We start from the raw sequence: 115,343 nt of genomic DNA, 5'->3' as shown, positions 1-115,343 counted from the left end.
TTTATCAAGGTCTTAGTCCTGACGAGCATGTCGCTAATCGCATCAGTAGCGATAGCAATCGCTCAGAAAAAATATACGCCAATAAAAGAGGGTGACGAGATGCCTTCAATTTCTTTTACATTCCTGGAGTCATCACAAATATCAAAAAGACCAATTGACTTTAAAGGCCGGGTGACGGTCCTTGATGTCTGGACAACGAGTTGTGGCTGGTGCATTTTAACCATGCCCAAGATGCATGACATCCAGCGGAAATATGGAAAGGAAGTTCAGGTAATCCTTGTTAACGATGCAGAGGATCAAGCTAAAGTTGAAAGGCTCATTGCAAAACGATCAAATATTCCGCGCCTAAAAATTTCCTTGCCGGTTGTTTTAGGGGATTCACTTTTAACAAAGGTCATTCTTAAGCATGTTGAAATGCCAACGTATATGGTGTTTGGGAAGGACGGTCGTTTCGTTAAAAAGGTGTTCGGGGCCGAGAATGTAGATAGAATTGTTGATGCCCTGCTCCACGGAAAACCCATAGAAGATTCTATTTCCGTTAAAGTTCAGACCGCTCAGAAAGCGATTTGGCAATCCGAGCTCGCAAGTGGTGACGTTAATGGCCCTACGAATATTATGTTCACTCCCGAAGGCGGCTCAGCGATATCGTGTCATAGGAGCAGTATCATTGATCTTTACAGGTTTGCTTACGGTGAATTTTTTACAAGACCAAGACGAGAACTTTCATTCGTCGAGCCTATGCCTTTCAATCGTGTTATTTTTGAATCCGAACGGCATGGGAATCCGGGAAAGCACTATTATAATAAGGTACAGTCCGACAGCCTTTATTCTTATAAAATGACAGCCCCGCCAAATTCTTCATGGCTCAAAATGTCAGGCGCTATGGCCAATGATCTTGATAACTGGTTCGGTTTTGAATCAAGAATAGAAAAAAGAATTGTCAAATACGTGTCATTAACCATTCCTGACACAACGATTTTTAAAACCGTTGATGGTGAGTTTTCGGGGTCATTAGACGAGGCTGAGATCTGCTTTAAAAATTTTACGATCCAGCAATTCCTCAGAAACTGGAATGCCAGTCTTGCAGGTGAAAAGTATTACATGGGGAGATATCCGATTGTTTATGAGTCGGAATACAAAGGAAGAATTAAGAGCATGTGCGCAGAAGGAGTTGATACCATTGATCCAACCGCAGTCGATAAAGCGATTTCAAAATTCGGGATACGATTTCAACTCGTTGAGCGTCCGGTTGACATGCTCGTGATTCGAGATAAAAAGATGCTTGAATAAAAGGGAGGATATTTCATCCTCCCTTTATCAACCTAATTTGTTCTTCTTAACGGATCGTTGCAAGACATGTCAAGAACGTTGGTGAAGTCAACCTGGCAGATTGCACCGCCATGACTGGACAAACAATCATCGTTAACATCGACAACAGGACATACCCCAGGGATGTCTTTTTTGCCCTGGACAGTGAATAGTGCTGGCTTGGCGAAAACGCCCGCAACACTTAACATCAGTCCGAGAACGACTGCGAATAATTTTAACTTTTTCATTTTGTTATGGATTAAATTTTGATCTACTCTTTTAAGGGTTTTCGATCGTGTCCCTTTTGCCGTCCCCTGGTACGGCAGACTTCCTTGGAAGTCATTTTACTGGCCAGTAAAATTTCTTTGTGATGACAGAGTCTTGCATTCCAGCAGAATGTCTGCCATGTCATAACGTATCAATGAATTTCCGATCAGCAGATATAGATCTGTTTCAAAAACGATCAGATCCCTGAACGTGGATTTGTCTTCCATAGGTATGTTAATGCTGGCGAGGTAAACACCTTTTAAAAAATGGTAGACATCCAGCCTGATCGAATTTTCAAATTCTTCCTTCGTTTGATTCTTGGCCCGTATGTTTGATTGAATCAACAGCAGGTCAGAACCAGTGGATGCGTGAAGATTAACCGTCAGGGTTGGGATTACGACCGAAGAGATCTTATTACCTTGCTCAACGGTACTGACTTTTATCTTGGCGGTCCGTACCGTGTCAATCGTATTTCGAATGGCAAGCAGATGTAACGCACTATCCAGTTCCAGGAATTGATTGCGATACAGGTAGACATATCCAATCTTTTTATTTTTTTCATCGAAAAATAACTTACCATCAACATCAAATCTTCCGTCAACCTGTTCACGAAGTATATTGGGTTTTATCGAAAGCCCGGAATCAAGTCTGGTAATGGCAAGCTGCTGTTTACCACTCTTATCGGAGATCCGGAAGGCGTATGTAGTTGGACTTAACGGAACCATGTCAGTGAAATGACGGTAGGTGAGTTTAGAGGGTTCGGCGATCAAGTCGTCCATCCGCCCGAAAAGGATGACCGGTATGGTCCCATCGTGTAAGTAGAAATGATCCGTGTTAACTGATAGTCGCGAATTTGAACTTAGAGCTCCATCATAAGTAATGGCTCTCGCATCGAGTGCGCGTGTTGCCGGATTGAAGGTGGTGACTATCTGGGGCGCTGTTTCATTTCCCAGGAAGAGAAGGTGATTTCCTTTGCCGGCAAAGTAGTAGGAGTTAAATCCAAGGTTGACTGAATCTCTTTGTCCAATTGATGCGCTAAATGATCGTATGTTGAAGGAACTGTATTTTTCATTGTCCTGGTAGGTCAAACGAAATAGGACAAAGACAATGATCAGCGTTGATAATGTGATTGACGCTATGAATACGATTGATGTTCTTTTTCTCTTTGACTGCAAAACGATTGCTGCCACACCTAAAAGGCAAAATGCAATATTGAAAAATAAATGTTCAGTCCATCCCAGGGATTGAAGAATCCCACCACAGGAGCAGGGAACATATTCACTGTATCCCAAAATTGAAATGATGTAGAACGTAAAAAGCATCATGAGTCCAAAAGAGGCGTATAGCCCGATTTGCCTGGTTGTCTGAAAGACCAGGAGTAAAGCAATCAGAATCTCAACGGCAGGAATGGACCAGCTCACAAAGCCACTGATGTCTACCAGGATTGGTGACTTTTGCAGTTGAATAATGAAATCAGAGTACTGAAGGATTTTGCTGATGCTCGCATACATAAACAGGATGATGTATAGTATGCAGATGATGTCAACGATGTTTTCCCGGCTTTTCATGATCCTCTCATTTGACATAATAAAGTTATTGCTCTGTATAAGATTAGTGGTATTTTGATGTTCAGACTTTCAGTTGCCATAGGTTCAGACTTTGGCTTATCCCTTGTTAAGATTTTCTCTTGATGCGACTTAACGACTGAGGAGTTATCCCGAGGTAAGAAGCGACATCTTCCTGATTCAGGATCTGCTCAATCTCCGGGAGACGATCAAGAAGTTTTTGCAAACGTTCCGGTGCACTTAGCAGGAGAATGTCAATAAGGCGTTCTTTCACCGAGTCATAGTACTGGTTCATGACCTTTCGGTAAATGATGTTTGTTTCGGGAAAATCCCTGAACAATCGAATCACGGATGTATGATTAATGCAGATCAATTCGCAGCTGGCAACGAGCTCAATGTGTTCATTTGACTGTGCCTTTTCAATGAAGCTTGTGGGGAGAAACATGATCTGTCCGGATGTCCAGATGCACTGAACGCGCTTTTTTCCCTTCAGGTAATAATAGGACATTGCATATCCCGAATGCAGGAAGTATGCATAGTCCGCCACCCAGGGGGCTTCATGAAGAAGATAATCCTTCGGATATGACAGTTGCGTCATTTCTTTCATCAGCGCCCGCTGAAGCTCATCTGAAATCGGATGCATTGTCTCCAGCACTTTAAAAAGATTTTTAAAGGACATGCAGAAAAGGTTAGGTATTCATCCTATTTCTCGAATGGGAACGGCGGTTTCCCTCGGTTCACCAGAAATATTTTTCGTGCCAGCGTTAAAAATGAAGGGGTTCCAGAACCCCTGTAACTGTTTTGAATGCCGGGGGATGGTTTGGTTTGCATCACGATGGCACATACCGGGGAAAACGAACAGGCATTACGGAAGATTATTGATTTTACACGCTATGTAAGTCTGTTTATACTCGCTACGCATATCTATGTATTCTGCCACGGCAGTTTCAGGGAATGGGGTTTAACACATCACTTCGTTGACCAGATCATACTAACCCTTCATCAGCTCGAATTTTTTCAGCACCCATTATTTTCTAAGCTATTCTGCTTATTGCTTTTGCTGATTTCACTGCTGGGAGTCCAGGGAAAGAAAGAACCGCAAGTTCATTTCGGTGTTGCACTGACTTTTGCCTTAACCGGCACGATCGTTTTCATTGAAAGTCATTTGATTTTTCAATGGCATGAGTTTCTTGGCCTGTCGCCGGCCCAACTCTCATTTACTTATTTATCGCTTTCGGTCTTCGGATACCTTATGATTCTCGCCGGTGGGACGTGGATATCCCGCGTAATATCAGAAGATCTCAAAAAAGATATTTTCAATATTCAGAATGAATCCTTCCCACAGGAGGAGCGGTTCCTGGAAAACGAATTCTCCATTAACCTGCCTGCGCGGTATACACATCAGGGCAAAGTCAAGCAAAGCTGGATCAACATCATCAATCCGTTTCGCTCGTCGCTCGTAATAGGGACGCCGGGCGCAGGTAAATCGTATTTTGTCATACGGCACATCATCAGCCAGCATATTGCGAAGGGCTTCTCGATGTTCATTTACGATTTCAAGTATGACGATCTGTCGAGAATAACCTATAATGCACTTCTGCGGAACGCCCATCATTACAAAGTGACGCCGGAATTTTACGTGATCAATTTTGATGACCTATCCCGGACACATCGCTGTAATCCTCTCGATCCTACTACAATGGAGGATATCACAGACGCGACTGAATCATCCCGTACCATTATGCTCGGGTTAAACCGCGATTGGATAAAAAAGCAGGGAGACTTTTTTGTTGAATCACCTATCAACTTTGTCACGGCTATTATCTGGTTTTTAAGGCAGTATGAAGGCGGACGATTCTGTACGCTGCCGCATGTGATCGAGCTGATGCAGCTGGATTATAAAACACTATTTACACTTCTCCGGACAGAGCCGGAGATCGAAGTGCTGATCAATCCATTTGAATCAGCCTTCAAGCATAACGCTATGGAACAGCTCGAAGGTCAGATTGCGAGCGCAAAAATCGGTATGGCAAGACTTGCTTCCCCTCAACTTTATTATGTTTTGTCGGGGAGGGACTTTACACTGGACATTAATAATCCAAAAGAACCAAAGGTAGTCTGTATGGGAAATAATCCTCAGAAGCAACAGATCTATGGTGCAGTATTGTCATTGTACATATCAAGGGTCATCAAGCTTGTTAATAAGAAGAACCAGCTAAAAAGCAGCCTGGTCTTTGATGAGTTTCCAACGATCTACTTTAACGGCATTGACGGATTGATAGCAACGGCTCGAGCTAACAAGGTTGCTACAACACTTGCCGTCCAGGATTATAGCCAGCTGAAAAAAGACTATGGACGTGAGCAGGCCGAAGTCATCATGAATATCGTCGGCAACGTCATCAGTGGTCAGGTGGTGGGGGACACCGCGCGATTGTTGTCCGAGCGATTTGGAAAAATCGTCCAGGAGCGTCAAAGTCTTTCGATTAATGCTTCTGATACATCTCTTAGCCGATCAACGCAGCTCGACTCAGCGATACCCGCGTCAAAAATTGCTGCTCTTTCTTCCGGGGAGTTTGTGGGAATGGTTTCCGATGATCCGGTACAAAAAATTAAGCTGAAGGTTTTTCATGCGGAAATCGTGAACGATCACGACGCGATCAGGAAAGAAGAGGAGAGGTACGAACCAATTCCCGCCATTCGGCGGATCACTCAGTACGAGATCCAGGAAATCTATTATGCTATCAAGGAGGATATTAAAACTATTATAAAGGAACGATTGGGAGAATCTCAACATTGACAATTATGAAAACAACTGATGTAGTAACCGCTGCTGCTTCGCTAGAGCAATCAATGAAAGAACAACTGGAAATCCTTCGGCAGGATGAGCAAGATGTCATTGTCCGGCTATCTAAAATTATTCTAATGGTGGGAAAAATTATTTATGAACTGAGAAGGGCGGTGGTAGCTCATGGATTTGAAAACGTGACAGACGAAATTTACTTTTTCAAAGAGATTAAACCATTATTTCTGGCGCAGTTTCATTTTCATAAACGACTGCTGGTACTGCACAGCAATGAGCCGACAATTACGAAGGATAGATTGTCGTTTTACCTCGAAGAGCTCGAACGAATGAAGGAGCAAGTAAACGCTCATGACCATTTCAGTCAGTATTGCATGACGGGATCGACCGGCTACGATGAGAAATACTTTGTAAGGGGTAATCTTGAATTCTCTGATATTATTTCCGACCGTGAATTCTCTACCGGATATGATGAAGTGCTGAGCCAGCTGCTAACAATCCGCCTTTTAAGAGATCACATTATGGGGCTAATCGCTAAATTGTCACCCGACGAACGGTCGATAACCTCATCGTTAACATGGACAGCAAGTAAAGCCGATCTTATTGAGCTAATTTACGGACTGGAAACGATAGGTGTTCTCAACAAGGGAAAGGCTGATATCAAAGAGATTGCCGTTCTGTTTGAAAATGTTTTTAACATTTCGCTTGGAAACTATTACCGTCAGTTCCTGGATATTCGTCTCAGGAAGAAGGGAAAGACAACGTTTCTTGATGAAATGAAAGAAAAGCTTGAGATCAGAATCAATGATTTTAATTGAAATTTATATTTTACGATCAGGAAACTTAACTATATTCTCTGCAGAATCATAGGATGGAACTTTTTGATAATAAACGAGATCGTCAGGAACTGTATTCAAAGCACCTTGAGAATCCCTATGATTTTTTTGATTCTGCAATTGGGATATTTCAGGACGTACGGGAATTATTAAACTCCTGGTTCATCAACTATCCTTTGGATGAACAGGCAGAGTTGAAAAGCAGATTCCAATCAGATTTCTACCCGGCATTTTTTGAACTTACCCTGCATGAGATTTTCCGGCGACAAGGTTACACATTGCTCGTCCATCCGGCTGTAAGTGGAACAGGAAAACGTCCTGATTTTCTCATCTCGAAGGATGACATAAAGTTTTACCTGGAGGCTCGGGTTGTAACTGACGTTACTGCTGCTGAGCAAGCACGAATGAATAAAAGGGATTTGTTTTATGATCAGATGGCAAGGATAAAAAACAAAAAATTCGGAATCAGTCTTCATTCTGTAGAATTCATTTCTGGACATCAACCGAATGGAAAGAAGGCTGTAAAATTCTTTGACGATTATTTGTCAAAGCTTGATCATGCGTCCCTTATTGAACAAGTTCGTATTGAACACAATTATCACATTCCCGAGCAGTTTTACGAAGATAAGGATGTTAGGATCGTATTCGTTCCATGGCCCCTGGATGTGATTGATGAATCCATACATCAGCCTATTCTTTCATATCCTCACGAAGGTTGGATGGGAGGCTGTGAAGAAAGTATAAAAAAGGCGATCAAGGTAAAGTCAACCGGATACGGCAATATGGAATACCCTTATCTCATTTGCCTTAACTGTATAAGCAAAAAAAGAGTTGATAATACTGATATTGTAAAATCCCTTTACCATTATTATGATATCGATCAAGCGCTTGGTGAATTGGAAAGAGAAAGGCGACTAAAAGAACAAGGGATATTTTCAAAAGCCTTTGCTGGCTCATTTGAAAAGGTGAGTGGTGTTTTTATAACGAATGTAGCACCAACTACTTTGCATGTCGCTCCACATTGGCTATGTAATAACCCGAATGCAAGACATTCACTTTGTCTGAGTGACTGGCGTCTTGACAAAAACTGGTGGGAGGGTAATGAATTTAGAACTCGGAAAGGAATAACGTTAGGGCAAGTTGTCGATCTCCCTGTTGACTGGTTGCAATAGAAATATCAAACCATTGATTCGGGCAAATATATAAGTCCCACAAGGGTTTGTCATTTTTGTTTTAAATAAGTCCCTCATCTGCAAATGAGAAGTATTTTTCTGTTGTTAGAATGATATGATCAAGCAGTTGAATCTCGAGTAATTTTCCTCCTTCCTTTAGCTTTCTTGTCAAATCAATGTCTGCCTGACTCGCTGTAAGATTGCCGGAAGGGTGATTGTGGCAGACGATCATGGCGCTCGCACACGCTTTCAAGGCTCCAGCAAAAATGATCTTAGGATCAGCCACTGTTCCAGACACTCCACCTGTGAATGGCTCAAGAATTCCAAGCACTTTATTGGCACGGTTCAAGTACATTACCTTAAACTGTTCCTGGAATTCAAGTTTCGATTTGTCCCAGTTGGCCATCAGCAATTCATAGGAATCTCGCGAGCAGTTGACCTTCGGTCGCAAAGATGGTTTAACGTTGGTGCTGTACGAGAGCTTGATTTCTGCAACCTGAAAATCAATTGAAAGTGAATTTTCCATAATCATTGGTTTTAATTATGGTGTTTCTGGTGGTTCGTGCGGTGAATCATGCAAAAGGAAACGGAATAATTGGGGGTGCCTGCAAGGAATGAAAATGACGGCAGGAGGCACCGTTTATGCCGAACGCTTTTGCATGATTTTAAGCATGAACCAACCTTTCGCCATAATTAAAATCCCATGGTTGGAAAAGGAATTAAGGGATGCAAGGCCAAGCTTGACGAGCTCATCGACCTGATCGCCGTTTTCGTCGTTTCTTTTTGTACGGATTCATCGAAGGAGGATCAGCGTAAGGTTGGTCAGAAGGGTTGACAAAATCCCGGAAAGAATAGCTATCCAGTAACGCTGCCAGATCGAGACCTTGTGGGTTTTCGTTTTTTCCTGAATCAGCTTTATCATCTGGTCGGTAATCTGAAGGGTGAGAAGATTTATCTGATGAATGTTTCCCTGCAGCTCCTTTATATAAAGGGAGGTGATCTTTTCCACCGTTTTGGTCTTGTGGATATTTTCGGTTGTCAGCCGATGAATTTCCCCCAGCCCGTCGATAGTCTTTTGGATTAACTCCGGCAGCGGCTCCTGTGGCACGGGCTCGGATGTTTGCTTCGTGAATTCTTTGGCGATCTCGTTCTTGTTCATAGTTGATTTTGTTTTGAATGGATGTCCACTTAAAGTCACTACCCAGTTTTCCTCCTGTTATGATCAAACTGTTTAGTTGATAGGAGATTCCGCTGACATAGCCGGTGGAGGCCTGGTTAAACAGAACCGCTATTCCCTGGCTTTCCAGCCTCAGGATGAACTGCTGAAGGGTAGGTTTGGATTGCAGCGCTCTTTTTATCGCCACCTGTAATTTCATTTTGGAGCTCGGCGCGTTGGTGCGTTTCATCATTTCCAGTTCATCTTTCGTGACCGGGCGTTCGGTCGTTTGCCGGCTGGAATGCACCTGGCGGAGGTGGTATTTTATTTCCAGGCTTCGAAGGATTTTTTCGGTCTGTTGATAATCATTGCTGTCTGACCTTACGGAGCCATTATGATCGATGCGATTCACGAGAATGTGAATGTGCGGATGATCGGCGTCGAAGTGACGGAACATGATGAACTGATTATTGACGAGTCCCATGGCGTCAAGGTAATCCAGCCCGATTCTCTTCATGATATCGCTGGAGAGGGTTTCCTCAGGTGGAAAATTGATGGAGGTGTGATAAAAGTATTTTTCCAGTCTGGGTCGCAGTGACCTTACCATCTGAACTTCTTTCAGAATAGCATGTTCACCGGACCTTGCAAAGGTGCTTTCCAGCACCTCAGCAACTTTTCGCTCGACCTTGTCGAGGTTGTACCGCAGTGCGCCGCGGAAGCCTTTACCTTTCACCAGCTTTCCGGTCATCGATCAGCACCTTATAAATGTTGTTGAGTAGTTTAAGAAGCGACAACTGGAGCTCGTTATAGTGGGCCGGAAATTCCCCCTGATTCAGCTTGTGAGTGCCCTGATTGAGATTGACACCGATTCGCTTTAATTCCTGATAAAGCTTGATCTCAATGGGGGACACCTTCAATGAAGGGAACTTTCCTGTGAATATTTTTCTGCGAATCCAGGCAGAGGGATGCAGTCCACTGGCAACTGCCTGATTGAGGATCTTATTCTTCTCCTCCATCGTCAGGTGAAGCTTTAATTGCTTCACGCGAAGTTCGCTGTCAATTTTTCTAGGCCTTGCCATAGAGATAAACCGTTATTACAGGAACGAAGTGATGAAGAGGAGCAAGCAGTTTTCCGGGACGGAAAACATTGCTTGCTCCTCCAAACATCGCAGGTCGGTTATCATGATTTTGTAGCATCTTATTCATATCGCAGTTGCCTCCTTAACACCCATCATGCCTGTTCATTTAGTCCTGAGATAGCGGCTTTATTCTTTCCTTTATGGGCTCTTGATTTATGCCCTTCAAGACCCCGCTTATTCGTGAAGGGTCCGGCTTCGCACTCAGGGCACCAGTATTCGACGATATTTTCCTTATCCTCCTGAAGTCGTTTGTAAAACAGTTCGCTTAGCTGCCAGACGGCCAGAGAATGGGTGAGGCAGATAAAAAGACTGATAATCGTCGTGCGGATGTTTTCATCTGAAGGATCACGCATTGCAGTAAACCAATAATTGTAATAGAACACGTTCAGGAAGAAGCTGACCACCGCGTAAAACTTTCCGGTAGACTTGTAGCCGTTGATGATAAACACCAGGATCAGGAACTCAATAGCACCTGCTAAGGAAACACCGTAAATCCAGTTGAGGAATGTAAAACCGGAGAAGGTCATGTCGAGGTGCTCGAGTTGCATGAAAAGGTTGCCCGCATGGGGAACGTAGAGCATGATGAGGACAAGCGCACCATGAAAGATGGCGTCTTTGCTTTCAAGGTAGGTGATGAGGTTATTCATACGAGGTACGTTGATTGATAAATGATCTCACAAAGCTCAAACCTTGCATCGTATGAAATTCACAACATGTTACAACGTTTGGATTTGTAAGGGATCGAATAAAAAAGGGGCATGATGCCCCTTGATTTCTAATTGTTTTCAGATTTAAGCTCTTTTATCCGGTGGTTTGCACGCTCTTCTCGTTTAGAGCATATTTCATTCTGCTCATTTTGAAATCCGGGAATGTCAATGTCGCGGTAGGCAGCCGCTATCTTGGTGATGATAAAACCATAATCAGAATCCGGATGATTTCCCCCATATTGATCCAGCATAACTTTTCGAAGGAGATATGCCTTTTGCATGGGGGTTAACTCGGTCAATATCTGAAAAACCTTTTCAGACTTGTGATTGGACAGTCCTAAAAATTTATCAAGGTCGTGTCTTATATGATATCCTGCTTTATCATAAACGATATACCAGAGCATGGCTTCCTCTGATGGCATCATTTTCTTTTCAAAGGTTTTCTTTTGTGACGGATGCTTCTGCAGGGCGTCCAAAATTTTGGCGTAAACCTTTTCACGGTCCAGTTCCTTACCACGGGTCATTCGTAACTTGATCTTTTCAATTTGTTCCTTGCGCGATTCAGCCGGCGGTAACTCTGCTTTCTCTTCCCCTTTAACATACACTGTCGCTATTTTGCCTGCGTGATCCCCGGAGATCCAAAATCCTTTTGCCTTCGTGGTCCCCGGACATTTTCCGTCAAAGAAATCCTTATACTCCCGTAATGGCGAAATCTGCTGTTCCGTTAGCAAGGTCAATGCATCTTCATTCGTTTCATGATGGGCTGTTAGGAAGACCACCTCCGGCTCTGTCTCAATCAAGAGCTTGGTTTTATTAAGTATATGTTTCTGACACTTTAAGAAGAAGCAGCTACTATCAAAGCACCGGTCTTTTTCCTTGATCTCTGCAAAAAGGAGTGGAGAGACACCGGAGCGCTTTGGACAAGTAAGGCATGCACCGGCTTTTGGAAGAAGTGCTACATCTTTTTTATCAAAGGCTGCGGTGGTCAAACTGTTCATGATATTTCGATCGATGTATTGATGCAGCTCATTCACCGTTCCTAAGCCATTATAGCGCTTCGTCATTTGCTCGCGTACCTCGCGCTGATCGGTGTGAGTCAATCGGGCCAGTAGCAGTGCGTGACCAATTAGAATCGTGTTGAGATAAAAATCTTTTTTAAACTCTTTGATCAGCTCGTTGAGCTTTAAGCGCTGAAGGATGTAGGTTTCGGATTTTGCAAATCGTGTTGCCAGGTCAGCCGTCGTTAATGATGGATTGTTCTCCAGCATGACTGCATATCCTTTGGCTTCGTTGAGCGGATGGATATTTTCCCGTTCAATGTTTTCGATGGCTTGAAGCTCCAAGGCCGTTTCGTCGTTTACGTCCTTCACATAGGCCGGTATCTGATTCATTCCGGCAAGCACACTCGCGCGGTAGCGTCGTTCGCCACAAATCAATAAAAACATTCCCGGCTTTTGACGATGGGGCCGAATGGCGACGGGTTGTATTACACCGTATTGTTTAATCGAGGATGCCAGCTCTGTTAAAGCATCTTTGGTGATCTCAGCAGGTCGCCGGAATATCCGGTTTGTTTCGCTGATTTTAATTTGGGCGAGGTTGACCAGGAGGGACGTTGACACTGGATTTTCCGTGTCAGTTTTTGAAATTGTTTCCATAAAGTTTGATTGAGTTGAACATTATTTTTAATGCCAACCCAACCCGGTCTTTTCATTGACAGCGACAATGATTAATCAATCAACAGTCGCGTTAGACCAAGAGGAAACGGAATAAATTTGAGACCATGACAAAGCCGAAGGCACCGATAGGTTTATGCCGTAGTCTCTTGGTCGCAGTCAATGAAGAAGGCCGAACTTTGCAGAAAAAATGATGAGAGTTAATTCTAAATTATTCTCGGAAGGGGAAGAGATTACGAAGAATAATATAACTCAGCAACTTTAGGGTTATAATTTTTCTTTAGACCACTTTCAATCGCGCGTGAGAGTGACTGATTTTTTTTAAGTTCTCTAAGTATTTCGGGTCTCGAGAAGGTTAATAGCCACTTGATCTCAAAATAGTCATAGTTAAATTCCCCCGGATTGAGTATCCATTGGTACATATTTAATTTCAAATTCGAGTATAATTTTTTTGTAAATTCTGCTTCAAATAAGTTATAGGAGTATATCATTTGAATTACCAGGTATAGGTGATTCCATGGTCGAAAATCGTTTCCTTCAGGCATTCCGCTTTCTAAGATTGTATATTCAGGAAACGAGACCGACTCTTGTGCAACACTATTAAAGAATGGTTCAAAGATAGTTGGCTGATCTTTTGGATTCCACATTTTCCAACTGTAAGCTTTAATGATGACTTCCCACCTGGAATTGTTTAAATTATTAAAAGTTGTGTCAATGAGCATTGAGAACTTTTTCTGTTGTTCAGGCTGAAGTAGTACATAAAACGGAATAGTTTGAGTTAACGAAAGTGGCCATTCCCTTTTTTCATCTGTTCTTCTAATTAGTTTCTGAAAAAAATCTTCACCAAACAAACGGTGCTTATTGGTCTTCACAATTAGAGAATTGCAAAAAGAGGGAATTAGGCTACTTGTCCAGATATCAGGGGATAAAACATAGAATGCAAGTTTTTGTAGGTTGACTTCGCTAATGGTATTGATGTACTGGTTAATGAATTTTGAAAAGTAGGTATGGGAATTACTAGCGTTAAAAGCTGGATTGACTGACAGGAAATTAATAGTTTTTTCGATCACCAAATTCACGTCGTCGGGCTCCAGCTCGCAATGGAGCAGTAGAATTGAGAAATTATTAAAAGTTCTAGTAATTCTGTTTCGGAAGTAGTGTGAATTTTGGATTAAAGAATAATAGGATGGATCGCTATTGATTTTTTCTCCAAACAGATTGGTTTGCTCGTAGCCTGAATCAAGAAAGTTTTTAAACTCATTAACCAATGACTTAACACCTCCGTCAAAAGAGAGGCTTGTAACGCGATACTGTTTAAAGAGATCTGTGATGTCCGAAGCGTATCCGAAATTGATTAACGTTTCACCAAAAAATAGGGGTAGTTTCTCTATTTTATGAGTGTATTTTTTTGATATAGTATAATTGGCAATCATCGTTTCAAAGTAGATAGAAGCCATTTTTGAAAATGAGTAATTCTCATCATTGAAAAGAAGGTTTTGATGATAAAAACTACTGGTTAAGAAAAAGTATGATTGAATCATGTACCAATGATTGGGTCCTGAGCTCCAATATGATTCTTTTTGATAGTTATGGTAGTTTTCTTTTACGGTTTCAAACTCATTCTCCATGTTTGATAGCATAGAGGAATGAATTTTATTTTCCATGATCAGTTTAAGGCATTCTTTAACATCACGCTCAGCTGGGAGATCATTCAGAATTTGATAAAGATCGGTTGAATCAATTTTCTGGATAATCACATCTTTTGCTTCGTCACTAAAATTGGATTCGTAAAATGTAGCTAATAATGGTTTCAGAAGTTTCTGATTGTAGCAAGCAATAAAATAATCAATATGCTTAGCGGTTTTTATCGATTCTCTTTTAACCTCTTCGAGCGCATAAAATGCCTTGATTAGCTGACCCGTTTTCAAAAAACCGTAGGAGGTTAATAGTCCTTCGTTGTAAAAATCTCTTTTGCACAATGCCTTTGCGTTAATAGAATTAAGAGCGTATATAAGACTCTTCCATTCAAAACGATCAAACAAACAGCGTGTACAATAACATTCGTCAGCAGCATTAACTGGGTTTAGGCGAAGGTGATATGACTGTGTGTCACTTTTTCTTTTTATACAATGTATTCCGCTGGAGTAGAGAAGCTTCAGATATCGGCTTATTTTTATTTCCTGTTCGGAAGTCGAATTATTTTTATAGGTATAAAAGTCTATTTTTCCTTCTTTATTCTTTCGGCTATTTAAGTAAGTTAGAAGTTCCTCGTTTAGGGTTTCCAGATGAAATGGTTCATAATGGCTGTAGGTCGCATTTACCGAATGTTGGCTCTTAGGGTGATGCTTTAGTTTGAAAGGAGTAATCTTCTCTAGAATTTCAATGGGGATTGCTCCAAAGGACTCAAATCGTTCCAATGATTTTATAAACTGGTTTTGTATGTCGAGATTTTCCAAAGAGTCAGAAATGGGATCAAATTCTTCCAATACTTTTAAGAACTTGTATGTATTCTGCCCCTTGGCACTAAGTTCCTTAATTGCTTCCTGGTCTTCGCTGGTTTTGATTTGATTAAAATAATCATCGATAGCGGATTCGTGAGTTAACAAGCGGATGCCTTGTTGATCTAAGCTTTCCTTCATTTGAGTGCTATCCTTTTCGCTGCTTGCGTTATATAAATAGGGTCGTTGGATATCCTTTTCCAAAATTACTTTAACCGAATTCAGAATGCGCTTTAGATTTTCGTCAGTGAATGAAAATCCGATAAATAGAATCAGCTTCGAAGCGAAACATTCTCGAATAAAACTCAAAATCAATGAGAAATCTTTTTCATAATTATCATATTCGGTTTTTCTTAAAACAATATTTCTTAAGTCAAAGTCTCCATGCATTTTTACAATTAGGGAATTCCCTCGGGAATAAGGTAAATCTAAATCAGCGCGAATTATTGAAAAGGGTAGTCCTAAATTTTCAACGACTTGTTCGAAATGGGTGTCATAGTTTGTCGTTATGACGTGGACGGGATTTAAGGTGATAATTTTCTTGTGGACTCCATTAAATTTCGTTTTTCCATAGTTGGAGATTTCCCGGACTTTCTCGTGAAACTCTTTTTCTCCTCGCGAATGATAGTATAAATCGGGTACGTCGTAAATGTCCGTTACGTGTGTGGACAGATCATTTTTCATTTCATCCACAAGTGCTCTCCAAAGTGGGACATTTGAATCAATTGAAACACCCGCTCCGGCGAAAATCACCAGTTTTCCCGTTTGCTTGGCACTCACGATTTTTTTTATACTTGCCCGGTACTCATTTGAGAATTTTGGAGGGTTAAATGGAGATTCGCGCTCGAAGAGATAGCTTTGATGGGCTATCCATTGATTTGAATTTAAATCAGCTTCGGGTATCCATTTTATATTTTTCCAATAGTCAGAATTAGATTGCTGACCTAAAATAATAGCATCACGCTGTGGGGCGGAAAATTCGTAGAGATAGGCGGTGGCTTCAGGATCTCTTGGGCTGGACTTGAATAAGGTAGGTGGGTTTTCGAAGTCAACAGGTGAAAGAGTTCCATCAATTTCTATTGTTTGAGGTAGATTAAAGTATTGAATGATTTGTTTTTTGAAGGAACTAAAATCAAATGATCCTCCGATGGCGATATTAACGGTTTCAAAAAACTTTATTTTATTTCCCTCTTCTATTATTAGATAATCGAAATGGGCTTTGATTGTTAAAGATTTGGTCCGGATAATGGCGATACTAAGATGATTCATATGGGAGAATTTAATTGAAGCCTATCGAAGGTGGCTATTTGCTGTCGTAAAACTGATAGTTCCGTTTAGCCATTGCTGTGTTATTTTTTCATGCTTGACTGAACAGTAGAAGTCGCTCGTTTCAACAAGGGAAGCCTGTTCACCCAAAACAATATTTAGCTTTTGGACCACCTGGTTTAGGCCAACCAGAATGGCTTCAATGCATAGAATTCCAGTGGATCTAATTTTTAGATTATTATACTCCTTGTAAAATTCAGTTAAATCATTCGGTACTGAAGTCAGGCCCCATTTAGCAAGTAGCCGATTAAATTCTTCTTCCCATTTCTTATTTCTGGCAAGAATAGTTCCTGGATTTAAGGTTGCGACATCGCTTATCGGAGGAGTCTTTGGACCCAAACTCAAAACCTTGTTAATTGTTTCGGAAAATCCTTTATAGCCACCTAATTTTTTAGGCCAATCAATGACAATGCACTTGTTCTTTGGAATTTTTACTTTTCTAGTTGTTCCATCCCGATCAATCCCCTCAAATTGAACATTCTTGTTTCTAATAATGGTATTCTTAAAAGGAAGAATTTTCAGTTCAAAGCCATAGACATCAGATGTTTCATTGTCAAACCAAGAAACAAATTCCAGGATGATCCTGCCGTGTTGTATTAATAATTTTAGTAAGGTGCTGAAGGCGTCTAAAATTTCGCCTTGATAATGATATTTCTGCCCTGCGATATAACGTTTAAACGTATCTCGATAGTTTTCTGAACAATTGATCAGATCAAAATTCACATTTTCATGAAATCGTTGGCGTAGTTCTGGATCGAACGAATTGATTAGATCCCTGAAATACACAAAGTATACCCAATGATTGTATCGATCGTCACTATTTGTTGATTGATTGTAATTTAAATCAAAGCTGACTCGGTCATGATAGCCATTTCCTTCGCCGGGGAGATTACTGCCGATCAAAGGGAATTGTTGATTAAGAATTCTTCTTTTCCATTTGTCTTCTAACTCGTTGTCCATATTGAGTCTCTTTAATATCTATTTCTTTTAATGCTGTTCTTCCTCGTAAAAAGGCTTCTATAAATACCTCATCTAAATCTACATTGTTTATTGTGCCATGGTGAATGGAGGATGCTATTGCAGAGAGGTATAGATCGTCAATTTTTGATATTGTTTTTACGACAGGAAACATTCGGCTTTCCGTGGTGGTTTGTTGAGTAAATATTCCATTTTTCTCGAGGTAATCCAGAAGGCGTATGTTTCTGTCATGTTCTCTGATATAAGAATTGGAACTAAGTGTAAAACTTGGATTTTTACAGTATAAATAAATCGGGTAGATAATGTTCCAAAATTGTAATTCTTTTGAAGGAGATTCGAACTGTTCACTCCAGAATTCGTAGATATAATTAATCAATGGTTCGGATTGTTGTGCGCGTGCTATCACGAAGCAAAGAGATTGAATTTCGATAAGATCCGTAATAATAGGGTAAAGGCGGAGGGCAAAGCGATCAATTGTAGTGGAGTCAAATTGTATTTGTCGTAGCGACTGAATATAAAGTAGGCAAACACCGGAGAATACTTTAATTCGGTATCCCAATAGATTAACGTCAAGAGGAAGTTTAAATAGGCCATCTACCAGGTCGTTCATTATGACTTGATAGAATTTCCCAAAAATATCGGGTAGTTCCTTTTCTTTTAAATTATAGGAAGACGCCCCCGTTTTCCAGATACTGTCGAGGAGAGCGGTGTTAAATGATTCGCATAATTTGATTGTATTGTCGAATGATTTGAAGCTAAAGGGAGAGTCGGCGTTTTGAAAATTTAATTGATTAAATAATTCAAAATGTGAATTTAAATTCTTTGTGAAAAGCGTCATTTTTCGCTGTAGTTCAATGGAGTCCATACTAACCACAAGACCGTACAAACGATTCTTTTTAATCAATTCAGCTGTGATTTTGGGGATTCTGGTAGTGAATTGTTTAATGACGAATTCAAGATGAGTTTGAAGGGTGTATTGAAGGACGTGTGCTAATTCAAATTCCGCATAAAATTCGCGTGTAATTACGTAGCCTTCGATTTTCTTTTCATTTAATAGCTTATGCTGATAAGTGATTCCTGCCAGTGTCAGGAAATACGGAATTGTATGTTGATCGGAATTTCTGAAGTTGTGGATCTCCTTTGCTGTTTTGCGAAGTTTTTCAGTATCAAAATTCTCGAAGGAATAATTAAATCCGATTAGGTAATGTGTTGCCAGGTGGGGATAAAGCATCGCCAACTGTATTCCGAAAATCGAATCAGTTGTATTGAGTTTACTTAAAATAAACGATTCTAACTTATCAAAGTACAGTTCAAAGATTTCATTTTGGCATTGAAAAGAGAGTTGTGTTATGAACCTTGTCTGTTCGAGAACAACGGGTAATTTTTGGCTCGATTGAATATGAGTTTCAAACAATAAGAATTGAGTTTCAATTATTTTCTTTTCTATTTCATAGTACGATGGTACGTTTTCTCTAAGCATATCAACTCCGGTTGATTTTATCAGGTCAAAATCCCATTCGTTAGCCTGTTCCCACTTTTTATACTTTACAATCTCGGGATGCCATGTTTTATCGGCCGGAATTTTGTGTTTGATTGAGAGGAAATAGTCGGCAAATCGGTTGACTTGATACGAGATGGTGTCTAAAGAAGTATTGCTTATTTGAGGATTGGTGCTCTCTTCTATTATTGTCTGGATTTTGCCAATTTGATTAAATATCTGATGAGTATACCGCTTTCCTTGATTAATTCTTGAAATAGTTTTTTTGTGCGCTATTGCCTGAGCAAGAAGTTGATGAGTATTATTTAAAATATCAACGGCTAACATGCTTGGGTCGAAATAGATATGAAGTGTTCTTCCATAATTTGTAAAGGAAGCGATTGTAAAGATTACGATTAATGAATACACACTGGTACTGACCAGGGTTGGTTGATATCCAAATGCTAACAAAAACTGGAATACAAATGATAGGGCTGTGATTGAAGACAGAAGTGTAAAATATTTATTTATAGTCTTTTGTTCAAGGAGCTGAATGCTGATCATGGTATTGATGTTGGAGTATTTGGTCGCCACAATTGTTAAAAAAGCAGTATAAAAGAGACCTAACAGAACACCTAATACTCCGGCTCCAATGCTTAACACGTCAGCGAAATACTCCAAGTTAGAAACACTGAATTTGAGATTAAGCAACTCAAAAAATAATCCAGTTTGGCACATGAATGTGTCGGTCTTAGATTCCATGGAGAAGCCTATCAAAAACAGGTATCCTTTATCGAGTGCATATAGCAGTGCCATTGCTATGACTGAAATCAATGATCCCCGAAAGCTTAATTGGATCATTGTGCGAAGAAAATTTTGATTGGTTTGAAACTCTGATGAAGCTCCCGAAACCCAGAGAATGAGTTTGTGATATCTAAATAGTATCCAATTCATAGTGATCTTAGATGCCTTCGTATTTGGTTCCGTCCTTGATGCAATGGAAATGAAAAAGGATATATATCATTGTCAGGTAAATCCCGGTATTATAAAAACTGTGAGATTCTCCGTGGATCATAATATTTCTCGCAAATGTCAACCTGTCTGCCATTCTTGTGATTACGAAGTTTTTTTCGGCTATTCCTGTGAGCTTTAACGCCTTGATATTTTGTTGATCGATTTCATTAAGATCACAAGCTAAAAGTGAATTTGTTTTCTTTAGTTTATTGAGGGCAGGTCCTAAAAACATCCTTCGGTATTGTTGGTGATAGTAATTGTCGAATGTGTGATATTTTTCGGGTCGGTAGCCAAGACGATATTTTATATTGAATTCGATGACACCGAATAGAAATGTGGTGCCAATGATTTGTTTGCTAAAGGTATCGCCGCTAATTATCATTTCAATTGTATGTTTAACAGCAGCACTTATCCATGGTTTTATAAAGTCAGTTTCAAATTCAGATAGAAAGTTTCTAATGAACCAATAGATGTCGGCCGGAAGTATTGTTTCTCCTGTTGACATGAAATGCCGGCAAAGAATGACTTTTGAAAGATGGATTTTTAAGTCTAGGTCTAAATTGGTATAGTCCAAAAAGCTTTCAAGTGATTGTTCACTGGCAACTGTATAGGTAAGATGCTCCCGATAGCCAACTTTTTGCGCTTCCGTCCTGTATTCTTCAATATTCATTTAGAGTTCATTTATAGAGGGATAATTCGGTAACCAGATCGTCCAATTCGATTTTTTTTGATTTTAACTGTTCAAAACAACCTCTGTATACTTGTCTATCATTTTCACTAAGTCTTGTTGTCTTGATTTCTTTAATTTGATTATTGATATCAGAGAAATATAACTCTATCATTTTGATGCCTGCGTTGAGAATTTTAAGCATCATTTCGTCAATGCCTTCTTCAAATTTGACTTCCAGATCTTCAAAAACAGAGTCACATTTTGATCGGGATTGTTCGACGATTTTTGCAATTTTTCTCGCCCGTCGCGTTTCTGAAGTAAAGAGAAGTAAACCGAGAAATCCGACCACGGCGCCAGCTACTACTGTGTATGGATTGATGGCATATGCCAAAATGCCCCCTAGAATTCCCATTCCGAAAGCTGATGTAAGATCGATTTCAGGAATGATCATGGTTTCTATTGGGGATAGATTAAGGGCGCGAGGAGTTGAGTCGCTGTTAATTACCTCACGAACCTTTGAGAGATTCTGTTCAATCCAAGTGTCGAGATCGTTTTTGTATTGATTTACCTCATCGACTGTTGCTTTATTTATGGTATCAACGATAGAGTTGATTTCGTCAGTCAAGTATTTCTTAATTTCTTTGTCTGACAGCAGAGGCTTATTGGCCGGTATTGCCTTGAGGGCGCTCTCAAGTCTAAGTATAAGTTGATGTTTATGGCTTTGTAAAAGCAGTTTTATTTTCTCCTTTGTACTTTTTTGTTTGGTGCTTAGGGATTTACCTAAATCGGGTAAGCGCTGCTGAATTTCAGCGACGGCTGAATGAAGCGAGTCTAATTTACTGGAGTCCAGCAATCTCGTATTTAAAATATCAGCGAACTCGTTGTAGCTTTTATAAACCTGTCTAGTAATATCGAGAAGTCTGTAAATACCGGATTTATTTTCTTTCAGAAGGTACCCCCATAAATTTTGCTCTAGTTCCTTGACGCTATCGAGATTTTCTTTCTTGCCCGCTACACGGTTTAGGAAACTCGTATGAGCGCTTAGATAGAGTACCTTCTCATCTACTTTTTCAAGTAAGTTTAAACGTCTTAGATCGTATGTGATTCTTTGTTTGAGACTGTTGAGTTCTTCCTTGGATAGCGAATCAATTTTGTTAAATACCAGGAAAACTTTGTCCAGGGACGAACTCATGTCTAAGAGGTTTCTCTTGAATTCATTTTTAAATGCAAAACCCCCGGTTTTGTGAGGTGTAACATCAATCACATAAATAATAGCATTGAACGTCTTGACGTACGATAGTGTATTGATCATAATGTCATCGTCAGGATCGTCAAGTCCAGGGACGTCAAAAAATGATATTCCTTTTTCAAGAGTAGAGTTAATTACCGAGACGCTTACAAAATTTACATTTTTGAAATTATTTGAATTTTCATGTTGCGCAGCGTATTCTAAAATAAGTTCTGGTGAAAAATCTTTTTGAATGCTGATGCCGTTTTTAAGGTATATGTCAATTTGATTTTTGGTTCCTGGTAAAATTTGAATAGGAACCCCTGTAGTTTGGTAAATGCCGACCGGAGAAATATCTTTTTTTAGCAAGGAGTTTATCAAGGTACTTTTTCCCGACCTTGACGGACCGGCGATGGCAATTCTATAAATAGCATGATCAATTTTCTTAGACAACTCCTTTGCTTTGTAAATCGAACTGTCGAATTGACGGGGAGTAGTTATTTGTTTAAAATCATTTACTTGACTTTTAACTTTTTCATGCAGGGAGAAGTATTGTCCGGGTAAAACGGCGACGTTTTTATTTTTTCCAGACAATAGGTATTCCTTAAACTGACGGAGAGCGTCTTTAGTAAGAACGTTATTCTCTTTGAATTTTATGGAGACAGTTTTTTGATTAATCCAATTCGACTTGTTTTTTTCAAGTTCAACAATGAAATCGCTGTCTATCCATCTATGATAAAAAATTGAATTGACGACGTCATAAATAATAAATAGCACCGGCAAATTAGATCTCACCCAATGTTTAATGTTGGTTGAGGCGATTGGAAGTGATAAGGTGTAGGTGTCTTTCCGGACCTTTTCTGTTGATTTAAGTTGGATAAGGAAATGAAGGCTATCTAATTCTGAAGAACCCTTCGTTGAATTATTAGTGGCAAGCGTCACTAGCCCATCCAGGCCATAGTCTCTGTGACTCCAATTAATTATGTGGGGTTCGATTAATTTGGACAATTCACGCTTCGACATTTCTTCCATTTTATGGGAAGAATGATAGGTAGGCCCGTTTTTCATTTATAGTAGACTAGGGATAATCCATTGGTGGCACGCCAATGAAAATGTTAACTTAAATATAGAAAAATCAGTATATAAAACCTTGAGGTCAAATCACGTTTAAGGTAGGCCTATGAAGGAAATTTGTTTTTCAAATCTTACTACAATGTTGTGAAATCCGATTTTTTCCTACGATGACTTTTGCTTTCGTAATCAAACACGAAAGCCATGCTTCAATCTATTTCCTGGTATCAATTTTTTACCGTCATCGGCGGACTGATCGTCGCCTATTACTTCTTTGGTGCGATCTATTTCTATAGTTCCGAAATCAAAGCGCTGTTAAAAGGAGAATCCTTACAGCGGAAGGACATAATTAAAAAACCATCGGCTGACCCAGGTAATCTCATTGGCAAGACCGTATCACAGTCCCCAACTCAAGAAGAAAGCAATCCAGACACAGACGAGGCGACCGAAAATGTCCTTATGGGCACCGTGGCTGACCTGGTAGAAGAAGTAAAGTCTGTCATCATCAAATCCGAATCGCTTCAGCGTGATGCTATTTCACCAAAGTTCCGCGAACTGCTTTCGCGCTATTCCATTCTGGTCGACACGCACTATCGTCCCACGATCTCCCTTTTCATCGCCGACACCCTTACTGATAAAGCAGGCTATGTGATCGAACGGGCAGAGGTAGATACCTGGTGGCCGAAGTCCAATTCATAATCCTTTCCGAAACCAATAACAACGATCATATGAAAAAACTACAACAACTCATTCGAATTTGCCAATGCAAAGGAAAAGCCTTCGGATTGTCGCTTGCCGTCTATGGGCTTACGATGTTTTATAATCTCTATGCGCAGGACGGTAACGCGGGTATCAATGAAGCAACGATGCGGGTACGAAGCTTCTTTGCAACTGGTGTCAACCTTACCTATGCGATCGGTGCGATCATCGGTTTAATCGGCGCGGTGAAAGTGTATCAGAAATGGAACAGCGGTGATCAGGATACCGGAAAGGTGGCTGCCTCCTGGTTTGGAAGCTGTGTGTTCCTGGTGATCACAGCAACCGTGCTGCGTTCCTTTTTTGGCGTCTGATTCCTTCATCTGGTATTTGTTCTAGTTATGAGAAAAGAATCTGAGCTTCCCATCATTCCAATTCTTGGAGTAGTCTTTCGAGTCCATTTAAATGAGTTTGAATTCCGTCAGGTGGACAAGCCCGACAACCGGATATCCTTTGATCACCTCATTGACAACGGGGATCACACAATGCTCATGTTTGATACGCGCACCAATAACGGATTCAAAGGAACCTGGAAAGAATTCATGGAGCAGAAGGAAGTGAAGAAGGTGCGGTTGCCTTCGTTCATCAATCTCGATAGGGTAGGACTGCATGAGTTTATCCAGCGCCATGGAGCCATGGATTTCCTTTCGCGCACGGATCGAATTACCATTTTCAAGGAATTACAAGTACCTGTATCCAAAGCTGCGGCGAAAGAACTCACAAAGAAAACGAAGCGATAAGATGAAGGAAGAACCAAGTAATGCGCTCCTGGATTTTGTACTCCAGGTATATTTTCATCCGCCAAAGGTGGATGCAGTGTATCACTACCTGCTGGCGCGGGATTCCCTGGCGGTCATATCAGCGCTGCCTGTTGAGCGGGCGTTCTTCGAAACGAAAGGAGAGTGGTTCGATGATGCGGTCTTTGCTAAAGCCGTGACCAATCAGCAGCTCTCGCAGCGTGCCGCGGAGAAAGATTTGGATGTCGCCACGACGAAAATGGAACGTCTCGGAATCCCTGCCCATGTTGTGGATTCGCTGGCTCTGAACTATGTCGTCTTTCCTGATATGATCAGTGACTTCAGGCAGACGCATAAGACTTCAAGAGAAAAATACATTGAAAGCAAGAAGAATGAAACGGTGTTCTCCCGTGCCACCGATTGGATAAAATCATTCAACGGCAACCGCAAATCACGATAAGCATGAGTAGTGTTTACAAAATCAACAAAGGAATCAACAAGCCTATCGAGTTCAAGGGACTTAAGGCGCAATACATTGCTTACCTCGGTGCGGGTCTCGTTGTGCTGCTCATCCTGTTTGCGATCCTTTACATCGTCGGGGTGAACATGTTCATCTGCCTGGGACTGGTGACAGTATTAGGCACGGCGCTGTTCATGATTGTGTACCAGATGAGCGACACCTACGGCCAGTATGGATTGCTTAAGAAACTAGCACGACGAAATCTTCCTTCAACCCTTGTCGGAAATTCCCGCAAGGTCTTTACCTCTCTTACCAAACTTTCTTCCTGATGAACGCCGCTGTTAACCTTGCCAAGGTATTTCCGATCTATAAGGTGGAGAACGACTGCATCTTGTCCAAGACAGGAGATGTCACGCTCGCCTTTGAGATGACCCTACCGGAGATATTCACGCTGTCCGATCAGGAGTACGAAGCATTTCACCAGGTGCTGGTGAAGGCGATCAAAGTTTTACCAAGTCATTCGATATTCCACAAGCAGGACTGGTTTGTGTCAAAGAGACAGGAAGCGAATTTTGGTGGCGGGTCAGAAAACGAGCAGCCAAACGAATCATTTCTTTCACGTGCGAGTGAAAGATTCTTCAATGAGCGGCCATATCTGGATCATGCCTGCTATGTGTTCATCACACGGAAGCCGGCAAGCCGAAAACCTTCCAGCTCGGTTTTCTCTTCGCTCATTCGTCCAACCATTGTTCCGGAAGAAACGCTCAATGCACAACGGATGCAGGAGCTATTCGATGGGGCAGGTCAGTTTGAAAGGATCCTTTCCGACAGCGGGTTCATAAAACTCAGAAGGATCAGGAGCGAAGAGCTTGCCGGCGATAAAAGAAAGGCCGGCTTGCTTGAGCGGTATTGCTTTCTGCTTTCCAGGGATGAGTCACCGGTGATCCGTGATATTCATTTCAGCGAAGGTCTTACCATTGGTGATCAGCATTGCCAGTTGTATTCTCTTTCTGATGTAGAAGATCTTCCGTCGCTGTGCGGGTCGCGCATCAATTACGACAAGTATTCCACGGATAAAACAAAGTTCAGTATCGGGTTCGCTTCGCCCATTGGTCAGCTGCTGTCGTGCAATCACATTTTCAATCAGTACATTTTCATAGAGGATACGCATAAGACAATCAAGCTGCTGGAAAGCAAGCGGCTGCGCCTTCAGTCATTATCAACCTATTCCCGTGAGAATGCGATCAGCCGGGATGCGACGAACGATTTCCTGAATGAGCTGATCTCTTCTCAGCGGCAACCGGTGAAAGCGCATTTCAATGTACTGCTGTGGACGGATAATAAAGCAGAGCTCAAAGAGCTCAAGACCCAAGTCTCCTCGGCTCTTGCCCAGATGGATTCTACCGCGCGGCAGGAGACCGATGGAGCACCACAGATCTTCTGGGCTGGACTTCCAGGGAATGAAGGTGACTTCCCGATGAACGATACCTTCGACACGTTCGCCGAGCAAGCCACGTGCTTTTTAAACCTTGAAACGAATTATCAATCCTCGATCAGTCCGGTTGGACTCCGGATGGGAGACCGTCTGACCGGAAGACCCATCCATGTGGATATTTCAGATGAGCCGGTGAAAAAAGGCATCTGTACCAATCGCAACAAATTCATTCTGGGACCTTCGGGAAGCGGCAAATCATTTTTCACGAACCACATGGTTCGTACGTATTATGAGCAAGGGACACACATCGTGCTGGTGGATGTCGGGCATTCCTATAAAGGACTGTGCGATCTGGTGAACGGCTATTATTTCACCTACGATGAAAAGAATCCGATTCGGTTCAATCCATTCTATATCAGCGAAGGTGATGTGCTGGACACTGAAAAGAAAGAAAGCATCAAGACACTGTTGCTGGCGCTATGGAAGAAAGACGATGAGACCTTTAACCGAAGCGAGTATGTAGCCTTGTCCATTGCCCTTCAACTGTACTACAAACGCCTGGAGGAAAATAAAAACCTGTTTCCCTGCTTTGACACCTTCTATGAATTTCTGCGGGATGAGTTTGTCAGGATACTGATCGAAGACAAGGTAAAGGAAAAGGATTTCGATGTGGAGAATTTCCTCTACGTGCTTCGCCCGTATTACAAAGGAGGGGAGTTCGACTACTTGCTGAACGCGACGGAAAATCTTGACCTGCTGCGCGAACGGTTTATTGTATTCGAGCTCGACAACATCAAGGATCACCCGATCCTTTTTCCGGTCGTGACGATCATCATCATGGAGGTGTTCATCTCCAAGATGCGAAAGCTCAAAGGCATCCGTAAGATGATTTTGATCGAAGAGGCATGGAAGGCGATTGCAAAGGAAGGCATGGCCGAGTACATCAAGTACCTCTTCAAGACGGTGCGCAAGTTCTATGGCGAGGCCATCGTGGTGACGCAGGAGGTAGAGGACATTATCTCTTCGCCTATTGTCAAGCAGGCGATCATCAACAACTCCGACTGCAAGATCCTGCTGGATCAAAGCAAGTACCAGAATAAGTTCGACCTGATCCAGCAGCTGCTTGGATTGACAGAAAAAGAGAAGGCGCTGGTGCTCTCCATCAATAAGAGCAACGACCCAAAACGAAAATACAAAGAAGTTTTTATCAGCCTCGGCGGGATGCTGTCAAAAGTCTATGCGACAGAAGTATCGCTGGAGGAGTACCTGGCCTATACGACAGAGGAATCGGAGAAGATGAAAGTGCAGGCATACGCAAAACGGTGGAACGGTGATATCCGCAAGGGAATCGCCGAGCTCGCCAGTGACATGCGAAACGGAAAGTGACAATCGAAGAACGCTAAATGCATTCAGCTATGAAGTGGATCAGAAAATCAATTGTACTAACCCTGTTGACGGGCTTCCTGCTGACAGCGGCACCCAAGCCTGAAGCAAAAGGAGCGATCCTCATTGCCGAGATTATCCGGCAGGGAATCATCTGGGTGATCAAGGCTGTGAACCTGATGGTGCAGCGGCTTCAGAACGAAACACTGTGGCTGCAGAATGCTGCCAAGGTTATCGAGAACAAGCTCTCGCAGTTCAAGCTTAACGAGATCGCCGAGTGGACGGACCGGCAGCGACAACTCTATCAAAAATATTATGACGACCTCTGGAAGATCCGCACGACACTGGCAGCCTATCACCGGATAGCTACCATCGTTAACCGTCAGCAGCAGATCGTTCAGCTCTATTCACAGACATGGCGGCTTGTGAGCAGCGACGATCATTTCTCATCAACAGAAATTGACTACATGTACCGCGTGTATTCCGGTATTCTCAACGACAGCATCTATAATCTTGAACAGGTCATCCTGGTCATCAACTCCTACCGGCTTCAGATGTCAGATGCGAAACGGAAGGAGGCGATTGACAAGGCTGCGGAAAATGTAGAGAAGAACTATAGAGATATGAAGCAGTTCCATAACCAGAACATGCAGCTCAGCATGAGCCGTGCCAAGGACAAGCACGAGGTGGAGACGATCCGCAGGCTGTATGGATTGCCGACGGAGTAAAAATGGTATTGGTTAAATGTTAATCGTTAGCACAATGAAAAGAATTTATACTTCACTGGCACTGATCGTAATGATCACATTGATAATGCCTGCCGGCGCTGCCGGCCAGACATGGGATGAGTGGTTTCACCAGGAGTGGACGCAGGGTGAATATCACAAAGAGGAAATCTTCAAACGGTGGGCCTTCCTGGAAACGGTGAGCGATGGGCTGAAGGTCGTGGGAAAAGGTTTAAACGCCTACAGTAATATCATCAATGGGGAGCTTAACCTGCATCGCGATTTCTTCGGCTCGCGGAGCAACATCAATCCCAATGTCAGCGGCATCATTGATTTTATAGAGGTGCTGCATTTCCAGTGGGCGATCGTACGGGATATGAATAAGGTCTATGACCGGGTGCATAACAGCGCGCGGTTTTCTGCTGATGAAGTCCACTATGTGGAGCGTGTTCACCGCAATCTGCTGGTGATGACGGATGCCAACGTGTCGGAGCTTGTTCAACTACTCCGGATACGTGATCGCGAAATGACGGACAATGAACGTCTGGCGCGGACCAATGAGGTGCTGGAAGAGATGCGCGATCAGCGGGACTTTGTCAATTCCTTCAGCCAGTCTACGACGCTATTGGACCGGGCCCGCGCGCGTGATATCGATGAGGCAGACCGCATTCGCAGGCAATACGAAACCTATTGAATACATGAATATGAGATCAATTTTCATTTTACTATTTATTATAGGTTTCATAGGGCGACAAGGATTCGCGCAGGTGGAAGAAGCGGAGCAGTTGATGCTCAATTATGAGAAGCTCTACATCATGGAGCAGACACTGGACGAAATGTACAATACCTATAGGGTGCTGGAGTTCGGCTACAATACGATCAGCCAGATCGTTACGGGAAACTACTCGCTTCAGCAGGCCTTCATCGACGGGCTGATGCTGGTAAACCCATCGATCAGAAACTACAAGCGCATTCCCTACATCATCAGCTATCAGCAGATGCTGATCCAGGAATATTCGCGGGCGTATGACCGGTTTCGCCGTGATCCGCATTTCACGCCGCAGGAGCTTCAGTACCTGGGCAATGTGTACAGCTATCTCTTTACAGCAAGTGTTCGGAACATCGACGACCTGCTCATGGTGATCACCTCCACCAAGTTAAGTATGACGGATGACGAGCGTCTGCGCGCTGTCGATGCGCTGTACTACGAAATGGAAAGCAAGCTTCGCTTTGTCAGAAGCTTTAATAACAACACGCAGCTACTGGCCATCCAGCGCGCACGGTCTGCCAATGATGCGCGCACGATCCAGCAACTGTACGGCGTGTATTGACCAAAACATTATATCGAATGAAGCCGATTCAAAAAATATCGATTGTCGTTTTACTGTCATTTCTTCTTACATGTTTTTTGCCTGTGCGTTTGCCCGCACAGAGCTATGTAGGAGAGATCCACAGCCTGCAGAGCATTCTCGATCAGCTATACAATGAGATGATGCCGATGTGCAGCAGACTCATTGCTGTTGGAAGGGGACTGGCCGGCTTTGCAGCGCTGTGGTATATTTCTTCAAGAGTGTGGAGGCATCTTGCCAATGCTGAACCGATTGATTTCTATCCGTTGCTTCGCCCGTTCGCCCTCGGCCTTTGCATATTACTTTTTCCATCGGTGATCGGACTTATGAATGGGATACTCCAGCCGACGGTGGCCGGAACGGCGGCGATGGTGAGCGGGTCGAACAATGCCATTGCGTATTTACTGAAGCTGAAGGAAGAGGCGGTACGAAAAACTCCTGCATGGCAGATGTATGTCGGGGAGGACGGAAGCGGCGACCAGGATAAATGGTATCGCTATACCCACCCGGAAGGCATGGAGGAGGGAACGCTGGATGGACTGGGCAATGACATCAAGTTCCAGATGGCGAAGGCGTCGTACAATTTTCGCAATACGGTCAAGCAATGGATGTCGGAAATCCTGCACATCCTGTTTGAAGCCGCGGCTCTTTGCATCAACACCATACGGACATTCTATCTCATCGTGCTGGCAATACTCGGGCCATTGGTCTTTGGCTTTGCCGTGTTCGACGGCATGCAGCAGACGCTCACCGTATGGATCGCACGCTACATCAATGTATTCTTATGGTTGCCGGTCGCAAACATCTTCGGGGCCATCATCGGTAAGATTCAGGAGAACATGCTTCGCGTGGATATCGAGCAGGTGGCACGCTACGGTGATACGTTTTTCAGTGCGACCGATACTGCCTATCTCATTTTTCTGGTGATGGGTATTGTCGGATACTTCACGGTGCCGAGCGTGGCCAACTATATCGTGCATGCAAGCGGAGGCAATCTATTAATGTCTCGTACCTCCAGCGTCTTTATCGGGGGAGCTTCAACAGCGATCAATGCTTCCACCTCCGTGGCCGGTGCGGCGGCCAGCTCCGGATACCGGGCGGCGTCGGAGTATGCGGCATCGAAAGAAAATTCATCGTCGTACAGCACGGGGATTTACAGCTCGGGTGGAAGCGACAATTCGTACCTCGGTGACAAGCTATCGGGAAAATAAAATAACAAACAACTCTTAATCATACCCTTCACCAATACTATTACACACATCATGTTCCAGCAACTCCGAAATATCGAATCAGCCTTCAGTCATATAAAAATGTTTTCACTTTGTCTTATTGTGGCTTGCGTGGCGATCTGCAGCTATACAATCTATAAAAGCTTTGAGCTGATCTCCACCGGACAGGAACGCATTTATATTCTCGCGAACAGCAAAGCACTGGAAGCATGGTCGGCCGAGCGAAAGGATAATATTCCGGTGGAGGCAAAGGACCATGTGCGGATGTTCCATTACTATTTTTTTACGCTCGACCCCGATGACCGCGTGATCGATGCACACATTACCAAAGCGCTGTACCTCGCCGACGCATCTGCCAAGCGCCAGTACGATAACCTGAAGGAGAGCCGCTACTATTCAAATATCATCTCGGGTAACATCAGCCAGGAGATCACCGCGGACAGCATCCATCTTGACATCGATCAATACCCGATCCACTTCCGCTACTACGGCCGGGAAAAGCTGATCCGTACAACTTCCATTGTCACGCGAAGCCTTGTGACGGAAGGCTATCTGCGCAACGTCACACGGAGCGATAACAATCCGCATGGTTTCCTTATCGAGCGGTGGCATACGCTGGAGAATCTTGACATCAAAACCGAAAACCGATAGCGTATGGAAGATTTAAAAGACAACACACAACGAACCATTGATGCGGTACTGACGCGGATCATCGGAAAAGCAAACGACTGGTTCAATCGTCAAAGCCTTCGTCGACGCAAGCAGATCGTGATCGGTGGTGGGGGAGCGATCGCCCTTATCTCCTTGATCATTCTTGTCCGGGCGTTCACGGATCAGGATAATAGACAACATATCGATACTACTATTTCTCAACCAATGCTAATGCCCATGCCCCTTACCCGATCAAATGAACAGCTTACTCCGCTCGGAAAAATGAAAGGAGAGATCGACGGAGAATTTGAAGCCTTCTATCTCGCCGTTGACAGCGCCGGAACGATTTACATGAACCGTGAGCCGCCGTTTGAGAATGCGTACGAGAAATCTCCCGACTGGAAAGCGATCTCGCGCGAGAAGCTGAAGCAATATGAGCAAGTGCTTCACTTTCTGCCGATCCGGGGCAAAGGAGCGAGACGATAAACGCGAATGATACCATTGAACGATACAATCAAACCATATAATCATGAAACAACATTCACAGAAATTCCGGCAGAACAGAAAATTCGCGATGGTGCTGCCGCTGATGGTAACGCCATTCCTGGCGGCGATCTTTTGGGCGCTCGGCGGAGGTACAGGCACCCCTGCACAAGCCATGTCAAATACGAGGACTGGGTTGAACCTCGAACTCCCCGACGCCCATTTTAACGATGAGGAATTAAGCAAGCTCATGCTATATGAGATGGCGAAGCGTGATTCAGCGAAGCGGCGGGAGCTCCGGGAGAACGATCCGTACTTTGATCTGGCCATGCTGGAGGATGAAGCGCTGCCCGAATCTGATGCAACGTTGCCGGTGAACAGCAATGATCCTAACATCATCAAGGTGAACGGCAAGCTGGACGAGCTCTACCGTGAGCTGAACCGTAAGCCGGGAAATGAATTCAAGGTTCCGGCACTGGATGATGTCACAGGAAAGAGGAAAGAACCTGATCCGTCGTTCAATGCTGACGTGGAGAAGCTTGGCGGGATGATGGAGATGATGAAGAAGGACCGCGGTGAAGATCCTGAAATGAATCGGATCAACGGCATGCTCGACAAGATACTGGATGTCCAGCACCCTGAACGTATGCGCGACCGCATACGCGAGCAAAGCCTGAAGACAAAAGGAAAACTGTTCTCTGTTGATTCACGTCCTCAAAGCGAGAGCATCGGTTTCATGGGAGAGGAGGATGGTGACTCTCTTCGTGGACGGTTAACAAAGCAAAATCAAAATTCTTTTTTTGGACTGAGCGATGAAGACAATGTCAGTGAGCGGGAAGATGCATCACTCTCCAGTTCCATCGAGGCAGTCGTGCACGATACGCAGGAGCTCGTGATCGGCTCAACGGTCAAGCTTCGGCTGGTGAAAGATATGTACATCAACGGCGCGCTCGTCCCCAAAGATCAGTTCGTGTATGGTACCGCCGCGATCAACGGAGAGCGCCTGACGATTTCAGTGAGCTCCATCCGCCACGGCGAATCACTTTATCCCGTTTCTCTTTCTGCCTATGATCTTGATGGTATTGAAGGCATTTATGTACCCGGTGCCATCACACGCGATGTAGCCAAGCAGTCCGGTGACCAGGCGATGCAGGGCATGCAGTTCATGACGATGGATCAGTCGGTGGGGGCGCAGGCGGCGAGTGCGGGCATGAACGCAGCGAAGGGACTGTTCAGCAAAAAGGTGAAGCTGATCAAGGTGACGGTGAAAGCCGGGTACAGTGTGCTATTGAGAGACCTTAATGACAAGAGCAAATAACTTAAACATCTGCATATGAAAACCATTCATTACCTGGTATTTATCCTCATCGGCATCAGTATCACCTTCTCGCTTCCGGCACAAGTGCAGGAGAAAGTGACGCCGGTCGATATTACGTTCAACAAGACATCCACCATTGTATTTCCCACGGTGATCAAAAGTGTGGACCGAGGAAGTCGCGACGTGCTGGCGCAGAAAACAAGGGAAGTTGGAAACGTGCTTCAGCTCAAGGCTGCGCGGAAGGATTTTCCGGAAACCAATCTCACCGTCATTACTGCCGATGGAGTGCTGCATGAGTTTATCATTAACTATTGCGAGGAACCTTCCCGGTTGGTGGTGGACATGTCTGCCAATGCAAGCGAAGGCGATCGCACTCCGTCACGGATGATCTTTTCAACTGACATGACGGAAGCCGACCTTGGCGAATATTCACAAGGCATTCTCCGGTCAAAGCGAATCCTTCATTTCAGAAACACCTCAAAGTACAAGATCAGCCTTTCATTGCTGGGGATATACATTAAGGAGAATGTGATCTTTTACCGGATGCGTATCGGCAATCATTCCAATATCAACTACGATATTGATTTTCTCCGGTTCTACATACGGGACAACGCAAGGATTAAGCGGACCGCTTCACAAGAGGTGGAGTCAAGGCCGTTGTATGTTGAGGGCGCGGTGAGCACGATCAAAGGACGGTCGGAAGCGGAGATGGTCTTTGCCCTTGAGAAGTTTACGATCCCTGAATCGAAGCACCTTGCGGTAGAGCTCTTTGAACGCAAAGGAGGCCGGCATTTTCAGCTGCGCATCAAAAACAAGGAGATCGTGAACGCACGTCTTCTTCCGTAAACGTTATTTCATTTTTTAATTAAACACTTTAACCCATTTTTTATGAACGAAGAAAATGTAAAGTACCTCAAGGACAGTCTGCTGTACACGGGGTTTGGCGACAAGCTCAATGATGCGCTCGTGGCGCAGATCAAGAACCAGCCAAAGGATTTCCAGCTCTCCACGCAGATGGAATACAAGAGCGGTGATGTAACCGAGAAGGTTGATTACAAGCTTGACTTCCGCAAGTCTGATACGACGGACATGTATTTTTTCAATCGCTACCAGGCCGAGCTGAAAAATGAAGATACGACGAAGGAAAAAGCACAGACGTTTTACATCAACAAAGATTTCACGATCACGGCCAAGGAGGCCTTCAATCTTCTCAGCGGTCGCGCGGTGAACAAGGACATGAAGAACAAGGATGAGCAGCCGTACAATGCATGGCTTCAGCTTGATTTCTCCAAGAAGGACGAGCAGGGACGTTTTGAAATGAAGCGCTTCTCGGAAGGTTATGGATTTAACCTGGAGGCAGTCGTTAACCGTTACCCGATCAAGGAGCTTGACAGTAATGACACCCGCGCCCGCCTGTTGACCTCACTTGAAAAAGGAAATCTTCAGTCGGTGACGTTTGTGAAAGACGGCAAGGAAGATAAGATGCATGTCGCTGCCAATCCGCAGTTCAAGTCATTGTATCTCTACGATGCCAATATGAAGAAAGTCTACCAGGGAAACGAAAAGAAAGAGCAGCCGGAAAACGGCAGGCCGTCACAAGGGGAAGAGAAGAAAGAAAAGAAGGAGGTGAAAGCAAAGTCCGGTGAAGAGGAGGAAGGGGCCACGCAGAAGAGCTCTTCACGGAAACGCGTTCGGGCGTAATTAGCTCATCGAACCATAACAGGCTTATCCAATTGGGTAAGCCTTTTTTATGGAGTCGTTTCAATTGGTCTTATACAAGAGACGGCCGATCGAAATCTTGGCCTGCTTCAATAAGGAAGCCTGGCGTAAGATATTTTCTTCGAGGGCATTGATCTGCCTGAGCTTAAAGATGGTGCGTCTGAATTCAGGAGATTGGCAATCATGCCGGGCAATGGCATTGATAAGAATGTCCTTTGTTTCTTTCACACGCAGGAAAGGGATCACAGAGCCAACGAGCGAGCGGTGGAAGATCTTTCCCTGCCAGAGACCAAAGCATACCCAGTACGCGTGATCCTTTTCCACTTCGTTTTCAAATTCAGCAACAAAGCAGTTGGGGCAAGGTGTAGTCATGGGCTTTCCGGCGTTTTCACCTTTGCAAAGGATAAAGAAGTGAGGCGTGTAATACATTTTTCCAACGCGGTGTGTTCTGATCGAAAGGTTCATAGGATGAGACATTTGTTTTGTCTCATGCTGCGCGAAGAGTAAAGCAGTGTTCCGCCCGGCGGCGGGTTCATCGTCAAGGAGGAACGGAATAAATGGAAGGAGGGAAGGAAGGTGCGTTTATGCCGTAGTTCCTTGACGGTAGCGAAAGAGGGAAGGCATTGCGGGCGACGGGCTAAATTGCATTACTGTTTGCACCGACAAAACAAATGGATCGCCTAGGAATTGACACTCATCGGTTCGTCAGGAAGGACTGCTAGCAGAACTTCTAAAATTCAGGTTACCTAGGTCTTGACGGTCGTCTTTTAATTATCCAAAATTGAATGTGCTCATGGAAGGTCATGAAATATACTTCGTTAAAAGAGGACTCGGCAAAGCGGACAGAAAGGGAATTAACTAATACGGCGTGATCAAATATTTCGTAATCGTTAGCCCAAATTATAAGAACTTCCGAACTACCATGATTTTTGGTTTCAAAAATTTTATTAACAGTGTTTTGAAGATCTAATTGACTGTATCCAGAATTATGAAAATGATAATCAATGAAAATGTTTTCAAATCCGGCAACATGAGGAAAGAATCCTTCTGGAATTCTTTGAATATCAATTGAGCTAAAATATTTCTTAAGTTCTTTGTCGTCAATCCAATCCTGCAAGTATTTTTTATCGTCTTGCATAAGTTCCGGAATACTTTTTTCAAGGAACGTTATTGTACGGGATAACAGATGAGACTCAACAATTTCTCTACCTTTCCTTTTAAGATTACTAAGTGGGATTTTGTATAGTTCTTGGGGCATTAACGTGATGAGTACTCGGAATTTCATCGGAATTTTCTGATAAATCAGTTCTGCGAACTGTTTGCTTTTTGCTCGAACTAATTTTTTTCGTTCAGGAAAATTATTGAAGGTCAAGCGAGTTATTTGAACTGGAATTTCAAGTTGATCCTGGAAAAAGATTAGGTCAGGTCCTTTGTCTGAATCATCGCCACTGATTCGAACGCCCGTAATGTTTTTGTATGGCAGAACTGTCTGGACAAAGTATAATCCTACAGCGAGTTCACCTTTTTGCTTTTCAGTAGGAATTATCTCTGGGTCGCGATAATGTGGATTACGGGAAAATGGGAAAGTGATCTTGCCTTGTTTTCCTTCCTTGCCAATATGACCTAGATTTAGAAACATTTTATTAAAGTAAACATTTCCATTGTTAACCTCGAACCTGATGCGTAGTAAGAGGGGAGCTATCGTATCACTTATTTTATCGTAAGTGTTTTTTTTGACAAATCGTCCCTGACAAACTCATCAAGCGATACATCAAAGACAAGGGCTAATTTTTTCGTTACAACCAGGAGCGGGACGCTCCGGAATTCTTCATAGGCTCCGATCATAGATTTGCTCACACCTATCTTTTCTGCAAGCTGGGTTTGCGTCCAACCCCTTTTTTCACGTAAAAAATGAATGTTCTTGTGAATTATCTCCATAAATACAATACCAAAAAACTAATATAATTAGTTTTACACGATATAAAACTAAAATAATTAGTATTTGCTTTGTAATGTGTGAGAGAGGGGTTGTTCTCCTTATGCAAAACGACCGATGTTTCTGAATTGCCATACCTGGTACAGCTTCAAGTACGGGACGTTGTCGGCAGACAAATTTTTTGATGAGTGCAAGCGAAACAATGTTCATAAAGTCATCATCACCGAGATCAATAACACGGCTTCCTACATTGAGCTGCTGCGAATCATTGATGAGCGAAAGAGCGAGTTTGAATTATCCATCGCTTTGGGAATTGAGTTCCGGGAAAATCATGCGCTTCAATTCATCGCCATCGCAAAGAACAACACAGGCTTTGAGAATATCAATCGCTACCTGTCGCGATTGAACAATGATTCAATGACCATCCCTTCCCGCGCACCGGTGATTGAGGAAACATTCATCGTGTATCCTTTCGGAAAGATCGAGCCAAACGTGTTGCGCAGGAATGAATTCATCGGCGTGCGGACATCACAGGTATCCAAGTATATGCTGCGTCCCGACTATCAAGGTTATAAAGAACGATTTGTTGCACTGCAGCCGGTGACCTTCGCAAGCAAGCAGGAGTGGAACCTGCATCGGCTTCTTCGCTGCATCGATTTAAACATATTGCTCTCCAAGCTTCAATCGACGCAGCATGCTCCTGATGACGAGATCATGGTGAGCTCGGGAGAGCTTGAAAAGAAGTACCGGCAATTTCCGGAGCTGGTTCAGAATGCAAACATGATTCTAAATGCATGCTCGATTGCTTTCGAGCTTGGCGTTGATAAGAATCTGAAAAGTCTCACGGGAGGCCCTGAATCCGATTGGGAGATTCTGGTGACAAATGCATGGGAAGGATTTTACAGGATCTATGATTCGTCCGATCCGGTGTTGCGTGAACGGTTTGAGCGTGAGCTCAGCATTATACAATTGAAAGATTTCGGAACATATTTCCTGATCGCTTACGATCTTATCAAGTTCACCAAGGAAAAAGGATATGATACGATCGGGCGTGGGAGCGGAGCGAACAGCATGGTGGCCTATTGTCTTGGGATCACGAACGTCGATCCCATCGAGCTTGACCTGTACTTTGAGCGTTTCCTGAATGCGGAGCGAACCACACCACCGGATTTTGATATTGATTTCTCCTGGGATCAGCGGGACTTCATCTTCGATTATCTGTTCAACAAATATGGGCAGGAGCATACATGTTTGCTCGGAGCGCACGTGACCTATCAGGGTCGCAATACTTTGCGTGAGCTTGGAAAAGTATTCGGACTGCCAAAGGAAGAGCTCGACGAATTGTCGGATCATCCTGAGTGTGTAAAAGGTCGCGATCATATTACAACACTGATCTTCAAGTATGCTGAACGCATGTATGAAATGCCAGCCAGCATGACGATCCATGCGTGCGGTGTGCTCATCACGGAGAAACCGATCTATGCCTATACGGCTACTTTTCTTCCGCCCAAGAACTATCCGGTATCCAATTTTGAAATGCACTCCGCGGAAGATATCGGGATTTACAAGTTCGATATCCTGAGTCAGCGTGGTTTGGGACATATTAAAGAAACGGCGCGATTGGTGCGGCTTAATCAGAATAAGATCATTGATGTACATGACTTCCCATCGTTCAAGAAGGATGAGAAGGTCAAGGAGCTTTTGAAGAGCAGTCGTTGCATGGGATGCTTTTATGTCGAGTCACCGGCGATGAGAAGCCTGCTCGGTAAGCTAAAATGTGAAGACTATTTAACGCTCGTAGCAGCAAGCTCGATCATACGGCCAGGTGTGTCCAGCTCGGGAATGATGAAAGCTTATATCGAGCGCTTTCATATCTCACGAAACGGCGGAACGTATGAATCGATTCATCCCAGGATGGATGAGCTGATGAAAGAGACATACGGCGTGATGGTGTACCAGGAAGATGTGATCAGGGTAGCTCATCATTTCGCAGGTCTGACATTGACGGAAGCTGATGTGTTACGACGCGCTATGTCAGGAAAGTATCGCTCCCGGAAAGCGTTTGAAATGATCGAACGGAAATTTTATCAGAACTGTCATGACTTCGGATATCCAAGGCATGTCGCGGAGCGTGTGTGGTTTGAGATACAGAGCTTTGGTGGTTACTCGTTTGCCAAAGGACACTCCGCAAGCTTCGCGGTGGAGAGCTATCAGAGCCTTTACCTGAAGGCACATTTTCCATTGGAATTCATGGTGGCGGTCATCAATAACTTCGGTGGATTTTACACCCATGAATTCTATTTTCATGAGCTTCGCATGAGCGGAGGGAAGATACAGGCACCGTGCATTAACAACAGTGATCTGTTGACCAACATCAAAGGCGATGTGGTTCACATTGGCCTAGATCATCTGAAGAGTCTTGAAAATAAATCAGTGGATGCTATTCTAACCGAACGCAGACGAAGCGGTGCGTTCACCGGAATGATCAACTTCTTAAAGCGTGTTGATATTGGACTTGAACAACTTCGTATCCTGATCCGGATCGGAGGTTTCCGGTTCACAGGAAAGACCAAGCAGGAGTTGATGTGGCAGGCTATATTTTATTTCAGTGAAATGAAAGTAAAGAAAAGTCACACGCAGGATCTCTTTGACTACCAGTTCACCGAGCAGGTGTTGCCAAAGCTTCATCGTGACGATGTGCAGGACGCGTTCGATGAGATCGAGCTGCTGGGCTTTCCGTTGTGTGACCCGTTTCAGTTGCTCGGGTCAAATGAAAAGGAAGATATTTTGTCAAAGGACATGATGAATAATCTGAAGAAGCAGGTGACGATGATCGGCTATTATGTCACGGCCAAGTACACACAGACCAAACACAAGCAAGTCATGTACTTTGGAACATTCTATGACCGCGATGGGATCGTGTTTGATACGGTAAACTTTCCCGACGTTGCCCGGCAATATCCTTTCAGGGGCCGGGGATTCTATTTGCTGAAAGGAAAAGTAGTGGAGGACTTTGGGGTTCCTGCGCTGGAGGTGACGGCGATGGAAAAACTATCGCTGGTTCATCGTCAGGTCAATCTTCCGCCTGCTGAAAGAACCTATACGCCAAACATTTCACTGTCGGCACAAGTGGAGGAGTTTCAGTAACTTCGACTCTGTCAAACAGGAGAATTAATGATACTGGAAACGGACACGATCATATACGTTATGACCGGCATACTGGTGATATCCTTGTTGGCGGTTGCGTATTTTGTTGTCAGGGGGAGAAAGATCGATAGAGAGATCGCGCAGAAGGAAAAATTCCTGTCCGATAATCCCGCTCCCAAAAAGCCCGTCGTATTTTTCATGCACGACAATTAGCCATGACTAACTTCGCGCTACCGATATTATATTGTTACATTCTGTCAGGCTATCGTTACCTTCTGTATCATAGCCTTGACCATTGTGCGCTGCTCATTCCTTTAATGGAGCCTTGTGAAACGGGAGAGAATTCTTACCTGGTTCCAATTAATGACGAGCAGGCATATGAGATGGCCTGCGGCACCGACGAATTTTATTTTTATGTGTTATCATAAATCCTTGTTGGCAAAATACAATTCCCTTATGGAGCATTACAATGCTTCGTTTGCTTCCATCACGGCGGAAATGGAATTGATCAAGGAAAAGTATTCAAGCTTCATGACCAAGTCCAATGAAATGGTGGCCATGTCGAAAGAAGAGCTTCGTGAAGGGGACCGCATGCGCAAGACAGTGAAGGCTTTTACCGATACGGGCATTGAACGCTATTATGAGAACGGGTTTGATTTCCTTCCCACGCCCATCATCACTGCCGGAGCGCCAAACGAATTCAAAATGTTCCGGTGGGGAGGTTTCTTTCCTTTTATTAAAAATGGTGAAGTGGATGCGAAGGCCCGGTTGAGCACACTTAACTGTCGCTCGGAAGAGATGTATGTGACAAGGTCGTATAGGGACGCCGCTGAAAAAGGGCAACGTTGCCTGATCCCTGTTTCAGGATTCATGGAATGGCAATGGAAGGATGAAAAAGGAAAGGAGAAATGGCCTTATCTTATCCAGGTCCAAGAACAGCCGCTGGTTTCTCTTGCCGGCCTTTACACGCGCTGGAAGATGCCGGGCTCCAATGACTTTTTTTATTCTTATACGGTTCTAACCACTCAAGCCAATAGTCTGATGGCAGACATTCATAATTCACCGGTGAATGGAAAGAGAATGCCGGTGATTATTCCCAAGGCGTTTGAACAGGATTGGCTTAACAAGGATCTGACGAAAGAGGATGTGCTGGCATTTTGTGAGGAACCTGTTAGCAGCGATGATATGAAGGCCCATACTATTTCGAAGCTGATCACCGCCAAAGGTGTTGATACCAATGTAGCCGAGGTGTTGCACCTTCATGAATACGAAAAGGTGAACAGTAAATAGCTTAGCTGACGGTATTTCGGTTCATTGTTGCTTGGATTTTATGACAGGAAGAAACTGAAGTCAGCTGGCGATGTTGGTACAGGCTTTACCAGCAAGCTATTGAAAGACCTCTATCAGAAACTATCGAAAGAGAAGCGGTCAAAGACACCGCTCGATGTACCTATTAAGCAAGAAGCAGGAGTGACCTGGGCTAATCCGGTCTATGTTTGTAATGTGGAATATGCAGAAATAACAGACGATGGGAATGTGCGGCAGGCGACTTATTTTGGGCTTCGAAATGACAAGTTGCCTAGTGATGTCACCTTAAATAATGATAAGAATAAAAGATTTGACTTTCTCAAGGCGATGTGAATAACGGCAAACTGATGTATTTGACAGAACCTATAGTTATATCAACGAAGATAAATCAAGAACAAATAGTTTCGTTTTTGAGGAGATTTTGCCACTATAATTTTTATTCAAAATCGATACCATTTCTTTATAAGACAATATCTCTTTAAGTTCAAACTTACGTGGTGATCTAACTTTCGTTTGACCGAACCATAGAACTAGGTAAATGCCATATCCATTGGCCCTGTACATTTTCGAATATGTCTCCAGTTGAGATAACGCTCCAGTCCAAATATCTGGATGCCATTGACCTTTGATTTCTACAGGTAAGTCGATCAAATTTAAAGAATTCAGGAAGTCGCATCGTTGTCCTTCAGGCATCGTCCCTTCTGTGTAACAACGCACCCTGAACTTTTCTAAATAAGGTGTGAGTAGAGCAACAATTCTGTCGCGACTATAATTTTCTGTCTGTGGTATGTCGCCATTCCAAAAAATGATGTAATCGTTGGTCTGGCTATACTTGATCCTTTTTTGCAAGAGTTCCAGCTGATCCAGCAGGAGCGACTGCAAGTCACTATGGTTTAACGGGGCGGAATTGATAAGCACCGGACGGACATCATTCCATCCAACTTTTTTCATGAAATGGGTTGCTCGCAAATTTTTTTGTTCTACCAGGGAGTGCTTTATGTCGTTTTCATATCCTCTGATTTGTAATGCGTCTAGATCTTCCATCAATTGTAAGGCGTCGTCAGAACCGTCCGTTGATAATTCAGCAATCCTGTCGAGAATAAATTGTCGTGCCTCCCAGGGATGATCTCGTCCAACAAATCCGGATGGCGGATTCATTTCAGGTGCAATTGTCGGCGCAAATTGTTTGATTAGAAAGTGATTTTGATGGGCAGTCAGATTACGTTTTGGCCAGAAATGTTGAATCGCATGTTTGATCGACCAAAAGTGATTCAGATTGGTCTTTGCGAATGCTATTACCGATTCTATGCTAGATGAAAAATCCAGAAGGAACAGCACCGTCATCCATAAACCTCTTTGCTCGTCATTTTTCCATTCTTTGGCATTAATCTTTGTATGTGCCATGGTGAGAACGTCAGAGGGTAAGCAATGATGAATCGCAGTTCTCAGTAGATCATTTAACGTAAAGTCAGAAAAAGATGAATATTTCTGTAACCATTCCATTGCTACTTTCCCGGCGACCGTCTCAAAAAGTTTATCTTCATATAGTCTATTTAGGCCAGCAATATGGTCCGAACCTATTTCAATGTAAGGTTCGATGGTGTCCTTAAGGAATTGTATTTTTTGTGTGTCGCTATTAAAGACGATCGCTTCAAGCTTCTCCTGTAAATCAGGCGTAATAGTATCGCCATGAAAATGTACCCCCCAACGGCAAACAGCCAATGCAGATGTGAGGCGTTCGACTGGTTCGTTGTCAAAATCCTTTTTAAGCGAATAGTATGCGATAAGAACAGGTTCTACAAAGTATTCTTTGTTTTCCTTTGTTCGTAATTCGATAATAGCTTTCGCAGAAGGAACTGTGGTACGTATGACGAATTTAGATATAGAATTAAGTCCTGCATCAGTCATTTTTTGTCCAACAAGAGACTGCACCCTTGCCCGCTGGTTGTCGCCTTTGATATCGTTGAACCATCCAAGGAATGCCTTTGCAATATGAGATATTGCTTCCAGGTGTGTGCCGTCATTCAATTGATCTGCAATATTTTCATAGCTTTTGTGCCGTGCGCGTTCTTCTTTCTTTCTTTTCTCAGCCCATTTTTTTTGAGCCGCTTTATAGTCTTTCTCAGGATCAGGTTTTGGCTGTAGAAGTTTTTCGTACTGAACGTTTAGCTCAGGATACCGACCGGCCTGATTCTTGATCAATGCCAATGAGTTTTCGAAATCATTTGAATAAGCCAACACAAAGTCGGCAAACTGTGCCCATTGTTGTTCCCGATTTGGAAAATTAATATCATCCAGCATCGTTAGCCTTCTTATGACATCGTTATCGGTCAACATTAGCCCGGTCGATGCCTGGGTTAAATCATGCAAAATGATTAAAAACCTTCCGGGGCTGTAATTGGAAAATTCAACGTCTTGAATTGCTTGCCGGACAGTCTCATTACTAATGAAATACTTTGATAGAGAATTATTAAAATCCTCACGTCGGTAGTCGGAATAGTGTCTTACTCGTCTTATGGCCTTATAGAGAAGTTGTGGCTCTGGGACAAGATCTCTTAGCAGTAATTCATGTGTGAATCCGTAAATCCATCTGTGTGGATACTTTTCTTCGTCGGGATCATTGTTAGATTCAAGGTCGCAGAGTATACAGAGTAATTCGGAAAGTTGATCGAAGCTTAATACTTTGGGGAGCATGAAGCCAAGTCCTGATATTCGATTTGGCCTCTTGTTTGTATGTGCTAGTGCGTCAAGTACTTTACTTATCGACCTCGCACTAAAAGTATTGGGGAATGACTCAATAATCTTTATGGCGAGACGCAGAGAATCAATGTCTCCAAGGTCATGCAGTGACTCGGTGATTTTATCCCACGAACGTGGCTGATTGGTTTCTTTAAGTACATCCAATGCTGCATCTCGTTCGATATAAGCCGCACAATTGTCTCCAATTATATTAATCAGATCTTCGGTAATTTCATTGCTTACTTTTTCTCCTTTGATTGACTCGAGGATCAGGTGCTTTAAATGATAATGTTTACTGCTTTTTAAAACGTCAAGGATATCGGTTTTTAACTCTATCCTGTTAAACGCCGGTGCGTATGTAGAGTGCCAATCACCATTTCGGAAGTAAGGGTCAGTATCAGCTAGTTGTTGTAAGGATAATAGTAGGCATTTTGCTTGGAGCAATGGAAAATCAGATGGATCACCATATCTCAAAATTCCGTAGGGATCTCGCGGAATAAAGACGTTTTGAAATTCTTCTGTCGCTAGTGTGGCAATCCATGCGTGAAGACCACGAAGCGCAGGTGTAACATGATAATTTTCGGCATACAACAAAGTCTCTAATCGCCGCACCGAAAGTTGATCAGACAAATTTACTGAGATCCACAGCGCTGACAGGTATTCGGCAACGGTCCTATGGCACACCTCGACGGTATTTCCGTCTAGCGTCCTGAAAATCATAGAAGATAATGCCTCCTTTAATATCTCAAACGTGTAACCCTCCGTAACAAAGTCGGAGAGAGAGTGTGATTCGGAGCCAGGGGCTGGGTCCACTTTAATGGTAGTGTTATTTGAAAGGATCAAATGGGTGCATAGAAAGCCTGCTGCTTTTAACAAAAGGTCAACGGGAGGACGCGTCCTGTTGGCTGAACGATGAAAAGTGTTCGGTTCACTTATTAAGATCGTGCAAGTCTTGGAGTATAGCTCTTTCCGATTTGCCGGCCAACCATATTGTTGTACGACCGAAATTAACATTGACAGCATTTGAGGATTGCGGAGAAGATCAATAGCAGTTTGCTTTTCTGCAGACTCCAAGAATTCTTCACCGTCTTGACCATTTCCATTTTTGTTAACAAAGTCAATTATTTCTGAATTTGTTAGTGGAAGTAAAACTCCGACTATCGGTCTTTTTTTCCATCGATTAAAAATGATTGAGCTATTAGCTTCATTTTGCCAATCGATCGCACGACATGTAAAAATGAATTTTTCAATTTTATCGCTTTTAATCTTCGAAAGAACTTGAATGATTGGCGTTCCTTCATCATACGCAGTTACCTCATCTAGACCGTCAATGATAACATTAACGTTTTCATCCGATATGATATTAGAAGGAGATGCCACGACCCCTGATGCCCTATAGAATAAGGTCGATGGCAGATTTGTCAATTGATTAACTACCTCACTTTTGCCAGATCCGGGTTCACCCAAGATTACCAGAGGGCCTTCGAGCTGAAAAAAATCGTTATCTAAATAAACTGTGTCTTTTCCGCTTATATCTTTAACTGAAAGGTGCCGGGAAATATACATGTGCCTTATTCAAAATTTATAATAGGTTCCAGAATTTTATACATCTCCTCCAAGCGCTTTGTTCTAAAATCATTATATACCTCAGGCGTCATCAATAGTTTGGAAGGATCGGATGAATACGCAGGAATCAATAAATGTCGCGAGACGTTAACATTGGACTTCTTAAGATTTGTAAAATAACTGGCAGGTTCTTCGGCCCTTTTACGGATGTTGTCCGTCGCGCCTACGAAACGGTAATTTCCGATATGATTAATCTCCCAAGAGTTCAATGTAAAAGGGGGTTTTTGTAGTTTGCTTTTTGGAAAGATATGATCGACGTGCGGAGCGTTATTTTTTAATGCAACATTGAATGCGCTCTGACCCTGAGTCTCTACGTACAAAAGGTGCAGAAGAAAAAATCGATGGCTGTGGTCAGCTAAAGTGTCCCTATCAAATCTTACCTTGTTTTTTCTATTCGTTTCAAAGTAGGTTGCGATGGAAGCCATGGGAAAATCTTTCCCCTTACAATCGTTGAAAAAGTTGTTATGAAGGTAATCTAACACACCATCTGTCTGGGAACTAAACCAGTTGAACAATTGAGCCCGATAGTAAAAGCTCTTCAGTCGGGATTTATTAATTGGCGTTGGAGTGGGATTAAAGAATAGATACTCGAAAATTGGTACGAAACTGTTGTAGCTGCGGATGACTTTTTCACTATCCAGTTTAAGATCATGCGTAATGAAATCCTTTAGAGCCTGAAAGGCAGGTTCGTATTTTTCTAGCCATTGCTGATCTATTGTGTTGATTAACGCCTTGCCTTCATCACCTCGGAATTTTGCTTGGTCAACAGATGCTCCCTTACTATTTACTAGCAAAATGCCTTTCAAGATGGTATCAATTTCAAACGACAGGTTTGTGGAGCTCAGGTTTGTTGCAATTTCTTCAAGATTTGCTTCTATTTCCGGAGACAATTCCTTCATTGCGGCAAACATCAAGTCGGACCCATCTAATTTTGTACCACCTGAGTTCACACGAATAAATATTTCCAGTATAGTCTTGTATGGATAATTATTTACAACTCCGTCGATTTCTTCTATCCAAAAATGATTGTCTTCCCTTAAGATGGAGACCATCATGGCAATGTTTTTTCGAACGATTTTTTCGCGGTTTTTCTTTTGTTGATCAGAGTCGTTTAATATTTTGTCCAGACTATCATTGATTTCATCGCTGATATTTTCGCTCGCAACTTTGTCATATTTTCCTACCAATGACTTTATTTTGAATAACGGCAGTTGGGATGATTCTTTCGAAGGCAAGAACTTTAAGTTGAATATTTGATTTGTCATATTATCAGGGGCTTCCGAAGTAATATCAACATAAGCGTCGAGTGACACTCCTGATTTTTCATCTTTCAAATATCCGCTGTATATGCAATATAATGTTTGAAGTCGTTGTTGTCCGTCAAGAACAAAGACTTTTATGATGTCTTTTTCTGATTTTTGTGCATTGTAAAGTGTAGATAGATCTATTTCGGAATCGACAACTTCCATGAATTTTCTGACCTTTATTTCTTCTTTTGTCTTCCAAAACAAAAGCGTTTGAATTGGATACCCCCGCATTAGACTATCAAATAACCGACTCATTTGTTCGCTTGTCCATACAAACGGCCTTTGAATGTGAGGTAAGAAAATTTCGGAATTTATTTCCGTGATGATGCTGAAAAGTGACCGGGGTTTGTAGCTCATAACTAAATGTCAAATACTTACAGATTTACTAATTTAAGTGATCATTGTCGATCAATTGGGAAAACATAAACACTTGCTATCTAAATGATTGCTCAAGAATGAGTAAAAAATTAGATTTAGATATATCCCGACTTATTTCTGGTCGGAAAATACTCCATACCGAAGTGATCCGACTGAAAATTGCTAGCATTAGGAACTGTTACCTCAGTGACAGCCAAACTTTGCACCCTCTCTTTTCACGATTCAGTCTTTAATCATGTAAAAAAGTGCAGTTCTTTTTTTGGAAACTTTAAACTGGACTTTCTTTAACATTTGAATCCATACCTGCGATTTAATGAATTTTTCTCGGCCGTTTCCATCGGGTATTTGTCTTAACAACCACTCGGGTGAATCCGCTAGAAAAGTATTTCTTGACTCGGTGTCAATTCCAAAGTCAACAAATTTGCAGCTGAATGACTCTATTTGTTTAAATGTTTCGCTTGCGTTGGCGGTTTGGTCAATAACACCAACGATATCATCTGAACTCAAAATGATCATTAACTGGTTGGAGAAAACTTTGTCATAGAGATTAAATATTTTCGTATCCCCTAATCTTCCAACATAGAAATCAGGAATAATATTGTTTTCGCCGGGAACCCATGCTGACACAAAGTTTTCATCATCTCGAAATATCGAATCAAAATAGAGATTCGAACCGATAACAATTTTATTTTTAAGTTTTGCGGCACGTATGTGTTCTGCGATTGAAGATTCTTCTATTTGTTCTTGTTGATGCGTGACCGCCAATCGTTTGATAATGCCGAGGCCGTAGGTATTTTCCAATTCAGCAACTCGAGTACCCGATGTCTCCATCAAGCCAAAATAAGGAATATGCCAATTTTCTGTAAATGCCATCCTGTCAAACAATTCATTGACACCTGGATAAACGAGTTGGGGATTTTCCTGCTCCTCATCGGTGGGGTGAGTGTAAAGCCTGAATAGCTTGAAGATGTAGTTTATTCTGTTGTATTGAGCGATGCTGTCAGTAAAAAATCGGTCTTTAGTCTCCTGTCGAATTGTTGAATGTTCTTGAATGTCTCCAAGTAATTCTTGACAAGCGTTATTGATGGTATCAAAAAGATTATTGGTTGCTTCAATCTTGCCTTTATTCGGGAAGTATTGTTCAATGTAGGGGCTGTTATTTTCAATGTAGAAATTGAGTTTCCTTTTTAACTCTTGTATTTCGGCCTGCAAGGCAGTGACAGAAGAAGAATCATTGTCTAATCTTGCCTTGCAGAACTCTTTTGTGATCTGAGCGGGATTTTCGTCAAAGTACTTTTGCCTCGGATCGTATTCGTAGAAAATCTTAATAAACACACAATCTAAATAGGGTTGTATTCCGTGATGCCCTTCCCAATATCGAAGTAGCTCAGATTCTATTGTATAGCCCCCAAGAAAGTTTAAGATTTCTGCCAACGAATCCGGGACTATTTCTTTATTACCCCAAGAAGCATTCGAGTCTCCTGGCTGGTTAAATGAGAACGCATCATTTACTACTTTGGTATGTCCCTTAAAAGTTGCGTAGACCAGTACTTTTAGCACTGTTATTTGTAGCCGATTATAATTTAACAACTTCCACGCTAGCGTTTTTATTTTTTTTTTCGCTGATTTCTTGAGTGAATGGGAGGATAGCACCCAGAACAGCAAGATAGTTGTCAAACTCCTTTTCCCATGATTTATACTCCTCCTGTGTTTTAATGTATCTGATTTTATAAAAGCCAAAATCTGACAATTCTTTCAGTTGTGCAGTGCGTTGTTCGTGCGTCCGATGTTGATCCAGATGGTCATCAAATAGGCTGTAGAGATCCGCATACTTTGTAAAATCTGTTGTTGGGTAGTAATTGCTGTTAATACAACGCTCTATGAATTCTTTTGGTACAACGAGGCGGTTCGTCCGAAACGACAAGTGAATGTTCCTGAATAGATATTCAAAATAGAGGGAGGAATTGAGAGGGTTGGGACTTTCTGCAAAAATTTGGTCCAGGTATAGATTATAGGATAATAATCGATGGAATGATTGTGGCTTCTCGTCTTTTGTCTCTAGGAGGTCCTGATTCAAAGCAGTTGAACTTTCTAGAAAGAATTTAATCATTTGATTAAAATCAACGAGGTCCTGGGATTGTCGATCAAGTACGGCTATCCAGTTCGCCAGTATAATAGCTGCTCTTTTTTGAATAGAAAAATTGCTTTTCACTGTTGCCTTGTTCCAGATTATGAAGACAGCCTCAATGTATTTGCCAAGCAGGTCGGTTTCATCAGGCGGCACTGTAGAATTGTAAGCTTTTCGATATCGTTGATCGTCTTCGTTTAATTTTGGGTGACGAGTAATTGTAATTTTTGACGTGTCTACTTTAGTCCAATCGATACTCTCCCAAGGCACGGATTCAAATTCCTTTTTTTGATAACGGTTCTTTGGATCAATGATTTCTTTGAAGCTCTTTAGGTCTTTGTCCTTCAACCGGATTAGATGAATAAAATTGTCTTCCAACCAGTCTAAGTCGTACAGGATGGACTGTGTGTCTTCTTTTTCAATTCGAAGTACCGCTATCTTGGCAATCTTCTCGAGATTGCGCATTAGCTGTTGACCTTTTGAGAGTTTATTCACCGCGAACGATTTTATCGGAATTTTCTTTGAGCTGATTTGAATAGATTTCTGCGAAGTTTGTTGCGTATGATTGAATCAGGATCAGGAACCTCACGAACATAATAATGGCGAATCCATCGGCAAAGAGTATTAGCAATATCCAAATACCTTCAACCCTTAGGGCAATCATTAGTATCGACATAAAAACGATTGTAAGATTGGCAAAGAGCTGAAAGCGGTAAAGAAAGTGATTGGGAAAAATCTCTGAGATCTCCTTGTCCTTGAAATCTTCGGTGTGTTTTGCCATCATGTCCAACGCGATGGGTAGAGTTATGCTTATAAAGCCGGCAATGATGGCGGAATATTGAATGATGGACTGGGAATCAAGATTCCAAGTTTTAATTTGCTCGTGTAGTGATAGCCACCAATCTTTCAGGTTGAAATTAAAGCAGTGCAGAAAAAATGCGGTTTTCATGTAATTGCAAAGATTTAGGGGGGACTTGTCTAAAATTACCAAAAAATTTCTGTGATTATTTATACCAAGGTTTTGCAAACTTGTGTTTTCGCCTTGAGACCTCGTATTATTTTCGAATATGAGTAGATTTCTATACCAGCTGGATAAAGAAGAATTCAAGTCTTTGCTCAAAGAATCGTTGAAAGAAATACTGTTGGACGAGCGAATTTTTAACACCGATAAAGAGCTTCTCAATATAAAGGAGGCGGCTGCTTTCCTTAATCTTGCTGTCAATACGCTGTATGAAAAGACTTCCGAGCGATCTATCCCGCATTACAAACATGGTAAGAAAATAACCTTTAAGCGCGCTGAACTGATAGAATGGGTCCAGTCGCGTAAAGTGAGTACTTACGATGAGATCAAACACTTGAGCAGGCCTAATTTTAAGTAGGCTTATAGATTTCTATGTGAAGATGTCTATCGTTCCAGAAATAAATTGACGAAAACGCCGGTAATGATCGCCAGTGCATAGCTGATCATTGTGCCAACCAGGACATATTCGGTTTCTTTCTTTTGACCATCTCCAAATCGCAGTATTGATTTTCCGGTTATTAGAAATCCGATCGCTTCATATTGACCGAACAGGACGAATGTTAAAATGATCATCCGCTCAAATATTCCTATAACCATTCCTCCGCGCTTGATGTTATCGGTATTAGTTTGTGTGATAAGATCTTTTGTGGCAAACTTTATAATGTATCCGACAGGCCACATTACAAAGATGTAGGCAAAGATCATTAGCTGGGCGTCAAATGATGATTTTAGACTGCATAAAAATTCAGCAAATTGATTCCAGCCGTTCAGAATTAATAGCCACGAAATAATGAGTATTAGAATGTGCAATAATTGATCAATTATGAAATATTTTAGAGTTCCATTGTTGTCGACTTTGAATTTCCAGTAGTCAATTATGCCATGTGTTATCGTAATGAGAACTACTATTCCGACATTACTCCAACCAATTGCTATTAGTGTTAGTACTCCAACTACCAAGAGATGCTTGTAAAATCCCCACGAAAGAAGACCCTTTTGTTTCTTATCGTTTACCCATGCAGTTGACTGTAATACAAAGTCTGCTAGGAAGTGGGCAATAAGTAATTGCACCAATACTATCGCCTGATCTGGGCTGAAGAGTTTCATTTGGTCGATTTTACTTGGTCTTGGAGGGTCTTTTCTATATAGTTCAGCATCTTTTCGATTGTATGCCAACTTGCACTCTTTAATCGTTGATTAATGGCTGGTGGACTTGCCTTTACTTTAGAGGCTATGTCTACCTGAGAATTGCCCTGTAGACTGTAATATACTACTTCTGCTTGATGTGAGGACCACTTACTCACTATTGAATCTAGTAGACCCCATGATACAGCGAACTCTTCATTGATTTCAGGCCATGGTGTATCGATCGCTAGATTTAGTCCCGATTTCTTCATGGAATCAATCAATCTGCCTGACTTATGAAAAGCATCACCATCTGATTCCATTAGATTTGTGCCTAGTTTGTTAATCTCCCCAATCCCAACTGACACACGGATATCAGTAATGTCTCGCGCGAATGGTAGCGTAGTAGGTCTTGATCTAGTATCGCTAATAGATATCATCCTGGAATAGCTTCGTAATAATAGTAGTATCCTTAGGGCTTTCTCTGGCTTACTCGTTACACCCTGAAAGCTATCTCCTCGATATATTTCAAATTGACCTTTAATGCCAAGGATCTTCTGCTGTTTTAGTAGTTGTGACGATAGTTTTTTTATCGATTTGATGTAGTTTCTTCTGCTTACTTCAGTTAGCTTAGTTGACCCGATGATATCTCCGTTAATTACTGCGAACAGTTTCATTTCGTCATATTTTTATTTAAATATACAGATATTTGAATTAAGTCTATATCCTTAATATGATGAAATTAAGTATTTTGACTTAATCTACCACATATTTAGCTTGTTCGCTTAGTTTCTCCTTTACGTATTTTGCTCCGTATTCCTTCTATCGTATCTCCAGCATCACACTTACTCCATTAAGCCTTTAACCTTAATATGTCGAAATTAAGATTATTGACTTAATCTATTCCCGACCTCCATCATTCTCTATTTATCACTTCGTTCTACATGAACCTAGTAGTAGTAACACATCAGTACCGCCACAACAATTGGTGCTTCTGCTGTAGTATTGACACTATAGCTCTAGAATGGGAATCTTCGCAATAGCTTCATTCTTCTTCATATTTGTCACTTTGGTGTAGATCTCAGTAGTCTGAATATGTTTATGACCAAGAAGCTTAGAAACTGTATAGATATCAACACCACTAGATAACAGCAGTGTTGCATGTGTATGTCTGGCACAATGAAACGTGATGTTTCTGTAAATTCCCGAACTCATCATCCATTGATTGAGTGCTACATTCGTGTAGGCACTATATTTTACTCCTTGAAATACCCGCTCACTCAAATCTCCTTTTTGACCTAGCAGGAGTCGAGCTTGTTTGGTAATGGGTAAAATTTCATGGGTTTGCGTCTTTTGTTGTTTGTATTGAAGAAACCATCCGTCGACCTCATTACCTCTGATCTCAGCCCACGTTAGCTTCATAATATCCGACCACCGCAGACCTGTTAGTACACTGAATAGAAAGGCCTCTTTCAAAAGCCTTATACGACAGGACGTTTTGGATATCGCCTGGATCTCTTCCCAGGTCAGGAATTCACGTTTGCTTTCTCCTTGCTTAAAGCCCCGAACCCGTGCAGCGGGATTCTCATTGATATACTTTTCTTCGTAGGCAAGTCTGAGGCATGCTTTCACTTTGTTGTAGTATGAATAGCAGGAGTTTTGACTAAGTTTTGTCTTTGCTGACGTTAGTTTCTCTGTTAAAAGGAAGTTCTTAAAGGCAACGAGCCATTGTTCATCAACATCCATAAATCGGACATCCTTTCCTTTTGCAAACGTTCTGATATGATTGAGTGTGCCTTTCCAGTTTCCCCAATTGCCATAGCTGCCTAATCGTGCCTTCGTCATTGCTTCGAAGTATTCGATAAAGCTTCCACTTTCCTTGGTTTGTTGCAGCTTATATTTTCCGGATTGAAGGTCAACAACACGCTGGGCACGAATCTGATCGGCCAGTAGGAGAGTGGATTTGTTCTGCTCTACGGTTGTCCTGCCTGGTTCACTGCTGATATAGAGATTGAGTGTTTCGTAGTTTCGCTCGCCCTTCCAGTAACATTCCAGATAAAGAGAATAATTACCATTGGACAGTAGTCTCTTTTTTAGTTTCACGATTGATTTGCCGACTCCTTCGTTTTTCTTTTTCATAGTGGTAGTAGATTATTGAATTTGAAAAAATGCTCTTATGTCTTCTTTGAGTATGATCGTCCGCCCAAGGACCTTTTTTGATTTGAGCTTCTTCTCTGAAATCAACCGGAACAAGGTGCGTCTGCTGACCCGCATGATCGCGGCCGCCTCTGGGAGCTTGAGGTAGTCGTTACCGATTCCCTTCATTGTTTCAGCTGGACTGGAAATGTTAATCTCCTGAGCAATGCTAATGGCGAGTCGTTGGTTGGTCGCTTTCTTCTTATTGTGCCTGCGGTTGCAGAGGTGAGAGCAGAAGCGGGTAACAAGCGTTTTGGCTATAAAGGGCTGCGCGCATTCTTCGCAGATTTTCTGAAGTGAAATGTTAGAGCTCATGTTTCAATTTTTCGTTACCGTTCGACTGTGTCAGTTTATGCCCTTATATGTCTGTAGGTGCCCAGGAGTGCCATCCGCTGACCAGCTCCTTCACTTTTTGCGACGCGCTTAAAATCTTTTGCGACGCGTAGCAAAATCTTAGCATAAAGTACCCAAATAAGCAGGGCAAATGCCTAATCAAGCCGAACGCTTAATTTTGTAACGTATTGAAATACAAAGAGTTGATTGTGTTTTGTTAGGGATTTTGAGGAGCCCTATTTGCCGATACAAAACCTGCTAAAAATATTCTCCAGCAGATCCTCTGTCGATATTTGTCCTGTGATCAACCCAAGATGGTGTAATGCATTCCTAACATCCATCGCCATGAAGTCGCCCGTAACACCTTTATCCATGCCGGTCAGCACTCTGTTAAGTGCTTCATTTGTTTCGGTCAGACTCTGATAATGACGAAGATTTGTAATGATCACGTCGCCTTGCTTTACATGATCTACATGAAATCTGGAAAGGATCTTCTCCCGAAGTTTTGAGAGATTGGTCTTGTGTGTCGCAGAAATAAAAATGAAGTCCTGTGCTTCCAATTCGCGTAGCAGGGCAGGAACTGCCTTATCAACTTTGTTTCCGACTTTAATAATCGGTACTGTTAATTCCTCCAACTCTTTAAGCTCAGTCTGAATCTCATGGAGATTGGTATTACCAAGATCTACCAGGTACAGCACTAATGATGCCTTCTTCAATTGCTCTTTCGTGCGACTGACACCGATCGCTTCAATCGTGTCGGTGGTGTCGCGCAAGCCAGCAGTGTCAATGAAACGGAAGTTAACTCCCTCCAGAATCATTTCGTCTTCAATGACATCTCTCGTTGTTCCGGCGATCTCGGAGACAATGGCTTTCTCTTCTTTCAATAAAGCATTCAGCAATGTTGATTTGCCTGCATTGGGCTTGCCGGCAATCACCGTAGGCACTCCATTCTTAATAACATTTCCTTGCTGAAAGGAAGTCAGGAGGGAAGCAATGAATGATTGTATTCTGAAGATTAGCTTCCTCAGGTCATCCCGTTTTGCAAACTCAACATCTTCCTCACCAAAGTCGAGCTCCAGTTCGATCAACGATGCAAAGTGAATCAACTCTTCACGAAGCTTTTGGATTTCTTTTGAGAATCCACCGCGCATCTGATTCAATGCTGCCTGACGGGCATTATCGGTTTCTGAATTAATGAGATCTGCCACTGCTTCCGCCTGTGTGAGATCAAAACGGCCATTTAGGAAAGCTCGTTTGGTGAATTCACCCGGGCCCGCAAGCGTTGCTCCGTTCTTGATCAGTGCGGTAATGATACGTTGAACAATCAATTGCGATCCATGACAGGATATCTCTATTGAATTCTCTTTCGTGAATGAATTAGGTGCTTTGAAGATCGAAACGACAACTTCATCAATCACCTCTTCACCATCTTTGATCAGCCCAAGATGCAGAGTATGGGAAAGCTGTTCTGAAAGATTCTTTCCAACAAACACTTTTTGTGTAAGGGTAATCGCTTGGTCTCCCGACAATCGTATGATCGCGAGCGCACCTACACCCGGAGGTGTTGCAGGAGCTACAATTACTTCACTAAATTGATTGTTGTTTATTGCCACTTTCCTTCGTCAACTATTTTTCCCTAACGATCAGCATTGGTATTGAAACCCTGTGTCTTACCGTATCCAGGGTTGTTCCAAAGATCAGGTCTTTTATTAACGTATGACCATGAGCACCCATGACCAGCAGATCTGAATCAAATTCTTTCACCATCTCAGGTATTCTCCTTCTTGGATTTCCATATCCGATCTTAATCACCGCCCGATATCCGAGATCTTCCAACTGCTTCAGATAAACTTCCAGTGCGGCTGTATCTTCTTTGGATTCACGATCGGCAATCTCACTGCCATACACCATCGCGCCGGCTGTCTCCACAATGTGTACCAGCAGGTAGTCTGCATCTTTTCCACCCTGTGCCACGGCACTTCTTATTGCCAGTGTGTCGATTGAAGAGAAGTCAATGCAGATTGCCACCTTCTTATAGATCGGCTTCTCAAGATCTTCCAGTACAGCAGCGGTGCCATGAGGAATTTTGACCTCTTTCTCTTTCACACGCTTCTCAAAGAATGGCTTAGCGGTAATGTAAAGTAATAATCCACCGGCAGCAAGCGCAACAGGGACGGCAGTAATCCAAACGATCCACGCTTTATCTTTTGCGGCGTCCATCCATCCAATGATTTCTTCCGATACTAATTTTATGTTAAGAGAGATAATGATCCCTGCGATCAGCCACGATGCAACTTTCAGCCATGGTTTGATCACAAAAATTCCCATCTTCTCTTTATCACTGTTGAAGTGAATCAAAGGAATGATGGCAAAACCCAACTGCAAGCTCAGCACCACCTGACTAAACACAAGCAATGTGCCCGTTTCATTTTCTCCATAAAGAATGATGACGATGTATGCCGGGATAATCGCGATGATACGCGTGATCAGCCTGCGTAGCCATGCTGCAATACGAAGATTCAGGTAACCTTCCATTACAATCTGTCCGGCAAGGGTACCCGTAATAGTCGAACTCTGACCTGCTGCCAGCAATGCTACACCAAATAGTATAGAAGCCCACTCACTTCCCAGCAATGGTGTAAGAAACTTGTGTGCATCTTCAATATCCGCCACTTCAAACATACCGGCTTTATAGAATGTAGAGGCGGCCAGTATTAATATTGCAGCATTTACAAAGAATGCTGCGTTCAGGGCAATTGCTGAGTCGATGAAGTTGTATTTGATCGCAGACCAGATTCCTTTTTCACTTTGATCGATGCGACGGGTCTGCACCAGAGAGGAGTGGAGATAAAGATTGTGCGGCATTACTGTTGCCCCGATAATTCCGATGGCGATATACAATGCACCATCACCAGGTAGTGTTGGAATGAATCCTACCGCAAGTTCACCGAGATCAGGCTTTGCAAGGATCATCTCCACCAGAAATGAGGTACCGATAATGGCCACGAGACTGATGATGAATAATTCTATTTTCCTCATGCCATAGCTTTGCAGCAAGAGCAAAAGCAAAGTATCCAATACGGTGATCGACACTCCCCAGATCAAAGGAATTCCAAAAAGAAGCTTCAGGCCAATCGCCATTCCAAGCACTTCTGCGAGATCGCATGCGGCAATGGCAATCTCCGCAAGAATCCATAAAATAAAATTGATGACCGGATGATACGTCTTTCGTGATGCCTGCGCGAGATCAAGCTGCCTGACAACTCCAAGACGTGCGCTCAGACTTTGCAGCAGCAATGCCATGATGTTGGACATCAGGAGAACCCATATCAATGAATAGCCGAATTTGCTTCCTCCAGCAATGTCCGTTGCCCAGTTGCCTGGATCCATATACCCGACACTAACTAAATATGCAGGCCCTAAAAATGCCAGCAGCTTTCTCCACCCTTTGCGGTTAGTTGAATCAATCGAGGCATTCACCTCGCTCAATGATTTTCTATCCGTCATAATTTTACTGTCAGCAATATATTTTTGGAAACTTCTTTTGATACAAACATTTTCTTCTTCTCCAGGATGATCTCAACGGATTCATCATACGGTTCACGACTTACGACTTCTATTTTCTTTCCTGGCTTTGCACCAATCTTGTCGAGATAGATGAGCAGGTTAGGATCACTGTCTTTTACAGAACAGATGACTGCTTTCACACCTGTCTTTAATTGGTCCAAAGCGATCTGTGGAAGGAGCTTGATCTTTCCCTGTTGATCAGGAATAGGATCTCCATGCGGATCTACTTTCGGAAACCCGAGATATTCGTCAAGCTTGTCTGTGAGCCGTGAGGATTGGATGTGCTCAAGCTGTTCTGCCACTTCATGCACTTCATCCCAGGTGAATCCCAGCTTCTCAACCAGGAATGTTTCCCATAAGCGGTGACGGCGAATGATCTGCAATGCCTGCGTCTTTCCCTTTGTGGTAATGTTGACTCCATAATAACGCTCGTAGCTGATCAGCTCTTTCACTGACAGCTTCTTGATCATGTCAGTAACAGACGCTGCCTTGGTCTGCATTGCTTCCGCCAGTTCATTGGTCATTACGGCTTTTGCGCCGCCATCCGACAAGTGATAAACTGCTTTGAGGTAATTCTCTTCTGTGAGGCTGAGCATAATTGGTTTACCGATCGGCAAAGTTAAAAGTTTAGATTAGTCTAAAAAATATTTTAGACTATAAATTGCCCAGAGAAGCAAGAAATGTGGCTTCTTCTGACTCCCAACTGACGTTTGAAGGTTTTACAGGATAAAACTCGCCTGTGATCAGTGAATTCAGGAGCTGTGGATAATCGGGATGATTGAAGTCTGTAAAAACAAAGGGTTGATATTTAAGATACTGATCAATCCAGGGCCATTTGGAATTCAGAATGATTGGCAATCCATATCCGAGATACTCATAGAGCTTGGTTGGATGTGAATTGAGGGTGTGACTTGAGGAAGGGTAGGCAAGGATTCCAAAATCGGCTTGTTTTATCTGCTGAACGATCTCATGATGAGAAACCAAACGATCACCACCAATCAGTGTGATAAAGGAATGCATCTGAACGGTACTTTGAATCTTATCCTGTTCTGATTTCTTTGAAGCCAATCCGATGATGGTGAGACGTACCTGATCATTCAACAAGTATATTTGTTTGGCCAGTTCAATCGCCTGAAATACCCCGGTGCTTTCGGAAAGCGTCCCTGAGAATAACAGGTTCAGCTTACGATTCGATGACCTTTCATATAAGGTATGATCAGAAAGGATGGCTTTGTTCTCTATCACCTTCCATCCGCTGCGATAGAACTTGAATTCCTTTTCATAACCCTGTTCGGCAAGAAAGAAATAATCTACAGAGGGTGCGAGAAGCTTTTCTTTGAATCGGGTGGCGAGTGCCAGTGGCCAGCGGATCAGCCACCCGAAACTTCCTGAGTGCAGAATATTACGGTAGTAGTTCTCCCGCACATCATAAACGATAGAGATGTTCAGAAGTATCTTCAATAATACGGCAGGGAATAGTAATTCATGAGTGGTAATGACCAGGGAATCCGGTTTTACCTTCCAAACCTTTCTGAATACTTCCCACTTCGCCATGAGACGTTTGAAGCTTAGTCGCGGAAAAGTTTTCAGAGGAATAAATCTTATTCCATTATAAGAGGGAATGTGGGCTGCCGGATATCCGATAATGATCACGTCGTATGAGCCTTCTTTCGCCAAAGTGACCCCCATCTTCTCAAACATGCGTGTATCATCTACCGGTTTAAGGATAGAAGCGAGGACAATTCTCCTTTTTTTTCGTTCTTGCGCCACGATTTAAAAATAGGATTAAAATGGAACTCCGCGAACAAATTGAAAAAGCCTGGGATAACCGTGAATTATTAAAAACTCCTGAAACCCAGCAAGCGATACGGGAAGTGGTTGCTCAGTTGGATAAAGGCAGGATAAGGGTTGCTGATCCGGTCAATGGACAGTGGAATGTAAATGAGTGGATCAAGAAGGCCGTCATACTTTACTTTCCTATTCAGCAAATGGAAACTATTGAAGTGGGGCCATTGGAGTTTCATGATAAAATTCCACTCAAAAGAAATTATAAAGAACTAGGAGTGAGGGTGGTGCCGCATGCGGTTGCCCGTCACGGTGCTTATATCAGTAAGGGTGTGATTCTCATGCCATCTTATGTGAACATTGGCGCGTATGTAGATGAAGGAACAATGGTGGATACTTGGGCGACTGTGGGAAGCTGCGCTCAGATAGGAAAGAATGTTCATCTCAGCGGTGGTGTAGGAATTGGCGGTGTTCTGGAGCCAATCCAGGCGGCACCGGTTATTATTGAGGATAATGTTTTTGTTGGCTCACGCTGCATTGTTGTAGAAGGAGTTCGTGTTGGAAAGGAAGCAGTACTTGGCGCCAATGTAGTGTTGACAGGAAGTTCCAAAATTATTGATGTAACGGGACCTTCTCCTGTAGAATACAAGTCATTCGTTCCGGAAAGATCGGTTGTGATTCCAGGAACAATTCCAAAGAATTTTCCTTCCGGAGAATATCATGTTCCCTGTGCGTTGATTATTGGCAAACGAAAAGAAAGCACTGATAAGAAGACGTCTTTAAATGATGCGTTGAGGGATAATCAGATATCAGCATAATTCAGGAGGAATATCATGCTTTAAATCAGCGTAATCTGAGGGAAAACGTTCCAAATCTGTTTCATGGCATGGCCTTTGAAGTCATTACTTCGATTAAATTTGTTAAATGAAGAAGCTGATAGTGTCTCTCCTGGCCATGGTTGCCTTAAGCAGCTTTCTGGCTGCCCAGAAAAAGGTTATTCCCGTTACAAAGAACAACAGTTACAGTGCCGGTGAAGAGCTGGAGTATCGCGTCAACTTCGGCTTCATGACGGTTGGGAAAGGAATTACCCGTGTTGACAATAAAATCCATGAAATCAACTCACGCCCATGTTATAAGGTAGATGCTTTTGGTGAGACCAGCGGATGGATTTCCTGGATTTCCAAAGTGGATGATAACTGGGGCGCATACATTGATACGGCTTCTTTAAATACACAGGTTGCTTATCGTAAATTAAAGGAAGGCAAATACCGCCGTGATGAACTGGTGACATTTGACCATGCCAAGAATAAAGTAGAAGTAAAAGTCAAGAACAGAGATACTGGTAAAGATGATGTCAAGTCTTTTGACGTTCCTAAAAACACGAAAGATCTGGTGGCAGGTTTCTTACACCTTCGTGTAATTGATTTCGCCAAAGTCATAAAAGGAGATACTATTGTTCTTTCCGGTTTCCTGGAAGACGCAGCCTACAATCTCAAGATTATTTATGTTGGAAAGGACGTTGTTGATACCAGAGTAGGAAAGATCCGTTGTCATAAGCTCAGACCAGTGATGCCCGCCAATTCCATGTTTGATGGCGAAGATTCAATCCTGTGCTGGATATCAGACGATATGAATAAGATTCCTGTAAAGATCCAGGCAAAGATGTTTATTGGATCTACAGGACTTGAGCTGATCAGCTTTCGCGGATTGCGGAATCAGTTAAAGACCGTCAACTAGAGAATTTCCTTTGCAGAAGGCCCGAGTAATTCGGAGAATCTGTTAAGGCTGATTGGCTTCTCTACATAATCTTCAACTTCAGGATTGCTCTTTGCGCGATTAAGATCTCTTGGATCGATCGAAGAACTCACCATGAATATTCTCATCTTCTTTGCAAACTCGTCTTTGGATTTTCTGAACTCATCGAGAAACATCCATCCGTCTGTGATCGGCATATTGATATCGAGAAAGATAATATCAGGAAGTTTTCCTGGATCGGTAGCATTGTTATGAAGGAAAGTGAGTGCCTCTTGACCATTTGGAAACTGTAAAATCTGATCGGTCAGCTTCGTTGCTTTCAATGTTCTTGAAGCAGTAAACTGATACACAGAATCATCATCAATAACAGCAATTACTGGTTGTGTAGAGTTTTCGATCATTGTACAAGTTTAATATAAAAAGTAGTCCCTTTGTCAACTTCACTCGTCAGGCTGATTTCTCCGCCCATTGATTCAATCTGGCTTTTTATAAGAAATAATCCCAGTCCACGGCTTTCAGGATGTTTATGGAATGTCTTTCTCATTTTAAATATCTGATGACCGTATTTATCAAGGTTTATCCCTAGTCCGTTGTCAGACATTTGCAGTATAACCTTTTTTTCCTTTTGATGCGTGTATATATTGATGACTGGCTTACGGTTCGGTGAATGGTATTTCAGAGCGTTGCTTAGCAGGTTCAAAAGGATGCTTTCGAGGTAAATATTAGGATACTGAACATAAGGCACTTCCGTGAAATCAGAATAGATTTCAGCATTCAGCTCTCCGATTCTGGCACTCAACATCTGGCATACTTTCTCAAACACCACTTTGAATTCCAGATCTTGTTTTTCTATTTTTTTGGTCTGCTTGATCTTAAGTACCTCATTCAATTCATTGAGAGTTCCCAGTAAGAGATTGCTTGAATTCTTAAGATGCTTGAGATATTCATCGCGCTCTTCTGAATCTGCTGAATCATAAAGAGAAAGGAGAGTGACAATGTTGCCAACAGGTGCTCTAAGATTATGTGAAACGATCTGTGTGAATTCCTCCAGCTGTTCATTCTTTCGCGTCAGGTTATCAGCAATGTCTCCCAATCGGATATTTTGTTCACGGATAGATTGTTCGATCAGTTTCCTTTCCGAGATATCTCTGAATTCAGTGACCCTCACCATTCTGTTTTGAAATGGGATATTCTTAGCCTGGATTTCCAGGTGATACCGTGTTCCGTCTTTCTTCAAACCGATAACATCATAAGGCAACTCATAGCCTGTACGTATTTTCTGGGTAACATGTTCGCGGTATTCTGAGGCAACGAGTAATAAACCATCCATTCCCATGAGTTCTTCAATAGAATACCCCGTCATGTTGGCCAGACCCTGATTGGCATCGATCATTTTACCCATGTCGTGAATACCAATCCCGCCGAAGGATGCCTCCTGCAGTCTCTGGAATCGTTCTTCACTTTGCTTCAGATCGATCTGTGCCTTCTTACTTTCTGTACGATCCTGAGCAGTTCCTACTGTTTGAATGACTTTCCCGTTTTTATCTCTTTTGAATACAGTATCTCTTGCAAGGAACCATCGCCATTCGCCGGCATGGTTTTTCATTCTGAATTCTGTTTCAATTACATCTGTATCCGTTGCATTTTCCCAGCGTAAAAGTTTAGCGGAAAGCATTTCAAGATCTTCCGGATGGAGCAAACCGCTGAAAGCAGAATTGCTTGCCTTCGCTATTTCTTCTGCAGAAAATCCAAGTGCTGCAGCCATAAGTCGGTTGCTGTAGATGTTTTTTCTTTCAATAAAATCAAAAACGTAAATGATATCCGGTGATGAGTTGGCAATACTCTCAATAAACTTTTCACGTTCACGAACGGCTTCAATGATTTCCCTTTGCTCAGTAATGTCCCGATTGATGGACATTGTGAACTTTTCATTATTAACTGTGATCAGCCATGTGATGACCTCCAGCGAGAAAAGTGACCCATCCTTTTTCTTATGAACAACCTCGAACGATAGTTTCTCACCATGAAGCAGATCTTTCATACGACCATCAAACCGCTCACGATCCTCGGGAGAATCGATGTCCTTTATATTGAGTCCTACGAATTCATGGTGATCATATCCATGCATTAAAGCTGCGGATTCATTGGCAGAAACGATCTTACCTTCATCAGGTCCTTCTGCATGCATGACGAAAACAGCATCCCGCGTGTTGGTCATCAGCATCTCGTAATTACTTTCTGCTTCTGACTGTTTCCGAAAGGCAGTGCGTGCAGGAGTTACATCAATCATGTAGGCAGAGCAACCATCAATTTTTCCCTGAGTGTTTTTGATGGGACAATAATGCACCTGGAAAAACGTGAAGGAGAGGGAAGCGTTGATAAACTCTTCCTCTAATGTAAATGTCTCGCCTTTGGCAATTCTTGTGAATACATCTCGAAACTTTTGAATGGAACCTGGGTCTTTGATAAGTTCAGGTGGCCTTTCACCTATTTGAATTTTAGTGCCATACCTTGCCTGCATAAGTATGGAATAGGAGGCTGAGAAAAAAGTGTAGCAATAATTGTGATCCAATGAAAAGACGATCATTCCGTCAGGATCTTCAATAATTGTCTTTAAGAATAAGTCACCTTCCACGTTTTCAGCGCTTTGCGTTTAAAATTGCATTAAAGGCATTGTAATCCAATGAGCGATGTAATATTTTAGCCTATTCTAAACAAAACCCTAAACCTGCGACCATGCTTAAAGAATTCAAAGCTTTTGTATTTAGAGGCAATGTTATTGATTTGGCCGTCGGAGTTATTATCGGAGCTGCTTTCAATAGTATTGTGACCTCACTTATCGAAAACGTTATAACACCACTTTTGCTGAAACCGGCTCTTGAAGCTGCTCACCTGACGCGTCTGGAAGACCTGACAGTGATGGGTACAGTAAAGTACGGAAGCTTCATTTCGGCTGTTCTGAACTTTGTAATTATCGCCTTTGTATTGTTCCTGATTGTAAAAGCTGCTAATAGTGCTAAAAAGAAACAAGAGGCGGCGCCTGCAGTACCTGCTCCACCACCCGCCGATGTTGTATTGCTGACAGAGATAAGGGACTTGCTTAAGAAATGATATTGGCAGCTATTTCTTAAACCTTTCTGCTACCACCAACTCCTTACTTCCGGGAGAATATTTATAGAATCCGCTGCCGGATTTAACACCCTTGTGTCCGGCCTGTACCATGTTAACAAGCAATGGGCATGGACTGTACTTAGGATTCCCAAAACCTGAATGCAATACGTTCAGAATTGAAAGGCAAATATCCAATCCTATAAAGTCGGCGAGCTGAAGAGGTCCCATCGGATGGGCCATGCCCAGCTTCATCACAGTATCAATCTCTTCCACACCAGCAACACCCTCGTACAGTGAATAGATCGCTTCATTGATCATGGGCATTAGAATACGGTTGGCAACAAATCCAGGATAGTCATTTACCTCAACAGGAACTTTCCCCAATGAAACAGAAAGATCCATGATGGTCTTTGTCACCTCATCGCTGGTGCTGTATCCCCGGATAACCTCCACGAGCTTCATGATTGGTACCGGGTTCATGAAATGCATACCAATTACCTTATCCGGACTTTTGGTGACTGAAGCTATTCTGGTAATTGAGATAGAGGAGGTGTTGCTCGCCAGGATTGTACCTGGTTTGGTGCTCTCGTCAATCTCACGGAATATTTTAAGCTTTAACTCTGTATTTTCCGTTGCTACTTCAATGACAAGTTCAGCATCTTTTACGCCTTCTTTAAGGAACGTAGTGGTAGTGATATTTTTAATTGCCTGATCTCGTACCTCGGAAGTAAGAGAACCCTTCTCCACCTGTCTCCCCAGATTCCTTTCAATAGTCGCTATCGCCTTTTTAAGCGAATCTTCTGAGATATCAATTAATGCTACTCTATACCCATGCTGAGCAAAAACATGAGCGATTCCATTGCCCATTGTGCCAGAACCAATTACAGCGATGTTTTTCATTAAGATTTTGAGTTTAGCTTTACAAATATAAACGTGAATTCATGCCGTCGAAGGCCGCTCAAAAAATAACGTTCATCTCTTTCGGGAAAGTGAAGCTATACAAAGTGTGGCTATTGATACTGATCATATTGATGACTGCATTTGGAGCTTTTGTTATTTTTAGAACATTCCATCGAAGTTCCTTTCCCCTTGATCTTATTAACCTATGGCTTCCGGGTCTTATTATTTACAGATTATGGAAGCTTTATCTGGGTGTAAAAGCTGTAGAGTTCGATCAGGAGTTTCTTTATGTCACGCAGCCTGATTATGAGATCATAGTGCCTCTTGAGAATATTAAAAAAGTTGAGATTAAAAGTCTTACGGGTGTTTATAAAATAGAACTCTATGACATGATCCAATCGGGAAACGAAATATTTTTCATGCCATCCCTGATCTATCCTCTGGATTATAGCAAGCAGGATGATAAAGTTAATTTGCTTCGAAGCTATGCATGGAAAGCAAGGCAAAACATGCAGCCTATCCCAAAGAATGCATTGACAAGCTAGGTTACTAATTACTCGATAGAAGTCAACTGGGCATAGCCCATAGCATTAAAGCGGAGAATCAACTTTCTTGCAGAAGAGTCAGCCAGGGAGCAGGCAGGGCTTGCGTTGATATAATACATGTAGAATTTCTGATTGCGTTCTGAGAGTTCATTGCCATCAGGTTTTCCAAGCAGTTTGATGATGTCCATTTCTGAAAGGCCCTTCAACTTTGTTTTCTCAGTTTGAAGGGCTGCCTCCATTTCTTTGCGATCCCCGAGACAAGCGTTCTTGTCATTCTTCCATTTATCAAGATCCATCCCTTCAAGCTTTGGCAGATCTTTACCACATGAAAATAGAATAAGGATAAGAAGGATACTATAGAGCTTTTGCGACATGAAGTTTTTTGGATACAGAATAGAACCAGGCAGCCGAAATGATCAGGTAGCCTACTGCAATCAGAATATAATTAAAAGTCCATTGATTGATAAAAGTCAGAATGATGAGGATGGCGGGATAGGAAAGGATGCGGATCCATTCGGCGATTTTTACCCAACTCTTGTTTTCAAAGAGAACTCCGCAATTAACCACCACGAGGGAGATCATCGCAGCAATGATTGCCTTTTCCGGCATCGAAAATTTTGGCTGGTTAAAGAGAAAGAGAGAAGTTCCGATCAGACATACTACGTATTGAAAAAGAACATAATAATTTAACGAGATAGGAGCAGGTGTACGATACTTCTTGTACCGTTCCATGTCGATTGATGGAGCAGGACGATAACCTCCAAGATTCTCAGGAAGCCAGCCTGGTTTTTTGAACAGGTATTTAAACTTATCCTTCCAGGAAGTGATCATTTTCAGATCTGTTGCCATGCTGGCATAATGATCAAAGTTTGCCCAGATAGGATTCCAGCTATTGATAGGTTTTGTGATACCATACACAGGTTGTTCTTCTTCTGCCTGAAAGGTTCCAAACATCTTGTCCCAGATGATCAAAGATCCTGCATGGTTCTTATCGATATATTTTGGATTTCTTCCATGATGAACACGGTGATGGGAGGGAGTATTGAAAATGTATTCAAACCATCCCATCTTTTTAATGGCTTCTGTATGAATCCAGAACTGATAAAGAGTGTTTAAAGCAGAGATCAGAATGAAATCCGTCGTATCGAATCCAATGATCGCGATCGGAAGACTGAACGCAAAAGTCCAGACTACCTGAAAGCTGCTTTGCCGAAGAGCTACGGAAAGGTTGTACTCCTCACTTTGATGATGAACAACGTGACCACCCCAGAAGAGATTCACCTCATGACTCATTCGGTGTGCCCAGTAGTACGTTAGGTCTGTCAGCAGGAAAAGTCCGAGCCAGTAGAGCCAGGTTTTCTCCATGGTGAAGAGAGCGAAATTCGCATACACTATTTCATATACACCGATGGCGAGTACGCGCATAAACAAACCGGATAACTGAGAGGTAATTCCACAGCTGATGTTTGCTACGGAATCAGGCATGCTGTAAAGCTTCTTATGTGAAAACCTTTCCACGACCAATTCTATCCCAATAAGGATAAAGAAGATGGGGATGGACAAGATAATCGGATTAATATTCATAGCGGATCAAATTTAGAATGCTCCGGTTTGGCGTAAAATTAGTTCAAAAAAAATTGAACGATCGGGAAGCCCGAAAACAAAGTTGTAAGGATGAAACTATTAACTTGCGGCCTTGTAAGATAATATATGATTGGGAAGATATTTAAAGGGGTTTGGCTTTTGTCCCTGCTAACGACAGTGGGTATGTTCATGTATAATTATGCTTCCTATCCTGAAGAGATATCCCTGTCAGAAGGCAATACTTATTCCATTTCCAGAGAAGGTCTTTTCTATGCAATGCTGGGATTGATGGCCGTCATTAATGGAATGGTCTTTATCATACCGAAGTTGTATTTGAAGAAAGGGGACTATTTCAAAGCATGGTTCCATGGACTCATCGCCTTCCTGAATTTATTCCTCATCGTCACCCTGCAATTTCTGAATGCCTACAATAGCCAGGAGCGATTCAACTATAACAGCATTGGCTATATCATTTATGGCAGTCTTGCGTTGGTAGTGATTTGGTCCTTTCTGTGGCCCATCTATTCACTTTCACAAAGATTTACGAGTAAACAGTCGATTGGATAAAACCAGTATTATCACTTGATTGTCAATAAGTTAAACATGGTCATTTCGCGAAGATTTGTAGTTGAAAAGATTAAATCATGTATTGAAATCGTTTTAAAATTTTCGTTCTTGAGTTGATAAGCAGCACACTGAATTTTTTTAACTGTAATAAACTGATCTGATCAGCTTTACTTTTTAGTCTCTGTGCAGCGATCATAACCTTATAATTTTATTTTAACCACTGAAGTTGAATGGCGAAGGAAAGTAGTGATTATAATGAATCGAGCATCAGGTCACTCGATTGGAGAGAGCATATCCGGCTTCGTCCCGGAATGTATATCGGTAAACTGGGAGATGGCTCCGCAAAAGACGACGGTATCTATGTCCTTGTAAAAGAGGTAATGGATAATTGCATCGATGAGCACATGATGGGCTATGGAAAAAGCATCGATGTCAAGATTACCGATCAGAAAGTAGTCGTTCGTGATTACGGCCGGGGTATTCCTCTCGGTAAAGTTGTTGATGTTGTTTCCAAGATCAATACAGGCGCAAAGTACGATTCAGGGGCATTCCAGAAATCAGTGGGTTTGAATGGGGTGGGTACCAAAGCTGTGAACGCATTGTCAAGCTATTTCAAAGTTCAGGCGTATCGTGAAGGTCAGACAAAATTAGCCGAGTTCAAGAAAGGTGTTCTTACCAATGACAGCAAGCTTTCAAAAACCAGCGATCGCAACGGTACTCTGGTAGAGTTTGAGCCAGATGGAACGATGTTCAAAAACTATCACTTCATCTTTGAATACCTCGATGACCTGATGTGGAATTATGCATTCCTCAACGCAGGCCTTACAATCAATTACAACGGTCAGAAATTCTTTTCAAAAGATGGGCTTCTTGACCTGTTAAAAGCCAAGTCAGACGCTGAAGAAATTCAATATCCAATTATTCATTTCAAAGGGGATGACATTGAAGTTGCACTGACGCATGGCAATCAGTACGGAGAAGAATATTACTCTTTTGTCAATGGTCAGAATACAACACAGGGCGGAACTCACCTTGCAGCTTTCCGTGAAGGAATGATCCGTGGTGTGCGTGACTATTTCAAGAAGGATTATGATGCAGCCGATATTCGCGCAAGCGTTGTAGCAGCCATTGCGGTTCGTGTACAGGAACCCGTGTTTGAATCACAGACCAAGACAAAGCTTGGTTCTATCTATATGGCACCTGATGGGGCTACTGTCAAGAACTTTGTCGGCGACTTTGTAGCGAAAGAACTTGAGATCTACCTCAATAAAAATCCGAAGATCGCGGAGGCAATGCAAAAGCGGATTCTTCAGTCAGAACGTGAGCGCAAGGAAATAGCAGGTATTAAGAAGCTTGCCAATGAACGTGCCAAAAAGGCAAATCTTCACAACAAGAAACTTCGCGATTGCAGGTTTCATTTTGATGATGAAAAAGGGGAGAAGGGTGCAGAATCAGTGGTCTTTATTACTGAGGGAGATTCTGCCAGCGGATCGATCACCAAATCAAGAGATGTGGAGACACAGGCAGTATTCAGCTTGCGTGGAAAGCCTCTGAACTGCTTTGGACTCACTAAAAAGGTTGTGTATGAGAATGAGGAATTCAACCTCCTCCAGCACGCCCTGAACATTGAGGATGGCATGGATGGACTTCGCTATAATAAAGTGATTGTTGCAACCGATGCTGACGTTGACGGCATGCACATACGTCTTCTGCTGATGACGTTCTTCCTTCAATTCTTCCCCGATCTGGTAAAAGCAGGTCATGTTTATATTCTGGAAACTCCATTATTCCGTGTACGCAACAAAAAGGAAACAATCTATTGCTACAGCGAGGAAGAAAAACAGGCTGCTGTCTCCAAACTTGGAAACAAACCTGAGATAACACGCTTCAAAGGATTGGGAGAGATATCTCCGGAAGAATTTGGGAATTTTATTGGTGATGAAATCCGTTTGCAGCCGGTAAGAATTGATAAAGAGAAACACCTGATCAAGACGTTGGAATTCTACATGGGTAAGAACACTCCGGATCGACAGGATTTTATTATTGAAAACCTTCGGATTGAAATGGATCAGGTGAAGGAAGAAGCCATGCCAGTAGTGGAAGAAGAGGCATAGTCAGAGGGCAACAAATAACAATTGGAAGTAATATAAAGAGTCAGAACTTAATATGAGTAAGAAGAAAGCTTCAAAAGCAAAGGGTAGCGAAAAGAGTGAAGACGTTGTTCACGAGCTCATCTCCATCGATGGTCTTTACGAAAACTGGTTTCTCGATTACGCATCGTATGTGATCCTGGAGCGCGCTGTTCCCCGCATCGAAGATGGATTGAAACCAGTGCAGCGTAGAATTGCACATTCACTGAAGGAAATGGATGACGGTCGCTTTAATAAGGTGGCAAACGTCATTGGAAATACGATGCAATATCACCCTCATGGTGATGCTGCTATTGGAGAAGCCATCGTCAACATTGGCCAGAAAGATCTTTTAATTGATACCCAGGGTAACTGGGGTGATGTTCGAACTGGTGATAGCGCTGCTGCACCTCGTTATATCGAAGCACGCCCATCCAAATTCGCATTGGATGTTGTCTACAATCCACAAACTACAGAGTGGCAATTGTCATACGACGGTCGGAAGAAAGAGCCAGTGACTTTGCCTGTAAAATTCCCGCTCTTGTTAGCGCAGGGAGTAGAGGGTATTGCTGTTGGATTGTCTACAAAGATCCTCCCTCACAATTTCTGTGAGTTGATAAAGGCATCTATTGATATTTTGAAAGGAAAGAGCGCCAAGATTTATCCGGACTTTCTTACAGGTGGTATTGCAGATTTTTCTGAATACGATCAGGGATTGCGTGGAGGTAAAATCAAGGTAAGGGCTAAGATTGAAATACTTGATAAAAAGGCCCTGGTTATCAAGGAGATACCTTTCGGAACTACTACCACTTCTTTGATGGAATCTATCGTCAAGGCAAGTGAAAAAGGAAAGATCAAGGTCAAACAGGTGGTTGATAATACAGCCAAGGATGTTGAGATCATGATCCATCTTCAGCCTGGCCTGTCACCTGAAATTGCAATTGATGCTTTGTATGCTTTCACAGATTGTGAAGTTTCTATTTCGCCGAATGCGTGTGTGATCGTCAAGGACAAGCCAATGTTCATGAAGGTCAGTGATATTCTTAAATATAACACTGAGCACACTGTAAGGCTCCTTAAGCAGGAACTGGAGATACGAAAGGCAGAGTTGATGGAGAAAATCCTCTTCTCTTCTCTTGAGAAAATATTTATTGAGAACAGGATCTACCGTGATATCGAGCAATGCGAAACATTTGAAGATGTTATCAAGACGGTCGATAAGGGTTTAAAGCCATTCAAGAAGCAGTTTTACCGTGAGATCACACGCGATGATATCCTTCGTCTTCTGGAGATCAGAATCAAGCGTATTTCCAAGTACGATGCCTTCAAGGCGGATGAGCTTCTGAAAGATCTCGAAAAGGAATTAAAGCAGGTTATTCATAACCTGAAGCACCTTACGGAATTTGCGATCGCTTACTACCAGAATCTCCTGGATAAGTACGGTAAAGGACGCGAGCGGAAGACCGAGATAAAGAGCTTCCAGTCTGTAACAGCCACCGACGTAATCGCAAACAATCAGAAGCTCTATGTGAACCGTGAAGACGGCTTTATTGGGTGGGGATTGAAGCGTGATGAGTTCATCGCCGACTGTTCGGAGCTTGATGACATCATTGCAATCCGCAGAGACGGCAAGGCCGTTGTGAAGCGTATTTCAGAGAAAGTTTACATGGGTAAGGATATTATGTACGTTGGAATCTGGAAAAAAGGTGACGAACGCATGGTCTATAACCTTATCTACAGCGATGGCAAGAGCGGGAAAGCATTCGCCAAGAGATTCTCCATGCCAGCCATCATCCGGGATAAGGAATACAACCTGGATCAGGGTAATCCTAACAGCAAAGTCCAGTACCTCAGCGCCAATCCAAATGGAGATGCTGAAGTCGTGGAGGTGAAACTTAGCCAATCGAGTACAGCGCGCAAGAAGGTCTTTGATTTTGACTTCTCAGAGCTTGAGATCAAGGGACGTGGAGCGAGGGGGAATACCATCACTAAATATCCTGTTCGCAAGGTAGACTTCAAGGAGGCAAAAGGTTCAACGCTCAGTGGGCTTGATCTTTGGTTCGATGAGGCCTCTGGCAGACTGAATAAGGAAAAGCGTGGCAAGCATGTTGGGAAATTTGACGGAGATGATCAGATACTGGCGATTACCAAGAGTGGATCGTACAAGATCACTTCATATGATCTCAGCAACCGCTATGAGCCAGAGAAGACCATCCTTGTTGAGAAGCTTAATCCTAAGAAAGCAATATCAGCAGTATACATTGATGGAGAGAGCAAGCAGTATTTTGTAAAGCGCTTCCAGATTGAGACCAATACAACCGATAAAGAGTTTGGATTTATCTCTGAAGGCATCGGTTCGCGATTGGAGTTTGTTACCACTTCTGACTCTCCTGAGATAGAAGTTGAGCTTGTGAAGGGAAAAGGTAAAGACAAAGAAACTGAGGTAGTTAACCTTGAAGACATCATTGATGTTAAAGGTTGGAAGGCACTCGGCAACCGACTTTCTCAGCATAAGGTTACTAAAGTGAGACCGGTTGAGGATCCGGAAGATTCTGGTCTCGAAGAAGGAGACGACGACAATGAGTTGGTGGCGACTGAATCCGGAAAGGATTCTCAGTCGTCAAAAAAAAAATCGGAAACAGATCCAGCCAGCGAAAAGGAAAGTCAGCCGGACCTCTTCGCCCAGCCAAAAAAACCAGCGCAAAAGCTCCAGCCAAGGGATCAAAGCCAGCCAAAAAAGCAAAAGCCGGAGCAAGCAAGCCTCTTCGGGGAAAAGCCAGAAAAAGATGAAAAAGAAGTAAAGATTCAGAAACCCCTGAAGCCTAAGACACCTAAGGAAAGCAAGTCGGGTGTTTTCACTGCAGGCCAGACGATTGAGTTGGATCTTTGATCATTTAATCAAAATATATACAAGCCCACGGTTATGAATCGTGGGCTTTTCATTATCGTTTCTTCCATCAACGCTTTTCAGCTCTGACCACCGGCCCAAAATTTGCTACTTTTGATTTCATAGACCCAACACTATGAAGCTTTTCCCGATCATTCTTATATCAGTCATTTCATTCAGCGTCTCAGCTCAGCAAAAGGAGATCACCGCCAGGGGCAAGATCATGGATGCAATCACAAAGAAGGGAATCAAGGCGAAGATATTTTACAAAAGCTATCCAACAGGAAGTCTGACAGGTCGTTTCAATGATAGTACCTTCTCTTTTCCAATCTTCGGATCATCCAAATATCAGATCACTGCTGACGCAGAGGGATATATCTCTGGTACAGCGCTCGTTGATCCAAAGGATATTGATTTAAATAATAATGTAGTCCGCGACATTGTGCTGACCAAGAAGGGTGAGACAATTGTATTGGATCATCTAATCTTTGAACAGGGTAAGGCAATCATTAATCCTAAGTCGTTTCCAGGCCTTGATGAAGTGGTGGTCATGATGAAAGACAATTCCAAACTGGAGATCCAACTGGAAGGGCATACAGACAATCAGGGTAATCCCAAGAAGAATATGGAACTTTCACAGGAACGTGTTGACAATGTTAAGAAATACATTGTCTCAAAAGGCGTTGCCAAGGATCGAGTAAAGACCAAAGCTTTTGGTGGAACGAAACCTATTTTAAATGCAAATACTCCCGAAGCGCGTGCTCTCAACCGACGCGTTGAAATGAGAATATTGAAAGATTAGGACTGCACTGAAACAAAAAAATCCACCCCGTTATCAGGGTGGATTTTTTATTGATCAAAAACTCAAATTCTATTTTGGCTGAGGAAGCTTGACTTCAGCAGCACCTTTCACCTTACCATTAACATCCAGTTCGATGATCTCATATCCAAGCTTCTGAAGACCTGGAAGGATCTTTGCCTTATCACCTACGAGAAGAATATTCATCTTCTCAGCCTTGATCCACTTCGAAGCATTCTTATTCACTTCTGCTTTTGTCATAGAAGCAAGAATCTTGTTCTGCTGGTCAACGAAGTCAGAAGGTAGATTATAGTCCTGAATGCGTTTGATGAAGCCAGCTTTTTGGAAACCGGTTTCATATCTCAACGCATCGCTTTGACCCAAAGCACTTTTTGTGAACTTCAGCTCATCATCTGAAATGCCATTCTTTGCATAATTGTTTAACTCCTTCATGACCTCTACCAAAGCACTGTCCGTTGCATTGGCACGAATACCTGAGCTAAAAGAATAGGATCCGGCATATTTGTCGGCTGTGAACCCGGCACGTGCACCATATGTCCAACCCTTGTCTTCACGAAGATTGATGTTCACACGGCTGTTAAAAGCACCTCCTAGAGGATAATTCATCAGGATAGCGCGGTAATAATCACCAGTGGCATCATACTTCAGTCCTGTTACATATCCTACCCTGAATTCTGTCTGAGCAGCCTTAGGGACGTCAATGAGATAAATGCGGTTCTTGTCGATAACTGGTGCACTTACTACAGCGGGCATTGGAATATCCTTGGAAGGAAGCTTTGTCAAAAAGCTCAACTTACCAACGATCTCAGCCTGAGTGATGTTACCCACCACTACAACTTTTGCTCCTTTTGAAGAGATGAATTTATCGTAGTAAAGCTCAACATCTTTTAGCGTAAGATTCTTCACAGTGTACTCAGTACCAACATCTGGCATACCTAGTATATTGGCACTTCCGTAATTCAATTTTGAGAACACATCGGATGCGATAACAGCAGGTTGTGATTTTCTCTGCTTAAATCCTTCCATAGTTTGTTTCTGAATTCTGCTGAATGCTTCCTGCGTGAACTTAGGAGCTAAAATTCTCTCCTCTACTAGCTGTAATGTCTTGTCTACATTCTTCTTGAGCGTCTGTACATTGATGGTAATGGCATCAAGTTCGCTATTGATGTTGACAGAACTTCCCAGCTTTTGCAATTCAAACTGGATCTGTTCAGCAGTATGGGTTTTGGTGTCCTCATTCATCATGATGGCGAAGATTCTAGCCAATCCAACTCTTGATGTATCCTGTGCTTCAAGTAAATGTCCGCCAGCCAATGAAATAGAAATCGTCACAAGAGGAAGCTCATTGCTCTCAGTGCCAATTACATTTATGCCATTGTCCAATGTTTTCTTCCAGAAAGCAGGAACCTTCACAACAGGATTTCCACCTGAAGCAGGCATATCCTTGCGACTGAAAGAATCTTTTGGTTTGGAATATAAGAGGCCTGAATAACCATAATCGGGAGCCATATAATTCGCACTATTAACGGTGTAGTTTGCTGGTGCGGCAACGTTTGCTTCCTGCCCTTTAATCACGATGCTGAGGATAACGGCCGGCTTTCCTTTGATGTACTGATTATACACACGCATTACATCTTCTTTCTTCACATTGGCATAGCTTGCAAGCTCGACACCGATCATGTTTGGATTTCCTGTGTAAGTCTGGTATGCTGCAAGCTGTGTAGCTTTTCCTGCAACGCTCTGTAATCCATTAATGAATTGTGACTCAACAGATCCTTTGAATTTTTCGATATCATCATCTGTAACACCACGTGCTTCAAATGCCTTAAGAGCGTCATCCAACAACTTTTTAGAAGAGGCAAGAGATACTCCCGGAGCAGGAGTGATGCCCATGCGGAATTCTCCTGAAAGCTCACTTGTCTGATTGAAAGCATTGGCATTCAAGGCCTTCTGATCCTTAACGATTTGCTGATAGAACACAGAATTTTTTCCCTGACCGATTACTTCGGCAAGACAATCCAATGCTGCTTCATCAGGGTGATAGCTTGGAACAGTTGGGAATGTGTATGAAAGTTGTGGAAGTCTTGCATAGTTATCAACCAGCGTTACGTAGCGATCAGCTTCAAGAACCGGTGCGGCCAACTTCATGTTCTTAACTTCTGGTCCACGAGGAATAGAACCAAAGTATTTTTCGGTTAGCTTAACAACATCGGCAGTTTTTACATCACCACCAATGGTAAGTGTAGCGTTGTTAGGTCCATACCAACGGAGGAAGAAATTCTTCAGGTCATTTACATTGACACGATTCAGATCTTCAATGTATCCGATGGTCAGCCAGGAGTAAGGATGACCATAAGGATAAAGTGCTTTTGAAGTCATTTCGCCAGCCAATCCATAAGGACGATTGTCATAATTCTGGCCACGTTCATTCTTTACAGTCTCGCGCTGAATTTCAAATTTCTTCTGTGTAACGGCATCCAAAAGAAAACCCATGCGATCAGCTTCAAGCCAAAGCATTTTTTCAAGCTGGTTGCTTGGAACTGTTTCATAGTAGTTGGTGCGGTCGCGGCTGGTAGAACCGTTCAAAGTTCCGCCGGACTCTGTTATGATTTTGAAATGTTGTTCATCACCCACGTTATCGCTTCCCTGAAACATCATGTGTTCAAAGAAGTGAGCAAATCCTGATTTTCCGATCTCTTCACGTGCAGAGCCCACATGATATGTGATGTCTACGTGAACTACGGGATCACTATGATCTTCTGTTACAACTAATGTAAGTCCATTAGGTAAAACATACTTTTCATAGGGAATTACGATCTCATTTCCCTTTTGCGTTACTTTTTCTACCAGTTTGGTTTGTGCCATCACGGCGGTGCCAAACCCAAGCAGAAAAACAATCTGAATGATACTGATTTTTTTCATGTGTGGATTATTGGTTTAAAACCTCATGTGTGAAGGGACGACTGCCCCTTTGAGGCGATTTTGGCGTGAAAGATAAATCTATTCCCCATTAGTGCAAATGAGGATTACATGGGCAGCTGGAATATCAATACGATAGCTGCCTTAATTAATAAAATGAAATCCCTTTGTAGGAGGAGAAATTACCAGTAAGTAATTCCCATCAATCTTGCCAGTTCAACTTTTGCCAACGTCAATTGATAAGTGTATTGCAATTTGAACAATACTGCCTGATGAAGATTGGTCTGGGAATTCAATAACTCAACATAAGTAATGGTTCCATTTCTGAATCTCGATTTTGCGAGCTGTAAGGCACGGCTTGCTTGTGCAATCTGACTTTCAGTATTCTTCAACCGGTCAGTACTTGCCTGGACATCCGCTAATGCCTGACCCATGTCACGTTTAACTGCTGACTCTGTAGAACTGGCCGCAAACTGATTTGATAGTAAGGTGCTTTGTGAAATTTTAACCTGACTGCGATTACGATTTCCATTGTAAATTGGGATTGAAAGCCCGGCACCTATCAGATAGTTAAAGCGTGTTTGTGAAATATCAGGCTGGTATCCGTTCTTAAAACCAACAGAGCCATTCAGATTTAATAGGGGCATAAAATTCTTGCGATTCAACGCCAGATCTTCTTCAGCAGACATGATTCTTTTTTTGCTTAGGAGAATTTCCTTGTTATTCAGTTTTGCAATTGACATTAAAGAATCTTCTGATGTTGCTCCTAATAAGAAGTCAAGCTTTGTATTTGTAACGATGGTTGCGTTTCCTTCACCAGTTGTATAGGCGAGGAGATTATACTGACGCTGCAATTGATTTTGAAGATCTACTTTTCTGTTTCCGGCCTGATCAATATTTGATTGAGCCGTGAGAGCATCGAATTCCAGCGCATCACCACGTTTGATCTTATTATCAATAAGCCTTTTGTACTCTGTAAAATATTGAATGACAGAATCCTGAACGGCAATGGATTGTTCCAGGTAAATGATGCTGTAATAAGTGCCTGCAACCTGAGAAGCAAGTGTTGCCTTGTTCAGTTCCAGATTATCCTGAGCAATCAGAATATCAATTTTTGATTTACCCAGACTGTGTTTTGCCCGCCCGAAATCATAGAGCAATTGATTGACGGCAATATTACCATTTTGATTTCCGTAAGGCTGAGTTTGAATTTCCTGAACTGTTCCCGGACCGGTAGGGATATTAATAATTGATACCGGATTGAGATAACTGTAGGTTGCATTACCAGTCACTACAGGACGATAGTTGGCTCTTGTAATATCTTCTCTGGCATTGCCAATGGCCACCTGCTGTTCCAGTTCTTTCAAACGAGGAAAGAAAGCAAATGACTTTTGAATCAACGCTTTCAACTCAGGATCGGTGTCCTGTGCAAAAGTAACCTGCGCTGATATGATTAATGATAATGCAAGTATGAGTTTCAGACTTTTCATAATACGTTCTGATTTTTTAGTGAGCAGACTCTGACACTGCTTTCATTGTAGCGGCGTCCGTCTTTTTTGTTTTTAACATGAGAATAAAAGGAGAGGCGACAATGAAGAATATGCTGATCAACAGAAATCCATCAAGATAGCTTTGCATGTAACTTTGTTTTGTTACGGCTCCGTCGATGGCTCGTAGCGCCACTTCATTTGCCACCAGCGGATTGATGCCATTCGCGATGGCGCCTTGTGTTGACTGTGTAAGTCGTTGTGCAAACTCAGGATCTACACTGTCTAAATTGGAAACCAGATCCGTCCTGTGAACCCAGTATCTCGTATTTACATAGGTGTTCATGATCGCGATACCAAAGGCACCACCCAGTTGACGGATCATATTCGTCATAGACATTGCATATGGAATTTCTTTGGGTGTCAAGCCAACGACTGCCTGATTGATCAATGGAACCGTGAGCATTGCAGTTCCCATTCCGCGAAAGATCTGTGGCAAAGTGAAGAAACTGTTTCCAACTTCAGGAGTTGCAAGGGATGCTGTGTATCCGTGAAGGATAAAGAATATAAATCCGAGTACAACGAATATCAGCGGTGGTACACCTCCCTGAATCGATCGACCAATGATGGGCATTATAAAGATTGCCACCAAAGCTCCGGGCACCAATCCCATTCCAGCATCTGTGGGAGTGAAGCCAAGGACCCGCTGGACAAGAACAGGAAAGATGAAAATGGAACCAAACATTCCAAACCCGACAACAAAGGTTAGAATATTGCTTGCTGCGAGATTTCGCTCTTTTAATATGCTCAGGTCAATAACAGGCGTTTTGGTATGAAATTCCCACAAAACGAAACCAACAAGACCTATAAAGGCAACTACGGTCAGCACAATAATGAGACTTGAATCAAACCAATCTTCGCTGGTCCCCTTTTCCAATACATACTGAAGTGCACCGATACCGGTGGCCAGCATAAGGATGCCAGGATAATCGATCTTTATTGATTTTCGATCAATGGAAAGTTCCTCAGGTTTCTTCTCCACGAAAGTGTACGTCAGGAATGCGGCAACGATACCAATCGGGATGTTGATGGTGAAGATCAATGGCCAGGAATAGTTGTCAATGATATGACCACCCAGTATAGGGCCGATGGTAGGGCCAACAACAATTCCCATTCCGAAGAGTGCTGATGCCATGGGACGTTTTGGAGGATCGAATGTGTCGAACAGAATAGCTTGAGAAGTTGAGAGCAATGCTCCGCCTCCAATACCTTGAATGAAACGAGCAATAACAAGCGTTGTCAGGTCGGGCGCATTACCACACAGCCAGGATGCAAAGGTGAAGATGATGATGGAGACGAGGTAATAGTTCTTTCTTCCAAAGTAACGAGCTAAGAATCCCGTCATCGGAATGATGATTACGTTAGCAATAGCGTATGCAGTAATAACCCATGAAGTGTCTTCAATGGTAGCGCCAAGATTACCACTGATCTGAGCCAGTGCCACGTTGATGATCGATGTGTCGATCAACTCCATGATTGCAGCCGTGATCACTGTAATAACTATAATGGCTTTTCGAAAATCCATGCCGGATGTTGATTTATCTTACTTTGTTGTCAAGAGTTTTGTCAACTAGTTAACTTTTACCTCTGCTGTCAGACTAAGACCAGAGCGTAATGCGGCTTTGTAATCCTTAAGATTTTCAATTTCGATTTTCACGGGCACTCGTTGAGTGATCTTTACAAAATTGCCGGTTGAATTATCGGGTGGGAGCAAGGCAACTTTTGCCCCGGTAGCTTCACTCATACTTGCAACCTTACCTTTGATCTTGAGATCAGGATATCCGTCGAGCTCGATATTAGCCTCCTGACCTTCTTTCATTTTTTCAAGCTGAGTTTCTTTGAAATTGGCAATTACCCAGAAGTTTTCACTGTTGATGATCGTGAAGAGTGTTTGTCCCGGTTGAACATATTGTCCTTTATCAATACCTCTTCTTCCGATCTTTCCGGTAGCAGGAGCATAGATCTTAGTAAATGATAGTTTTAATCTGGCTTGGTCGACCAGTGACTTACGTGTTTCTATTTGTGCCTGTGATTTCTGGATCTGGGCATTGGCCGTTCTGATCTGCGCCTGGGCAGTTCCAACCTGGTCCACATTATAATTATAAATACGTTGCGCCACGAGCTGATTTGATTTAGAATCATCCAGCTGTTTGGTGGTGATGGAACCATCTTCAAAAAGAGCCTGATCCCGCTTCATATCTTCACGCGATTTGTCCAATCGGGCCTTTTGGACCTCAAGGTTTGATTTTGCCAGTTCAAGACTGCGGAGAGCGTTCTCAAGGCCAGCTTTGGAATTCTCCAGGTCTGCATTTGCTGATTGCTGATCAGCTTCGGCTTGCTGCAACGCTATCTTATATTCACGATCGTCAATTACCAATAGGAGCTGACCAGCCGTTACCGTGCCATAGTCTTTAACAGATACAGAATCGATGTATCCTGCTACACGTGCAAGTACGGGTAGGTTGGTTGCTTCGATGCTGGCATTATCAGTACTCTCGTAATGTCTGCTGTGTAGCCAGCTTTTAATGCCGATGAATGCAGCTGTGAGCACCACGATACCAATGATAACGAGTGCGGGATTAAATTTCTTCTTGGGTTTTTCCTGAGTTTCCATAGTGTAGAATGAAGGGACAAAAGTAAACCTAGTTGACTATCTTGTCAACTTAATTGACTAATTATTTTTTATTTATATTTGTGGAATAAAGAAGGCTATGAAATCGGTTGAAATAGAGAAAGAGCTGGAAGAGCATCGCTTAACGCGGCACAGAAACTGGGCGAAATTGGTCAACAAGCTTAAAAAGCAATGGGACATTCGCCTGGACGAAATTCTCAGCCAGCATGGCTATACGGATTTCAAGCCTGGCTACATGCCTTTCCTCATGAACATCGACCCGGAAGGAATTACCAACAACGATCTTTCAAAGAAGTTTGCCGTATCCAAGCAGGCTACCAGCAAGATCCTGAACGAACTTATCGAACTGCGCTATATTACTGAGGAGCCACACGGTGAAGACGGAAGAAGCACAATTATTTATCTTACCGATAACGGAAAGAAGTTTGTGATTGAGGCAAAACATTGCATGCAGATAGTTCATGCTGAATACCGGAAACTGCTGGGGAAGAAGGAGTATGACAACATGATCGACAATATCATTAAGATCATCGATTACAATGAGCAGCGCACCGGTCCCGCGAGTTGCTAATCAAAATACAGATGATAGTGCAATTGGCACCTGGGATTAAATGATGAATGACATTCCGGGCATTCATGATTGCTCGAAAAGTATTCCTGTATAGTGAGCTCATGTCCGCATACTCCACATAGCACTGCTTTTGTATCCCGCTCATCTTCCTTCCATTTTTCCGGTGCATGTCCCGCCACTTCCTCATGACATTCAAAGCAGGGATAGTAGCGGTCGCAGCACTTGAATTTGATGGCAATAATATCCACCGAAGAATGATAATGAGTGCAGCGGGTTTGGTGATCGATTATTCGGCCATAAACAGCTTTTCCAGCTATAAAATCTGTGGACTTTACCGCAGTCAACCTACTTGATTTATGCCCGTTAGAATTCATTATTTCTTTATCTTTGCAGCCTTAAATATCGAAATTATGCCGGGAAGTGAGCTTTTTGGATTAGAAGAACGTAAGGAAATTGACGAAGTACTTGAAACGGGTGTCCTTTTCAGGTTTAATCATGAAGCTCAACGCAAGGACCGCTGGAAAGCGCGTGACTTTGAAAGTGAGGTAAAGAAGATCACAGGTGCCAAATTTGCGCACGCTGTATCGAGTGGATCCACTGCAGTTTCATGTGCCATGGCCGCAGCAGGTATTGGTTCAGGTGACGAGGTGATCGTTCCTCCTTTTACCTACATCGCATCGGTAGAGGCAGTCCTCTTCGGTGGTGGAATTCCAGTCTTTGCTGAGATCGATGAGACTCTTTGCCTTAGTGCAGAAGGCATTCGTAAGGCAATTACTCCAAAGACCAAGGCTGTCATGCTCGTTCACATGTGCGGACAGATGGCCAACATGGATGAGATCTTAAAAGTTGTTAAAGAACATAACCTTGTACTGATTGAAGACGCAGGTCAGGCTTTCAGTGCATCCTATAAAGGAACACAGGTTGGAATGTTTGGAAAGACAGGATGTTACTCATTCGACTTCTTCAAAATAGCAACCGCGGGAGAAGGTGGCGTATTCGTAACCAACGATGAAAACTGTTACAAACTTGCCGACAGCTACAGTGACCATGGTCATGATCACATTGGAAGCGTTCGCGGTATGGAACAACATCCTATCCTGGGATTCAACTATCGCATCAGCGAAATTCATGCAGCGATTGGTGCAGCGCAAACCCGCAAGGTGCCTCACATCAGAACGGTTAATCGCAAGTACAAGAAGATGCTCATTGATCAGTTGAAAGGAATTCCGGGATTAACATTTACTGCGATTCCTGATGAGTCTGGAGATTCAGCAACATTCCTGAACATCCTTCTTCCTGATACCGATGCAGCAAAGCGCGTGGTAGAGAATATGACAAAAGACGGAGTCGGTGGTTTTAACTACTGGTTCACCAACATGTATCACTTCATCAATCAGTGGCAGCATTTGAAAGATCTGAAAGCAGCAGCACCGTTGCCGATCCATCACTATCAGAAGCCACAGGATTACAATAACCTTCATCTTCCAAAATCTCAGGAGGTTGTCGGTCGATTGATCTCGTTTGGTATTCGTTGCACCTGGACAGAAGCTGAAGTATCAGCTCTTGGAGGTAAAATAAGATCTGCAGTTGAAAAAGCTCTTTCGCTGAAAGCGTATGCATAAGAATTTTAAAGGGATAGAGAAAACAGTTTACGGAAGAGGGAGCTTTTCCCAGCTTGGGGAAATCGTTGAAGAGAAGCGAAATGAAAATGATCGCTTCATGCTTTATCTCGTGGATCATTATTTCAAAGGCAAAGACCTGGAGAAGAAAATCCCTGCAACATCAGCAGACATCGTAGAGTTTATCGACGTGGATCCGGAAGAACCTACAACGGTTCAGATCGATTCATTAAGAGATCGCGTTAAGAAATCAAAAGGAGTACCTGCTGCCGTCATTGGTATTGGTGGTGGAAGCATCATGGATATTGCAAAGGCAGTGTCATTGATGTTTACCAACGATGGTTCATCAACACTGTATCAGGGATTAAACCTTATTAAGAAACCGGGAATCTATCACATCGGTGTTCCGACTATTTCAGGAACAGGAGCAGAGGTTTCCATGACTGCTGTTCTTACAGGACCTGAGAAGAAACTGGGATTGAAGTGTGAATGGACCGTTTTTAATCAAGTTGTGCTGGATCCCGACCTCATCGCAAGCGTACCGCGCGACAAGTGGTTCTACACCGGAATGGACACCTACATTCATTGCATTGAATCGCGCGACGGAATATTGAACAACGCTTACAGCACTGCATATGGTGAGCAATCGCTGCAGCTTTGCCGTGAGATTTATTTAGGTGAGAAGTCAGGACAGACGAAAGAGAATGATGATAAGCTGATGGTTGCATCCTTAATGGGTGGCCTCAGTCTTACTTATTCAGAGGTAGGTGTAGTACATGCAATGTCTTACGGACTTTCCAAGATTCTTGGTGAAAAGCATTGCTATGCTAATTGTGTAGCATTCCAACATCTGGGAGATTATTATCCTGAAGGAGTAAAAGAGTTCAATGAAATGATCCGCAAGCATAAGATCACGTTGCCGACAGGATTAGCAAAGAACTGGAGTGAAGAGACAATCACTGCAATGGCAAATGTTTCCATAAAGCTTGAGCATATGTGGAATCATGCGATTGGAATAGATTGGAAAAGCAAGGTTACACTTGATACGATAAAAGATTTATTCAGGAGACTTTAAATTTAAAATATGAACAAGAAAATAGTGAAGGTTGGAAATATTTCATGCGGTACGAAAGATCTGTTCCTGATCTCAGGACCTTGCGTGATTGAAGATGAAATGATTATGATGAAGACTGCAGAGAAGCTCAAAGAAGTTTCTGCAAGAATGAACATTCCAATCATTTACAAGTCATCTTTCCAGAAAGACAATCGCAGTTCTGCAAAATATTATGATGGTCCTGGTCTTGACAAAGGCATTAAGATGCTTGCCAAGATCAAGGAGCAATTCGGATTCCCTTTGTTAACAGATATTCATTACCCTGATCAGGCGAAAGCTGCTGGTGAAGTAGTAGACGTCCTTCAGATCCCTGCATACCTTTGCATGCAGACAACATTAGTAGTGGCTGCCGCTAAGACGGGGCGCGTAGTGAATCTTAAGCACGGTCAGTTCCTTGCACCGGATAACATGAAGCACCCGGTTAAGAAATGTGAAGAAGCTGGCAATGACAACGTCATTCTTACGGAGCGTGGATACACTTTTGGCTACAATGATCTGATTGTGGATCCCCGCAGTTTTTATCATTTAAATAACATCGGATATCCTGTCGTATTTGATATTACGCACAGCATTCGTAAATATGGTATTCCAAGTGCTGACGCCACAGGTGGTGCGCGTGAATTCCTTCCCGTGCTCTCACGTGCAGGGGTAGCAGCAGGAGTGGATGGTGTGTTTATTGAGACCCACCCGGAGCCAGCCAAAGCATTGTGTGATGCGGCGAGCCAACTTTGTGTTTACGACCTTGAAGAATTTTTGAAACCAATTATCGACCTTCACGCAGTGGAAGTAAAATACAGGAACAAGGAAGTTGTTCTTGCCTAAACAATTAGAATAAATAACTAACTCTATATCATGGAATTATACCTCGATTCAGCAGATCTTAAAGAAATAGAAGCAGCGTTCAAGCTTGGTTTTCTGGATGGTCTCACCACCACTCCAACTTTCATGCACCGCGGCGGCGTTACCGACGTGGATTCTTTGATCGTCAAGCTAAGCAAAATGGTTCCGGTGCTTCAGATCGAAGCTTTGGGAAATACGGCTGAGGAAGTGGTTAAGGAAGCTCATCGCCAACTGAAACTGGGACTTGATCCCAAGAAAACTGTTTTCAAAATACCTGTTTCTTTGGAAGGCGTTCGTGCTTGTAAAATGCTTCGCGATCAGGATTTGCTGGTCAACGTTCACTTAGTGTATACCCTTCAGCAGGCATACATGGCAATGAAGGCCGGTGCAAGTTATGTATGTCCTCTGGTAGGAAGATTACAGGATCAGGGCCATGATGCTCTCGACCTTGTGTCACAATGCGTGTTTGCAGTGGATCACTACGGATACAATTCCAAGATCATGTTCTCTTCGGTACGTAATGCTGAACATCTTCGTAATGCGATCAGCACAGGTGTTCATACCATCACGGTGCCTTGGAAGATCATGAAGGGTCTTACTGATAATAATCTCACCACATTGGGTACTGATCAATTTATTGAACATACTCGTTTGGTGACAATGCGTGTCCGCGATGTGATCAGCGATGTGAACCCGGTTGTTAACATTAATACTGGTCTCAATGAAGCTCTTATAAAAATGACTGAATACGGATTCGGAGCCATCACACTTACAGATAACGATGGTAATGTGAAAGGTATTTTCACAGATGGAGATATGCGCCGTGCTCTTCAGAAAGATGGTACAGAAGTTTTGAAGAAGAGGATGTCAGACTTTACTTATGGAACTCCATTCTCTGTTAACCAGGACGATGCATTAACAGTTGCAAATGATATCTTTAAACAAAAACATGTTGATACTATCCTGGTGGTGGATGGTACCAAACCTGTAGGAATGATCGATATTCAGGATCTTGCTCAATGAGTCAAATCGTTTTAAAATACTTTGAAAAAGAAGGAGGGGAATTCATTTCTCCTCTTTCTGTTTTCAGCACGAAGGTTAAGAAGGTGAAAGCCATTCTTTTTGACTGGGATGGAGTATTTAATGATGGTTACAAAGCAGGGAACGAGGGTAGTTTGTTCTCAGAAGTAGATGCGATGGGGACGAACCTTATGCGGTATGCACTTTGGAGAATCAATGGAGTAGTTCCTGTTTCTGCAATCATAACGGGAGAGAACAATCCTGCCGCACTACAGTTGGCCAACCGTGAGAGCTTTCATGCTGTCTATTCAAAAGCTAAGAACAAAGCCAAAATATTTACTACATTCTGTGAGACGCATAATTTTGCACCATCCGAAGTACTATTTTTCTTTGATGATGTACTCGATCTGGAAGTAGCTCGTCAATGTGGTGCAAGAATTCTGATTGCAAGAAAGAGCAATGTGATGTTCAATCAATTTACCAAGAAGTCGGAATTTACTGATTACGCAACTACTAATGATGGTGGACACCATGCCGTACGTGAGGGCTGTGAATTAATAATAGGACTGCTCAATCAGTTTGATGAAGTTGTTAAAGAGAGAATGGTTTTTTCAGATAACTATCAGCAATATCTCGCTGATCGCAAAAAGATCGAAACCATTCACGTAGAAGGGTAATCTCTGCTTCACATCTAAATTCTCTTTTTTTTAAGAATTATCTCTGTTTTACGATCTCCACATACCGTGCCGCGGGATTGGAAGCTGGCTGATGAACATTGGAGCCATTGCATTTTACATTATCGTAGTGCGATTTATTGCTGGACTTACTGGATGAAATTTCAATAACATCTTCATCATTAGCTCTCCAGTTAATAGCAGTAGTGATGACACTGCTTTTTGTCGCAACATCTGGATTAATCCTTAAAAGTGTCCGTCCACTATTATCTTGTATAACCTGAAAATACTTCGAGGCTCCTGAATTAATCAATTCATTACGCTTTCCATTTTCGACTGAGAATAACCTGATGTCTTCAAATTTGTAGGAATTAGCAGAGGATGTTGATAGTAGATTATTCCCTCTTTGATCCAACACCATGATATCTGTTGTAAGATCTGGTATGGAAGGAGTAACATCTGATTTACAGGAAGTGATCAGGAATGCAATCAGAAATGCAGGAAGCAATTTTAAGGTTCTTTTCATATAGATCAGGTTGGTGGAATGAATTTAAGCCTATTTCCAATGCGAACTTCAAAATCCGGCTAAAATTCTTTGGCTTTAATGCTAATCAATTTATTCTTTGACCAGAAGAGTCTCAGGAATCACTTTACTGAATGCCAATTCAGCATAAATTGCGGCACTGGCTCTTGCTGTTCGTTCCTTGGTAATGGGATCGCATCGGTACAATCCGAATTTCTTGTCAGGTCCCAGATGCCACTCGAAATTGTCCCAGGTGCTCCACCAATAGTATCCACGAATATCTATTCCGTCCTCAATCGCCTGAAGAACGATCTTGGCATAATCGACAATCGCTTGCTGACGAAGTTCATCACTTTCATCGCACACACCATTTTCAGTGATAATGATAGGCAGCTTGTATTTCTTCCAATAGCGATCAAGACATTTTCTTAATCCTTCAGGATGATATTCCCAAATATCATCATGCGGCATATTATAGTGCTTGATCTTGTCAGGTGTATCAAGGAATGTAATGGGCAATGGATCATGCGATACACGTGCATAATAACTCATGCCGAAGAAGTCGGCTTTCTTAAAGAAATCAGGGACGTATTTCATAAACCACCAGTCGGAAAGCCTGGCAGATAAATGACCAATCGCATTCTCTGAATCAAATACAACAGCATTGTGAGAAATCCCTACTGGATGAAGCGGGAATTTCGATTTGATCACGTCATACATCCGATCGTGTGCTGTTCCAAGGTTTTTGATAACCTTCAATGCTTTTAATGGATTGATCTTGAAGGGTGGAAAAAATCCAGTGATCCATCCATAGCTGACATACACGTTGGGTTCATTAAAAGTATTCCAGTGGCTCACATATTCACCAAAGGTTTCAACCACCTGTGTTCCGAAATCTATCCAGAGATCAATATTGTTTTTATTTTCCCATCCACCGAGTTCTACAAACCACAGTGGGTTGGTAAAATGATGTAAAACCATCATGATCTTAACGTTGCGGCGTTGAAGATCTATTAAAAAAGATCTGTATTCTTCTACAATTTGTGGATCCAGTTTTTGTTTCGGAGCGCGTTGCAGTTTACTCCAGGATAAACCCATACGATAGGCAGGAGCAGTACTTGCAATGATTTCTGCATCCTCTTCAAATCGAAGTTCGTGATCTGTGGTACGTTGAAAAATCTGACCGTCACGAGCTTTGAATCCCTGCCAGTCATGTTCAAAGGCAGTTTCAATCTGAGTAGCTGCTGTGCTGGTACCGAAGATAAAATCGGAAGGAAATGAATTTTTGCTAGTCATGTCCGCCGACCGAAAGCGGAGAGTTAAATCCTGGAGCGTGCGGTCCTTTGCTTGCCGAAACAGACTGTTCTGTTTCCCATGCTTTCCAGTGACGCTGAAGCTCTTTTAAATCTTCATCAATGCAGGGATACTGATGAACCTTGGGTACGTTTGGAAAATTACCTTGTGCCAGTTGCTGAGTTCCAACTCCGCCTGTCCATTCAAAGTGAGCAGGATCAAAAGGTCTTCTCCATCGGCCACCCCAGCGAAGTCCAAGTCTTTCACCCATAACTCCGACTTTTCTCCACAATGCTATATTATTCCATTGAATGACAGAATCAATTACGGGAACAACATCTACTGCCAGGCCATACTGATGTTTTGATGAACCAGCAGATGCCCGCGTATACTTGCGGCCCATGGTTTTGTATTCATTTTGTTTTGTGCGTGTTCGGTATGTTTCAACAATGGCAAGTTCAATACCTTTTGTTTTGCAAACACGAATGAGTTCCATCACCTTATCACGAAAATAGGGATGCAGGGATTGAAGATCAGCAATCATTGGAATGCTACCGCGGTTCTTTCCGAAGGTATAATTTTCAACCATCGCCCATTCTTTCCAGGCATCTTCGGTGTCATTGGAGTTCTGCCAATTCCTGTAAGGAAAGGGCTGAGAAAAATGCTGGAATAGATCTATTTGGCTTTTAGCCTCGACAGGTGCATACGGCACCATCGAATTTTGTGCGGAAGAGGCTGAAATCAGAACCAAAAAAACGATTGCAGAGAGAAAAGTTCTTGCCATAGTTTAAAAAATCCGGTGCAAAAATAATTAAAATCAGCAAAAGATGAAAGCCAAATTTAAAAGCTAACGTATGGTTCATATTCGTAATATATCTCTATCATTTACTCAAGGCAGCTTTTACCTTTCCCGATTATGATTTTAGCTTTGTCCCCATGGAAGAGGCAGATAAGATTCAATCATTGACCACTCACTTCAGTCAGTTTATTTCTGATCATAAGAAGAATTTCATGGAACGGGTGCTGGAACATCGCACACGATATGTTACCATCGTAATGGAAGATATATATCAGTCTCACAATGCAAGTGCTGTAATGCGAACCTGTGAATGCCTCGGTGTTCAGGATATTCATATGATCGAATCATCCAGTCAATGGAGCACAAACAAACAGGTATTGAAAGGATCTGATAAATGGTTAAGCATTCTTCGTTACCGAAAAAAGAACTGGAACAACGCTGATGATTGCTTTCAGACTCTACGCACGCAGGGATATCGGATCGCAGTTACTGATCCTTCACCGGATGGCGTTCCTATTGAAGAACTCGACCTTGATACTCCCATAGCGATTGTCATGGGTAATGAAAAGGATGGTACCTCACCCTTTGCAATTGAAAATGCGGATGTCAAAGTAAATATTCCAATGGTTGGCTTTACAGAAAGCATGAACATTTCTGTAAGCGCTGCTATTTGTATGAATTCTGTTCTCACCCGTTTGAGGGCATCTTCATATCCCTGGCAAATGAAAGAAGAGGAAAAAGCTTTGTTACGATTGCAATGGTATAAGAAAGCGGTAAATAGATCTGAATTACTGGAACGTGAGTTTTTAAAATCAATTCAGTAATTTTACAGTGCTTTAATCATTTCGAATGCCATTTTGGGGTAAGGTATGTCGGGTCGGATTCTACTCATTGATCTTCGTTTCAATGTTGTTACTCCTTGGAAACTGGTGGGTAATCGTCAGCACTGAAAGTAAAATCTTTTCAAGCTATAGTGCAGTACCTGTGAACAAGGTAGGACTCGTTTTGGGAACCAGCAGCAGGTTATCAAATGGTTCTCCCAATCCTTTCTTTGACAATAGAATGAAGACTGCCGCCGATCTGTATAAGATTGGGAAGATCAGTCACATCATTGTAAGTGGAGATAACAGAACAGTATTCTATAATGAACCCATTGAGATGCAGCGAGCCCTGATGAAGCTTGGTGTTCCTGAATCCGCCATTACCCTCGACTATGCCGGACTCCGTACGCTGGATTCTGTGATCCGCAGTAAAGAAATTTTTGGGCAGGATCATATTACAATTATCACCCAACCGTTTCATTCATATCGTGCCATCTTCATCAGCGAATATTTTGATATTGATGCAGTTGCGCTCGTGGTAAGAGAGCGTCAGCAGGAGCCAACAGTTAAGGTCTATGTCCGGGAGTATTTTGCAAGAGCAAAAGCCATTCTGGATTTATATGTGCTGAAGACAGCACCAAGGCATTTGGGTGAAAAAGAGCCCATTGCTATCTGATTAACTCTTACCAATCCTTATCCTTAACTTTGGACTTTAACTTTTTGTGAGAGGATTGTTTACGGGTAAAACCTCATTCTTACTGCTTTTACTTTTTCTGTCAGGCTCTCTGGTGGCTCAGGAAACGATCATTCAGGGAAAGGTAACAGATGCTAATTCCGGTGATGCTGTTCCTTTTGCCAATGTTGTATTCAAAGGAACTTCTATTGGTGTTACCACAGATTTTGATGGCAACTATTTATTAAAGACAAACAATCCGACGGATTCGCTGAGGGCTTCTTACATCAGTTATAAATCCAAAATTAAAGTTGTAAAAAAAGGTGTTCGTCAGACGATAAATTTTCAGCTGGAGGAAGATGTTACCAATCTTGAAACAGTGGTAGTTCATGCAGGTGAAAATCCAGCTTTTGAAATTCTTCGCAATGTTGTTAACAATAAAAACGACAACGATAAACGGAAGCTCTCAGCTTATGAATATGATACGTACACCAAAATAGAAGTCGATGTCGATAACATTTCCGATCAGCTTCGCGAAAATGTTGTCATGAAGAAAATTGCACAAGTGCTGGATAGTGCCGAGCGTGTTGCAGGTGAAGATGGAAAGCCAATTCTTCCATTGTTCATCACAGAAAGTGTATCAAAACTCTATTATCGTGATAATCCTGTTCTGAAAACAGAGCACATCCTTAAAACCAAGATCAACGGTGTTGGAATTGAAGACGGAGGATTGGTCACTCAACTGATCGGGTCTTCCTTTCAGGAATATAATTTTTATCAGAATTGGCTCAACATTCTATCCAAGGATTTTGTATCACCCGTTGCGGATGGATGGCGAATTTATTATGATTATTATCTTACGGATAGTCTTTATCTCGGAAATGATTTTTGTTACAGGCTTGACTTCACACCGAAAAGTGAGCAGGATCTTGCCTTTTCAGGAACGATCTGGATCACAAAAAAGGAGTTTGCCATTCGTCAGATCGATGCTACGGTTGGTAAACAAGCCAATCTCAATTTTGTGGAGAAGATCAAAATTCAGCAGGAGCTTGAAATAACAACCGCAGGGCCATGGCTTCCCATTAAAAACCGCGTGCTTATCAATATGGGTCAGATGAGCAAAAGGGCTGCTGGGGTGCTTGCTAAATTTTATACCAGCAATAAGAATTTTGTTATCGATAAACCTCAGCCCAATTCTTTTTATGCCCTCCCGATCGAAGTAGCAGAAGACGCCAGGCAATTTGAAGATGAAAAATACTGGGACACACTGCGTCATGAGGCATTGAGTGAAACGGAGAAGAATGTCTACAAGATGATCGATACACTCAAGAATATCCCAGCTATCAAGACTTATACTGACATCGTCAAAATACTAATTGATGGGTATTATGATCTTGGCAAAGTAGACATCGGTCCCTACATCGGATTGATTGCTTCCAACAATGTTGAAGGATTTCGTGTACAGGGTGGATTCAGAACAAATGCAAAATTCAGCAGGCACTGGATACTCGCAGGACAAATCGGATATGGTTTTCAGGATAGTCGTGTCAAGTATTCAGCATCGGTCACTAACATATTATCGCGACGGCGATGGACAACCTTTTCAGTTCGCATGAGGAGTGATATTGCCAGGATTGGTATCGATGATGAAAATCTTGCTGATAATCCAATATTTCTGGCCGCATCGCGATGGGGTGTATTCCGAAGAGGTTATTACTTTGATGAAACACGCGTCAGCTTTTCACGCGAGTTGTTTAAAGGATTTACTCAACGAGTGTCATTTCGCAACTGGACCTTTAATCCAACTTATAATTTTGGATACTATCAGCAACCGGAGGACTCCACATCAATCGCTGATCGTTTCAATACATCTGAGATATCTTTTGAAACCCGTTTTGCCAGGGATGAATTTTTTATTCAGAATGGAAACAACAGGATCAGCATGGGAGCGATCCGATGGCCAATTATTACATTCCGGTACACTCATGGAATCAAAGGAATGTTTGGAAGCGACTTTGAGTATGACAAGATCAGGCTTAACCTTACAAAACGTATAAAACTTGGACCTCTGGGATATGGTAAAGTGACTGCAACAGGAGAGTATGTTTTCAATACACTGCCATATCCATTGCTTGCACTTCACCTGGGAAATCAGACACCCGTTTACGCTGCAGTTACTTATAACCTGATGAACTATGGGGAATTTATCAGTGATCATTATGCATCCATTCAATACAGGCAATACTTTGAAGGATTCTTCTTTAATCACATTCCTTTGATGAACAAGCTAAAATGGAGACTTCTCGGTACAGCCAATGTGATCGTAGGGGGGATGCGTGATTCAAATCGCCGGCTTATTGCGTCCACTACCCGTGATGGTCAATCAACATTAATGGCAGGTTATTTTACTGGAGAACCTTATACAGAATTGGGATATGGAATTGAGAATATCTTCAAGTTCCTTCGGATTGATTTCATTCATCGTCTTTCATATCTGGATAACCCTGGCGCCAGAAATTTTGGAATTTTTTTTACAGCACAATTCCAGCTTTAATCGTTGGGTTTACAATGGCACGCTTTTATTAATCTTCATCATAAAACCTTATGATAGAAGAACTCAAAGACACACCCAATACCATGGTTGGCTTCAAAGCCTCAGGGGAGATCACAAAAGAGGATTTTGATAAAATTGTCCTTCCTGCAGTTGCGGAATTAGTTCAACGAACCGGAAAGCTCAACTATCTTTTGGAACTGGATACCAAACTTTCAAATTTTACTTTAGGAGCCTGGCTTAAGGATGCGATGCTGGGATTGAATAACCTCACTAATTGGAATCGTGCTGCAATTGTTACTGATTCTGAAAAGATCAAGACATTCACTGAAGTGTTTAGCAAGATTGTTCCGGGCGAATTCCGGGGCTTTCCTCATGACGAACTTGATGAAGCAATCAAATGGGTAGGAGAGCAGAGTGGAACTTCTCCAAAACAAGTGTTTCAGGACAAAGCAAAAATTGAGGATTGATCCTGACTTAGTAAGCTCATCAACTCATCTCAGAAGGACTCAGCCAACACGATATAGTAATTGAGTGAGTTGTCTCCATGAGCAAGGTCAAACCTCAGGTTAAGGTTTTCCCTTGGCAACACTGAGAATCTTATGCCTGCGCCCACAGCGTATTTAAATTGAGAGAAGTTAATCTCAGGTATCTCGCTGGCCACTTGTCCCATGCTTCCAAAGGTAACGGCAGAGAATCTTTTATATACAGGGAATCTATATTCAACCTGAGTACCTACGAATTTCTTATCGCGATACCTTCCACCATAGTATCCCCGCATAATAGAATTACCACCCAGGACTGCAAGATTCCTGTATGGGACATCTCCAAAAGTAAAGACCCCAAATCCCTGAACTGCAAGAACTCTCTTTCTCTTCAAGTCAATAAATTTTCTAAAGTCAATGTCAATCCCCTGGAAATTATAATCGCTTCCTACATGTTGGTTAAAATTAGAGAGTTTGATTCTGAGAAGAGAACCCTTGTTTGGAGTGTAGGTATGATTACGTGAGTCATGTGTTAGTAAAAATGCATAACCCAGTACATGATAATTCTCCCGCTTGTATATACCTACTACTTCCTGCCTTGCAAAATTTCCCAGCGAATCATATTGAATATCAAAAACATCCTGGTAATCCATTCCGACTCCCAGAAAGAAATTTCTTGTGACTTTGCGATTGAGCTGCGGATTGATGTAGAACTGTGTAAAGGTGTAGCTTTCTTTAGCGCTCTCTGGAGTGTTGTTTCCAATGCCCCAGAATTTGTCAGGAAACTTACTGAATGAATTTTCGAAGCGTATGATGTACTTCTCTTTGGGCAGAAAGATATTGGCACCGATTGCAATGAGGATCTGCTTGTTGAGTGTATATAAAAAACCCGAAGGCATCGTTGATGTACGAAGCGTTGGATCCTTCTTGGAAGTCTTGAATATATATGCATTTGCAACCCCAAACACCCAATTTGTTTCTGTTGACAAAGCCACGAGTGGAAAAACAAGAAGCTTGTTCTTGTAAACCACTTCATCCGTTTTGGTCGTATCTATCGATGTAGGAAATGTTCCAATTTCTCTGTTTTTATTCTGCGCGGTGAGGCTTTGAGAGAAGAGAATTGTAAAAATTGGTAAACAAATAACCAAAGGCTTCGTTAGCATCCTTTTAAATTGATTTTTTACCGTTGACACGTTCGTAATTCCATTTAATTGTTATTTTCGCTCTTTCTAATGTTTGGTAGTCTTAAAGTATTTTAGTTGGCGCTATTTACTAATTTCTTCAGGTTTCTTATAGGGTTCTTACTATTTCCCTTATTCTGTTTTGCTCAGGAGACAGTTGTGTCCGGCAAAGTTACAGATGCTGGTTCAGGTGATCCAATCCCTTTTGTTAACGTTGTCTTTAAGGGAACTGGTTCCGGAGCCACCACCGATTTTGACGGAAATTATTCAATCCGTAGCATAAAGCCATCAGATTCCATTACGATCAGCTACATCGGATACAAAACTAAAGTCCGTGCAATAAAGAGAAGCAAGACTCAGGTCGTCAACATTCAGCTCGAGGAAGAGGTTACTCACCTTCAGGAAGTAGTAGTAAAAGCCGGTGAAAATCCCGCATGGCCCATCCTACGCGGGGTAGTAGATAACAAGAACAAGAACGACAAGAGAAACCTTGACGCCTACGAATATGATGTCTACACGAAAACAGAAGTAGACATTGATAAAATATCTGACAAGCTCCGGAACAAGAAGGTGATGAAGCGGATTGCCCAGGTTCTCGACAGTGTAGACCGGGTAGTGGGAGAAGACGGTAAGCCGATCCTTCCTTTATTCATTACTGAAAGCGTTTCTAAATTCTATTACCGCAGCAATCCTGCCATCCGTTCTGAGACCATTCTGAAAACAAAGATCAATGGCGTGGGCCTTGATGATGGTTCGATGGTCACTCAGTTGGTAGGTTCTACTTTTCAGGAGTATAACTTCTATCTCAACTGGATTACGATCATCAATAAAAACTTTGTTTCTCCAATCGCCGATGGATGGAGACTTTACTATGATTATGACCTGATTGACAGCTTGATGGTGGGGGATGACTTCTGCTATCGTCTGGATTTCTATCCTAAGAATCCACTGGAGCTGGCATTCACAGGCTCGATGTGGATCACAAAAAAGGATTTTGCATTAAAACAGATCGATGCATCCATCGGAAAAGAATCCAATGTGAACTTCATTGATAAGATACGCATACAGCAGGAGCTAGGGATAACGCAAACCGGTCACTGGCTTCCTATGAAGAATCGTGTGCTTGTTGACATTGGGGAATTGGGAAAGAACTCTGCGGGACTACTTGCAAAATTCTATACCAGCAATAAGAACTTCGTAGTCAATCAACCTCACAAGGCACTCTTCTATGACAAGCCTATCAGTATAGCAGAAGATGCTCAAATAAAGGAAACCGATCAATATTGGGATTCGCTGAGGCACGAACCATTAAGTGCGGCAGAGAAAAGTGTTTATCAGATGATTGATACGATCAAGAATATTCCTATCGTAAAAACCTACACCGAAGTTTTTAAGGCAGTTGTAGATGGGTACTATGATCTCGGACAGATTGAAATCGGTCCATACGTCCGGACGATAGCTTACAATACAGTGGAAGGTATTCGGGTACAGGGAGGCTTCAAAACCAATGCAAGTTTCAGTAAAAAAATTACCTATAGCGGTTATGCAGCTTATGGATTTCAGGATACACGGGTAAAGGGTGGTGGTTCTGCACAGTTTATTCTGTCAAGAAATCACTGGACAACTCTTACGTTCAGGGCAAGACGTGATATTATACGACTGGGAGTTGATGAAGATGCCCTTGCGGGAAATCCTTTATTCCTCGCTGCGGCACGCTGGGGACAATTTAAACGTGCTTACTATTTCGATGAAGGTTATATTTCTTTCTATCGCGAATTTTTAAGAGGGCTTTCTGGCAGAGCAAGCTTCCGTGTCTACAATTTTGATCCTACTTATCCTTTTGGATTCTATCGTGTTGAATCTGGAGATCCTCCCGTCTACCGTGAACTGACAACTGCTGAAGTCAGTGCTGAAATAAGGTGGGCAAGAGATGAAACTTTCCTGCAGAATGGAAATGAAAGACTTAGCCTCGGCCTGAAGAAATGGCCGGCACTGACGGCACGCTATACCCATGGTCAAAAGGGTATTATGGGCAGCGATTATAACTATGACAAATTCAGGTTCTCCATTGATAAGAGGATCCGCATGGGTTTTCTTGGAGTTGGTTTGATGTCGGCTTCCTATGAATACATATGGGGTAAACTTCCTTATCCATTGCTGAATGTTCATCTTGGTAATCAGTCTCCGATTTATTCACCCTTCACTTACAACCTGATGAACTTTGGGGAGTTTGTCAGTGACGAATCTGTTACTATTCGTTACCGTCAATTCTTTGAAGGACTTTTGGTAAACCGCATTCCCCTTCTCAATAAACTGAAATGGAGATTGGTAGGGACAGGAAACATAATTTATGGCGGACTATCGCGTCCTAACCAATTCAGAATTGCAGTATTTACTCCAAGAGGAGATAGAGCCCTCGAAACCAGATCCTTACAGACCGGAAAAGCTTACGTTGAAGTTGGGTATGGTGTGGAGAACATATTCAAGTTTTTCAGAGTTGACTTCATACACCGGCTATCGTACCTGGATCCAATACAGAATCCTGATGCCCGCAAATTCGGTGTCCTCTTCACTGCCCAATTCAAGCTCTAGTTCTTAAGCAATTCCATTCCCTCAAAACCGCGAAAAGTTGCATATTTGCAACCTCAAATTTACGCGTGAATGAGTGAAGTAAAGATTACCCTGCCAGACGGCTCTTCCAGAAATTATCCTTCAGGGGTTACTGGCTTAGCGATTGCCCAAAGCATCAGTGAAGGTCTCGCCAGAAATGCTTTGGCTATTGAGGTCAATGGTGAGATATGGGACCTCAGCCGATCAATTGATAAGGATTCATCTATCAAGATATTCACGTGGACGGATAAGGGTGGCAAGTATGCTTTCTGGCATTCGTCTGCTCACTTGTTTGCTGAAGCTTTAGAGGCATTGTATCCCGGAGTAAAGTTTGGTATTGGTCCGCCAATCGAGAATGGTTTCTACTACGACGTGGATCTTGGCGACATTCCTTTTGGCGATGATGATCTTAAAAAAGTTGAAGCAAAAATGCTGGAACTGGCGCGCAAGAGCAATGTGTTTGTGCGCAGTGATGTTTCGAAAGCTGATGCACTGGATTATTTTAAAAAGAAAGGTGATCCGTATAAGATTGAATTGATTGAAAATCTTCAGGATGGATCGATCACCTTCTATAAGCAAGGTGACTTCACGGATCTATGCCGTGGACCTCATATTCCAAATACAGGTTTCATTAAAGCTATCAAGCTTCTCAGTGTGGCAGGTGCTTACTGGCGCGGCGATGAAAAGAACAAGATGCTGAAGCGCATCTATGGAATCACTTTTCCTAAAGCAAAAGAGCTTGAAGAATATCTTCACATGCTGGAGGAGGCAAAGAAGCGTGACCATCGTAAGTTGGGTAAAGAACTTGAGCTGTTTGCTTTCTCAGAAAAAGTTGGATTGGGTTTACCATTATGGTTGCCGAAAGGAACTGTCTTACGTGAACGTCTTGAACAATTTATGCGTAAAGCGCAGATCAAGGCAGGTTATGACCCTGTAGTAACCCCACATATTGGAAGTAAGCAATTGTATGTGACTTCTGGTCACTATGAGAAATACGGTAAAGATTCCTTTCAGCCGATCCATACCCCTGAAGAGGGAGAGGAGTTTCTACTGAAGCCAATGAACTGTCCTCACCATTGTGAAATTTATAAAGTGAAGCCAAGGTCATATAAAGATCTTCCGATACGCTTTGCTGAGTTTGGAACAGTGTACCGTTATGAACAAAGCGGCGAGCTACATGGGTTAACAAGAGTGAGAGGATTTACTCAGGATGACGCTCATATTTTCTGTCGCCCGGATCAGGTGAAAGAAGAGTTTGTGAAAGTGATTGACCTGGTCTTCCATGTATTTACTTCTTTGGGATTTGAAAATTATACCGCTCAGGTTTCGCTCCGTGATCCTGAGAACAAGGGCAAGTATATTGGAGAGGATGCTTTTTGGGATAAGGCAGAACGTGAGATCCAGGAAGCCGCTGACGAAAGAGGTTTGAAAACTGTGGCTGTCAAAGGAGAGGCTGCTTTCTATGGTCCTAAGCTTGATTTTATGGTTAAGGATGCGCTGGGCAGAAGCTGGCAGCTTGGCACTATCCAGGTTGACTATCAGCTTCCTAAGCGTTTTGAGCTTGAGTATGTTGGATCCGACAACCAGAAGCATACACCAGTAATGATTCACCGGGCGCCTTTTGGTTCGATAGAGCGCTTCATAGCAGTCCTGATTGAGCATTGTGCTGGTAATTTCCCAATCTGGCTGTCGCCGGAACAGGTCGCTGTATTGCCTATTTCTGAGCGATTCAATGAATATGCCAGCAAGGTTATCATGGAATTAAAGAATCAGGATATCCGTGGGTATCTGGATGACCGGGATGAGAAAATTGGTCGTAAAATTAGGGACGCAGAAGTTAAGAAAGTGCCATACATGCTTATTGTAGGTGAAAAAGAGGCATCTGAGGGCATGGTTTCAATAAGAAGACATGGAGAGGGCGATAAGGGATCAGTTTCTCTGGGCGAATTTATAAAGCAGTTTTCGACCGAATTTTCGATGCCTGTTCAAGCTTAAAGACTAAATTATTTCGCAATTGGATACATGGAAAAATTGAAATTTTGGCGATATTTGCGGCCTGTTTGGAAAAACGGGCTTAATTAAGAAGTTAAACAATAAACCAAAGAGTGGCATTTATACCTGGAAGTAACCGTCCGCGTCCCTATACAAGGGGATTCCGTCCGAGAGTTGTAGAAGAACCTTATCGCGTAAATGAGCGAATTACCTCACCGCAAGTAAGAGTTGTAGGAGAAAACATCAAGGTTGATGTGTATCCTATTCAGGTTGCAATCAAATTAGCACAGGATCAGGGTTTAGATTTGGTGGAGATTTCTCCCAATGCAGACCCTCCCGTATGTAAAGTGATTGACTATTCTAAGTTTAAGTACGAACAGAAGAAGAAGCAGAAGGAGATCAAGTCTAACGCACAGAAGACTGTCGTCAAGGAAATTAGATTTGGCCCTAATACTGACGAGCATGATTTCAATTTTAAAGTGAAGCATGCTGTCAACTTTTTGAAAGAAGGAGCTAAAGTAAAATCATACGTTCATTTCGCCGGACGTTCGATTGTGTATAAGGAACGTGGTGAAATTTTGTTATTGAAGTTTGCTCAGTCATTGGAAGAAGTGGGGAAGGTAGAGCAGATGCCAAAACTGGAGGGCAAGCGCATGTATATGATGATCGCGCCTAAGCCAGGTGGAAGTAGTAAGAAGTAAATAGTTTTGAATAGATAGACAAATGCCAAAGTTAAAAACCAAATCAGGAGCCAAGAAGCGCTTCAAAGTAACAGGAAGCGGTAAAATCAAGCGCAAGCATGCTTTTAAAAGGCACATCCTGACAAAAAAAGGAACAAAGCAAAAGAGAAGATTGAGCCACAGCACGGTCGTTAAGAAAAGTGACATCCGTAATGTGAAAGCAATGCTTCCTTATTCTTTGTAACACACTCGTCCCGAATATCGGGAGGTTTAAATGTTTAACCCGGTTTATGGCCTAACAAGATTCTGACGGAAGTCAGAGCGCCAACAACCAAAAAATTAACAACAATGCCTCGTTCAGTCAATCATGTCGCATCCCGCGCCAAGCGCAAGAGGGTGCTGAAACTTGCCAAAGGTTTCTTTGGAAGAAAGAAAAATGTTTGGACCGTCGCTAAGAATGCGGTCGAAAAAGGTCTGGTATATGCATACCGTGATCGTAAAGCAAAGAAGCGCGACTTCCGCGGTCTTTGGATCCAGCGTATCAATGCAGGAGTAAGATTACATGGAATGTCTTATTCTGAATTCATGGGCAAACTCAAGAAAGCTGGTATCGATTTGAATCGCAAGGTTCTTGCCGACCTGGCAATGAATCACCCTGAAGCTTTCGCCGATGTGGTGAAAAAAGTAAAATAATGAAAGGGGCTTTAAGCCCCTTTTTTATGTCTCCTATTTTGCTATCTGTAAATGATCCTATCTTAAATGAAACGCTCTCAAAAGATATTCATCGCCATCATGCTCCTGTTCTTTGGAGGCCTCATCATGCTCGCTTATGATATCAGCACCAAGACGACCTTTCCAGGAGCCAGGAATAGAAAAAAAGCTTCCTTGGACACCGTTTCCACGCATCCCAAAGATTCTTCCGGCGGCACTTTGTCGCCAAAATCAGCAGGTCAACAGCCATAAATCCTTTCAATCGGATTTGAATTTCTGTCCAGCCATGGCCGCTCTATATTTCTGACAGATTAAAGCCAACTATAGACAAGAATTTCCCTCGGGGTCCAGGACTTCGGGGGATTTTCCTTTTTAGGGGTTTTTGTTTCAGTTCTAATTAATAACTTCATGCACCTTAAATTTCATGAAGTCCTCCGCCATCTCTGTTCTTCTAATTCTTTGTTGCTTCCTTTCTCACGGACAGAAATTTGTTTCAGAAAAATCCAGTGTAACATTCTTCTCCGATGCATCCGTTGAGGACATCAAAGCTCTAAACACAAAATCGAACGGTAATTTTAATATTGACAATGGCGAAATTGAGTTTGTCATTCCTGTTAAAGAATTCAAATTCTCTAAGTCGCTTATGCAAAAGCACTTTAACGAGAAGTACCTGGAAACTGAAAAGTTTCCACAATCAGACTTTAAAGGAGAGATCAGAAATTATAAAACTGAAATTTCAGGTAAGCAGGATGTAAGAGCCGTTGGTAAGCTCACGATTCATGGTGTGACTAAAGCAGTGGATATTCCCGGAATCATGGAAGTGATCAACGGGAAAATAATTCTGAGAACAAAATTCATTGTTCGCCTTCAGGATTATTCTGTTACAATACCTCAACTTCTTTACCGCAACATCACAGAACAGGTGGAGGTCACATTTGATGTTACTTTCGTTTCCGAAAAAGAAAAGGAGTGAGGCTCAACTTACTTTAACTGGTTTGCTAAATTCTTTTATTTTTGAGGAAACGAAGTTAATTGCTCCTCTTCTCCATCATCGCATATCTTGCCCTTACCGTTTTCATCGGATACCTGGCATCGCGAAGAGTAAAAACATCAGGTGATTTCATGCTTGCCGGCAGAAGCCTGCCCATCCTTCTAAGTTCATCAGCACTTTTTGCAACCTGGTTTGGTTCGGAAACTGTTTTCGGTGCTTCTTCAGAATTCTTACGGGGTGGCTTATACGCTGTCATCGAAGATCCATTTGGTGCCGCCCTTTGTCTTGTCCTGTTCGGACTATTTTTTGCCAGGAAGCTTTATAACATGAATCTTCTCACGTTGGGAGATTATTTTAAAATCAGGTATGGTGGCAAAACCGAACTGGTTGCCAGTGTTTGTCTAGCACCTCCGTATGTAGGTTACATCGCGGCACAGTTGGTTGCCATGGGTCTCATATTGAATGTTGTGACAGGGCTTGATGTCTGGCAGGGAGTGGTGATCAGTGCCATCGTTGTAACCTTCTATACCTACATCGGAGGAATGTGGGCGATCTCTATCACCGATTTTATTCAAAGCATTATCATTATCGTTGGTCTTGTGGTATTGGCAATTGTTCTAAGCAATAAAGCAGGAGGAGTAGGTGTAGTACTTCATGAGATGAAACCGGAGAACCTTCAATTTCTGCCAAAGTCAAACGGCAAGGAAGTCATCACCTATATTGCAGCCTGGTCGGTTCTAGGTTTGGGATCTATTCCATCCCAGGATGTTTTTCAACGTTCCATGTCTTCGGGAAGTGCCAACACGGCAGTGCGCTCTTGCTACTATGCTGCTGCGCTCTACCTGACTATCGCTATGATTCCATTATTTATCGCTTTATGCACCAAGCATTTGTATCCTGAACAGGTTCAGGGTGACACTCAGCTGATTCTCCCATACATGGTCCTGCAACATACAGGAATCGTTGTGCAGATATTTTTCTTTGGCTCTTTGTTATCAGCCATCATGAGTACAACCAGTTCAGCCATGCTAGCTCCTGCCGCTATCTTTTCTGAAAATCTTGTAAGACCTCTTCTCAGTAGAAAACTTTCAGACAAACAGATGCTCATACTAACACGGGGCTCTGTATTGTTATTCAGCGTCACAGCGACAGTTATGGCCTGCTTGAGATCTGATATTTATAAACTTGTAGGGGAATCTTCTGTGCTAAGCCTTGTGACACTTTTTGCGGCAATGACGTTCGGGCTTTATTGGAAAAAGGCGAATGCATTTGGTGCGATAGCTTCAATGTTTAGTGGCTTTATTGCCTGGCTGTTCTTTGAATTTATTTTTGAAATTGATATCCCAAGCCTTGTTCCGGCAACGATGATCAGTATAATGGCGTTAGTGTTGGGTAGTTTATTATGGAAAAGCAATCATCATGAAAATAGAAATCAACCGGTTGAATGACGGCTTCTGGATGGAAGCAGTAAATGAAAATGGAAATAAAATCCATATTGACGCGTCTCCTGAGGTAGGAGGAACCGATCGGGGTTTTCGACCCATGCAAATGTTGCTGGCGGCCCTTGGTGGATGTAGTTCAATCGATATCATTTCTATTTTGAAAAAGCAGAAGCAACCGTTGGAAGATATTAAGATCACGATAACGGGGAACCGTCAAAAAGATGTCGTTCCTTCACTTTTTACAGAAGCACATGTTCATTTTACTCTTTATGGAAATCTCGATGAGGATAAAGTGAAGAAAGCAGTAGTTTTGTCTGTTGAAAAATATTGTTCCGTAGCCAAAACTCTTGAGAAGACAGCTACCATTACCCATAGCCTAGAAATCATTAATTCATGAGTGAAGAATCCTCCCACTTTGAAACGAACGCTATCCGTTCACAATTTGAACGTTCCAAGCATCGGGAGCATTCTGTTCCTCTTTATCTAACCTCAAGTTTCGTATTTGAAGATGCTGAACAGGCTCGTGCATTGTTTGCAGACGAAGTTCCCGGAAACATCTATACTCGCTTTTCAAATCCCAATAATACTGAGTTGATTAACAAGCTTTGTCTGCTGGAAGGAACGGAAGATGGAATTGCAACGGCTTCGGGGATGGCTGCAATGTACATCAGTATGGCTGGCTTATTGAAGTCTGGTGATCATGTTCTGGCATCACGTTCTGTTTTTGGTTCCACACATCAGATACTCACAACAATCTTTCCTCGTTTTGGTATTTCTCACAGTTATGTCGATATCACGGATTCAAAAGAACAGTGGGAAGCGAAAATTCTCCCTAATACCCGAATGATCTTTGTGGAGACTCCATCAAATCCTGCGCTGGATATTCTTGATCTGGAGTGGTTAGGTGCATTGGCGAAGAAGAAGAATGTGATTCTTAATGTTGACAATTGTTTTACAACTCCTTATTTACAAAATCCTGCGAAGTGGGGTGCGCACATTGTAACTCACTCTGCAACCAAATTTATTGATGGTCAGGGTCGTGTGATAGGTGGCGCTGTATTGGGTACCAAAGAACTCATTAAAGAAATTCGGTTCTTTGCCCGTCATACGGGACCATCAATGTCACCGTTCAATGCATGGATTCTTTCAAAGAGTCTGGAAACATTGGCGGTTCGTATGGATCGTCATTGTGACAATGCTCTGATTTTGGCAAAGTATCTTGAATCTCAATCAGAAGTTATAAAAGTAAAGTACCCCTTTTTGCCATCTCATCCTCAGCATCAGCTTGCAAAGAAGCAAATGAAGTCAGGTGGAGGACTTGTTACGTTTGAGATCAAAGGTGGGATTGACCGTGGCAGAAAATTTCTGAATTCATTAAAGATGATTTCTCATTCCGCCAATCTGGGAGATACCCGGACGATCGCGACGCATCCTGCTTCGACAACGCATTCGAAACTTACAGAAGAAGAACGATCAGTAGTTGGAATTACACCAGGTCTGATCAGGGTTTCTGTCGGATTAGAAAATATTCAGGATGTGATTCGGGATATCGAACAGGCAATGAATGTATAATTAATACTTGGTCATAGTCGGATCGATCTGATCAGCCCATGCAAGAATTCCTCCCTTTAGATTGTAGAGGTTTGTAAACCCCTGATTCTTTTCCAGCCAGCTAACCATATTTCCACTTCTCGCGCCACTGCGGCAATGGATGACTACCTGTTTATCACGGGAGATTTTGTCAGCATTATGTGGAATCTCAGCCTGAGGAATCAGTTCTCCGCCGAGATTGCAGATATCAAATTCGTGAGGTTCGCGCACATCAATTAATTGAAAATCAGCTTTGCTATCAATCAGTTGCTTTAGTTCCTGGACGGTGACTTCTTTCATAATGGTGATTTAATGGGCTGCAATTTAAGGAATAAGTTTAAATCCTTGATACTTTTCAGACTCTTCGTTAATCACTAGATTAGGTCTTAGAATCATAATTGTTTGAATGATAACAAACGCAAATTTTCAATGAGTATGTCAAGGACTAATTTTTCATCTGGAGCAAAATGGGAAGACATTGTAGGATATAGCAGAGCTGTGCAAATAGGTGATACTATTGAGTTGTCAGGAACTGTTGCGGTTGATGACAATGGAGTTGTTGGAAAAGGAGACTTTTACGCTCAAACAAAATTCATCATTAACAAAATTGAGAAAGTTCTGGGGCAAGCCGGCTTTAAGCTCACAGACGTTGTGCGCACCCGAATGTTTGTTACAGATATCAGCCATTGGGAGGAAGTAGGAAAAGCTCACGGTGAATTTTTCAAAAATATCAAGCCAGCTACATCCATGATTCAAATCAGTGCACTCATCGATCCGGATTATCTCGTTGAAATTGAAGTGACAGCGATAAAGTCCTGATGCATTAATTCGTTTTAGCCATAACATTAGCTTTCAGTATAAAAGCTTTAATTTTGCATCATTAAATTCCTCCAAATTCAATAATGGCTGATAACAAAGACCTCATCCTCAAGAATATATGGTATCTGGCTTTGCCAGGCGAAAGTTTAAAGAAGGGGAAACTCGTTCATCGCCAAATTGCCAATCATCGCATCGTATTCGGTCGCGATCCTCAGGGTAAAGTTTATGCATTGAAAGATAATTGTCCACACAGGGGTGTTCCTCTTTCAAATGGCCATGTTTTAGAAAACGGAAATATTCAGTGCTGCTATCATGGTTGGGAGTTTGATTCACAGGGAGTTTGTAAAAATATTCCGGCACTTCCTCCAGATACCAAAGCAGATATCAGCAAAATCAGAGCATGGAAGTTTCCGGTAACGGAGATTAATAATACCATTTGGATCTATATCCCGGAAAAACTTACTCCAAACATTGAGGTAAAAGAACCAGTTCCGGATCTTCATCTTTTACCGGAGCAGGATTTTCTGCATGTTGAATCGATCATAATGCCCACAAATATTGATCATTCGGTTATTGGACTCATCGATCCCGCGCATGTCACATTTGTTCATCAGTCATGGTTCTGGAGATCGGCAAAATCGTTGAAACTTAAGACCAAGAATTTTGAGCCTACTCCAAGAGGATTTAAGATGGTTCGTCACGCGCCTTCCGCGAACTCAAAGGGCTATAAGGTTTTGGGTGGGGGAGTTTCAACAGAGATTTTCTTTGATATTCCTGGCAACAGGCTTGAGCACATTTCAGTTGGATCCAGAAACAAGATCATTTCAATTACTACGCTTACACCGATCGACGACAATAACACGGAGTTGAATCAGTTCTTCTACTCGTCACTTTCCATTACAAGGTGGCTATGGTGGCCTTTGAAGGGCTTGGGTAAAACCTTTATCGGTCAGGACGTAGACGTGTTCCATAAGCTTGCCAGGGGGCTTGAGAATGATCCAACTCTCATGCTGGTTGGGGAACCCGATGCGCAGGCCCGTTGGTACTATGAACTGAAGAAACAATGGAAGGCATCACAGGAGACTGGTACGGAATTCCGCAATCCCCTCCAGCCTGAAATATTGCAATGGGTTACTTAATCGTTTTCAAAACAATATCCTGAACCTTTTCTCGTTTCGTTTGTATTAACTCCCTTAAGTAGTATTTGCCATTGCCTGTTGAAACGTGAGGTGACGCACTTGCCGATACTGTTAAAACTTTCATTAACGGTTTGCCTTTATTTCAACAATGAGAATTCTCCTCTCTGTCCTCTGTCTTGCTTTAATCTATTCCTGTACACCCCTCAGCTATCCAACAAACGTCGGAAGGGAGTATGGTAATCCATCCATGCCATGGATGGTCTCTCACATTCCAAACCGAAATATGGTGATTCTTGAAAAGCACAGTGCGCCTCATCATACGATGTTCACGAGGATACTTTGTTTTAAGAAATATTGCAGGCAGAAGATAGGAAGACAGAAATCCCTGAAGCCGATAACATTTGATAAGTTCAAAAAGAAAATTGCGAAGAATGCGAAGAAGGGCATGTACAAGAATTATAAAGCGGATTCTGCAAAAAGACCTGTCAGGAAAAAGACGGTGATCAAGAAAGATTCATCCCAGGTAATCGCACAAATTATGGAACCCGAAGTGCAGGCTCCCGTATTGAAAACTGATAGTTTAATTACATTGAGTGAATTCCTGTTTGAGACCAATAGTTCTACGTTGCAGAGTGAGCACTTCTCTGAGCTTGATTCAGTCATAGGATTTATGATCAAACATCCTTCGCTCGTGATTAAGATAACAGGCCATACTGATAATACAGGGAAGGAAAGCAACAATAAGACGTTGTCATTTAAAAGAGCAGAAGTGGTTGCGGAATACATTATTGACAATGGTGTTGGACTGGATCGGGTAACATTCGAGGGGCTGGGAAGCTCGAGGCCTCTGATGTCAAATACGACTGAGGCGGGTCGTAGAAAAAACCGTCGTGTCGAAATGCTTATGCACGATCGCAGATGACGCCTCACTTCATTTTCATTATACTCTTTGTAGCGATGGCTCAATTGAGCTTTGCGCAAGCAGGAAAGGATCCTAATCATCGTGGCCCAAGCAATGTTGGGAGGGAGTATGGAAATCCTTCCATGCCAATGTTTGTATCACATCTTCCGAAAAAGAATCAGGCAATGTTGGCGCGTGGATCATCACCTCGTCACAACATGTTTACCAGGCTTTTGTGTTTTAAAAGAAAATGCCGGATTCAGGTGGGGCATAAGAAATCTCTTCACGCTGTGAGTTATGAGAAATTCAAAAAGAAAATAAAGAAAAACGGAGATGTTAGTAAACAGACTCCCAGTGATTCAGTTTCGGGAAAAGTTAAACCGAAAGTTGTTCCTCAAAGGCCTAAGAAAGTCATTGATACGGTTAAGGCTCCTGCAATTGTTGAAGCGCCTGTTTTAAAAGAGGATAGCGTTATTGTATTGGGGGGAGAGCTTTTGTTTGCGACCAATAGTTCAAAGCTTTCAAGTGATCACTTTCCAACGCTCAACTCGATTGTAGACTTTCTTTCAGATCACCCTCGTCTAACGGTAAGAATATCAGGCCATACGGACAATACCGGAAATGAAAGTCATAATAAAAAACTATCGACTCAACGGGCAGATGTAGTGGCAGAATATTTAGTGGATAATGGAATTGATATCGACAGGGTTTCTTCTATTGGTCTTGGAAGTTCTTCGCCAATCGCACTCAACACTACCGTAGAACTTCTTATCCACGATCCAAGGTGAGCTGAACTTAATTTCAGAACCTCGCCAACACAAGTTTAGAAACAGTTTCTCCGATTGCCAATGATGAAGTAGCCGCAGGTGAGGGTGCATTGCATACATTGATCACCTGTTTTTCTTCCAGGATGAGAAAGTCATCCACTAATCCACCATTACGATCACATGCCTGAGCACGAACTCCTGCACCACCTTCCACCAAATCATCCTGTTGTATTTCGGGTAATAATTTTTGCAATGCTTTTGTAAATGCTGCTTTGGAAAAGGAGCGATACATTTCTCCAAACCCTGTCTTCCAGTATTTCGCAGCCACTTTTTGAAAGCCAGGCCACGCAAGTGTTTCTCCCAACTCAGCAAAATTGATATCTGATTTTTTATAGCCTTCTCTTTGGAAAGCAAGCACTGCATTAGGACCTGCTTCTACACCACCTTTAGCCATTCTTGTGAAGTGAACTCCCAGAAATGGAAAATTCGGATCGGGCACAGGATAGATCAGATTCTTCACCAGATATTCCTTTTCCTTTTTTAATTTGAAATACTCTCCACGAAATGGAATGATCTTGATGTTGAGATCTTTTACTGTGAGTCGCGCGACCTTATCGGAATATAAACCAGCACAATTCACAACCAGTCTCGTTGAATAACTTTGGGTATCCGTCACAACGGTTACATCCGTTGAAGTAGTCCTGATATCAATTACTTTGGATTGCAATTTGATCTCGCCACCATTTTTTCGGATGAGATCACCATATTTTTCCGCAACTTTTTTATAGTCTACAATTCCTGTTTGAGGTACAAATATTCCTTCAATTCCTTTAACGTGCGGTTCATATTCCTTTAACTCACCCTCTGAAAGTCTTTTCAGATTCTTCAATCCGTTTTGTTCACCCCTGACAAATAGATTTTGAAGTAGTGGCTTCTCAGCCTCATCGGTGGCTACGACAATTTTGCCACATAGCTCAAACGGAATTTCGTTCTTCTCACAGAAATCAATAAGCAAATGATAGCCATGAATGCAGTTCGTTGCTTTAAGGCTTCCAGGCTTGTAATAAAGGCCTGAATGAATTACTCCGCTGTTATTTCCTGTTTGATGTTTAGCAAGCTCGCCTTCCTTCTCAAGAAGAAGAAGCTTTGCCTCAGGCTTTTGCTTCTGAATCTGAAGAGCGGTGGCAAGTCCAACAATTCCACCACCAACAATAATAATATCGTATTGCACAATAGAAAACTTTGCACAAAAATACCTGTTAATATGATGTCTTGCTAATGAGTGGAATTCGTGTTTTGAATTTTATCTTCACTTCTTCTCGAAGGTCATCGATACCGAGTTCATGCAATATCTTAATCCGGTAGGATTAGGACCATCGTCAAACACATGCCCAAGATGTCCTCCGCAGTTACTACATACGACTTCGTTTCTTACCATGCCATAACTATCATCTGAATTCAAAGCCACTGCTTCCGGTTTAATGGGCTGCCAGAAGCTTGGCCATCCGGTGCCAGATTCAAATTTTGTAGTAGAGTCAAAAAGTGCCTGATGACAACCTGCGCAATAATAAATTCCTTTATCATGATTTTCCCAAAGAGCTCCCGTGAAGGCCTGTTCAGTTCCCTTCTTGCGAAGAACATAAAACTGTTGTGAGGTCAATTGCTTCTTCCATTCTGCCTCAGGTTTTGTTACAGGATATTTTTCAGCAGTGTCCTTTACTTTTGGATTTTGGGCGCACGAAAGGGATACGCAAGTCATGGCAAGAGCAAATATTATCAAAATTGAGTGCGAAATTTTCATATAGAATTTAGTAGTAGATACGAACCAGCATTAAAAAATGGATTTCCATAAAACACAAAAGACCCTGGCCGCCTGCCAGAGTCTTTTTGTACCTAAACCTAAACCTATGAGAGATGTAATCTCTTATGGGTAGTTTAACGGGCTATCCTTTTGATAGGTTACAGAATTCTTAAAAGACCCTGAAATATTTTGACATTTCTGAAAAACCTCTATTTCAACTTTGATTTGAACTGTTTTTGAAACTTATCCACCTTCGGCCGAATCACATACTGGCAATATCCCTGGTTAGGATTAAGTGCGAAGTAATTCTGGTGGTAATCCTCAGCAGGATAATAATTTGTAAGTGGAGTTATCTCGGTAACGATTGGATCGTTAAATGTGTGAGCCACTTCCAATTGCTTTTTATAATCTTCTGCAGTCTTTTTTTCTTCAGGAGTTTCATAGAATACTACCGACCGGTATTGGGTTCCTTTATCAGCACCCTGTTGATTCAAAGTAGTTGGATCATGGGTATTCCAGAAGACCTCTAAAAGGTCTGAGTAGGAAATAATTGCAGGATCATATGTGATCTGGATTACTTCGGCGTGACCCGTCAATCCTGTACACACTTCACGGTAAGAAGGATTTTTAACTTTTCCTCCGGAATAGCCGGACTCAACTTTTGTTACTCCTTTAAGTTGAAGGAAATACGCTTCTGTGCACCAGAAACAGCCTCCTCCAAAAGTCGCCTTTTTGAGATTTGAATTTGTAGTCATTGATTTTGCTGTTGTTTGACTGCTGACCATTATGGCCGAAGCCACAAACGCCAATGTGAATAATAGAGCTTTCATAATATCCTTTAAACCTAATAAACGTAAAAATGGTTTATCCGGATTTATATTATTGTCGCTTGGCTTACAATCAATATTGGCTGTAGAAAGATCTTAGCTGACTACTTAGATTCGTCTTCAGGCTGGACATGGATTGATTATACAAATATTGCTCAGCGGGATAGGACTCTTTTAGCTTGCAAAGATTTACCTGGTTGGTATTCAGGGCGCGTATATCTCCTGAATAGGTTGCCCAGTCATACTGCCACGCTACATTGCCGTCCACACTTTGATTCTGAAGAATGGCATCAGATGATACTTCTGTTATCGACATCATTGCGCTGCTGGTAGCACGCTTGACCTTGCGGTAATAGGTAATCTTGGCAGCAACATTCGTCATAATATCCTGTGTCTTGCCATCTGCACCTTTCTTTTCACCAGTCTTGACATCTTTCTTCACTTCTTCAGTACTCGTTGTAATGCTTGCCTGTGGATCTTCACGATATCCATTGAAAATGATCCTTAGATTTTGATGGGGTGGAACTGTGTCTTTTTGGGAGATAGGCTTGAAAGAAAGAAACTGACGCTGTATGCCTATGATGATAGGCTGAAATGATCCATAGTTAAAACGGGAAGCATTGATCTCTTCATATGCTACTCTTAAAGTGGCGTTGAATTCTGCCTGAGTCATCATCTCAATGGATTCACGATAGCCAGGCTCATAAGCAGCTGCATCTTTAAAATTAAAGTAAGCGACCTTTGCATCTGTCCTTGTGTTTTTCATCAGTGAAGTAATGCCCTCTTGATAGCTTTCCTCAGCAGCTTTTGATTTGGCATCTGCTAGTTCTTTAAATCGTGTTGCGGGTTTGCTAATGATCTTCATCGCACCCAGCGAAGTTTTGATCTGATCATTGATGTAATTGATCTGCTCGTATCCTTTTACTGCATTTCTCCATTTCCTGGGATCATCGGCATTGATGCCATTCTGAATATTTGCTTCGATGTATTCGATTGACAATGGATAGCCCTGGGTAAGAACTGCTATTGCTTTTTTATTATCGGGACTTCCCCGAAGTCGGTTGATAGATTCAATGACTGCCTCATAATAGTCACCTTTCTTTAAAGCTGCTTTACCCGAAGTGCAGGCTTCTGCCAACAGAATGATTAAAAGGAACAGTAAAATTTTTCGCATAAGCATTGTTAAAAATCAGCCCTGAATTTAGAAATATGTCGTTATTACAACAAGTAAACAAATGGATTATTGATTTGGAAAAAGATCAATCAGTATGTCATCAATGAGATTTTTCCAGTTTCCCCAGGAATGACCTTCATTATTTTCGCGATAATTATACACACATGCATTGTCCTGAAGAATCTGCTTCATCTTCCGACTACCTTCACTGGCATCATTGATTAATCCTGACGTCATGCTGATCCTTATTTTTGGATTGGTGGCACTGCTGCAGATGGTATAAATCTGAGGGCGTGTTCCAAAAGCAGGAGATTGAATTCCTGCCATGCTGAAAATATCCGTTCTGGTGAAAGCAAAATAGGCGGATGTAAGTCCTCCCATAGATGTTCCCATAATAGCACGATCCTTTGCTTCAGCTTTTACAGGAAAATTATTTTCAACATCAGGGATCAATTCATCCACGAAGAACTTTAAATACTTCTCATTCAGATTGAGTTCTTCCATTCGCCTGTTGTTGGAACGGTTGACGGGTTCACGATGATCAACAAAGACCGCAATAATAGGTTTGATCTTTTTATCGACGATCAGATTATCAAGGACAGGGATCATATTGCCCAGCTCCGGCATCATGTACTCATATCCATCTGTAACATATATGACGGGGAGTTTACCCGCTTGTTCATAACCAGCGGGTAAGTAAACGCTATACATCACCTGATACCCAAGAATTTTACTGGACACAAGCAGATCCTTTTTAAGAGTGCCGCGAGCAATGCCTGGTCTCTCTTTCAGGATCGGATCTGATTTCGACAAGGGCATCCGCAATTCAGAATTAGGACTTCCGCCACCAACACCTGACCACTGTTGATATGGATTCTCCGGATCCAATAACCAGCGATGTCCATCGATCATTATTTTGTAATCCAACCTTGCATCTTTTGGAAATGAACACCTAAGTATCCAGATATTGGTGCCATGGATCCTTTTGCCCCTGTTATCAAAATCCCTTCGATAACCCCATCCATTAAAGTCACCCATCCATGCTACTGTCTTTGCATCTCCATGGTATAAAAACGCTACCGAGTCATCTTTTATAAAAGGAATTCCAACAGATTTGATTTCCTTCCATGCAAGATCAATGGATGTCTTTTGTGAAGCGGCATCCGTAATTTTCCCAGCCTTGTATAATTTGGTAATTGTTTCTGTAAAGCTTGATTGACTTTGACTAAAAGTAGGAATTGAAACAAGAATAAAAAGTAAAGAGATAAGGATTCTCATATGATTATACAACATCATCTTTGTCATCCACAAATCGTACCGAAATAGCAGCGATGAGAAGAAACACTCCTGCCATCACAATGCTGTAAATAGGTTTTGAGCCATAGACATGCTTTACAATCGGACCTCCGATAAGCGAGTTAATGATCTGGGGCAAAGTGATGAAAAAGTTAAAAATCCCCATATAAATGCCCATTTTAAGGGGTGGGATAGAGCCAGCAAGGATGGCGTATGGCATGGCAAGTATACTCGCCCACGCAATGCCAACACCAATCATAGAGTAGATCAGCAATTCGGGATCGTGAATGAAGTAAATGGAGATTAATCCTAAACCTCCTGCTACGAGCGAAATGGCGTGAGTTGATTTTCTTCCAATCTTGGCAGCAATAAATGGAAGACATAATGCATAAATGGCCGACACGCCATTATACGTCCCAAACATTTTATTCACTTGATTAGCGGCATCATTAAAAGCGCCGGATACGTGATCATCAACAGGAAGTCCATAGACATGTGTAGCAATTGCTGCCGTGCTGTAAACCCACATTGAGAAAAGTGCAAACCATGAGAAGAACTGAACGATACCCAATTGTTTCATGGTCCCTGGCATCCTGATGAAATCAGTAATGATCTGAGACATTCCTTTGCTCTTACCAATCTGATCGGGTTCTTTTTTATATTCCTCAGGTGGAAATTCTGTCGTCGTTACCACTGTCCACAAGATTGCAATTAAGAATATCATGGCTCCGACATAGAATGACAGCGTTACGCTATAAGGCATTCTGGTAGTGCCATCCGTTACTTCTTTTTCAACTCCGAAATAGACAAGAATGACAGGAAGCAGTGATCCAATTACAGCTCCTAATCCAATGAGACAAGTTTGAAGAGAAAAGCCTAATGTCCTTTGATCTGTTGGTAGCAAATCAGCAACCAAAGCCCTGAAAGGTTCCATCGCAATATTGAAAGATGTATCCATGATCATAAGGATACCAGCTCCAACATAAAGTGGCGGTAAAATGTAAGCAAATATTGCCGCGTTGGGCATAAAGATCAGAGCAACGGAAGCAAGAATAGCACCTCCTAAAAAGTATGGCTTTCTTCTTCCAAGAGCCGTCCAGGTTCTGTCACTGAAGTAACCAATCAAAGGCTGCACAATCATTCCGGTGAGAGGTGCTGCCAACCAGAACCAGGAGAGGTGTTCAACATCAGCTCCGAAGGTTGATAAGATGCGTGAAGCATTCCCGTTCTGTAAAGCAAAGCCAAACTGGATCCCGAAGAATCCAAAACTCATATTGAAGATTTGCCAGAAGGAAAGTCGTTTTTTTGCAGTAACTG

The 115,343-nt window shown here is 42.4% G+C and carries 107 protein-coding genes; 55 read left to right on the top strand and 52 right to left on the bottom strand.

Annotated features, from left to right (window positions below; all coding sequences use genetic code 11):
• Positions 1-27: 27 nt before the first annotated feature.
• On the top strand, positions 28-1,290 hold the full coding sequence (locus tag HOP08_00760) for a TlpA family protein disulfide reductase (protein NOT73426.1): 1,263 nt from the start codon (positions 28-30) through the stop codon (positions 1,288-1,290).
• Between the two features lie 32 nt (positions 1,291-1,322).
• On the opposite strand, the gene HOP08_00755 is transcribed toward HOP08_00760, so the two are convergent.
• The 3 genes from HOP08_00755 to HOP08_00745 form a co-directional block, all read right to left on the bottom strand.
• Positions 1,323-1,556, bottom strand: a complete 234-nt coding sequence (locus HOP08_00755; protein ID NOT73425.1) for a hypothetical protein — start codon at positions 1,554-1,556, stop codon at positions 1,323-1,325.
• A 96-nt stretch (positions 1,557-1,652) separates the two neighbouring features.
• Positions 1,653-3,143, bottom strand: coding sequence for a hypothetical protein (locus HOP08_00750; protein ID NOT73424.1), 1,491 nt, complete (start codon positions 3,141-3,143; stop codon positions 1,653-1,655).
• A gap of 106 nt (positions 3,144-3,249) precedes the next feature.
• On the bottom strand, positions 3,250-3,819 hold the full coding sequence (locus HOP08_00745) for a Crp/Fnr family transcriptional regulator (protein ID NOT73423.1): 570 nt from the start codon (positions 3,817-3,819) through the stop codon (positions 3,250-3,252).
• A 156-nt stretch (positions 3,820-3,975) separates the two neighbouring features.
• Between HOP08_00745 and HOP08_00740 the strand changes: the two genes are divergently transcribed.
• Genes HOP08_00740 through HOP08_00730 form a run of 3 tightly spaced genes read left to right on the top strand, consistent with a single transcriptional unit; the run spans position 3,976 to position 7,948 of the window.
• The gene (locus HOP08_00740) at positions 3,976-5,937 is read left to right on the top strand and encodes a type IV secretory system conjugative DNA transfer family protein (GenBank protein NOT73422.1); all 1,962 of its coding nucleotides are present in this window, start codon (positions 3,976-3,978) and stop codon (positions 5,935-5,937) included.
• A gap of 5 nt (positions 5,938-5,942) precedes the next feature.
• Positions 5,943-6,758: a hypothetical protein gene (locus HOP08_00735; protein ID NOT73421.1), complete on the top strand. Its 816-nt coding sequence runs from the start codon at positions 5,943-5,945 to the stop codon at positions 6,756-6,758.
• Positions 6,759-6,811: 53 nt separating this feature from the next.
• Complete coding sequence (locus tag HOP08_00730) at positions 6,812-7,948, top strand: hypothetical protein (GenBank protein ID NOT73420.1); 1,137 nt, start codon at positions 6,812-6,814, stop codon at positions 7,946-7,948.
• Positions 7,949-8,009: 61 nt separating this feature from the next.
• Here HOP08_00730 and HOP08_00725 read toward each other — a convergent pair whose 3' ends face one another.
• The 11 genes from HOP08_00725 to HOP08_00675 form a co-directional block, all read right to left on the bottom strand.
• On the bottom strand, positions 8,010-8,474 hold the full coding sequence (locus tag HOP08_00725) for a JAB domain-containing protein (GenBank protein NOT73419.1): 465 nt from the start codon (positions 8,472-8,474) through the stop codon (positions 8,010-8,012).
• A 223-nt stretch (positions 8,475-8,697) separates the two neighbouring features.
• A complete protein-coding gene (locus tag HOP08_00720; GenBank protein NOT73418.1) occupies positions 8,698-9,852 on the bottom strand; it encodes a relaxase/mobilization nuclease domain-containing protein in 1,155 nt (384 codons plus the stop codon).
• Positions 9,827-10,183, bottom strand: a complete 357-nt coding sequence (gene mobC / locus HOP08_00715; GenBank protein ID NOT73417.1) for a plasmid mobilization relaxosome protein MobC — start codon at positions 10,181-10,183, stop codon at positions 9,827-9,829. The genes HOP08_00720 and mobC overlap by 26 nt, the downstream gene beginning before the upstream one ends.
• Positions 10,170-10,310, bottom strand: a complete 141-nt coding sequence (locus HOP08_00710) for a hypothetical protein (GenBank protein ID NOT73416.1) — start codon at positions 10,308-10,310, stop codon at positions 10,170-10,172. Before HOP08_00710 ends, mobC begins: the two co-directional genes overlap by 14 nt.
• Positions 10,311-10,335: 25 nt before the next feature.
• Entirely contained in the window at positions 10,336-10,890 is a 555-nt protein-coding gene (locus HOP08_00705) for a hypothetical protein (protein NOT73415.1), read from the bottom strand.
• Positions 10,891-11,018: 128 nt separating this feature from the next.
• Positions 11,019-12,605, bottom strand: a complete 1,587-nt coding sequence (locus HOP08_00700; protein NOT73414.1) for a ParB/RepB/Spo0J family partition protein — start codon at positions 12,603-12,605, stop codon at positions 11,019-11,021.
• Positions 12,606-12,856: 251 nt separating this feature from the next.
• Complete coding sequence (locus tag HOP08_00695; GenBank protein NOT73413.1) at positions 12,857-16,390, bottom strand: hypothetical protein; 3,534 nt, start codon at positions 16,388-16,390, stop codon at positions 12,857-12,859.
• Between the two features lie 21 nt (positions 16,391-16,411).
• Complete coding sequence (locus HOP08_00690; GenBank protein NOT73412.1) at positions 16,412-17,407, bottom strand: hypothetical protein; 996 nt, start codon at positions 17,405-17,407, stop codon at positions 16,412-16,414.
• Positions 17,364-19,763, bottom strand: a complete 2,400-nt coding sequence (locus tag HOP08_00685) for a hypothetical protein (protein ID NOT73411.1) — start codon at positions 19,761-19,763, stop codon at positions 17,364-17,366. Before HOP08_00685 ends, HOP08_00690 begins: the two co-directional genes overlap by 44 nt.
• Positions 19,764-19,863: 100 nt before the next feature.
• The gene (locus HOP08_00680) at positions 19,864-20,586 is read right to left on the bottom strand and encodes a hypothetical protein (protein ID NOT73410.1); all 723 of its coding nucleotides are present in this window, start codon (positions 20,584-20,586) and stop codon (positions 19,864-19,866) included.
• A gap of 7 nt (positions 20,587-20,593) precedes the next feature.
• Entirely contained in the window at positions 20,594-22,837 is a 2,244-nt protein-coding gene (locus HOP08_00675; protein NOT73409.1) for a DUF4365 domain-containing protein, read from the bottom strand.
• A 252-nt stretch (positions 22,838-23,089) separates the two neighbouring features.
• Between HOP08_00675 and HOP08_00670 the strand changes: the two genes are divergently transcribed.
• Genes HOP08_00670 through HOP08_00600 form a run of 15 tightly spaced genes read left to right on the top strand, consistent with a single transcriptional unit; the run spans position 23,090 to position 35,112 of the window.
• A complete protein-coding gene (locus HOP08_00670; GenBank protein ID NOT73408.1) occupies positions 23,090-23,584 on the top strand; it encodes a hypothetical protein in 495 nt (164 codons plus the stop codon).
• A 29-nt stretch (positions 23,585-23,613) separates the two neighbouring features.
• On the top strand, positions 23,614-23,955 hold the full coding sequence (locus tag HOP08_00665; GenBank protein ID NOT73407.1) for a DUF4134 domain-containing protein: 342 nt from the start codon (positions 23,614-23,616) through the stop codon (positions 23,953-23,955).
• Positions 23,956-23,982: 27 nt separating this feature from the next.
• A complete protein-coding gene (locus HOP08_00660; GenBank protein NOT73406.1) occupies positions 23,983-24,381 on the top strand; it encodes a hypothetical protein in 399 nt (132 codons plus the stop codon).
• A 1-nt stretch (position 24,382) separates the two neighbouring features.
• Positions 24,383-24,838 carry a hypothetical protein gene (locus HOP08_00655; protein NOT73405.1) on the top strand — a complete coding sequence of 152 codons (456 nt, stop codon included), beginning with the start codon at positions 24,383-24,385 and terminating at the stop codon, positions 24,836-24,838.
• Positions 24,839-24,840: 2 nt separating this feature from the next.
• A complete protein-coding gene (locus tag HOP08_00650; GenBank protein ID NOT73404.1) occupies positions 24,841-25,167 on the top strand; it encodes a DUF4133 domain-containing protein in 327 nt (108 codons plus the stop codon).
• Complete coding sequence (gene traG, locus HOP08_00645) at positions 25,167-27,659, top strand: TraG family conjugative transposon ATPase (GenBank protein ID NOT73403.1); 2,493 nt, start codon at positions 25,167-25,169, stop codon at positions 27,657-27,659. Before HOP08_00650 ends, traG begins: the two co-directional genes overlap by 1 nt.
• A gap of 29 nt (positions 27,660-27,688) precedes the next feature.
• Entirely contained in the window at positions 27,689-28,384 is a 696-nt protein-coding gene (locus HOP08_00640) for a conjugal transfer protein TraI (GenBank protein NOT73402.1), read from the top strand.
• Positions 28,385-28,418: 34 nt separating this feature from the next.
• A complete protein-coding gene (locus HOP08_00635) occupies positions 28,419-29,075 on the top strand; it encodes a hypothetical protein (protein NOT73401.1) in 657 nt (218 codons plus the stop codon).
• Between the two features lie 10 nt (positions 29,076-29,085).
• Complete coding sequence (locus tag HOP08_00630) at positions 29,086-29,712, top strand: TerB family tellurite resistance protein (GenBank protein ID NOT73400.1); 627 nt, start codon at positions 29,086-29,088, stop codon at positions 29,710-29,712.
• A gap of 17 nt (positions 29,713-29,729) precedes the next feature.
• On the top strand, positions 29,730-30,941 hold the full coding sequence (gene traJ / locus HOP08_00625; protein NOT73399.1) for a conjugative transposon protein TraJ: 1,212 nt from the start codon (positions 29,730-29,732) through the stop codon (positions 30,939-30,941).
• A 51-nt stretch (positions 30,942-30,992) separates the two neighbouring features.
• A complete protein-coding gene (gene traK / locus HOP08_00620; protein ID NOT73398.1) occupies positions 30,993-31,610 on the top strand; it encodes a conjugative transposon protein TraK in 618 nt (205 codons plus the stop codon).
• Positions 31,611-31,613: 3 nt separating this feature from the next.
• A complete protein-coding gene (locus tag HOP08_00615) occupies positions 31,614-32,096 on the top strand; it encodes a hypothetical protein (GenBank protein ID NOT73397.1) in 483 nt (160 codons plus the stop codon).
• Between the two features lie 43 nt (positions 32,097-32,139).
• Positions 32,140-33,411 (top strand): conjugative transposon protein TraM, encoded by a 1,272-nt coding sequence (gene traM / locus HOP08_00610; GenBank protein ID NOT73396.1) that lies wholly within the window; start codon positions 32,140-32,142, stop codon positions 33,409-33,411.
• 15 nt (positions 33,412-33,426) lie between these two features.
• Entirely contained in the window at positions 33,427-34,257 is an 831-nt protein-coding gene (gene traN, locus HOP08_00605; protein ID NOT73395.1) for a conjugative transposon protein TraN, read from the top strand.
• Between the two features lie 42 nt (positions 34,258-34,299).
• Positions 34,300-35,112, top strand: a complete 813-nt coding sequence (locus HOP08_00600) for a hypothetical protein (GenBank protein ID NOT73394.1) — start codon at positions 34,300-34,302, stop codon at positions 35,110-35,112.
• A 60-nt stretch (positions 35,113-35,172) separates the two neighbouring features.
• Here HOP08_00600 and HOP08_00595 read toward each other — a convergent pair whose 3' ends face one another.
• The 3 genes from HOP08_00595 to HOP08_00585 all read right to left on the bottom strand — a co-directional run bounded on the left by HOP08_00595 (position 35,173) and on the right by HOP08_00585 (position 37,068).
• Positions 35,173-35,595, bottom strand: a complete 423-nt coding sequence (locus HOP08_00595) for a hypothetical protein (protein ID NOT73393.1) — start codon at positions 35,593-35,595, stop codon at positions 35,173-35,175.
• Positions 35,596-35,872: 277 nt separating this feature from the next.
• Positions 35,873-36,769: a hypothetical protein gene (locus HOP08_00590; GenBank protein ID NOT73392.1), complete on the bottom strand. Its 897-nt coding sequence runs from the start codon at positions 36,767-36,769 to the stop codon at positions 35,873-35,875.
• A gap of 71 nt (positions 36,770-36,840) precedes the next feature.
• On the bottom strand, positions 36,841-37,068 hold the full coding sequence (locus HOP08_00585; GenBank protein NOT73391.1) for a helix-turn-helix transcriptional regulator: 228 nt from the start codon (positions 37,066-37,068) through the stop codon (positions 36,841-36,843).
• A 115-nt stretch (positions 37,069-37,183) separates the two neighbouring features.
• Here HOP08_00585 and HOP08_00580 point away from each other — a divergent pair, with 115 nt between their 5' ends.
• Positions 37,184-40,213: a DNA polymerase III subunit alpha gene (locus tag HOP08_00580; protein ID NOT73390.1), complete on the top strand. Its 3,030-nt coding sequence runs from the start codon at positions 37,184-37,186 to the stop codon at positions 40,211-40,213.
• A gap of 11 nt (positions 40,214-40,224) precedes the next feature.
• Here HOP08_00580 and HOP08_00575 read toward each other — a convergent pair whose 3' ends face one another.
• Complete coding sequence (locus tag HOP08_00575) at positions 40,225-40,413, bottom strand: hypothetical protein (GenBank protein NOT73389.1); 189 nt, start codon at positions 40,411-40,413, stop codon at positions 40,225-40,227.
• A 235-nt stretch (positions 40,414-40,648) separates the two neighbouring features.
• Here HOP08_00575 and HOP08_00570 point away from each other — a divergent pair, with 235 nt between their 5' ends.
• Positions 40,649-41,503: an SOS response-associated peptidase gene (locus HOP08_00570; GenBank protein NOT73388.1), complete on the top strand. Its 855-nt coding sequence runs from the start codon at positions 40,649-40,651 to the stop codon at positions 41,501-41,503.
• 24 nt (positions 41,504-41,527) lie between these two features.
• On the top strand, positions 41,528-41,854 hold the full coding sequence (locus HOP08_00565) for a hypothetical protein (GenBank protein NOT73387.1): 327 nt from the start codon (positions 41,528-41,530) through the stop codon (positions 41,852-41,854).
• Between the two features lie 36 nt (positions 41,855-41,890).
• Here the strand turns inward: HOP08_00565 and HOP08_00560 are convergent, their stop codons facing one another.
• The 5 genes from HOP08_00560 to HOP08_00540 form a co-directional block, all read right to left on the bottom strand.
• Positions 41,891-45,826, bottom strand: a complete 3,936-nt coding sequence (locus HOP08_00560) for a hypothetical protein (GenBank protein ID NOT73386.1) — start codon at positions 45,824-45,826, stop codon at positions 41,891-41,893.
• A 5-nt stretch (positions 45,827-45,831) separates the two neighbouring features.
• On the bottom strand, positions 45,832-47,550 hold the full coding sequence (locus tag HOP08_00555; GenBank protein NOT73385.1) for a DUF262 domain-containing protein: 1,719 nt from the start codon (positions 47,548-47,550) through the stop codon (positions 45,832-45,834).
• A gap of 243 nt (positions 47,551-47,793) precedes the next feature.
• Entirely contained in the window at positions 47,794-49,131 is a 1,338-nt protein-coding gene (locus HOP08_00550; protein NOT73384.1) for a hypothetical protein, read from the bottom strand.
• Positions 49,132-49,147: 16 nt separating this feature from the next.
• Positions 49,148-50,194: a hypothetical protein gene (locus HOP08_00545; GenBank protein ID NOT73383.1), complete on the bottom strand. Its 1,047-nt coding sequence runs from the start codon at positions 50,192-50,194 to the stop codon at positions 49,148-49,150.
• Complete coding sequence (locus HOP08_00540) at positions 50,187-50,648, bottom strand: hypothetical protein (GenBank protein NOT73382.1); 462 nt, start codon at positions 50,646-50,648, stop codon at positions 50,187-50,189. Before HOP08_00540 ends, HOP08_00545 begins: the two co-directional genes overlap by 8 nt.
• A gap of 118 nt (positions 50,649-50,766) precedes the next feature.
• Between HOP08_00540 and HOP08_00535 the strand changes: the two genes are divergently transcribed.
• The gene (locus HOP08_00535) at positions 50,767-51,078 is read left to right on the top strand and encodes a helix-turn-helix domain-containing protein (protein NOT73381.1); all 312 of its coding nucleotides are present in this window, start codon (positions 50,767-50,769) and stop codon (positions 51,076-51,078) included.
• A 26-nt stretch (positions 51,079-51,104) separates the two neighbouring features.
• On the opposite strand, the gene HOP08_00530 is transcribed toward HOP08_00535, so the two are convergent.
• The 8 genes from HOP08_00530 to HOP08_00495 form a co-directional block, all read right to left on the bottom strand.
• Complete coding sequence (locus HOP08_00530; protein NOT73380.1) at positions 51,105-51,827, bottom strand: DUF3307 domain-containing protein; 723 nt, start codon at positions 51,825-51,827, stop codon at positions 51,105-51,107.
• Entirely contained in the window at positions 51,824-52,522 is a 699-nt protein-coding gene (locus tag HOP08_00525; GenBank protein NOT73379.1) for a hypothetical protein, read from the bottom strand. Before HOP08_00525 ends, HOP08_00530 begins: the two co-directional genes overlap by 4 nt.
• Positions 52,523-52,856: 334 nt before the next feature.
• Positions 52,857-53,984: a site-specific integrase gene (locus HOP08_00520; protein NOT73378.1), complete on the bottom strand. Its 1,128-nt coding sequence runs from the start codon at positions 53,982-53,984 to the stop codon at positions 52,857-52,859.
• Between the two features lie 12 nt (positions 53,985-53,996).
• The gene (locus HOP08_00515; GenBank protein ID NOT73377.1) at positions 53,997-54,356 is read right to left on the bottom strand and encodes a helix-turn-helix domain-containing protein; all 360 of its coding nucleotides are present in this window, start codon (positions 54,354-54,356) and stop codon (positions 53,997-53,999) included.
• Positions 54,357-54,610: 254 nt separating this feature from the next.
• On the bottom strand, positions 54,611-55,987 hold the full coding sequence (mnmE, locus tag HOP08_00510) for a tRNA uridine-5-carboxymethylaminomethyl(34) synthesis GTPase MnmE (GenBank protein ID NOT73376.1): 1,377 nt from the start codon (positions 55,985-55,987) through the stop codon (positions 54,611-54,613).
• A gap of 13 nt (positions 55,988-56,000) precedes the next feature.
• The gene (locus tag HOP08_00505) at positions 56,001-57,881 is read right to left on the bottom strand and encodes an Nramp family divalent metal transporter (protein NOT73375.1); all 1,881 of its coding nucleotides are present in this window, start codon (positions 57,879-57,881) and stop codon (positions 56,001-56,003) included.
• Positions 57,878-58,537 carry a metal-dependent transcriptional regulator gene (locus HOP08_00500; GenBank protein NOT73374.1) on the bottom strand — a complete coding sequence of 220 codons (660 nt, stop codon included), beginning with the start codon at positions 58,535-58,537 and terminating at the stop codon, positions 57,878-57,880. The genes HOP08_00505 and HOP08_00500 overlap by 4 nt, the downstream gene beginning before the upstream one ends.
• 58 nt (positions 58,538-58,595) lie before the next feature.
• Positions 58,596-59,711: a hypothetical protein gene (locus HOP08_00495; protein NOT73373.1), complete on the bottom strand. Its 1,116-nt coding sequence runs from the start codon at positions 59,709-59,711 to the stop codon at positions 58,596-58,598.
• A 20-nt stretch (positions 59,712-59,731) separates the two neighbouring features.
• On the opposite strand from HOP08_00495, the gene HOP08_00490 reads away from it, so the two are divergent.
• Complete coding sequence (locus tag HOP08_00490) at positions 59,732-60,544, top strand: 2,3,4,5-tetrahydropyridine-2,6-dicarboxylate N-succinyltransferase (protein ID NOT73372.1); 813 nt, start codon at positions 59,732-59,734, stop codon at positions 60,542-60,544.
• A 106-nt stretch (positions 60,545-60,650) separates the two neighbouring features.
• The gene (locus HOP08_00485; protein NOT73371.1) at positions 60,651-61,463 is read left to right on the top strand and encodes a DUF3108 domain-containing protein; all 813 of its coding nucleotides are present in this window, start codon (positions 60,651-60,653) and stop codon (positions 61,461-61,463) included.
• On the opposite strand, the gene HOP08_00480 is transcribed toward HOP08_00485, so the two are convergent.
• Together HOP08_00480 and HOP08_00475 are read right to left on the bottom strand one after the other, a co-directional pair.
• Positions 61,460-61,882, bottom strand: a complete 423-nt coding sequence (locus HOP08_00480; protein ID NOT73370.1) for a response regulator — start codon at positions 61,880-61,882, stop codon at positions 61,460-61,462. The genes HOP08_00485 and HOP08_00480 overlap by 4 nt on opposite strands.
• Positions 61,879-64,116, bottom strand: a complete 2,238-nt coding sequence (locus tag HOP08_00475) for a PAS domain S-box protein (GenBank protein ID NOT73369.1) — start codon at positions 64,114-64,116, stop codon at positions 61,879-61,881. The genes HOP08_00480 and HOP08_00475 overlap by 4 nt, the downstream gene beginning before the upstream one ends.
• A 101-nt stretch (positions 64,117-64,217) precedes the next feature.
• On the opposite strand from HOP08_00475, the gene mscL reads away from it, so the two are divergent.
• Positions 64,218-64,592, top strand: coding sequence for a large conductance mechanosensitive channel protein MscL (mscL, locus tag HOP08_00470; GenBank protein NOT73368.1), 375 nt, complete (start codon positions 64,218-64,220; stop codon positions 64,590-64,592).
• 9 nt (positions 64,593-64,601) lie between these two features.
• Here mscL and HOP08_00465 read toward each other — a convergent pair whose 3' ends face one another.
• Entirely contained in the window at positions 64,602-65,492 is an 891-nt protein-coding gene (locus HOP08_00465; GenBank protein NOT73367.1) for a 3-hydroxybutyryl-CoA dehydrogenase, read from the bottom strand.
• A gap of 41 nt (positions 65,493-65,533) precedes the next feature.
• On the opposite strand from HOP08_00465, the gene HOP08_00460 reads away from it, so the two are divergent.
• On the top strand, positions 65,534-66,037 hold the full coding sequence (locus HOP08_00460) for a hypothetical protein (protein NOT73366.1): 504 nt from the start codon (positions 65,534-65,536) through the stop codon (positions 66,035-66,037).
• 8 nt (positions 66,038-66,045) lie between these two features.
• Here the strand turns inward: HOP08_00460 and HOP08_00455 are convergent, their stop codons facing one another.
• Both HOP08_00455 and HOP08_00450 read right to left on the bottom strand, forming a co-directional pair.
• A complete protein-coding gene (locus tag HOP08_00455) occupies positions 66,046-66,411 on the bottom strand; it encodes a hypothetical protein (GenBank protein ID NOT73365.1) in 366 nt (121 codons plus the stop codon).
• Positions 66,392-67,621, bottom strand: a complete 1,230-nt coding sequence (locus tag HOP08_00450) for a sterol desaturase family protein (GenBank protein NOT73364.1) — start codon at positions 67,619-67,621, stop codon at positions 66,392-66,394. The genes HOP08_00455 and HOP08_00450 overlap by 20 nt, the downstream gene beginning before the upstream one ends.
• Positions 67,622-67,804: 183 nt before the next feature.
• On the opposite strand from HOP08_00450, the gene HOP08_00445 reads away from it, so the two are divergent.
• From HOP08_00445 to HOP08_00430, 4 genes are all read left to right on the top strand, one after another.
• A complete protein-coding gene (locus tag HOP08_00445) occupies positions 67,805-68,188 on the top strand; it encodes a hypothetical protein (GenBank protein ID NOT73363.1) in 384 nt (127 codons plus the stop codon).
• Between the two features lie 230 nt (positions 68,189-68,418).
• A complete protein-coding gene (locus HOP08_00440; protein ID NOT73362.1) occupies positions 68,419-70,302 on the top strand; it encodes a type IIA DNA topoisomerase subunit B in 1,884 nt (627 codons plus the stop codon).
• Positions 70,303-70,354: 52 nt separating this feature from the next.
• Positions 70,355-73,207 (top strand): DNA gyrase/topoisomerase IV subunit A, encoded by a 2,853-nt coding sequence (locus HOP08_00435; GenBank protein NOT73361.1) that lies wholly within the window; start codon positions 70,355-70,357, stop codon positions 73,205-73,207.
• Between the two features lie 133 nt (positions 73,208-73,340).
• Positions 73,341-74,006, top strand: coding sequence for an OmpA family protein (locus HOP08_00430; GenBank protein ID NOT73360.1), 666 nt, complete (start codon positions 73,341-73,343; stop codon positions 74,004-74,006).
• Between the two features lie 69 nt (positions 74,007-74,075).
• Here the strand turns inward: HOP08_00430 and HOP08_00425 are convergent, their stop codons facing one another.
• The 4 genes from HOP08_00425 to HOP08_00410 form a co-directional block, all read right to left on the bottom strand.
• The gene (locus tag HOP08_00425; protein NOT73359.1) at positions 74,076-76,946 is read right to left on the bottom strand and encodes an insulinase family protein; all 2,871 of its coding nucleotides are present in this window, start codon (positions 76,944-76,946) and stop codon (positions 74,076-74,078) included.
• A gap of 179 nt (positions 76,947-77,125) precedes the next feature.
• Entirely contained in the window at positions 77,126-78,433 is a 1,308-nt protein-coding gene (locus HOP08_00420) for a TolC family protein (protein NOT73358.1), read from the bottom strand.
• A 16-nt stretch (positions 78,434-78,449) separates the two neighbouring features.
• Positions 78,450-80,015 (bottom strand): DHA2 family efflux MFS transporter permease subunit, encoded by a 1,566-nt coding sequence (locus HOP08_00415; GenBank protein NOT73357.1) that lies wholly within the window; start codon positions 80,013-80,015, stop codon positions 78,450-78,452.
• Positions 80,016-80,060: 45 nt separating this feature from the next.
• Entirely contained in the window at positions 80,061-81,104 is a 1,044-nt protein-coding gene (locus HOP08_00410; protein ID NOT73356.1) for an HlyD family secretion protein, read from the bottom strand.
• Positions 81,105-81,201: 97 nt separating this feature from the next.
• Here HOP08_00410 and HOP08_00405 point away from each other — a divergent pair, with 97 nt between their 5' ends.
• Positions 81,202-81,693, top strand: coding sequence for a MarR family transcriptional regulator (locus HOP08_00405; protein ID NOT73355.1), 492 nt, complete (start codon positions 81,202-81,204; stop codon positions 81,691-81,693).
• Here HOP08_00405 and HOP08_00400 read toward each other — a convergent pair.
• On the bottom strand, positions 81,690-82,067 hold the full coding sequence (locus HOP08_00400) for a hypothetical protein (protein ID NOT73354.1): 378 nt from the start codon (positions 82,065-82,067) through the stop codon (positions 81,690-81,692). The two genes, HOP08_00405 and HOP08_00400, sit on opposite strands and share 4 nt — an antisense overlap.
• A 36-nt stretch (positions 82,068-82,103) precedes the next feature.
• Between HOP08_00400 and HOP08_00395 the strand changes: the two genes are divergently transcribed.
• Genes HOP08_00395 through HOP08_00375 form a run of 5 tightly spaced genes read left to right on the top strand, consistent with a single transcriptional unit; the run spans position 82,104 to position 86,963 of the window.
• Complete coding sequence (locus tag HOP08_00395; GenBank protein NOT73353.1) at positions 82,104-83,315, top strand: DegT/DnrJ/EryC1/StrS family aminotransferase; 1,212 nt, start codon at positions 82,104-82,106, stop codon at positions 83,313-83,315.
• Complete coding sequence (locus HOP08_00390; GenBank protein NOT73352.1) at positions 83,308-84,387, top strand: iron-containing alcohol dehydrogenase; 1,080 nt, start codon at positions 83,308-83,310, stop codon at positions 84,385-84,387. Before HOP08_00395 ends, HOP08_00390 begins: the two co-directional genes overlap by 8 nt.
• 9 nt (positions 84,388-84,396) lie before the next feature.
• Positions 84,397-85,248, top strand: coding sequence for a 3-deoxy-8-phosphooctulonate synthase (gene kdsA / locus HOP08_00385; protein ID NOT73351.1), 852 nt, complete (start codon positions 84,397-84,399; stop codon positions 85,246-85,248).
• A gap of 30 nt (positions 85,249-85,278) precedes the next feature.
• Complete coding sequence (locus HOP08_00380) at positions 85,279-86,289, top strand: CBS domain-containing protein (GenBank protein ID NOT73350.1); 1,011 nt, start codon at positions 85,279-85,281, stop codon at positions 86,287-86,289.
• Positions 86,286-86,963 (top strand): phosphatase, encoded by a 678-nt coding sequence (locus HOP08_00375; GenBank protein ID NOT73349.1) that lies wholly within the window; start codon positions 86,286-86,288, stop codon positions 86,961-86,963. The genes HOP08_00380 and HOP08_00375 overlap by 4 nt, the downstream gene beginning before the upstream one ends.
• 37 nt (positions 86,964-87,000) lie before the next feature.
• Here HOP08_00375 and HOP08_00370 read toward each other — a convergent pair whose 3' ends face one another.
• The 3 genes from HOP08_00370 to HOP08_00360 all read right to left on the bottom strand — a co-directional run bounded on the left by HOP08_00370 (position 87,001) and on the right by HOP08_00360 (position 89,560).
• Positions 87,001-87,486 (bottom strand): hypothetical protein, encoded by a 486-nt coding sequence (locus tag HOP08_00370; protein ID NOT73348.1) that lies wholly within the window; start codon positions 87,484-87,486, stop codon positions 87,001-87,003.
• A gap of 90 nt (positions 87,487-87,576) precedes the next feature.
• Positions 87,577-88,779, bottom strand: a complete 1,203-nt coding sequence (locus tag HOP08_00365) for a glycoside hydrolase family 1 protein (protein NOT73347.1) — start codon at positions 88,777-88,779, stop codon at positions 87,577-87,579.
• A complete protein-coding gene (locus tag HOP08_00360; GenBank protein ID NOT73346.1) occupies positions 88,772-89,560 on the bottom strand; it encodes a hypothetical protein in 789 nt (262 codons plus the stop codon). The genes HOP08_00365 and HOP08_00360 overlap by 8 nt, the downstream gene beginning before the upstream one ends.
• Before the next feature lie 152 nt (positions 89,561-89,712).
• Here HOP08_00360 and HOP08_00355 point away from each other — a divergent pair, with 152 nt between their 5' ends.
• Genes HOP08_00355 through HOP08_00340 form a run of 4 tightly spaced genes read left to right on the top strand, consistent with a single transcriptional unit; the run spans position 89,713 to position 94,090 of the window.
• On the top strand, positions 89,713-90,399 hold the full coding sequence (locus HOP08_00355) for an RNA methyltransferase (protein NOT73345.1): 687 nt from the start codon (positions 89,713-89,715) through the stop codon (positions 90,397-90,399).
• 25 nt (positions 90,400-90,424) lie between these two features.
• Positions 90,425-91,072, top strand: a complete 648-nt coding sequence (locus HOP08_00350; protein ID NOT73344.1) for a DUF218 domain-containing protein — start codon at positions 90,425-90,427, stop codon at positions 91,070-91,072.
• A 46-nt stretch (positions 91,073-91,118) separates the two neighbouring features.
• Positions 91,119-93,623, top strand: a complete 2,505-nt coding sequence (locus tag HOP08_00345; protein ID NOT73343.1) for a carboxypeptidase-like regulatory domain-containing protein — start codon at positions 91,119-91,121, stop codon at positions 93,621-93,623.
• Positions 93,624-93,673: 50 nt separating this feature from the next.
• On the top strand, positions 93,674-94,090 hold the full coding sequence (locus HOP08_00340) for an STAS/SEC14 domain-containing protein (protein ID NOT73342.1): 417 nt from the start codon (positions 93,674-93,676) through the stop codon (positions 94,088-94,090).
• Between the two features lie 29 nt (positions 94,091-94,119).
• Here the strand turns inward: HOP08_00340 and HOP08_00335 are convergent, their stop codons facing one another.
• On the bottom strand, positions 94,120-95,268 hold the full coding sequence (locus HOP08_00335; GenBank protein ID NOT73341.1) for a BamA/TamA family outer membrane protein: 1,149 nt from the start codon (positions 95,266-95,268) through the stop codon (positions 94,120-94,122).
• Positions 95,269-95,364: 96 nt separating this feature from the next.
• Here HOP08_00335 and HOP08_00330 point away from each other — a divergent pair, with 96 nt between their 5' ends.
• The 10 genes from HOP08_00330 (at position 95,365) to HOP08_00285 (ending at position 105,284) form a co-directional block, all read left to right on the top strand.
• Positions 95,365-97,878, top strand: a complete 2,514-nt coding sequence (locus HOP08_00330) for a carboxypeptidase-like regulatory domain-containing protein (protein ID NOT73340.1) — start codon at positions 95,365-95,367, stop codon at positions 97,876-97,878.
• Positions 97,879-97,947: 69 nt separating this feature from the next.
• Positions 97,948-99,891, top strand: coding sequence for a threonine--tRNA ligase (thrS, locus tag HOP08_00325; protein NOT73339.1), 1,944 nt, complete (start codon positions 97,948-97,950; stop codon positions 99,889-99,891).
• A 119-nt stretch (positions 99,892-100,010) separates the two neighbouring features.
• Entirely contained in the window at positions 100,011-100,589 is a 579-nt protein-coding gene (locus HOP08_00320) for a translation initiation factor IF-3 (protein NOT73338.1), read from the top strand.
• Between the two features lie 22 nt (positions 100,590-100,611).
• A complete protein-coding gene (gene rpmI / locus HOP08_00315) occupies positions 100,612-100,812 on the top strand; it encodes a 50S ribosomal protein L35 (protein ID NOT73337.1) in 201 nt (66 codons plus the stop codon).
• 104 nt (positions 100,813-100,916) lie between these two features.
• Positions 100,917-101,261, top strand: a complete 345-nt coding sequence (gene rplT / locus HOP08_00310; GenBank protein ID NOT73336.1) for a 50S ribosomal protein L20 — start codon at positions 100,917-100,919, stop codon at positions 101,259-101,261.
• Positions 101,262-101,327: 66 nt separating this feature from the next.
• Positions 101,328-101,531, top strand: coding sequence for a hypothetical protein (locus HOP08_00305; GenBank protein NOT73335.1), 204 nt, complete (start codon positions 101,328-101,330; stop codon positions 101,529-101,531).
• A gap of 172 nt (positions 101,532-101,703) precedes the next feature.
• Positions 101,704-102,252 carry a YceI family protein gene (locus tag HOP08_00300; protein ID NOT73334.1) on the top strand — a complete coding sequence of 183 codons (549 nt, stop codon included), beginning with the start codon at positions 101,704-101,706 and terminating at the stop codon, positions 102,250-102,252.
• A gap of 59 nt (positions 102,253-102,311) precedes the next feature.
• Positions 102,312-103,718: a sodium:solute symporter family protein gene (locus tag HOP08_00295; protein NOT73333.1), complete on the top strand. Its 1,407-nt coding sequence runs from the start codon at positions 102,312-102,314 to the stop codon at positions 103,716-103,718.
• Positions 103,690-104,109, top strand: a complete 420-nt coding sequence (locus tag HOP08_00290; protein ID NOT73332.1) for an OsmC family protein — start codon at positions 103,690-103,692, stop codon at positions 104,107-104,109. The genes HOP08_00295 and HOP08_00290 overlap by 29 nt, the downstream gene beginning before the upstream one ends.
• Positions 104,106-105,284 (top strand): aminotransferase class I/II-fold pyridoxal phosphate-dependent enzyme, encoded by a 1,179-nt coding sequence (locus HOP08_00285; protein ID NOT73331.1) that lies wholly within the window; start codon positions 104,106-104,108, stop codon positions 105,282-105,284. The genes HOP08_00290 and HOP08_00285 overlap by 4 nt, the downstream gene beginning before the upstream one ends.
• Here HOP08_00285 and HOP08_00280 read toward each other — a convergent pair whose 3' ends face one another.
• Positions 105,285-105,602, bottom strand: a complete 318-nt coding sequence (locus tag HOP08_00280) for a rhodanese-like domain-containing protein (protein NOT73330.1) — start codon at positions 105,600-105,602, stop codon at positions 105,285-105,287.
• 135 nt (positions 105,603-105,737) lie between these two features.
• Here HOP08_00280 and HOP08_00275 point away from each other — a divergent pair, with 135 nt between their 5' ends.
• From HOP08_00275 to HOP08_00260, 4 genes are all read left to right on the top strand, one after another.
• Complete coding sequence (locus HOP08_00275) at positions 105,738-106,121, top strand: RidA family protein (protein ID NOT73329.1); 384 nt, start codon at positions 105,738-105,740, stop codon at positions 106,119-106,121.
• A gap of 83 nt (positions 106,122-106,204) precedes the next feature.
• Positions 106,205-107,260, top strand: coding sequence for an aromatic ring-hydroxylating dioxygenase subunit alpha (locus HOP08_00270; GenBank protein ID NOT73328.1), 1,056 nt, complete (start codon positions 106,205-106,207; stop codon positions 107,258-107,260).
• A 148-nt stretch (positions 107,261-107,408) separates the two neighbouring features.
• Positions 107,409-108,182 carry an OmpA family protein gene (locus tag HOP08_00265; protein NOT73327.1) on the top strand — a complete coding sequence of 258 codons (774 nt, stop codon included), beginning with the start codon at positions 107,409-107,411 and terminating at the stop codon, positions 108,180-108,182.
• Complete coding sequence (locus HOP08_00260; protein NOT73326.1) at positions 108,179-108,949, top strand: OmpA family protein; 771 nt, start codon at positions 108,179-108,181, stop codon at positions 108,947-108,949. Before HOP08_00265 ends, HOP08_00260 begins: the two co-directional genes overlap by 4 nt.
• A gap of 13 nt (positions 108,950-108,962) precedes the next feature.
• Here the strand turns inward: HOP08_00260 and lhgO are convergent, their stop codons facing one another.
• From lhgO to HOP08_00230, 6 genes are all read right to left on the bottom strand, one after another.
• Entirely contained in the window at positions 108,963-110,159 is a 1,197-nt protein-coding gene (lhgO, locus tag HOP08_00255; protein ID NOT73325.1) for an L-2-hydroxyglutarate oxidase, read from the bottom strand.
• Positions 110,160-110,237: 78 nt separating this feature from the next.
• A complete protein-coding gene (msrB, locus tag HOP08_00250; protein ID NOT73324.1) occupies positions 110,238-110,729 on the bottom strand; it encodes a peptide-methionine (R)-S-oxide reductase MsrB in 492 nt (163 codons plus the stop codon).
• Positions 110,730-110,938: 209 nt separating this feature from the next.
• Complete coding sequence (gene msrA, locus HOP08_00245; GenBank protein ID NOT73323.1) at positions 110,939-111,559, bottom strand: peptide-methionine (S)-S-oxide reductase MsrA; 621 nt, start codon at positions 111,557-111,559, stop codon at positions 110,939-110,941.
• A 70-nt stretch (positions 111,560-111,629) separates the two neighbouring features.
• Positions 111,630-112,730 carry a hypothetical protein gene (locus HOP08_00240; protein ID NOT73322.1) on the bottom strand — a complete coding sequence of 367 codons (1,101 nt, stop codon included), beginning with the start codon at positions 112,728-112,730 and terminating at the stop codon, positions 111,630-111,632.
• 66 nt (positions 112,731-112,796) lie between these two features.
• Positions 112,797-114,008 (bottom strand): hypothetical protein, encoded by a 1,212-nt coding sequence (locus HOP08_00235; GenBank protein ID NOT73321.1) that lies wholly within the window; start codon positions 114,006-114,008, stop codon positions 112,797-112,799.
• 4 nt (positions 114,009-114,012) lie between these two features.
• A complete protein-coding gene (locus tag HOP08_00230; GenBank protein NOT73320.1) occupies positions 114,013-115,299 on the bottom strand; it encodes an MFS transporter in 1,287 nt (428 codons plus the stop codon).
• Positions 115,300-115,343: the final 44 nt, after the last annotated feature.

Source organism: Cyclobacteriaceae bacterium (genome assembly GCA_013141055.1).
In the GTDB taxonomy this organism is placed as follows: Bacteria; Bacteroidota; Bacteroidia; order Cytophagales; family Cyclobacteriaceae; genus ELB16-189.
The sequence above is the reverse complement of the archived record's forward strand: the minus strand, read 5'-3'. Positions and strand labels throughout refer to the sequence as shown.

Excerpts from the sequence above, each read along its gene's own strand:
- HOP08_00575 (NOT73389.1), bottom strand. The coding sequence starts at position 40,413 with ATGAAAAATACGACGGGCTTTTTGGGAGCGGGATTATCGGACAGGAAT.
- HOP08_00740 (NOT73422.1), top strand. The coding sequence starts at position 3,976 with ATGGCACATACCGGGGAAAACGAACAGGCATTACGGAAGATTATTGAT.
- HOP08_00515 (NOT73377.1), bottom strand. The coding sequence starts at position 54,356 with ATGAGCTCTAACATTTCACTTCAGAAAATCTGCGAAGAATGCGCGCAG.
- traJ (NOT73399.1), top strand. The coding sequence starts at position 29,730 with ATGAAGCCGATTCAAAAAATATCGATTGTCGTTTTACTGTCATTTCTT.
- HOP08_00725 (NOT73419.1), bottom strand. The coding sequence starts at position 8,474 with ATGGAAAATTCACTTTCAATTGATTTTCAGGTTGCAGAAATCAAGCTC.
- HOP08_00375 (NOT73349.1), top strand. The coding sequence starts at position 86,286 with ATGAGTCAAATCGTTTTAAAATACTTTGAAAAAGAAGGAGGGGAATTC.
- HOP08_00335 (NOT73341.1), bottom strand. The coding sequence starts at position 95,268 with ATGCTAACGAAGCCTTTGGTTATTTGTTTACCAATTTTTACAATTCTC.
- HOP08_00630 (NOT73400.1), top strand. The coding sequence starts at position 29,086 with ATGAGATCAATTTTCATTTTACTATTTATTATAGGTTTCATAGGGCGA.
- HOP08_00755 (NOT73425.1), bottom strand. The coding sequence starts at position 1,556 with ATGAAAAAGTTAAAATTATTCGCAGTCGTTCTCGGACTGATGTTAAGT.
- HOP08_00360 (NOT73346.1), bottom strand. The coding sequence starts at position 89,560 with ATGGCAAGAACTTTTCTCTCTGCAATCGTTTTTTTGGTTCTGATTTCA.
- traM (NOT73396.1), top strand. The coding sequence starts at position 32,140 with ATGAAACAACATTCACAGAAATTCCGGCAGAACAGAAAATTCGCGATG.
- HOP08_00750 (NOT73424.1), bottom strand. The coding sequence starts at position 3,143 with ATGAAAAGCCGGGAAAACATCGTTGACATCATCTGCATACTATACATC.
- HOP08_00435 (NOT73361.1), top strand. The coding sequence starts at position 70,355 with ATGAGTAAGAAGAAAGCTTCAAAAGCAAAGGGTAGCGAAAAGAGTGAA.
- thrS (NOT73339.1), top strand. The coding sequence starts at position 97,948 with ATGAGTGAAGTAAAGATTACCCTGCCAGACGGCTCTTCCAGAAATTAT.
- HOP08_00285 (NOT73331.1), top strand. The coding sequence starts at position 104,106 with ATGAGTGAAGAATCCTCCCACTTTGAAACGAACGCTATCCGTTCACAA.
- HOP08_00500 (NOT73374.1), bottom strand. The coding sequence starts at position 58,537 with ATGCTCAGCCTCACAGAAGAGAATTACCTCAAAGCAGTTTATCACTTG.
- HOP08_00480 (NOT73370.1), bottom strand. The coding sequence starts at position 61,882 with ATGATCGAAAACTCTACACAACCAGTAATTGCTGTTATTGATGATGAT.
- HOP08_00690 (NOT73412.1), bottom strand. The coding sequence starts at position 17,407 with ATGGACAACGAGTTAGAAGACAAATGGAAAAGAAGAATTCTTAATCAA.
- HOP08_00660 (NOT73406.1), top strand. The coding sequence starts at position 23,983 with ATGAGAAAAGAATCTGAGCTTCCCATCATTCCAATTCTTGGAGTAGTC.
- HOP08_00540 (NOT73382.1), bottom strand. The coding sequence starts at position 50,648 with ATGAAAACCGCATTTTTTCTGCACTGCTTTAATTTCAACCTGAAAGAT.
- msrA (NOT73323.1), bottom strand. The coding sequence starts at position 111,559 with ATGAAAGCTCTATTATTCACATTGGCGTTTGTGGCTTCGGCCATAATG.
- HOP08_00735 (NOT73421.1), top strand. The coding sequence starts at position 5,943 with ATGAAAACAACTGATGTAGTAACCGCTGCTGCTTCGCTAGAGCAATCA.
- HOP08_00455 (NOT73365.1), bottom strand. The coding sequence starts at position 66,411 with ATGTCGCAAAAGCTCTATAGTATCCTTCTTATCCTTATTCTATTTTCA.
- HOP08_00685 (NOT73411.1), bottom strand. The coding sequence starts at position 19,763 with ATGATCCAATTAAGCTTTCGGGGATCATTGATTTCAGTCATAGCAATG.
- HOP08_00340 (NOT73342.1), top strand. The coding sequence starts at position 93,674 with ATGATAGAAGAACTCAAAGACACACCCAATACCATGGTTGGCTTCAAA.
- HOP08_00390 (NOT73352.1), top strand. The coding sequence starts at position 83,308 with ATGCATAAGAATTTTAAAGGGATAGAGAAAACAGTTTACGGAAGAGGG.
- traN (NOT73395.1), top strand. The coding sequence starts at position 33,427 with ATGAAAACCATTCATTACCTGGTATTTATCCTCATCGGCATCAGTATC.
- HOP08_00535 (NOT73381.1), top strand. The coding sequence starts at position 50,767 with ATGAGTAGATTTCTATACCAGCTGGATAAAGAAGAATTCAAGTCTTTG.
- HOP08_00650 (NOT73404.1), top strand. The coding sequence starts at position 24,841 with ATGAGTAGTGTTTACAAAATCAACAAAGGAATCAACAAGCCTATCGAG.
- HOP08_00380 (NOT73350.1), top strand. The coding sequence starts at position 85,279 with ATGGAATTATACCTCGATTCAGCAGATCTTAAAGAAATAGAAGCAGCG.
- rpmI (NOT73337.1), top strand. The coding sequence starts at position 100,612 with ATGCCAAAGTTAAAAACCAAATCAGGAGCCAAGAAGCGCTTCAAAGTA.
- HOP08_00485 (NOT73371.1), top strand. The coding sequence starts at position 60,651 with ATGAAGAAGCTGATAGTGTCTCTCCTGGCCATGGTTGCCTTAAGCAGC.
- HOP08_00400 (NOT73354.1), bottom strand. The coding sequence starts at position 82,067 with ATGAATTCTAACGGGCATAAATCAAGTAGGTTGACTGCGGTAAAGTCC.
- HOP08_00405 (NOT73355.1), top strand. The coding sequence starts at position 81,202 with ATGAAATCGGTTGAAATAGAGAAAGAGCTGGAAGAGCATCGCTTAACG.
- HOP08_00420 (NOT73358.1), bottom strand. The coding sequence starts at position 78,433 with ATGAAAAGTCTGAAACTCATACTTGCATTATCATTAATCATATCAGCG.
- HOP08_00710 (NOT73416.1), bottom strand. The coding sequence starts at position 10,310 with ATGAATAAGATGCTACAAAATCATGATAACCGACCTGCGATGTTTGGA.
- HOP08_00415 (NOT73357.1), bottom strand. The coding sequence starts at position 80,015 with ATGGATTTTCGAAAAGCCATTATAGTTATTACAGTGATCACGGCTGCA.
- mscL (NOT73368.1), top strand. The coding sequence starts at position 64,218 with ATGCTTAAAGAATTCAAAGCTTTTGTATTTAGAGGCAATGTTATTGAT.
- HOP08_00670 (NOT73408.1), top strand. The coding sequence starts at position 23,090 with ATGCTTCAATCTATTTCCTGGTATCAATTTTTTACCGTCATCGGCGGA.
- HOP08_00530 (NOT73380.1), bottom strand. The coding sequence starts at position 51,827 with ATGAAACTCTTCAGCCCAGATCAGGCGATAGTATTGGTGCAATTACTT.
- HOP08_00445 (NOT73363.1), top strand. The coding sequence starts at position 67,805 with ATGTTCATGTATAATTATGCTTCCTATCCTGAAGAGATATCCCTGTCA.
- mobC (NOT73417.1), bottom strand. The coding sequence starts at position 10,183 with ATGGCAAGGCCTAGAAAAATTGACAGCGAACTTCGCGTGAAGCAATTA.
- HOP08_00305 (NOT73335.1), top strand. The coding sequence starts at position 101,328 with ATGAAACGCTCTCAAAAGATATTCATCGCCATCATGCTCCTGTTCTTT.
- HOP08_00505 (NOT73375.1), bottom strand. The coding sequence starts at position 57,881 with ATGACGGATAGAAAATCATTGAGCGAGGTGAATGCCTCGATTGATTCA.
- HOP08_00555 (NOT73385.1), bottom strand. The coding sequence starts at position 47,550 with ATGAGCTACAAACCCCGGTCACTTTTCAGCATCATCACGGAAATAAAT.
- HOP08_00240 (NOT73322.1), bottom strand. The coding sequence starts at position 112,730 with ATGCGAAAAATTTTACTGTTCCTTTTAATCATTCTGTTGGCAGAAGCC.
- msrB (NOT73324.1), bottom strand. The coding sequence starts at position 110,729 with ATGAAAATTTCGCACTCAATTTTGATAATATTTGCTCTTGCCATGACT.
- HOP08_00270 (NOT73328.1), top strand. The coding sequence starts at position 106,205 with ATGGCTGATAACAAAGACCTCATCCTCAAGAATATATGGTATCTGGCT.
- HOP08_00665 (NOT73407.1), top strand. The coding sequence starts at position 23,614 with ATGAAAAAACTACAACAACTCATTCGAATTTGCCAATGCAAAGGAAAA.
- HOP08_00370 (NOT73348.1), bottom strand. The coding sequence starts at position 87,486 with ATGAAAAGAACCTTAAAATTGCTTCCTGCATTTCTGATTGCATTCCTG.
- HOP08_00230 (NOT73320.1), bottom strand. The coding sequence starts at position 115,299 with ATGAGTTTTGGATTCTTCGGGATCCAGTTTGGCTTTGCTTTACAGAAC.
- HOP08_00760 (NOT73426.1), top strand. The coding sequence starts at position 28 with ATGTCGCTAATCGCATCAGTAGCGATAGCAATCGCTCAGAAAAAATAT.
- HOP08_00705 (NOT73415.1), bottom strand. The coding sequence starts at position 10,890 with ATGAATAACCTCATCACCTACCTTGAAAGCAAAGACGCCATCTTTCAT.
- HOP08_00265 (NOT73327.1), top strand. The coding sequence starts at position 107,409 with ATGAGAATTCTCCTCTCTGTCCTCTGTCTTGCTTTAATCTATTCCTGT.
- HOP08_00460 (NOT73366.1), top strand. The coding sequence starts at position 65,534 with ATGCCGTCGAAGGCCGCTCAAAAAATAACGTTCATCTCTTTCGGGAAA.
- HOP08_00280 (NOT73330.1), bottom strand. The coding sequence starts at position 105,602 with ATGAAAGAAGTCACCGTCCAGGAACTAAAGCAACTGATTGATAGCAAA.
- HOP08_00730 (NOT73420.1), top strand. The coding sequence starts at position 6,812 with ATGGAACTTTTTGATAATAAACGAGATCGTCAGGAACTGTATTCAAAG.
- HOP08_00580 (NOT73390.1), top strand. The coding sequence starts at position 37,184 with ATGTTTCTGAATTGCCATACCTGGTACAGCTTCAAGTACGGGACGTTG.
- HOP08_00520 (NOT73378.1), bottom strand. The coding sequence starts at position 53,984 with ATGAAAAAGAAAAACGAAGGAGTCGGCAAATCAATCGTGAAACTAAAA.
- HOP08_00275 (NOT73329.1), top strand. The coding sequence starts at position 105,738 with ATGTCAAGGACTAATTTTTCATCTGGAGCAAAATGGGAAGACATTGTA.
- HOP08_00560 (NOT73386.1), bottom strand. The coding sequence starts at position 45,826 with ATGTATATTTCCCGGCACCTTTCAGTTAAAGATATAAGCGGAAAAGAC.
- HOP08_00695 (NOT73413.1), bottom strand. The coding sequence starts at position 16,390 with ATGAATCATCTTAGTATCGCCATTATCCGGACCAAATCTTTAACAATC.
- HOP08_00260 (NOT73326.1), top strand. The coding sequence starts at position 108,179 with ATGACGCCTCACTTCATTTTCATTATACTCTTTGTAGCGATGGCTCAA.
- HOP08_00350 (NOT73344.1), top strand. The coding sequence starts at position 90,425 with ATGCCATTTTGGGGTAAGGTATGTCGGGTCGGATTCTACTCATTGATC.
- HOP08_00590 (NOT73392.1), bottom strand. The coding sequence starts at position 36,769 with ATGTTTCTAAATCTAGGTCATATTGGCAAGGAAGGAAAACAAGGCAAG.
- HOP08_00680 (NOT73410.1), bottom strand. The coding sequence starts at position 20,586 with ATGAATATTGAAGAATACAGGACGGAAGCGCAAAAAGTTGGCTATCGG.
- HOP08_00430 (NOT73360.1), top strand. The coding sequence starts at position 73,341 with ATGAAGCTTTTCCCGATCATTCTTATATCAGTCATTTCATTCAGCGTC.
- HOP08_00640 (NOT73402.1), top strand. The coding sequence starts at position 27,689 with ATGAAGTGGATCAGAAAATCAATTGTACTAACCCTGTTGACGGGCTTC.
- traG (NOT73403.1), top strand. The coding sequence starts at position 25,167 with ATGAACGCCGCTGTTAACCTTGCCAAGGTATTTCCGATCTATAAGGTG.
- HOP08_00465 (NOT73367.1), bottom strand. The coding sequence starts at position 65,492 with ATGAAAAACATCGCTGTAATTGGTTCTGGCACAATGGGCAATGGAATC.
- HOP08_00525 (NOT73379.1), bottom strand. The coding sequence starts at position 52,522 with ATGAAACTGTTCGCAGTAATTAACGGAGATATCATCGGGTCAACTAAG.
- HOP08_00595 (NOT73393.1), bottom strand. The coding sequence starts at position 35,595 with ATGAACCTTTCGATCAGAACACACCGCGTTGGAAAAATGTATTACACG.
- HOP08_00490 (NOT73372.1), top strand. The coding sequence starts at position 59,732 with ATGGAACTCCGCGAACAAATTGAAAAAGCCTGGGATAACCGTGAATTA.
- HOP08_00410 (NOT73356.1), bottom strand. The coding sequence starts at position 81,104 with ATGGAAACTCAGGAAAAACCCAAGAAGAAATTTAATCCCGCACTCGTT.
- HOP08_00615 (NOT73397.1), top strand. The coding sequence starts at position 31,614 with ATGGAAGATTTAAAAGACAACACACAACGAACCATTGATGCGGTACTG.
- HOP08_00450 (NOT73364.1), bottom strand. The coding sequence starts at position 67,621 with ATGAATATTAATCCGATTATCTTGTCCATCCCCATCTTCTTTATCCTT.
- HOP08_00585 (NOT73391.1), bottom strand. The coding sequence starts at position 37,068 with ATGGAGATAATTCACAAGAACATTCATTTTTTACGTGAAAAAAGGGGT.
- HOP08_00635 (NOT73401.1), top strand. The coding sequence starts at position 28,419 with ATGAAAAGAATTTATACTTCACTGGCACTGATCGTAATGATCACATTG.
- HOP08_00355 (NOT73345.1), top strand. The coding sequence starts at position 89,713 with ATGGAAGAGGCAGATAAGATTCAATCATTGACCACTCACTTCAGTCAG.
- HOP08_00290 (NOT73332.1), top strand. The coding sequence starts at position 103,690 with ATGAAAATAGAAATCAACCGGTTGAATGACGGCTTCTGGATGGAAGCA.
- HOP08_00675 (NOT73409.1), bottom strand. The coding sequence starts at position 22,837 with ATGTCGAAGCGTGAATTGTCCAAATTAATCGAACCCCACATAATTAAT.
- HOP08_00300 (NOT73334.1), top strand. The coding sequence starts at position 101,704 with ATGAAGTCCTCCGCCATCTCTGTTCTTCTAATTCTTTGTTGCTTCCTT.
- traK (NOT73398.1), top strand. The coding sequence starts at position 30,993 with ATGTTCCAGCAACTCCGAAATATCGAATCAGCCTTCAGTCATATAAAA.
- rplT (NOT73336.1), top strand. The coding sequence starts at position 100,917 with ATGCCTCGTTCAGTCAATCATGTCGCATCCCGCGCCAAGCGCAAGAGG.
- HOP08_00425 (NOT73359.1), bottom strand. The coding sequence starts at position 76,946 with ATGAAAAAAATCAGTATCATTCAGATTGTTTTTCTGCTTGGGTTTGGC.
- HOP08_00440 (NOT73362.1), top strand. The coding sequence starts at position 68,419 with ATGGCGAAGGAAAGTAGTGATTATAATGAATCGAGCATCAGGTCACTC.
- HOP08_00235 (NOT73321.1), bottom strand. The coding sequence starts at position 114,008 with ATGAGAATCCTTATCTCTTTACTTTTTATTCTTGTTTCAATTCCTACT.
- HOP08_00655 (NOT73405.1), top strand. The coding sequence starts at position 24,383 with ATGAAGGAAGAACCAAGTAATGCGCTCCTGGATTTTGTACTCCAGGTA.
- kdsA (NOT73351.1), top strand. The coding sequence starts at position 84,397 with ATGAACAAGAAAATAGTGAAGGTTGGAAATATTTCATGCGGTACGAAA.
- HOP08_00700 (NOT73414.1), bottom strand. The coding sequence starts at position 12,605 with ATGGAAACAATTTCAAAAACTGACACGGAAAATCCAGTGTCAACGTCC.
- HOP08_00720 (NOT73418.1), bottom strand. The coding sequence starts at position 9,852 with ATGACCGGAAAGCTGGTGAAAGGTAAAGGCTTCCGCGGCGCACTGCGG.
- HOP08_00600 (NOT73394.1), top strand. The coding sequence starts at position 34,300 with ATGAACGAAGAAAATGTAAAGTACCTCAAGGACAGTCTGCTGTACACG.
- HOP08_00745 (NOT73423.1), bottom strand. The coding sequence starts at position 3,819 with ATGTCCTTTAAAAATCTTTTTAAAGTGCTGGAGACAATGCATCCGATT.
- HOP08_00395 (NOT73353.1), top strand. The coding sequence starts at position 82,104 with ATGCCGGGAAGTGAGCTTTTTGGATTAGAAGAACGTAAGGAAATTGAC.
- HOP08_00365 (NOT73347.1), bottom strand. The coding sequence starts at position 88,779 with ATGACTAGCAAAAATTCATTTCCTTCCGATTTTATCTTCGGTACCAGC.